General features: G+C 33.7%; 90 protein-coding genes, 4 tRNA genes and 1 riboswitch. Of the genes, 50 read left to right on the forward strand and 44 right to left on the reverse strand.

Going from position 1 to position 89,306, the window contains the following annotated elements; genetic code table 11:
- Window positions 1–274: 274 nt before the first annotated feature.
- The 10 genes from thrS (at window position 275) to B0A66_RS02385 (ending at window position 10,386) form a co-directional block, all read left to right on the forward strand.
- A complete protein-coding gene (gene thrS, locus B0A66_RS02335; RefSeq protein WP_089048245.1) occupies window positions 275–2,221 on the forward strand; it encodes a threonine--tRNA ligase in 1,947 nt (648 codons plus the stop codon).
- Window positions 2,222–2,243: 22 nt separating this feature from the next.
- Complete coding sequence (infC, locus tag B0A66_RS02340) at window positions 2,244–2,795, forward strand: translation initiation factor IF-3 (protein WP_072974136.1); 552 nt, start codon at window positions 2,244–2,246, stop codon at window positions 2,793–2,795.
- Window positions 2,796–2,929: 134 nt separating this feature from the next.
- The gene (rpmI, locus tag B0A66_RS02345; protein WP_007810722.1) at window positions 2,930–3,127 is read left to right on the forward strand and encodes a 50S ribosomal protein L35; all 198 of its coding nucleotides are present in this window, start codon (window positions 2,930–2,932) and stop codon (window positions 3,125–3,127) included.
- Between the two features lie 176 nt (window positions 3,128–3,303).
- Window positions 3,304–3,648 (forward strand): 50S ribosomal protein L20, encoded by a 345-nt coding sequence (rplT, locus tag B0A66_RS02350; protein ID WP_017498429.1) that lies wholly within the window; start codon window positions 3,304–3,306, stop codon window positions 3,646–3,648.
- A gap of 101 nt (window positions 3,649–3,749) precedes the next feature.
- On the forward strand, window positions 3,750–4,322 hold the full coding sequence (locus B0A66_RS02355; protein ID WP_089048246.1) for a Crp/Fnr family transcriptional regulator: 573 nt from the start codon (window positions 3,750–3,752) through the stop codon (window positions 4,320–4,322).
- Window positions 4,323–4,401: 79 nt separating this feature from the next.
- Window positions 4,402–4,836, forward strand: a complete 435-nt coding sequence (locus B0A66_RS02360; protein ID WP_089048247.1) for a carboxymuconolactone decarboxylase family protein — start codon at window positions 4,402–4,404, stop codon at window positions 4,834–4,836.
- Between the two features lie 153 nt (window positions 4,837–4,989).
- Complete coding sequence (locus B0A66_RS02365; RefSeq protein WP_089048327.1) at window positions 4,990–6,711, forward strand: tetratricopeptide repeat-containing sensor histidine kinase; 1,722 nt, start codon at window positions 4,990–4,992, stop codon at window positions 6,709–6,711.
- Window positions 6,712–6,821: 110 nt separating this feature from the next.
- A complete protein-coding gene (locus B0A66_RS02370) occupies window positions 6,822–8,486 on the forward strand; it encodes a tetratricopeptide repeat-containing sensor histidine kinase (RefSeq protein ID WP_165766571.1) in 1,665 nt (554 codons plus the stop codon).
- A 9-nt stretch (window positions 8,487–8,495) separates the two neighbouring features.
- Window positions 8,496–9,164, forward strand: a complete 669-nt coding sequence (locus B0A66_RS02375; RefSeq protein WP_089048249.1) for a DUF5932 domain-containing protein — start codon at window positions 8,496–8,498, stop codon at window positions 9,162–9,164.
- A gap of 418 nt (window positions 9,165–9,582) precedes the next feature.
- Window positions 9,583–10,386, forward strand: coding sequence for an endonuclease/exonuclease/phosphatase family protein (locus B0A66_RS02385; protein WP_089048251.1), 804 nt, complete (start codon window positions 9,583–9,585; stop codon window positions 10,384–10,386).
- 1 nt (window position 10,387) lies between these two features.
- Here the strand turns inward: B0A66_RS02385 and B0A66_RS02390 are convergent, their stop codons facing one another.
- The 11 genes from B0A66_RS02390 to tgt all read right to left on the reverse strand — a co-directional run bounded on the left by B0A66_RS02390 (window position 10,388) and on the right by tgt (window position 21,759).
- Window positions 10,388–11,647 (reverse strand): asparagine synthetase B, encoded by a 1,260-nt coding sequence (locus B0A66_RS02390; RefSeq protein ID WP_089048252.1) that lies wholly within the window; start codon window positions 11,645–11,647, stop codon window positions 10,388–10,390.
- 344 nt (window positions 11,648–11,991) lie between these two features.
- A complete protein-coding gene (locus B0A66_RS02395) occupies window positions 11,992–12,657 on the reverse strand; it encodes a response regulator transcription factor (RefSeq protein ID WP_089048253.1) in 666 nt (221 codons plus the stop codon).
- Between the two features lie 112 nt (window positions 12,658–12,769).
- Window positions 12,770–13,561 carry a sensor histidine kinase gene (locus tag B0A66_RS02400; RefSeq protein ID WP_089048254.1) on the reverse strand — a complete coding sequence of 264 codons (792 nt, stop codon included), beginning with the start codon at window positions 13,559–13,561 and terminating at the stop codon, window positions 12,770–12,772.
- A 48-nt stretch (window positions 13,562–13,609) separates the two neighbouring features.
- Complete coding sequence (locus tag B0A66_RS02405) at window positions 13,610–14,083, reverse strand: hypothetical protein (RefSeq protein ID WP_244283376.1); 474 nt, start codon at window positions 14,081–14,083, stop codon at window positions 13,610–13,612.
- 164 nt (window positions 14,084–14,247) lie between these two features.
- Window positions 14,248–14,625 (reverse strand): hypothetical protein, encoded by a 378-nt coding sequence (locus B0A66_RS02410; RefSeq protein WP_089048256.1) that lies wholly within the window; start codon window positions 14,623–14,625, stop codon window positions 14,248–14,250.
- A 134-nt stretch (window positions 14,626–14,759) separates the two neighbouring features.
- Window positions 14,760–15,800 carry a replicative DNA helicase gene (locus B0A66_RS02415; RefSeq protein ID WP_089048257.1) on the reverse strand — a complete coding sequence of 347 codons (1,041 nt, stop codon included), beginning with the start codon at window positions 15,798–15,800 and terminating at the stop codon, window positions 14,760–14,762.
- Window positions 15,801–15,835: 35 nt separating this feature from the next.
- On the reverse strand, window positions 15,836–17,380 hold the full coding sequence (dnaB, locus tag B0A66_RS02420; protein ID WP_089048258.1) for a replicative DNA helicase: 1,545 nt from the start codon (window positions 17,378–17,380) through the stop codon (window positions 15,836–15,838).
- A 140-nt stretch (window positions 17,381–17,520) separates the two neighbouring features.
- Window positions 17,521–18,474: an acetyl-CoA carboxylase carboxyltransferase subunit alpha gene (locus B0A66_RS02425; protein ID WP_089048259.1), complete on the reverse strand. Its 954-nt coding sequence runs from the start codon at window positions 18,472–18,474 to the stop codon at window positions 17,521–17,523.
- Between the two features lie 112 nt (window positions 18,475–18,586).
- Window positions 18,587–19,474, reverse strand: coding sequence for a DMT family transporter (locus B0A66_RS02430; protein WP_089048260.1), 888 nt, complete (start codon window positions 19,472–19,474; stop codon window positions 18,587–18,589).
- The gene (locus tag B0A66_RS02435) at window positions 19,461–20,549 is read right to left on the reverse strand and encodes an LptF/LptG family permease (protein ID WP_089048328.1); all 1,089 of its coding nucleotides are present in this window, start codon (window positions 20,547–20,549) and stop codon (window positions 19,461–19,463) included. Before B0A66_RS02435 ends, B0A66_RS02430 begins: the two co-directional genes overlap by 14 nt.
- Window positions 20,550–20,628: 79 nt before the next feature.
- Complete coding sequence (tgt, locus tag B0A66_RS02440) at window positions 20,629–21,759, reverse strand: tRNA guanosine(34) transglycosylase Tgt (RefSeq protein WP_089048261.1); 1,131 nt, start codon at window positions 21,757–21,759, stop codon at window positions 20,629–20,631.
- Between the two features lie 458 nt (window positions 21,760–22,217).
- On the opposite strand from tgt, the gene B0A66_RS02445 reads away from it, so the two are divergent.
- Window positions 22,218–22,538: a hypothetical protein gene (locus B0A66_RS02445; RefSeq protein ID WP_089048262.1), complete on the forward strand. Its 321-nt coding sequence runs from the start codon at window positions 22,218–22,220 to the stop codon at window positions 22,536–22,538.
- A gap of 249 nt (window positions 22,539–22,787) precedes the next feature.
- On the opposite strand, the gene B0A66_RS02450 is transcribed toward B0A66_RS02445, so the two are convergent.
- The gene (locus B0A66_RS02450) at window positions 22,788–23,165 is read right to left on the reverse strand and encodes a nuclear transport factor 2 family protein (RefSeq protein WP_089048263.1); all 378 of its coding nucleotides are present in this window, start codon (window positions 23,163–23,165) and stop codon (window positions 22,788–22,790) included.
- A 117-nt stretch (window positions 23,166–23,282) separates the two neighbouring features.
- Here B0A66_RS02450 and B0A66_RS22705 point away from each other — a divergent pair, with 117 nt between their 5' ends.
- Window positions 23,283–23,528: a hypothetical protein gene (locus B0A66_RS22705; protein WP_123868196.1), complete on the forward strand. Its 246-nt coding sequence runs from the start codon at window positions 23,283–23,285 to the stop codon at window positions 23,526–23,528.
- Between the two features lie 26 nt (window positions 23,529–23,554).
- On the opposite strand, the gene B0A66_RS02455 is transcribed toward B0A66_RS22705, so the two are convergent.
- Together B0A66_RS02455 and B0A66_RS02460 are read right to left on the reverse strand one after the other, a co-directional pair.
- Window positions 23,555–23,815, reverse strand: coding sequence for a helix-turn-helix domain-containing protein (locus tag B0A66_RS02455; protein WP_089048264.1), 261 nt, complete (start codon window positions 23,813–23,815; stop codon window positions 23,555–23,557).
- A 164-nt stretch (window positions 23,816–23,979) separates the two neighbouring features.
- Window positions 23,980–24,330 (reverse strand): helix-turn-helix domain-containing protein, encoded by a 351-nt coding sequence (locus B0A66_RS02460; RefSeq protein ID WP_123868197.1) that lies wholly within the window; start codon window positions 24,328–24,330, stop codon window positions 23,980–23,982.
- Between the two features lie 121 nt (window positions 24,331–24,451).
- Here B0A66_RS02460 and B0A66_RS02465 point away from each other — a divergent pair, with 121 nt between their 5' ends.
- From B0A66_RS02465 to B0A66_RS02475, 3 genes are all read left to right on the forward strand, one after another.
- A complete protein-coding gene (locus B0A66_RS02465) occupies window positions 24,452–24,994 on the forward strand; it encodes a hypothetical protein (protein ID WP_089048266.1) in 543 nt (180 codons plus the stop codon).
- 223 nt (window positions 24,995–25,217) lie between these two features.
- The gene (locus tag B0A66_RS02470) at window positions 25,218–26,069 is read left to right on the forward strand and encodes a transketolase (protein ID WP_089048267.1); all 852 of its coding nucleotides are present in this window, start codon (window positions 25,218–25,220) and stop codon (window positions 26,067–26,069) included.
- A 73-nt stretch (window positions 26,070–26,142) separates the two neighbouring features.
- Window positions 26,143–27,096, forward strand: coding sequence for a transketolase family protein (locus tag B0A66_RS02475; RefSeq protein WP_089048268.1), 954 nt, complete (start codon window positions 26,143–26,145; stop codon window positions 27,094–27,096).
- Window positions 27,097–27,189: 93 nt separating this feature from the next.
- On the opposite strand, the gene B0A66_RS02480 is transcribed toward B0A66_RS02475, so the two are convergent.
- Window positions 27,190–28,308, reverse strand: a complete 1,119-nt coding sequence (locus tag B0A66_RS02480; RefSeq protein WP_089048269.1) for an FKBP-type peptidyl-prolyl cis-trans isomerase — start codon at window positions 28,306–28,308, stop codon at window positions 27,190–27,192.
- Between the two features lie 79 nt (window positions 28,309–28,387).
- On the opposite strand from B0A66_RS02480, the gene B0A66_RS02485 reads away from it, so the two are divergent.
- Window positions 28,388–28,777 (forward strand): RNA-binding S4 domain-containing protein, encoded by a 390-nt coding sequence (locus tag B0A66_RS02485; RefSeq protein ID WP_089048270.1) that lies wholly within the window; start codon window positions 28,388–28,390, stop codon window positions 28,775–28,777.
- A 106-nt stretch (window positions 28,778–28,883) separates the two neighbouring features.
- Window positions 28,884–29,384 (forward strand): phosphoribosyltransferase family protein, encoded by a 501-nt coding sequence (locus B0A66_RS02490; protein ID WP_089048271.1) that lies wholly within the window; start codon window positions 28,884–28,886, stop codon window positions 29,382–29,384.
- Here B0A66_RS02490 and B0A66_RS02495 read toward each other — a convergent pair.
- A complete protein-coding gene (locus B0A66_RS02495; protein ID WP_089048272.1) occupies window positions 29,376–29,894 on the reverse strand; it encodes a shikimate kinase in 519 nt (172 codons plus the stop codon). The genes B0A66_RS02490 and B0A66_RS02495 overlap by 9 nt on opposite strands.
- A 126-nt stretch (window positions 29,895–30,020) precedes the next feature.
- Between B0A66_RS02495 and B0A66_RS02500 the strand changes: the two genes are divergently transcribed.
- The 6 genes from B0A66_RS02500 (at window position 30,021) to B0A66_RS02525 (ending at window position 32,684) form a co-directional block, all read left to right on the forward strand.
- Window positions 30,021–30,093 (forward strand) — tRNA-Lys (locus B0A66_RS02500).
- Between the two features lie 40 nt (window positions 30,094–30,133).
- Window positions 30,134–30,206 (forward strand) — tRNA-Lys (locus tag B0A66_RS02505).
- Between the two features lie 40 nt (window positions 30,207–30,246).
- A tRNA-Lys gene (locus B0A66_RS02510) sits at window positions 30,247–30,319 on the forward strand.
- A gap of 43 nt (window positions 30,320–30,362) precedes the next feature.
- Window positions 30,363–30,448, forward strand: a tRNA-Leu gene (locus B0A66_RS02515).
- Between the two features lie 73 nt (window positions 30,449–30,521).
- On the forward strand, window positions 30,522–31,427 hold the full coding sequence (locus tag B0A66_RS02520) for a LytR/AlgR family response regulator transcription factor (protein ID WP_089048273.1): 906 nt from the start codon (window positions 30,522–30,524) through the stop codon (window positions 31,425–31,427).
- A gap of 102 nt (window positions 31,428–31,529) precedes the next feature.
- Window positions 31,530–32,684, forward strand: coding sequence for an acyltransferase family protein (locus tag B0A66_RS02525; protein ID WP_089048274.1), 1,155 nt, complete (start codon window positions 31,530–31,532; stop codon window positions 32,682–32,684).
- A gap of 135 nt (window positions 32,685–32,819) precedes the next feature.
- Here the strand turns inward: B0A66_RS02525 and B0A66_RS02530 are convergent, their stop codons facing one another.
- The 5 genes from B0A66_RS02530 to B0A66_RS02550 all read right to left on the reverse strand — a co-directional run bounded on the left by B0A66_RS02530 (window position 32,820) and on the right by B0A66_RS02550 (window position 36,412).
- A complete protein-coding gene (locus B0A66_RS02530; protein WP_089048275.1) occupies window positions 32,820–33,533 on the reverse strand; it encodes a DUF1266 domain-containing protein in 714 nt (237 codons plus the stop codon).
- A gap of 5 nt (window positions 33,534–33,538) precedes the next feature.
- The gene (locus B0A66_RS02535; protein WP_089048276.1) at window positions 33,539–34,237 is read right to left on the reverse strand and encodes a hypothetical protein; all 699 of its coding nucleotides are present in this window, start codon (window positions 34,235–34,237) and stop codon (window positions 33,539–33,541) included.
- 11 nt (window positions 34,238–34,248) lie between these two features.
- Window positions 34,249–34,692, reverse strand: coding sequence for a hypothetical protein (locus B0A66_RS02540; RefSeq protein WP_089048277.1), 444 nt, complete (start codon window positions 34,690–34,692; stop codon window positions 34,249–34,251).
- 331 nt (window positions 34,693–35,023) lie between these two features.
- Window positions 35,024–35,626, reverse strand: a complete 603-nt coding sequence (locus B0A66_RS02545) for a hypothetical protein (RefSeq protein WP_089048278.1) — start codon at window positions 35,624–35,626, stop codon at window positions 35,024–35,026.
- A gap of 51 nt (window positions 35,627–35,677) precedes the next feature.
- A complete protein-coding gene (locus tag B0A66_RS02550; protein WP_089048279.1) occupies window positions 35,678–36,412 on the reverse strand; it encodes a DUF6882 domain-containing protein in 735 nt (244 codons plus the stop codon).
- A gap of 666 nt (window positions 36,413–37,078) precedes the next feature.
- Here B0A66_RS02550 and B0A66_RS02560 point away from each other — a divergent pair.
- The 7 genes from B0A66_RS02560 (at window position 37,079) to B0A66_RS02590 (ending at window position 43,382) form a co-directional block, all read left to right on the forward strand.
- Entirely contained in the window at window positions 37,079–37,579 is a 501-nt protein-coding gene (locus B0A66_RS02560; protein WP_244283377.1) for a tetratricopeptide repeat protein, read from the forward strand.
- A gap of 192 nt (window positions 37,580–37,771) precedes the next feature.
- The gene (locus B0A66_RS02565; RefSeq protein WP_089048282.1) at window positions 37,772–38,671 is read left to right on the forward strand and encodes a MerR family transcriptional regulator; all 900 of its coding nucleotides are present in this window, start codon (window positions 37,772–37,774) and stop codon (window positions 38,669–38,671) included.
- Between the two features lie 36 nt (window positions 38,672–38,707).
- Window positions 38,708–40,174, forward strand: coding sequence for a phytoene desaturase family protein (locus B0A66_RS02570; protein WP_089048283.1), 1,467 nt, complete (start codon window positions 38,708–38,710; stop codon window positions 40,172–40,174).
- A 3-nt stretch (window positions 40,175–40,177) separates the two neighbouring features.
- Window positions 40,178–41,017, forward strand: a complete 840-nt coding sequence (locus B0A66_RS02575; protein WP_089048284.1) for a phytoene/squalene synthase family protein — start codon at window positions 40,178–40,180, stop codon at window positions 41,015–41,017.
- 18 nt (window positions 41,018–41,035) lie between these two features.
- Window positions 41,036–41,476, forward strand: coding sequence for a sterol desaturase family protein (locus tag B0A66_RS02580; RefSeq protein ID WP_089048285.1), 441 nt, complete (start codon window positions 41,036–41,038; stop codon window positions 41,474–41,476).
- 134 nt (window positions 41,477–41,610) lie between these two features.
- Window positions 41,611–42,087, forward strand: a complete 477-nt coding sequence (locus B0A66_RS02585) for an SRPBCC family protein (protein WP_089048286.1) — start codon at window positions 41,611–41,613, stop codon at window positions 42,085–42,087.
- Complete coding sequence (locus tag B0A66_RS02590) at window positions 42,087–43,382, forward strand: cryptochrome/photolyase family protein (protein ID WP_089048287.1); 1,296 nt, start codon at window positions 42,087–42,089, stop codon at window positions 43,380–43,382. Before B0A66_RS02585 ends, B0A66_RS02590 begins: the two co-directional genes overlap by 1 nt.
- Before the next feature lie 467 nt (window positions 43,383–43,849).
- On the opposite strand, the gene B0A66_RS02595 is transcribed toward B0A66_RS02590, so the two are convergent.
- From B0A66_RS02595 to B0A66_RS02605, 3 genes are all read right to left on the reverse strand, one after another.
- Complete coding sequence (locus B0A66_RS02595) at window positions 43,850–44,395, reverse strand: hypothetical protein (protein ID WP_089048288.1); 546 nt, start codon at window positions 44,393–44,395, stop codon at window positions 43,850–43,852.
- 1,665 nt (window positions 44,396–46,060) lie between these two features.
- Complete coding sequence (locus tag B0A66_RS02600; RefSeq protein ID WP_089048289.1) at window positions 46,061–47,365, reverse strand: ABC1 kinase family protein; 1,305 nt, start codon at window positions 47,363–47,365, stop codon at window positions 46,061–46,063.
- Window positions 47,365–48,024 carry a TetR family transcriptional regulator C-terminal domain-containing protein gene (locus tag B0A66_RS02605; protein WP_089048290.1) on the reverse strand — a complete coding sequence of 220 codons (660 nt, stop codon included), beginning with the start codon at window positions 48,022–48,024 and terminating at the stop codon, window positions 47,365–47,367. Before B0A66_RS02605 ends, B0A66_RS02600 begins: the two co-directional genes overlap by 1 nt.
- Before the next feature lie 98 nt (window positions 48,025–48,122).
- On the opposite strand from B0A66_RS02605, the gene B0A66_RS02610 reads away from it, so the two are divergent.
- A complete protein-coding gene (locus B0A66_RS02610; RefSeq protein WP_089048291.1) occupies window positions 48,123–49,034 on the forward strand; it encodes a TIGR01777 family oxidoreductase in 912 nt (303 codons plus the stop codon).
- A gap of 4 nt (window positions 49,035–49,038) precedes the next feature.
- Here B0A66_RS02610 and B0A66_RS02615 read toward each other — a convergent pair whose 3' ends face one another.
- The 4 genes from B0A66_RS02615 to rmuC form a co-directional block, all read right to left on the reverse strand.
- Window positions 49,039–49,575 (reverse strand): YceI family protein, encoded by a 537-nt coding sequence (locus B0A66_RS02615; protein WP_089048292.1) that lies wholly within the window; start codon window positions 49,573–49,575, stop codon window positions 49,039–49,041.
- Between the two features lie 220 nt (window positions 49,576–49,795).
- Window positions 49,796–50,194 (reverse strand): VOC family protein, encoded by a 399-nt coding sequence (locus B0A66_RS02620; RefSeq protein ID WP_089048293.1) that lies wholly within the window; start codon window positions 50,192–50,194, stop codon window positions 49,796–49,798.
- Between the two features lie 59 nt (window positions 50,195–50,253).
- Window positions 50,254–50,805, reverse strand: a complete 552-nt coding sequence (locus B0A66_RS02625) for an acyl-CoA thioesterase (protein ID WP_089048294.1) — start codon at window positions 50,803–50,805, stop codon at window positions 50,254–50,256.
- 24 nt (window positions 50,806–50,829) lie between these two features.
- A complete protein-coding gene (gene rmuC, locus B0A66_RS02630; RefSeq protein WP_089048295.1) occupies window positions 50,830–52,203 on the reverse strand; it encodes a DNA recombination protein RmuC in 1,374 nt (457 codons plus the stop codon).
- A gap of 173 nt (window positions 52,204–52,376) precedes the next feature.
- Here rmuC and B0A66_RS02635 point away from each other — a divergent pair, with 173 nt between their 5' ends.
- The 5 genes from B0A66_RS02635 to B0A66_RS02655 all read left to right on the forward strand — a co-directional run bounded on the left by B0A66_RS02635 (window position 52,377) and on the right by B0A66_RS02655 (window position 56,753).
- Window positions 52,377–53,255, forward strand: coding sequence for a protease complex subunit PrcB family protein (locus tag B0A66_RS02635; RefSeq protein ID WP_089048296.1), 879 nt, complete (start codon window positions 52,377–52,379; stop codon window positions 53,253–53,255).
- A gap of 5 nt (window positions 53,256–53,260) precedes the next feature.
- Window positions 53,261–53,659: a hypothetical protein gene (locus tag B0A66_RS02640; protein ID WP_089048297.1), complete on the forward strand. Its 399-nt coding sequence runs from the start codon at window positions 53,261–53,263 to the stop codon at window positions 53,657–53,659.
- A 50-nt stretch (window positions 53,660–53,709) separates the two neighbouring features.
- Window positions 53,710–54,261 carry an RNA polymerase sigma factor gene (locus B0A66_RS02645; RefSeq protein ID WP_089048298.1) on the forward strand — a complete coding sequence of 184 codons (552 nt, stop codon included), beginning with the start codon at window positions 53,710–53,712 and terminating at the stop codon, window positions 54,259–54,261.
- Window positions 54,258–56,162 (forward strand): hypothetical protein, encoded by a 1,905-nt coding sequence (locus B0A66_RS02650; RefSeq protein ID WP_089048299.1) that lies wholly within the window; start codon window positions 54,258–54,260, stop codon window positions 56,160–56,162. The genes B0A66_RS02645 and B0A66_RS02650 overlap by 4 nt, the downstream gene beginning before the upstream one ends.
- A 63-nt stretch (window positions 56,163–56,225) precedes the next feature.
- Window positions 56,226–56,753 (forward strand): MepB family protein, encoded by a 528-nt coding sequence (locus tag B0A66_RS02655; RefSeq protein ID WP_089048300.1) that lies wholly within the window; start codon window positions 56,226–56,228, stop codon window positions 56,751–56,753.
- Window positions 56,754–56,810: 57 nt separating this feature from the next.
- Here the strand turns inward: B0A66_RS02655 and B0A66_RS02660 are convergent, their stop codons facing one another.
- The 3 genes from B0A66_RS02660 to B0A66_RS02670 form a co-directional block, all read right to left on the reverse strand.
- Entirely contained in the window at window positions 56,811–60,236 is a 3,426-nt protein-coding gene (locus tag B0A66_RS02660) for a T9SS-dependent choice-of-anchor J family protein (RefSeq protein WP_089048301.1), read from the reverse strand.
- Between the two features lie 202 nt (window positions 60,237–60,438).
- Window positions 60,439–61,191 carry an SDR family NAD(P)-dependent oxidoreductase gene (locus B0A66_RS02665; RefSeq protein ID WP_089048302.1) on the reverse strand — a complete coding sequence of 251 codons (753 nt, stop codon included), beginning with the start codon at window positions 61,189–61,191 and terminating at the stop codon, window positions 60,439–60,441.
- A 160-nt stretch (window positions 61,192–61,351) separates the two neighbouring features.
- Window positions 61,352–61,789: a hypothetical protein gene (locus tag B0A66_RS02670; RefSeq protein ID WP_244283378.1), complete on the reverse strand. Its 438-nt coding sequence runs from the start codon at window positions 61,787–61,789 to the stop codon at window positions 61,352–61,354.
- Between the two features lie 71 nt (window positions 61,790–61,860).
- Here B0A66_RS02670 and B0A66_RS02675 point away from each other — a divergent pair, with 71 nt between their 5' ends.
- Window positions 61,861–62,424: a pseudouridine synthase gene (locus tag B0A66_RS02675; RefSeq protein ID WP_089048303.1), complete on the forward strand. Its 564-nt coding sequence runs from the start codon at window positions 61,861–61,863 to the stop codon at window positions 62,422–62,424.
- A gap of 147 nt (window positions 62,425–62,571) precedes the next feature.
- Entirely contained in the window at window positions 62,572–63,027 is a 456-nt protein-coding gene (locus tag B0A66_RS02680; protein ID WP_089048304.1) for a tRNA (cytidine(34)-2'-O)-methyltransferase, read from the forward strand.
- A gap of 73 nt (window positions 63,028–63,100) precedes the next feature.
- Here B0A66_RS02680 and B0A66_RS02685 read toward each other — a convergent pair whose 3' ends face one another.
- From B0A66_RS02685 to B0A66_RS02695, 3 genes are all read right to left on the reverse strand, one after another.
- A complete protein-coding gene (locus B0A66_RS02685) occupies window positions 63,101–63,877 on the reverse strand; it encodes an ABC transporter ATP-binding protein (RefSeq protein WP_089048305.1) in 777 nt (258 codons plus the stop codon).
- Window positions 63,878–63,996: 119 nt separating this feature from the next.
- Window positions 63,997–65,025 (reverse strand): iron ABC transporter permease, encoded by a 1,029-nt coding sequence (locus B0A66_RS02690; RefSeq protein ID WP_394335249.1) that lies wholly within the window; start codon window positions 65,023–65,025, stop codon window positions 63,997–63,999.
- Window positions 65,026–65,030: 5 nt separating this feature from the next.
- Window positions 65,031–66,173, reverse strand: a complete 1,143-nt coding sequence (locus B0A66_RS02695; RefSeq protein ID WP_089048307.1) for an ABC transporter substrate-binding protein — start codon at window positions 66,171–66,173, stop codon at window positions 65,031–65,033.
- 161 nt (window positions 66,174–66,334) lie between these two features.
- Here B0A66_RS02695 and B0A66_RS02700 point away from each other — a divergent pair, with 161 nt between their 5' ends.
- From B0A66_RS02700 to B0A66_RS02710, 3 genes are all read left to right on the forward strand, one after another.
- Window positions 66,335–66,697 (forward strand): DUF5522 domain-containing protein, encoded by a 363-nt coding sequence (locus B0A66_RS02700; protein WP_089048330.1) that lies wholly within the window; start codon window positions 66,335–66,337, stop codon window positions 66,695–66,697.
- Between the two features lie 181 nt (window positions 66,698–66,878).
- A riboswitch (cobalamin riboswitch) is annotated at window positions 66,879–67,113 on the forward strand.
- Between the two features lie 29 nt (window positions 67,114–67,142).
- Entirely contained in the window at window positions 67,143–68,996 is a 1,854-nt protein-coding gene (locus B0A66_RS02705; protein WP_089048308.1) for a TonB-dependent receptor plug domain-containing protein, read from the forward strand.
- A gap of 4 nt (window positions 68,997–69,000) precedes the next feature.
- Window positions 69,001–70,053: a YncE family protein gene (locus tag B0A66_RS02710; protein WP_089048309.1), complete on the forward strand. Its 1,053-nt coding sequence runs from the start codon at window positions 69,001–69,003 to the stop codon at window positions 70,051–70,053.
- A gap of 85 nt (window positions 70,054–70,138) precedes the next feature.
- Here the strand turns inward: B0A66_RS02710 and B0A66_RS02715 are convergent, their stop codons facing one another.
- Window positions 70,139–71,620, reverse strand: coding sequence for a S41 family peptidase (locus tag B0A66_RS02715; RefSeq protein ID WP_089048310.1), 1,482 nt, complete (start codon window positions 71,618–71,620; stop codon window positions 70,139–70,141).
- A 249-nt stretch (window positions 71,621–71,869) separates the two neighbouring features.
- Here B0A66_RS02715 and B0A66_RS02720 point away from each other — a divergent pair, with 249 nt between their 5' ends.
- The 6 genes from B0A66_RS02720 (at window position 71,870) to yiaA (ending at window position 75,737) form a co-directional block, all read left to right on the forward strand.
- Complete coding sequence (locus B0A66_RS02720) at window positions 71,870–72,379, forward strand: RNA polymerase sigma factor (RefSeq protein WP_089048311.1); 510 nt, start codon at window positions 71,870–71,872, stop codon at window positions 72,377–72,379.
- Window positions 72,366–72,854: a hypothetical protein gene (locus B0A66_RS02725; RefSeq protein ID WP_089048312.1), complete on the forward strand. Its 489-nt coding sequence runs from the start codon at window positions 72,366–72,368 to the stop codon at window positions 72,852–72,854. The genes B0A66_RS02720 and B0A66_RS02725 overlap by 14 nt, the downstream gene beginning before the upstream one ends.
- A gap of 11 nt (window positions 72,855–72,865) precedes the next feature.
- Window positions 72,866–73,441, forward strand: coding sequence for a DUF4252 domain-containing protein (locus tag B0A66_RS02730; protein ID WP_394335250.1), 576 nt, complete (start codon window positions 72,866–72,868; stop codon window positions 73,439–73,441).
- A 12-nt stretch (window positions 73,442–73,453) separates the two neighbouring features.
- Entirely contained in the window at window positions 73,454–73,990 is a 537-nt protein-coding gene (locus tag B0A66_RS02735; RefSeq protein ID WP_089048313.1) for a DUF4252 domain-containing protein, read from the forward strand.
- A 128-nt stretch (window positions 73,991–74,118) separates the two neighbouring features.
- A complete protein-coding gene (locus B0A66_RS02740; protein ID WP_089048314.1) occupies window positions 74,119–75,213 on the forward strand; it encodes a S41 family peptidase in 1,095 nt (364 codons plus the stop codon).
- 119 nt (window positions 75,214–75,332) lie between these two features.
- Entirely contained in the window at window positions 75,333–75,737 is a 405-nt protein-coding gene (gene yiaA / locus B0A66_RS02745; RefSeq protein ID WP_089048315.1) for an inner membrane protein YiaA, read from the forward strand.
- A gap of 71 nt (window positions 75,738–75,808) precedes the next feature.
- Here the strand turns inward: yiaA and carB are convergent, their stop codons facing one another.
- Together carB and rpmH are read right to left on the reverse strand one after the other, a co-directional pair.
- A complete protein-coding gene (gene carB, locus B0A66_RS02750; protein WP_089048316.1) occupies window positions 75,809–78,664 on the reverse strand; it encodes a carbamoyl-phosphate synthase large subunit in 2,856 nt (951 codons plus the stop codon).
- Between the two features lie 147 nt (window positions 78,665–78,811).
- Complete coding sequence (gene rpmH / locus B0A66_RS02755; RefSeq protein ID WP_008464848.1) at window positions 78,812–78,973, reverse strand: 50S ribosomal protein L34; 162 nt, start codon at window positions 78,971–78,973, stop codon at window positions 78,812–78,814.
- Window positions 78,974–79,139: 166 nt separating this feature from the next.
- Here rpmH and B0A66_RS02760 point away from each other — a divergent pair, with 166 nt between their 5' ends.
- Window positions 79,140–79,655, forward strand: a complete 516-nt coding sequence (locus B0A66_RS02760) for a hypothetical protein (RefSeq protein WP_089048317.1) — start codon at window positions 79,140–79,142, stop codon at window positions 79,653–79,655.
- Window positions 79,656–79,802: 147 nt separating this feature from the next.
- Here B0A66_RS02760 and B0A66_RS02765 read toward each other — a convergent pair whose 3' ends face one another.
- Entirely contained in the window at window positions 79,803–80,471 is a 669-nt protein-coding gene (locus B0A66_RS02765) for an alpha/beta fold hydrolase (RefSeq protein ID WP_089048318.1), read from the reverse strand.
- A gap of 288 nt (window positions 80,472–80,759) precedes the next feature.
- Here B0A66_RS02765 and B0A66_RS02770 point away from each other — a divergent pair, with 288 nt between their 5' ends.
- On the forward strand, window positions 80,760–81,062 hold the full coding sequence (locus B0A66_RS02770) for an N-acetyltransferase (RefSeq protein ID WP_394335251.1): 303 nt from the start codon (window positions 80,760–80,762) through the stop codon (window positions 81,060–81,062).
- A 3-nt stretch (window positions 81,063–81,065) separates the two neighbouring features.
- Here the strand turns inward: B0A66_RS02770 and B0A66_RS02775 are convergent, their stop codons facing one another.
- The 3 genes from B0A66_RS02775 to B0A66_RS02785 form a co-directional block, all read right to left on the reverse strand.
- Window positions 81,066–82,496 carry an anion permease gene (locus tag B0A66_RS02775; RefSeq protein ID WP_089048319.1) on the reverse strand — a complete coding sequence of 477 codons (1,431 nt, stop codon included), beginning with the start codon at window positions 82,494–82,496 and terminating at the stop codon, window positions 81,066–81,068.
- Between the two features lie 30 nt (window positions 82,497–82,526).
- Window positions 82,527–83,678, reverse strand: coding sequence for a porin (locus B0A66_RS02780; RefSeq protein ID WP_089048320.1), 1,152 nt, complete (start codon window positions 83,676–83,678; stop codon window positions 82,527–82,529).
- 375 nt (window positions 83,679–84,053) lie between these two features.
- A complete protein-coding gene (locus B0A66_RS02785; RefSeq protein ID WP_089048321.1) occupies window positions 84,054–85,688 on the reverse strand; it encodes an ABC-F family ATP-binding cassette domain-containing protein in 1,635 nt (544 codons plus the stop codon).
- A gap of 202 nt (window positions 85,689–85,890) precedes the next feature.
- On the opposite strand from B0A66_RS02785, the gene B0A66_RS02790 reads away from it, so the two are divergent.
- On the forward strand, window positions 85,891–86,334 hold the full coding sequence (locus B0A66_RS02790; protein WP_089048322.1) for a PepSY-like domain-containing protein: 444 nt from the start codon (window positions 85,891–85,893) through the stop codon (window positions 86,332–86,334).
- A gap of 48 nt (window positions 86,335–86,382) precedes the next feature.
- Here the strand turns inward: B0A66_RS02790 and B0A66_RS02795 are convergent, their stop codons facing one another.
- From B0A66_RS02795 to B0A66_RS02810, 3 genes are all read right to left on the reverse strand, one after another.
- A complete protein-coding gene (locus B0A66_RS02795; RefSeq protein WP_089048323.1) occupies window positions 86,383–87,558 on the reverse strand; it encodes a GlmU family protein in 1,176 nt (391 codons plus the stop codon).
- 566 nt (window positions 87,559–88,124) lie between these two features.
- On the reverse strand, window positions 88,125–88,370 hold the full coding sequence (locus B0A66_RS02805; protein WP_089048325.1) for a helix-turn-helix domain-containing protein: 246 nt from the start codon (window positions 88,368–88,370) through the stop codon (window positions 88,125–88,127).
- A gap of 99 nt (window positions 88,371–88,469) precedes the next feature.
- Window positions 88,470–88,706, reverse strand: coding sequence for a helix-turn-helix domain-containing protein (locus tag B0A66_RS02810; protein ID WP_089048326.1), 237 nt, complete (start codon window positions 88,704–88,706; stop codon window positions 88,470–88,472).
- Window positions 88,707–89,306 lie beyond the last annotated feature (600 nt).

Here is an 89,306-nt window from a genome sequence, read left to right on the forward strand (position 1 = left end):
TACTTGATACACTACACTTATTTAAACCTACAAGGTTTTCAAAACTTTGCAGGTTGTTGCTATTTATATATTACTTGATACGCTAAGCTTCTTTGGACCTAGAAGCTTTAAAAACTTATAGGTCATGAATACTTCACTCCTTATATATAGCAGTAAAACGAGCTAATAAATTTAATGACAAATATTAGTCCTATATATTATAGTATAAACATCTATATATGTATTGTAAGTGTTTTTGTAATGCGTTATATTTGCACTCACAAAATTATAAACAATGATTAAGATTACTTTACCCGATGGGTCGATTAGAGAGTTTGCTTCGAGCGTAACTCCGATGGAGGTTGCTAAAAGCATTAGTGAAGGATTTGCCAGAAATGTTATTTCTGCATCTTTTAATGGTACAACAATAGAAACCGAAACTCCTTTGACGACCGACGGTAGTCTTATATTATATACATGGAATGATGCTGAAGGTAAAAAGGCTTTCTGGCATTCGACTTCGCACGTAATGGCACAAGCTCTTGAGGAATTGTTTCCAGGGATTAAGTTAACTCTTGGACCTGCAATTTCGAATGGGTTTTATTATGATGTAGATTTTGAAGATCAGAAAATTACTGATGCCGATTTTAAAAAGATTGAAGATCGTGTTCTTGAAATTTCGAGAGAGAAACATGAGTTTAAAATGCGTCCAGTTAGTAAAGCTGAGGCTTTAGAAATGTACAAGGACAACGTTTACAAGACTGAGTTAATCTCTAATCTTGAAGACGGAACTATTACTTTTTGTGATCATGCTACTTTTACTGATTTATGTAGAGGTGGACATATTCCAAACACTGGTATTATCAAGGCGATGAAAATCATGAGCGTTGCTGGTGCTTACTGGAGAGGTGATGAGAAAAACAAACAGCTTACTCGTGTTTATGGAACTTCTTTCCCTAAACAAAAAGACCTGACTGAATATCTTGAACTTCTTGAAGAGGCTAAACGCCGTGACCACCGTAAATTAGGCAAGGAACTTGAATTATTTGCTTTTTCTCAAAAAGTGGGACAAGGTTTACCATTGTGGTTGCCTAAAGGTGCTGCGCTTAGAGATCGTTTGGAGCAATTCTTGAAGAAAGCACAAAAGAAAGCTGGATACGAACAGGTTGTTACGCCACATATTGGTCAAAAAGAGCTTTATGTTACTTCTGGTCATTATGCTAAATATGGTGCTGATAGTTTTCAACCTATAAATACTCCTGCTGAAGGTGAAGAGTTTTTATTGAAGCCTATGAACTGCCCGCATCACTGTGAAATTTATAACGTAAGACCTTGGTCTTATAAAGATTTACCTAAGCGTTACGCTGAATTTGGTACTGTTTACAGATACGAGCAGTCTGGTGAATTGCATGGTTTGACTCGTGTAAGAGGGTTTACTCAGGATGATGCTCATATTTTTTGTACTCCGGAGCAACTAGATGAAGAATTCAAAAAAGTAATTGACTTGGTACTTTACGTATTTGGTTCGTTAGGTTTTGAAAATTTCACTGCTCAGATTTCATTGAGAGATCAGGAGAACAGAGAGAAATATATTGGTTCTGATGAGAATTGGGGAAAAGCTGAAAATGCTATTATCAACGCTGCTGCTGACAAAGGACTTAACACTGTCGTTGAATATGGTGAAGCTGCTTTTTATGGCCCTAAGCTTGATTTTATGGTGAAAGATGCTTTGGGAAGACAATGGCAATTAGGAACTATTCAGGTTGATTATAACTTACCTGAGCGTTTTGAATTGACTTACAAAGGTGCTGATAATGAATTACATCGACCTGTTATGATTCACAGAGCTCCTTTTGGATCTATGGAACGTTTCATCGCTATTTTACTAGAGCATACAGCAGGAAATTTCCCACTTTGGCTTATGCCGGAGCAGGCTATAATCTTGTCTTTGAGCGAGAAATACGAAATATATGCCAAAAAAGTTTTAGATTTGCTAGAAAATCACGAAATTCGCGCACTAATTGACAACCGAAATGAAACAATAGGTAAGAAAATTAGAGATGCAGAGATGCAAAAACTACCTTTTATGCTTATTGTTGGTGAGGAAGAGGAGAAAAACGGAACGATCTCGATCCGTCGTCATGGACAAGAAGGAAAAGGGAATATTACAGTTACAATTGATGAATTTGTCGCAATTGTAAACGAAGAAATAAACAAGACATTAAAAGTTTTTACAGTTTAACTTAAATTAGAAAGTCATAGCAATAAGAAGCAACAGAGGTTACCAACCTCGCGTAGAAAAAAAGGATGCACACAGAATAAATAACAATATTCGTGGTGTACAGGAAGTAAGACTAGTAGGCGAAAACATCGAACCTGGTGTTTTTAAGCTTGCAGAGGCTTTACGCTTAGCAGATCAGTTTGAATTGGATTTGGTTGAAATTTCCCCAAATGCTGAGCCGCCGGTTTGTAAAATAATGGATTACAAGAAATTTGTTTACGAGCAAAAGAAACGTGACAAAGTATTAAAGGCTAAGTCAACTCAAGTTGTAGTAAAAGAAATTAGATTTGGTCCTCAGACAGATGAGCATGATTACGAATTTAAAAGAAAGAATGCTGAGAAGTTCCTAAAAGAAGGTGCTAAATTAAAAGCATTTGTTTTCTTTAAAGGTCGTTCTATCATCTATAAAGATCAAGGACAAATTTTGTTACTACGTTTGGCAACTGATTTAGAAGAGCATGGTAAAGTGGAAGCGATGCCTGTTTTGGAAGGAAAGAGAATGATTATGTTCATTGCTCCGAAAAAGAAAAAATAGATTATTTGCTCTAAGCAATAAGCAATAAGCTTTATGCAAACGGTTGATTTAAACTTTTGCGTAAAGCTTAGTGCCTAAAGCCTAAAGCTTTTGAAGATATAAGTAAGTAAGAATAAATTAAAACACTAGGAAAAATGCCTAAAATGAAAACAAAATCTAGCGCCAAGAAACGTTTCAAAGTTACTGGTTCTGGAAAGATTAAAAGAAAGCATGCTTTTAAAAGTCACATCTTGACTAAAAAATCTAAAAAACGTAAATTAGCTTTGACTCACTCAGCGCTAGTTCACTCTACAGATATGAAAAGCATTAAACAACAATTAAGAATTATCTAATAAAAGTCTAAAGCTGTAAAGTCGTATTGTTGCAAAGTTTAATCTTTGACATTTGACTTGAATACTTTGACTAAAGATTTTCTTTAGGTTAAAAATTATTTATATAACCTTGGAGTACGGCTTTTAAGTTCCTTTGATTTAATTCAGGACGCCTGCTACAAAAACACATTAAAATTATGCCAAGATCGGTAAATTCAGTTGCTAAAAGAGCAAGAAGAAAAAAAATAATGAAGCAAGCCAAAGGTTTCTTTGGTAGACGTAAAAACGTTTGGACAGTTGCTAAGAATGCGGTAGAGAAAGCGATGAGCTACGCTTACCGTGACAGAAAACAGAATAAAAGAAATTTCCGTGCTTTATGGATTCAACGTATCAACGCTGGAGCTAGATTAGAAGGAATGTCTTATTCTCAATTCATGGGGAAAGTTAAAGCTAACGGAATCGAATTGAACCGTAAAGTTCTTGCAGATTTAGCTATGAACCACCCTGAAGCTTTCAAAGCAATACTTAATAAAGTAAAATAAACGTTTTATAAACTCAATTTATATTACTTACTTATCATAAAAACCCAGTCTTACGACTGGGTTTTATTTTGGCTATAACTGAAATTCCATACCTTTAGCAAATGCATTTAATCCTTATTGAACATATCCAGAAATTCGTAACCTTGGAACCTGCTGAAATTGAGATTTTGGACAGCGCATTGCGTGTATCAAAATTGAAGAAGAAAGAACTTGTTCTTCAGGAAGGTCAGATTTGTAACGACATGTATTTTGTTGTAAAAGGATGTTTGCGCCAATATATCATAAACACAAAAGGATCTGAGCAAACGCTTCAATTTGCTATTGAAAACTGGTGGATGACAGATTATTTGAGTTATCACAATCTTATTCCATCACACTTTTATATTCAGGCGGTAGAGAATTCTGAAGTTATCGTAATTGAAAAATCAAGTATGGAATTGCTATTACTTCAGATTCCTAAACTAGAGCGTTATTTTAGGATTGTCGCTCAGAAGTCTTTTGGTGCGGGGCAAATGCGCATTAAGTTTCTTTTTACAATGTCGGCAGAAGAACGATATCATCATTTTAATACGCTGCATCCGGAATTTGTACAGCGTGTTCCTCAATATATGATTGCTTCCTATCTGGATTTTTCAGCAGAATTTATGAGTAAAATCAGATCAGGTAAAGTATAAGGTTTATTTCTTGAAGTACTTCAAGTTTTTTAAAGAAGAGATACAGGAACTTTGTATCAAACTTTAAAATGTAAACAAAATGAAACCAAGAATCGTTATCCCAAATGTTGCTCCACAAGCTTATGAAGCTTTAATGAATTTAGAAAAGTATATTGCTACTACTTCCTTAACTCCAATTCAAAAAGAACTGATAAAGATCCGTGCATCGCAAATAAACGGCTGTGCATTTTGCATTAACATGCATACTGTAGATGCTCGCAAATATGGTGAAACTGAAAAACGTATTTATTTATTGAATGCCTGGCGTGAAGCTGATGTATATACTGAAGAGGAAAAAGCTATATTGGCTTTGACGGAAGAAATGACAATGATTAGTAATCATGTTTCTGATGAAGTATATCAAAATGCTGCCAATTTATTTAATGAAAAATTACTAGCTGAAATTATCCTTGTTATTATTACTATTAACTCATGGAACAGACTTGCTATTGCAACTGGCATGAGAGCTGTATAATTTTCTGAAAAATTCTGTATAAATGCCCTCAACTATTGAGGGCATTTGTATTTATAATGTAATCAGAAATATACAAAAGCCTGCACTGAAAGATCTTAAATAAGTGTTCAGATTGTTTTCATAAATGAGAAAATTTTCTATTTTTGATACATGATGCCACAAAAAAAACTATCGTTTTTATATCTCCTTTTTGTATTTATAATTGTTATCTCTTGCCAAAAAAAGGAAAAGAACACGGATCTACAAGAAAACAAAAAACTACAAATTGAAAAACTGCTTGTTATTGCAGATCGATTTTATGATAATAAAAAGCTTGATACTTCTTTTTATTATTACAATAAAATACACCTTTTATGCAATCCCGTTCAAGATGCCGACATTAGTGTTAAGGCACTAAACAGGATGGCTAATATTCAACAAACTCACGAAGATTACATAGGCAGTAAATCTACGCTGACGGAAGCGTTACCTTATTTAAAACATATAAAAAATCCTAATATAAGTTGGAATACATATAACCTATTAGGAAATGGCTATGTAAAAACAGCTGATTATACCACTGCTCTGACTTATTTTAATAAAGCACTTACACTTAAAACTTCCGAATCCAAAAAAGAATTCATCAAAAAGAACATTGGATTTGTTTACATGAAAGAAGGAAAACATTTTGAAGCTATAGGGATTTTTGAGCATTACTTAGAAAATAATGATGTTAGTACAAATCCTAAGGATTATGCTCAAGTTCTAAATGATCTGGGCTTTTGTTATTTTCAAATTAAAGATCCGGAGGCTATTTCTTATTTAAAGAAAGCGCTAAAAATAAGATCTGAAATTAATGACAATTTGGGACTTGGCTTTACTTACTACAACCTGGCACTATATTATTTGAAAAACGACCAAGCTTTAGCCAAAAAATACATGCTTCTTAGTAATCAAAATTTCATAAATACCAAAAGTTTGATTAATAGCATGGACGCTTTAAAATTATTAATCGACAATAGTAATGGCTCTGATCTAAAAAAACACTCGATACAATATGTCGAAACAGTTGAACGAATTTCTGAGATAAGAAACAGATCAAAGAACAAACTGGCTAAAATTAAATATGATTCTAAAAAAGAAAAGAACGAGAATTTAATTCTTAAAACGTATAAAGCAAGAAACGAACTGCAGATTGAAAAACAAAAAACCATAAATATTATATCTTATGTTGTTATCGTCCTAAGCTTGAGTTTGATTCTGACTCTGTACTTTTATCTTACTTCTAAAGGTAAAAAGGTAAAAATAGAAGCTACTTATTTTAGTGAAACTCGTATTTCTAAGAAGCTTCACGATGAACTTGCTAATGATATTTACCACACTATGGCTTTTGCGGAGCATAAAAATCTTTCTATAGTTGAAAACAAAGAGCAATTACTACAGAATTTAGATGATATTTATTCCAGAACTAGAGATATTTCTAAAGAAAACAGTCCACTTATTACTGATGAAAATTTTATTTTCCATCTAGAAGAAATGATTGAGGGGTTTTCTACTCCAAAAATTTCAATTATAACGACTGCTGCAGCTTCTATAAATTGGAATCAATTTGAAAAAATAAAAAAAACGACAGTGTACAGGGTATTACAGGAACTCCTTGTCAACATGAAAAAGCACAGTAACGCAACGCTGGTCACTATTGTTTTTGAAAAAACAGAAAAGAGTATCATGATAAATTATTCTGATAATGGAAAAGGTACTGATGTCAACACTATAACTTTTAAAAATGGTTTACATAATGTCGAAAACAGACTTTTAGCCATCAAAGGGACTATCGACATTGCTACTGCGCCAGATCAAGGTTTTCAAATATTTATTAAATTTCCGATATCCTAATGACAAAGTTTTTTCAATATTTAAAAAGTAAAAGCTTTTTAAGGTATCTCATTGTGTTTTTATGTTTTCTGTTAACGGGATGTTTCATTCTTTTATATTCCTACTTTAATGTGACTACTATTAAACTTAAAAAGATAAATAACAGTCAGGAAATTAAAAGGCTTAGCGATAGTGCGGATATCTACATGGATACAAACAGAAAAGACAGCGCTATCTATTTTTTTAATAAAGCCAAAAAACTCTGTGATCCAAAAGTTAATACGATCGATTACGTTTATATTCTTTCGTGTATTGCTGAAATACAAATGAATCACGGGAATTTTATTGACAGTGAGGATCACGCTAATCAGGCAATACCTTATTTAAAATACATAAAAAATCCGCGATACACTTGGATTGTGTACAACATCATAGCAATTAATCACGCCAATAATTACGATGATAACACTGCGATTATCTATTTCAAAAAATGCCTGGCATTAAACTCGAGTGCATGGAGAAGATATTTAGCGACTAACAATCTTGCTGCCAGCTATATGAATCAAGGTAAATATGAAGAGGCTATAGCATTGCTTCATCCTTTGCTTGCACAAAAACCTGTATCACAATATGAGGATATAGATACCGTAAACTATGCCTTTGTAATAGATAATTTAGGCTTTTGCTATTTTAAACAGAAAGAATATAAGCTTGCGTTGCATTACATGAATGAAGCTTTAAAAATTAGATTAAATGAACCGACTCAAGATGGATTAGTAATTAATTATATTCATCTGATTAAATATTACGAAAAAAGCAATCCTAAACTAGCAACCCAATATGCTAAAAGTGCTTATGCTCATACTTTAAAAACAAAAAATGCCAAAGATGAGATTCGAGCGCTATCAATGCTTATTAGACATACTGATGATAAAAATCTAAAAACGTATTCTAAAAATTACATTAGGCTTATTGACAGTTCCATTGCTACTCAACAAAAAATTAAGGATCAGTCTATCAATATAAAATATGATTCGAAAATTGACAAAGACGAAAACTTACAACTTAAAGCCGATAAAGCAGAAGATGAACTTGAATTAGAGAGGCAAAAGAAGAGAAATATTATTCTGTATGTAATAATTGGTTTTACACTAAATGTCCTTTTGATTCTTATTTTCAAATTAACTTCTATTGGCAGAAAAAATAAAAATGAGGCCATCTTTACAAGTGAATCCCGTATTTCTAAAAAATTACATGATGAACTTGCTAATGAAGTTCATCATACTATCTTGTTTGCCGAACACAATGATCTCGACAACGAGGCGAATAAAGAGCAATTTTTAAATAGTCTGGAAACAATATACTCGCATACGAGAAGAATTTCGAAAGAAAATAGCATTATAACTACGGACGGTAATTACGAAATGACATTGAAAGAGATGATTTCAGAGTTTAAAACTGAGGATCAAAATATTCTTATTCATGGTTTTGATGGTATTTTGTGGAGTAAATTAGAAAAAAATAAAAAAATAGTTCTGTACAGGGTTCTGCAAGAGTTTTTTGTCAATGTAAAAAAACACAGCAATCCGACATTAATAAGCCTAACGTTTAAAATAGTAGACAAATATGTTATTATAAATTACATAGACAACGATACTGAAAGCGGCAACGAGAATTTATTTTTAAAAAATGAACTTCAAAATGTGGAAAGCCGTATAAAAACTATAAATGGAACTCTTATTTTTGGCCCTAATTCCCAAAGCGGACTTAAAGTAAGTTTTAGTTTTCCTTTATAAAATAGACTCATGTTTAAAAAAGTTTTAGTTGCCGAAGATTTAGATACCATAAGTATTGCGATAATTCAAGCGCTTGAAGATTTAAAAATAGCTGTAATAGATCACGTTAAATATTGTGATGACGCATTGCTTAAAATAAAAAAAGCGTTAAAAGAAGATGATCCTTATGATTTATTAATTACTGATCTATCATTTAAATCAGACAGTCGAACGGTTAAACTTTCTAATGGGGAAGAACTTATAGAAGCGGTTAATAAAATTGATCCTGAAATAAAAAAGATTGTTTTTTCTATTGAAGACAAATCGTACCGTATTAAAACTCTTTTTAATGATTTTGGAATAAATGCCTATGTATCTAAAGGAAGAAACAGCATTAATGAATTGAAAAAAGCAATTGAAAAGGCGTATCGTAATGAAGAAAAAATTTTGTCTTCTGACTTGTCCTTCAATTTTAATGATAAAAAGCTTTTAGAAATAGAATCGTATGACATTTCTATTTTAAAATTATTGGCTCAAGGCTATACTTTAGATCAAATATCGAATGAGTTTAAGGCTAAATCGATCACTCCTAACGGCACGAGCAGTATCGAAAAAAGAATCAATAAATTAAAAATATACTTCAAGGCAAATAACAATGTTCATTTAATTGCTATTGCAAAAGATTTTGGTCTGATTTAATTTTTGTGCGCTTTACGGTTTTCCGTAAGGAAATACTAATTTATAATTCTAGTTTTGTTCTAAATCTACTAACCTAACCTATGGAACCAAAACAAAATCTAGACCCCGAAGAAGCCGAATACCGGCAATTGTTCACGAAAATTAATACCACAAAAAATAAAATCATTATGAAAACCATGCTATTGTGTCTTTTTCTATCTCTTAGTTTTGCTCTTATTTCTGAAAAAACAGGATGGTTAGAAATTGATTGGAAGATGATCTTTATTCCCGCTCTTCTTGTACTTCAAATTATAATTATAAGTACTGCTCTAAAAAACAGATACAAAAAACATTAAGTATTCCTCCTTTTAAAAAAACTTGGTTTTAAGACGTATTGGCCGAATTTGGAAATGCTTATATTTGATACTTTAAATATTGCATGAAAAACCTCCTTAGTCTTTTTATTCTACTTATTACCGTTAATTTATATTCTCAGGTTAAAGTGCTATCCTGGAATTTAGAAAACTTTGGAAAATCAAAGACGGAATCTCAACTTATTTTTACAGCAAATACTGTTCGTGATTATGATATAATTGCGATACAAGAGGTTGTAGCTGGTTATGGCGGTTCGCAGGCTGTTGCTAAACTTGCAGCTATATTAAACGAAAAAGGTTCAAAATGGGATTACCGCGTTAGTGATCCTACAAGCGGAACTAGTTATAAAAAAGAAAGATATGCTTTTATCTGGAAAACCAGTAAAGCAAAATTAAAAGGAAATTGCTGGCTTGAAAAAAAATACCATTTAGAGATTGACAGAGAGCCCTATTTTGCCACTTTTGAAATCGATAAGAAAACGATAACCTTAGTCAACTTTCATGCAATTACTAAAAGCAGACAGCCAGAAACTGAAATTAAGCACTTTAAGTTATTACCTGCTGAATACCCAACGCTAGATTTAATTTTCATTGGAGATTTTAATTGTCCACAATCACATACCGTTTTTAATCCTCTAAAAAAAATGGGATACACTCCTATTTTAACGAATCAAAAAACTACATTAAAGCGTAAATGTCAAGGCGACACTTGTCTGGCATCTGAATTTGATAATATTTTCTACAAAACAACACACATAAAACATGTTGCTTCTGGAATTATTCCGTTTTACACCAAATTTGATTCTTTGTTAGAAGCTAGAAAAATTACGGATCATGTGCCAATTTGGTTTGAGTTTTCGATAAACTAGACTACGTTTTTAGCTTTTTCTTTCTGGCAGCAGGAAATAAAACGTTATTAAGAATTAATCGGTAACCCGGAGAATTCGCATGCAAATCTAAAACTGTTGGCGGATCTCCAACCTGATGCTGAAAATCTTCCGGATCATGACCCCCAAAAAAAGTAAACATACCTTTTCCTTTTTCTCCGTGAATGTATCGCGATTCTCCGTTTAGTTCGCATGTTCCCATTATCAGAACATTTGATTTTATTAAATTGGTATCAAATGATGTCGTTTGCCCCATAAACCCTTTTACCAACTGGGTATGGTTTTGACATAGCATGCTTGGAATTGGATCCCACTTTGCAGAAAATTCCATTAATGAAAAATAATCTTTTTCCATTGGGATTCTGCGTTTTAAGGTCATATCAATATCGGAGAATTCATATTGTTCCGGTCGTCTTTCTAGTGAAAAGTTTTTGAAAGCAAAGGAATTTCCGTAATTCAATTTTGATTGATAGTTCGGTTCACTAGCGTCACCATCGAACATAGCTTCACAAATATCTACGCCATCGGCTGCCAGCGCTATATCAAAACTATCTGTTGCCGAGCACATGGCAAACATAAAACCACCACCAATAACAAAATCTCTAATTTTTTTTGCTACTGCTCCTTTTTCCTGAGAAACTTTTGAGTAACCTAATTTAGCAGCCAAAGCTTCGGCATCTCTTTTTTGATCAATATACCACGGTGTATTTTTATAGGCAGCATAAAATTTACCATATTGTCCTGTAAAATCCTCATGATGCAAATGCAGCCAATCATAAAGAAGTAACTGATCGCTTAAAACTTCTTCATCATAAATAGGCGTAAAAGGAATTTCGGCATAGGTTAAAACTAAAGTTACTGCATCATCCCAAGGTTGTTTTCCTTTTGGAGTATAAACAGCAATTTTTGGAGCCTTTTCAAGAATTACAGATTCCATATTTTGGGAAGGACTTGAAATATCACTTAGAATAGAAGCTTCTTCTGCATCTGAAAGAACTTCAAAACTTACACCACGAATTTTACATTCTCTACGAATTTCTTCTGCATCCGGTAATAAGAATGAACCTCCACGATAATTAAGCAACCAACTTGCTTTATAATCTTTACTTAAGCACCAAAATGTAATTCCGTATGCTTTAAGGTGATTTTGCTGCGTTGTTTCATCCATCGGAAGTAAGAGAAATGAAGCCTTAGCAGTTAATGACAAGAAGAATATAAATATACAAGCTAAACTTTTATGCATCAGAAAATTATTTTAGTAAAGATAATAAAGGAAAAATTAAAAATAAAGATAATTACAAATGGGACTGTTTTAAATACCACAAAAGAACTCAAATAGAAGGAATTATAGAACATTTACACAAAATCACGTAAATATACCTGTAAAAGAAAAGCTACTTTTGACTAGTTTTGTAACTTAATGTAACCAATTAAATAAATCAATGAAAAATTTAACCATGAAATTTAATGACAGAAAAAAGCAATCAGAGGGATTAAATATATTACAAAAAGCAGGAATTTGTTTATTAGTTTTTACTATAATAGTGTATTATGTTTTATCAATTCAATTTTTAGCCAGCTATTAAATTAAGTTGTTAAAATAGCTATTTCATTTTGAATAGCATAAACTACCAATCCGGCAATATTTCTGGATTCCGTTTTTAATAACAAATTATTTCGATGACCTTCTACAGTTCTAGGACTTAAAAAAAGCTGGTCAGCTATTTCAGTTGTTGTTTTTTGCTGGCAAATAAGTTGAAGAATCTCTATTTCCCGAGGTGAAAGAAACCCTGTTTCTAAATTACCTTTATTAGTTTTAGAAGAAATAATAGTATCCTGAATTGTTTTTAAAACAGTATAATCATAATAAAATCCTTTTCGGGATACTTCATTGATAGTATGAATCAAATCTTTAGGTGTCGTATTCTTTATTAAATATGCTACTGCACCTACTTGAATCATATTGGCTATAAATGACTTTGTATCATAACTTGTTAAGGCAATGATTTTTATGTCAGGATAAGATTTCCGAATGATTTTTGTGGCCTCAACACCATTTAAGACAGGCATTTTTAAATCCATTACAATGATGTCCGGTTTTAGGTCATTGTTTTTTAAATTTGAAATAAGCTCTTCTCCATTTGAGGCTTCAAAAATAATTTCGATATTTTCCTCTCTTTGCAATAAAAAAGAAATTCCTTTCCGAAATAAAACTTCGTCATCGACTAAAGCTATTTTAATAACGCTACTCATTTCTATTTATGTATTTGGTTTGGATGAGCCGAATGTACAAAATATGCTTGAAAAAATAAGAAAAGTACATTGTTTTATCCGTAAAATTTATGATAAAGAGATAAACGGTGTTTTAAAAGGTAAATGTTACTGAAATACCTTTATTTATTTGAGAATTTATTTCAATTGTTCCGTCTAAAAATGATATACGGCTATCAATATTTTTCATTCCCAAACCTTTTTGATTTTCAGCATTTGTCTCGTCAAAACCAATTCCGTTATCTTTGTAGTTACAGGTTTTTATTTCGTCTTCTATTTTAAAATTAATCCAGATTTCGCCGGCTTTTCCGTGACGTAATGAATTATTCATTAATTCCTGAAGAATTCTAAAAACGTGCAAATGCCTGTCTAAATCTTTTTCTTCAAAATTTATTTCATTTTTATAATGAACCTGAACTGTTTTGCTGCTTTCAAATTCCTCACACAATTCCTGTATTCCCGCATGAAGTCCAAACTTTTCGAAAACAGGAGGTAATAAATTGTGCGCAATCTTTCTGGAATTCTCTAAAGCTTTAGCAGTAAGACTAATAATATTCTCTGTTATCTCTTTTACTTCTGCTTCGGTTAAGCCGGGAGACGAAAGTATATGACTATTGAGCGAAACGATATTTAGTTTTGAACTAATATCATCATGCAAATCTTGTGCAATGCGTTTGCGCTCTTCTTCCTGGGTGATAATAACAGCATATAATTGTTCTTTTTGATACTGCAATATCAAATCTTTTTTCTCTAATTCTTTTTGAATAATTTTTTTTCTGGAAAAGTAAAAAAACACAATTAATACGACTGCCAGAATTATAAAAAAGAGCGAGGTATACAATATTATTGCTACCAGTTCTTTTTCAGGAATTACATTAGCTGCCATATTACTTGTCTTTTGATCGTTAATTTTTTGATATCAGAATACATTAACCTATATTTTTTTAATGCAGTTTTTCTTCGAGAAGCTTACCTTCCATTCGTATAAAATAAACAATTGATATACTAAATATAAAAAAGCATTTAGCGCCCACGTTAGGTACTTAATGTCATTACTTAATCCATTGGTTAAATTTCCAAATAAAAATAAAACGGTACTGGCTAATAAGTAAATAACGACTCCAACCGTGATGTAGTAATATTGCCTATATTCGGTTAGCATATTGTACAAATGCAATAACGCAAAAACTACTACTACTAATGAAGTCAGTGTAATTTCGAAGAGGTTAAATTTTAAAAACTGACTGGAATCTAAGAAAAACTGAACTAACAAAACTAATAAAGCTGCAGCCAGACTACATTTTACAAATACTTTCTGATCTTTTGCATTTAAAATATCATTAAAAAAGAATCCGAGAAATATCATCTGTCCAATAAAATAAACGTTGGTGAGATATAAATTATTCATCTTAATTTGATACATCACTTCCATTAGAAATTGTATCACAATCAGAAATCCTAAGTAACAAATAAAAAATACATTAGCTTTTTCCTTTTGGAAAAAGCTATATGTATATAAAATCATGTTGAGTACAACTAATATGTACCCGCCATATATTAAAATATCATCCATTATCCCATTGGGCTATTTGGGTCACCGTAAGGAGGAACCGGACGAGTAGCATCATAAATTATAGGCTCCGGAGCTCTTGAATGAAGTCCACCTCCATTTACAAAAACATCTTCGTAAATACCCGTTTCTTCATTTAGTTTTGTTCCTACGAACATTAAAATTTGCTCTCCGGCGTTATTAATTCCTTTGTAAGCACGTACAGCATCGATATCATCCTGAGCCAATACTAACTTTAAAGTCTCCAAAGGGATTAAATATCCGGTAACTTTCTTTTTACCATCTACATCTCCAAGACCTTTTTCACGGTAGTTTTTTGCCCATTGTTCACCTTCTGCTAAAGGAATTTCTACACTTCCTAAATTTTTAAATTCTGACATAATAATTTTTTGTTTTTGGTTGTTCTTAACAGTACGATTCGTTCATTAATCGTTTGGCTAAACTAATGAATTTTCTTAAAAAAACTAAAGTTTAGCCATAAAAAAAAGCCTTTTTTAAAGGCTTTTACAATTTGTTAAAATGGAACATCACTATCGTCATCGTCATCATTTAAATTACTACCAAATGCTTCATTTGGAGAAGGAAGATTTTTAGAAGAAAAAGGATTATCATCTTTATTCTTTTTTGAAGGTAAATCATCAAAGCCACCTGAAAACTCATCAAGGCTATCAAACTTACCACGATTTTGATCAAATTTAAATCTAATATTTTCAAGAGTTCCATTTCGATGTTTAGCAACAATTAGTTCTGCCTGACCTGCGGTTGGAAATGCATCATCATCATCCCATTCTTCAATTTTATAATATTCAGGACGATAAATAAATGAAACTATATCAGCAATTTCTTCTATAGTACCTGAACCTCTTAAATCATTTAATATTGGTCTTCTGTGCGAATTTCGATATTCTATATCTCTAGACAATTGTGCAACCGCAACTATTGGAATTTTCAATTCTTTAGCTAACGATTTCAATGCCCTAACTATTGTAGAAATTTCTTGCTCTCTTGTAAAATTTCCTTTTCCAATGTCACCGCTTGATAATTGATGAATATTATCTATAATTATTATTCTAACATTGTTTTCAGACACTAACAAACGTGCCAAATCTGACAGCTTTTGAATTGTTAAATTATAACTATCGTCAATATATATGGGAGCTGTTTCAATAGATTTAGTTTTTACAGAAAGTAATTCCCATTCATGAGGCTCTAATTCCCCCATTCTTAATTTTGATAAACTTAATCCAGTTTCAGAGCAAATTAATCTATTAATTATCTGACTTGAACTCATTTCTGGTGAAAACAATGCAACTGGAATTCCGAATTCTATTGCAACATTCCTAGTTATTGATAAAACAAAAGATGATTTCCCCATACTTGGTCTTCCTGCAATCACAATCAAATCTGAGGACTGAAAACCTGACGTTAATAAATCTAACTTTTTTAACCCAGTTGAAATCCCACTATATTCTTCTAATTTAGCAATTTCTTCTATTCTTTTTTTAGCTTGCTTTATTAAATCACCTGCAGTATTTAAAAAATCATCATTCTCCATATTCAAGTAAGTTATAAATTAAATACAATTATAGTTTAAAATGGAACATCACTATCGTCATCATCATCATTTAAATTACTACCAAATGCTTCATTTGGAGAAGGAAGATTTTTAGTAATAAACGAATTTTCATCGTGATTCATTTTTGATGGTAAATCATCATAACTTCCTGAAAAATCATCAAGGTTATCAAATTTTCCAAGGTGTCCAATAAATTTCAATCGAATGTTTTCAATACCACCATTACGGTGTTTTGCGATCATGATCTCTGCCTGCCCTGCAGTTGGCGAAGCTTCATCATCATCCCATTCTTCAATTTTATAATATTCCGGTCGATATAAGAAGGAAACGATATCGGCATCCTGCTCTATCGCTCCAGATTCACGAAGATCCGATAGTAACGGACGTTTACTTGATCCACGCGTCTCTACAGCACGCGATAACTGAGATAGTGCAATTACCGGTACATTTAACTCTTTTGCCAGGGCTTTTAAGTTTCGCGAAATTGTCGAGATCTCCTGCTCACGATTTCCTCCTCCTTTATTATTTCCTCCGGCAGTCATCAATTGCAAATAATCAATAATAATAATCTTGATACCGTGTTGTGAAACCAAACGACGGCATTTTGCTCTTAAATCGAAAATAGAAAGTGACGGTGTATCATCAATAAACAGAGGTGCTTTTTCTAAGTTTTTTACTTTGGTACTCAACATTTCCCATTCATGCGGTTCTAATTTACCGGTACGTAATTTCTCAGACGACAATCCTGTTTCTGATGAAATCAACCTGGTAATTAACTGAACTGACGCCATCTCCAGAGAAAACAAAGCCACTCCATGCCCGTACTGAATCGCGATATTTCTCGCCATTGAAAGTACAAAGGCCGTTTTTCCCATCGCAGGTCTCGCTGCGATAATAATTAAATCGCTGGGCTGCCATCCTGAAGTCAATTTATCCAGATTATGGAAACCTGTTTCAACTCCACTTAAACCTTCTTGTTTCGCAATTTCTTCAATTTTCTTTTTAGCCTGAAGTACTAAACTCTGAGCCGTTTCAGAACTACGTTTAATATTTCCCTGTGTTACTTCGTATAATTTCGATTCCGCCTGATCCAGCAAATCAAATACATCTGCCGTTTCATCATAAGAAGCTTCGATAATTTCAGAAGAAATACGAATCAAACTTCTTTGAATAAATTTCTGAAGTATGATTCGGGAGTGAAATTCGATGTGTGCCGAAGAGGCTATTTTTTGCGTTAGCTGAATCAAATAAAAATCACCTCCCGCTAGATCCAGTTTTCCGTTCTTTCTAAGCTGCGAAGAAACCGTTAGCAAGTCAATTGGCTGCGTATCTGTAAAGAGCTGAACAATTGCTTCAAAAATATATTTGTGTGCTTCTTTGTAAAAAGCATCTCCCTGTAAAATATCAATTACATCATCTACCCCTTTTTTATCAATCATCATCGCCCCAAGTACAGCTTCTTCTAAATCAAGAGCTTGCGGAGGAAGTTTTCCTTTTTCTAAGTTAATAATTGTGGTTTTATCTACCTTTACTGGGCTTATATTTTTGAAATTTTCCATATAGCGAAAGTAACAAAATTTAAAAAAAAATTGTTATCGAGTTATAACTATTAATTGTTTATAAAAAAAATGTTTTTGTTCATAACCAAAAAAAAATCCGAAACGATAAGGCTTCGGATTTTAATTCGTTTTTGATGAATTTACTCTTTATACTCGCCCATATTACTGTATTTGTCCATTCTTTGGGCAATTAAGTCGGCTGTTGATAAGTCTTTCAATTCATTATATCCTTTAGTGATGTAGTCCGCTACTGTTTTGAAAGTAGTTTCACGGTCGTAGTGTGCTCCTCCAAGTGGTTCAGGAATTACGTCATCAACTAATTTTTGTTTTTTCATGTCAGATGATGTTAATTTTAAAGCATCAGCTGCACGCTCTTTGTATTCCCAGCTCTTCCATAAAATAGAAGAACATGATTCTGGAGAAATAACAGAATACCAAGTATTTTCTAACATATATACTTTATCTCCAACACCAATTCCTAAAGCTCCTCCAGAAGCTCCTTCACCAACAATAATGGTAATGATTGGCACTTTTAAAACTACCATTTCAAAAATGTTTCTGGCAATTGCTTCTCCTTGTCCTCTTTCTTCAGCCTCAAGTCCCGGATATGCACCTGGAGTGTCAACTAAAGTCAAAACAGGAATACCAAACTTTTCAGCCATTTTCATTAAACGAAGTGCTTTACGGTATCCTTCAGGATTTGCCATACCAAAATTACGATATTGACGTGTTTTAGTATTGTATCCTTTTTGCTGACCAACGATCATAAACGACTGTCCGTTTACTTTTCCTAATCCGCCTACCATCGCTTTATCATCTTTAAAACCTCTGTCTCCATGAAGTTCTAAAAAAGTATCACCACAAATTGCTTTGATATAATCTAAAGTATAAGGTCTGTTCGGATGTCTTGAAAGTTGAACGCGTTGCCAAGCAGTAAGATTCTTGTATATATCTTTTTTAGTTTGTTCTAATTTTTTGTTGATTTCTTTGCATGTTGGTGTTACATCAACATCAGATTCTTTCCCAATTATCACGCACTTTTCTAACTGTTCTTCAAGTTCTTTTATTGGAAGCTCAAAATCTAAATATTCCATGGATTTTTGAATTTTGTTTTTAAATCGAACCGCAAATATAAAAATATTATATCATTGGTGAAGTTATTTGTTATTTAAAGTATAAAAATACAATTTTAAAATAGGTAAAGTATTACACCTTCTTCTTATTTTGATAATGTTTAAAAACACCATTTAAAATAACGGTAATGACAATTATTAATGCACCAATATAAAATTCTACACTCATTTTTTCTTTTCCGCCAAGGATCAGATAAGCCAGAATAATACCGTAAACAGGCTCTAAATTAGTCGTTAACATCACCGTATAAGGCGTTAATTTCTGCATTACTTTTACTGAAGCCGTAAAAGCATAGGCCGTACAAACCGACGCTAAAACGAATAATAAAATCCAGTTGTTTGCAGACATCACAAAAAAGTCAGCATTAAATTTTCCTTGTATTAAAAAATAAATAGAAATAAAGAAAACACCTGCTCCAAATTCATAAAAGGTAATAACCGAAGGTTCATGATTAGCGATCAGCTTTCCGTTCATTAACGTAAACAATACTCCTAATATAATCGAAGCCAGTGCATAATACATTCCGGTAAGGTATTTAATCTCTACCTGCATGATTAAGGCTAAACCGGCAATGATTATTAGTCCGAAGAAAACTTCGTACCATAAAATCTTTCTTCCATAAAAAAGCGGTTCTAATAAAGAGGCAAAAAAAGCACCTAAAGAAAATATAGAAAGCGTAATAGAAACATTGGAAACATGAATGGCTTTGAAAAAGAAAATCCAATGCAGCGCAATCAATAAGCCAACGAAAATTAATTTGAACAACGATTGTGGCGAGATTTTAAAAGATTGCTTTTTATATACAATAAAACAAGCCAGAAAAATGCCTGCAAAAAACATTCTGTACCATACTAAATTGTCGGCATCAATAGTAATTAAAGCTCCTAACACGGCAGTAAATCCCCAGATAAAAACAATTAAATGAAGATTTAGGTAACTTTTTAAATTATCGTTTCGCATTATATAAAAGGTAAATTGCCAGAATTCCAAAAACTATATTCGGAAACCAGACTGCTATTAAAGGTGAAAAAGAAGATTGTTCGGCAAGGGTACCAAATATTTTATCAAAGAATACAAATGAAAATGCAATTGCAATACCAATAGCCAAATTCATTCCCATACCACCACGGCGTTTCATAGAAGAAACTGCCACTGCTATAATCGTCAAAATAAAAGCTGAAACCGGCACACTATACTTTTTATAAAGCACCACCATATAGATATTTATACTTCCTGAACCACGTTTCTTTTCTTTTTCGATAAAATCATAGAGTTTTCCTAAGGTTAAAGTTTCAGCAATATAAATTACAGGAGTCAAATCCTCCAATTCAAATTTAAATGCGGTATTCTTTTCCGGAGATTTTTCAATTACATCACCCAATTCGCCAACCGTTCTTTTGGTATAATCGTACATGGTGTACGTTTTCTTTTTAGGATCCCATTTGATGCGGCTTGCGGTAATTTTATACTTTAACTTATCTTTTTCAAAGTGTTCTAAAGAAAAATTAAAAGCTGTTTTAGTTTCATCATTAAAACTGTTTACATACAAAAAATCATTATCATTAATTTGTCTGTAAACGTTTGTGTTTTCACCACGCATGATCTGCTTACCGTTTCCTTTTAAGTACGTGTACCTAAAATTATTAAAACCTTCACTGGCCGCAGGCACAATAAAAAACCCCATAATCAACATAAATAAAGAAACAATACTTGCCCCTATAATATAAGGTCTTAAAAAACGGGGATACGAAATTCCGGAACTTAAAACTGCAATAATCTCTGTATTATTGGCCAATTTTGAAGTAAACCAAATTACTGATAAAAATAAAAATATCGGAAATAAGGAATTGGCAAAATAAATTGTAAAATTATAATAATAGAATGCAATAGCAGTAAAAGGAACATGGTTTTCCAACATTTTGTCGACCTTCTCAGAGACATCAATTACAATTCCGATTGGAATAAATAACAATATCATCACCGAGAAAGTGGCTAAATATCTTTTTAAAATATACTTATCTATTATCGTCAGCATACATAAATTTGTTTTTTTTGTTTCAAGTTTCAAGTTCTTCTAAAAACTTGAAACCTGGAACCTGAAACTTGAAACTTTTTTAAAGTCTTTGACTCATATTTTTAACCATCATTTCTTTCCATGGTCTAAAATCGCCTGCTAAGATATGTTTTCTAGCCTCACGAACCAACCACATATAGAAACCTAAGTTATGAATTGTTGCAATTTGTTTTCCTAAATACTCATTGGCAGCAAATAGGTGACGCAAATACGCTTTTGTATATTCTGTATCTACAAATGTGTGCCCCATTTCATCTACCGGAGAGAAATCAGCTTCCCATTTTTTATTTTTAATGTTGATTGTTCCATTTGCAGTAAACAACATTCCGTTTCTCGCATTACGTGTAGGCATTACGCAATCGAACATATCGATTCCTAAAGCAATATTCTCTAAAATATTGATTGGCGTTCCTACACCCATTAAGTAACGTGGTTTGTCTTCCGGCAAGATTTCACAAACAACTTCGGTCATGGCATACATTTCTTCAGCAGGCTCCCCTACTGACAAACCGCCAATCGCGTTTCCTTGTTGTCCTGAATTTGCAATATATTCTGCAGATTGACGACGCAAATCTTTATAAGTACTTCCCTGAACAATTGGAAAAAAAGTTTGTTCGTATCCGTATTTATAAGGTACTTTATCTAAATGATTAATACAACGATCCAACCAACGGTGTGTCATGTGCATAGAACGCTGTGCATATCTGTAATCACAAGGATAAGGCGTACATTCATCAAAAGCCATAATAATATCAGCTCCAATCGTACGTTGAATTTCCATTACGTTTTCTGGTGTAAAAAAGTGATATGAACCATCAATATGTGATTTGAATTTTACTCCTTCTTCTTTAATCTTACGATTATTAGAAAGAGAATATACCTGATATCCTCCAGAATCCGTCAAAATATTACGATCCCAGTTCATGAATTTATGCAATCCACCCGCTTTTTCCAGAATTTCAGTCTGCGGACGTAAATATAAATGGTAGGTATTTCCAAGAATAATATCCGGATTAATATCGTCTTTAAGTTCACGCTGATGCACTCCTTTTACAGAAGCTACCGTTCCAACCGGCATAAAAATTGGCGTTTCAATTACACCATGATCTGTAGTTATACTTCCCGCTCTGGCTTTAGATTGCGGATCCTTTTGTAATAAATCAAACTTCATCTGTTTCTTTTTTCAGTCGGCAAAGATAGGCTAATTTCAGTAAAATTTAAGTAGTTAATTTGGCAATTAGAAAATTAGATAATTCGCCATTGAGATAACGAGATCCTGAAGAAATATTGAAACAAAAACTATGATTTTTAAGCCTGAATTTAAAAAACTAACATTTAGTAATCTGTGGGCGTTCCCCAAGGGTCGGGCTGTCTGCTATATCTTTTGCTTTTTAAAGAAAAAAGCAAAAGGATGCCGCTCCCATCCCTAACGCGAAAAACTCAAAGTTCCATCAGAAATTTTTAAAATAGAAATAAAACAATTCTCAAGTGGAACACTTCCAAGGCTTCGGAACAGAAACCGGAATTCAAATCTAATAATGTAAATACTGCAACATTCTGATTTAAAAACTATAACATGCAAAATTATTGATTTCTTAATTTTATCAAACACTTTAAAAATTAGAAACCATGATAAATTCAGAAGAAAAAAATACTCAAGATTTAGATCAAATTAAGGATGCTCAAATCGAAAAAAATCTGGAAAAGTTAGATTATCCGTCAAACGAAGATATTTATAATCAAGAAGAAAAGCTGGAAGACATCGATCCTGAAGGAATTTCAGGCGAAAGAACAGTTATTCAGAACGACAACAACGACAATGAATGGAAGCAAAATAGCGACAAACTAGGAAACGATTTAGATATTCCCGGCGCTGAACTTGACGATCAGGAAGAAGAAATTGGTTCTGAAGACGAAGAAAATAATTATTATAGTCAAAGCGATAATTAATTCCTGACTGATACAGAAACATAATAAAAGCGTTAACCTCAATTTTGTAAATTCTTATAAGATTGAGGTTGCTTTGTTTTTTAATGAAACGCTGATGACACGGATTCGCTTTTCGAAAACACGGATTTGCACGGATTACACACTTACTTTGTCATTGAGAAAATCTTTGCGTTCACGAGCAAGATGCTCGCGATAGCTGTGGCAAAATCGAAAAGTCCAACAATCCAATAATCCTTCAGACTCTTAACTTTAACTAAAATCAGTCAGCCTGACAATTTTATCATCTGAAAATTGAAAAACCGATTTTCCTTTCATATTTAATTCCTGACCCGCTTTTAATCCGTTTGGAAAATCAATTGCAAGAACAGCATAATAATCAATTTCAACTATTGCTGTAATTTCATCTTGTATAAATGATGTAATAGTTTGTTTTCTTGCCGAAAAATATTCTTTTCCCTTTTCAGCTTGAGCTGTAAATTCTTTAATGCCATTCAAAGTCAGGTTGATTTCGCCATTTTGACTGTTTTCAAAAACAATTGATTCGTCAAAATCAGCAATCATTTTCTCAACATCAAATTGATTATAAGCTTCAATGTAATTATGGACTATTTTTTCTTTTTCAGTCATAGTATAAAATTTATAAATATTTATTCAAATCAAGTCTCTTTGCTCGTGTGAGCATCTTGCTCGTATACACAATCCTTTATACAGTTATTCTCAAAAACTCCCACAATCTTGTCATTAATGCAAAAATTACTTTTCTTTTTATTATACGCAGATGAAACAGATTCGCTTTGCGAAAACGCGGATTTATACGGATTTCAACCTCATTTCGCACGCTCTTTGCTGGTGCGAGCATCTTGCTCGTACACTCAAACGATAGCGAACATACAAAGTAAATCTCCGTTAGAAACTCGACAAAGATTGACAATACTTTACGGAGCTACTTGTGAAGATTTCTCCTTCATCGAAACGACAAGATTGCGATAATCCTCAAATACTCCATTAAATAACAGCTACTTAACTACATTAAGCCTATCTAAATCAAAATCGAAATCGAAGAATTCCTTTGCTGGTAAATCTAGACCTTTCATTAATTCAAGAATTGTTTCTAATGTCACATTAACCTCCCCTTTTTCAATTTTACTAATATAACTGAAATCCAAATCACAATGTTGCGCTAATTTGCGGTAACTAAATTTTTTGTTTTTTCTATATTTTTTAAGATTATCACCAAAAAGTTTTAGAAAAACCTCCCTTGAATCGTCATTTATCATAGCTTACATTTTTCAGCAATTTGGATAATCCTCTCCTGGTGCGATCATCTTACTCATACACTCATTCTCTACGCTCATTTTTGTTTTTTCGAAATCGAAAGGAAAAGACTGCAAAAATCATCTAATCTTTGCGCTCATGAGCATGATGCTCACGATAGCTGGATTTAAACATTCTTTTCTTTAAACTTATCATCATCGAAAAATTCTTGTAGCGTTATGTCTAACATTCTACAAAATTTTTGAATTGAATATACAGTTACACCTCTTTTATTCCTTGTACTTTCCCATCTATTAACAACCTGCCTATCAATATGATATTTTTGGGCAAAATCTGTTTGCGAAAGCCCTGTTTTTAATCGTAAAAACTGAATTCTCTCTGCTATTTTTATTTGTAGTATAGTATCTTCTTCTGTCAATTGTCCCATACTGCAATTTTGTTGTTTTTTAACAAAATCATGTAAACCACTTGGATTACAAAGTATATTTTTTATCTTTGAATATAATTTGATTTCCACTTAAAAATAATAGAAATCATTCATTAAAATGAAGTCCCTCATTTAAAAACACTCTAATCATTTATTTAGAATACAATCTTTAAAAAAGAAACATCGCAAGTCAATATCATATCGTTTCCGCATGAAAAAAAATAAAATATCCTTTGAAACTAATTTTTGGGCACATCAGGAATTAGAAAATCCATTTGAAGTTGTTGATGCCTTTTTGGGGTGTGAAAGTCTGGCTTTCTTCAAACAAACCTTAAGCGAAATAGTTTTTTACAGAAGCAAAGACGAAGTCTATCAAAAAGAATGTCCCGGAGATGTGTTCTTTACTTATACCGCTTTTCGTTCTTTTCTCAGAGCTTGCTCAGCGCTACAGCACAAAAGCAAAAAATGGAAGGTTACCGAAATAGCTGCTGAAAAAAGATCGATCCTCTCTTTAGCTTCCTTAACCGCCGAAGAATACGAAAATCCTTTTATAGTGTTTGAAAATGCCTTTGCAAAACATTCTTTAGCCGATTTTGAATTCTTTTTATGCGAAATAACACATCTCGCATTACGCCCCACTATTGTAGAATTCGATTCAGATTTGCTTACACCGTACATTCACGTCATCAAAATGCTCGATGCAAGTCAGTTATTACTCGAAAGTCAAGTTGAAAAAGTTAAAACTAATGCATAACTAGTTCATTTTGCAAATCAGAAAACAAAATTGTTTTTTTTTCCATTTTTTCATAAGAAAACTTACCGAATACCATTAAATATAAAAACCGTAGATGTTTTATTTTATTATTTATAAAAAAAGTACGAAAATTTAACAATTGCAGCAAAACTTAAGCAAAAAATCATTTGTCTCCCCGCAAAATAAAAATTACTTTTGCAACAGTTTAACTTTTACATATAAAATGAAGCCTAACACACAACAATTAAGCGATTTAACTATCCAAGTAAGAAGAGATATTCTTCGAATGGTACATGCTGTCAACTCAGGTCACCCAGGTGGTTCTCTAGGTTGTACTGAATTTTTGGTAACACTTTACCAAAATATTATGGAACGTAAAGAAGGTTTTGATATGGACGGAATTGGAGAAGATATTTTCTTCTTATCAAACGGGCATATTTCTCCTGTTTTCTATAGCGTTTTAGCACGCAGCGGTTATTTCCCTGTTTCAGAACTTGCAACTTTCAGATTATTAAATTCTCGTTTGCAAGGACACCCAACAACTCACGAAGGCTTACCTGGAGTTCGTATGGCATCTGGTTCATTAGGACAAGGTTTATCTGTAGCTCTTGGAGCAGCACAAGCAAAAAAATTAAATGGAGACAATCATTTAATCTATACTTTGCACGGTGATGGTGAATTACAAGAAGGTCAAAACTGGGAAGCTATTATGTATGCTTCTGCTAAAAAAGTAGACAACCTTATCGCTACAATCGACGTAAATGGAAAACAAATTGACGGAACTACTGATGAAGTTTTAGCAATGGGAAGCATTCGTGCTAAATTTGAAGCTTTTGACTGGGATGTTTTAGAAATTGCAGAAGGAAACAATATCGATGCGATTATTGCAGGATTAACTGATGCTAAGTCAAGAACAGGAAAAGGAAAACCAGTTTGTATTTTATTACATACTGAAATGGGTAACGGTGTTGATTTTATGATGCACACACACGCTTGGCACGGAAAAGCACCAAACAATGAACAATTGGAAAATGCTTTAGCTCAAAACTACTCTGCAGATCAAATCGACTATTAAAAAAAGCTTTAAGCTCTAAGCAGTAAGTTTTATTCTTATTGCCTACAGCCTATTGCATCTAGCAAAAAATAAAATGAAAAAATATACAAATACAGGAAGCAAAGATACTCGTTCTGGTTTTGGAGCGGGAATGACTGAATTAGGTCAAAAAAATGAAAAAGTTGTAGCATTATGTGCTGATTTAATTGGATCATTAAAATTTGATGATTTCAAAAAAAATCACCCAGAGCGTTTTTTCCAAATCGGAATCGCTGAAGCAAACATGATTGGAATCGCTGCAGGTTTAACTATTGGAGGAAAAATTCCTTTTACAGGTACTTTTGCTAACTTTTCTACAGGAAGAGTTTATGATCAAATTCGTCAGTCAGTTGCTTACTCTGATAAAAATGTAAAAATTTGTGCTTCTCACGCTGGTTTAACATTAGGTGAAGACGGTGCAACACACCAAATCCTTGAAGATATTGGTTTAATGAAAATGTTACCTGGAATGACTGTAATCAATACTTGCGATTACAATCAAACTAAAGCAGCTACATTAGCATTAGCAGATCATCATGGTCCTGCTTATTTACGTTTTGGACGTCCGGTAGTGCCTAACTTTACGCCTGCTGATGAGCCTTTCGTAATTGGAAAAGCAATTTTATTGAACGAAGGTACAGATGTAACTATTGTTGCAACAGGACATTTAGTTTGGGAAGCTCTTATTGCTGCTGAAGCTTTAGAAGCAAAAGGAATTTCTGCTGAAGTAATCAACATTCACACTATTAAACCACTTGATGAAGAAGCTATTCTAAAATCATTGGCAAAAACAAAATGTGTTGTTACTGCAGAAGAGCACAATATTTTAGGAGGATTAGGAGAAAGCGTTTCAAGAGTGTTAGCTTTAAACACTCCGGCCCCTCAGGAATTTGTAGCTGTAAACGATAGTTTTGGTGAATCTGGAACTCCAGAACAATTAATGGAAAAATACAAATTAAACAATCAAGCTATTGTTGAAGCTGTAGAAAAAGTAATCAAAAGAAAATAATCTTAGACTTCCTTCTTACTTTATATTCAAAACCTCGAAAGTGATTTNNAAATCACTTTCGAGGTTTTGTGTAATTATATTTTTATGATCTAATTACGGTTTTGCTTTGTAATGATCCTTATCTAAGTGAAGTCTTAATCTTCCCGGAGAAGTATAATCCGGTGTACCAGAAGCAGAAAACGCAGGAATACCAAGTCTTTCCGTTTCATCGTAATTTGGCGTTCTTGGATTGTCCTGAACCGGATCGTAAGGATAGTATTTACTTAGACCAGAAATTGCAGGATCCTGATCGTAATCAGGTTTTGTAATTTCAAACAATGTCGTATATCCGTCACCATCATCATCAATATCTAAGAAATCCGGAATACCATCTCCATCTGTATCATCAATTAATTCTTTCGGTGGGTTTGGATATTTAGTTGTATTTCTAAAATCATACAAATAGCCATCCTTATTAATGTCTTCTAAATAATCAGGAACTCCATCTCCAATAAATTCTGGCATACCAGTTGAAGCATTAAGTCTATATTCATTATCCATTCGTTGAAGATCAAATAATTTAACCGTAAAAACTAAAGGAGAATATACTGGAATAGCACTTGTACTTGTACCGAAATAACCTAATCCAGAAGGTAAAAACATAGCTCCTGCACCATAACCTGAATAGGTAATTACACCATCGCTAGGAACGGGAAATACAGAAGTACCTGTTTTGAATTTAGGAAAGATTTCTGACCAGCCTTCGATTACAGTATTTTCATTAGCCTGTGAGAATAAGTTAAATGCAACAGGAATTCCATTAGAAGAATCAAAAGAACTATTATTTAACAAATATCCAGTATAAGATGCAAATATTTTATCTGTATTTGTTGGTGCACTACCTGAACCTTCGTTTACAATAAAGTAATATACTGTATAGGTAACATCATTACTATAGACTTGTCTTTCTTGGAGCGGATATGTTGTTTGATCCCAAATAGAAGTTTGAGTTCCTCCCGCAGGAATTTTTGCAAATTTAATATCAAAATCTGCTGTAACTTCCTGAATATAATTTGTCTTTAAATATTTAACTATCGAATCCTGATCTGCCGCATATTGTTCCTTATAATCTCTTAGTGGAACTGTCACCACCTCATCATCACTCTTTTTATTACAAGAAACTATGGCAATACCTGCAAGCAATAAAATAAAATAAAATTTAAATTTATTCATTATTGTTAATTTTTTAAGTGCGCAAGATACAATATTGATTTATTTTTGTAAAGAATTTAACTTTGATTTTAGAAAAATTATGCGAATAGATAAATACCTGTGGTGCGTTCGTTATTACAAGACCAGAAACATGGTTACGGAGGCATGCAAAAAAAATCATATTACTGTAAACGGACAAGTTGCGAAGCCTTCTAAAGAGGTTTTCCCTACTGACAAGATTACTTTTAGAAAAGATCAGATTACGCAAATTATCACGGTACTCGATATCCCTGAAAGCCGTGTTGGTGCAAAATTGGTTGACATGTACCGAAAAAATGAAACTCCTGCAGAAGCGTATGCGCATTTAGAACTTTTGAAACTTTCTAAAGAACACTATCGTAAATCCGGAACTGGAAGACCAACTAAAAAAGACCGAAGAGATATTGATGAATATGGCAATGAAATTTTTGACGAAGACGAAGTAGAATAAACGTCAGAAAAACTAAAAATACCATTCGAACAATCTAAAATCTATCCTGATAGCTATTGGGACTGAAATCTAAAATTCAATTTGTACTTTAGCAAAAAAATAAAACATGAACAAAAATATCATTTTAACGAATCAGGAAATCGAACATAAAATAAAACGTATTGCCTATCAAATTTATGAAACCTTTGTTGACGAAGACGAAGTTGTTATTGCCGGAATCGCTTCTAACGGATCTGTGTTTGCTCAAAAAATCGCTACGGCATTAGGCGAAATCTCTAGCCTTAAAATTTCTATTTGCGAAGTTAAGGTCGACAAACAACATCCGCAATTGCCTATACAAACTTCTTTGACCAAAGAAGAGTATGAGAACAAAGGTTTGGTACTTGTCGATGATGTATTAAATTCGGGAACTACTTTAATATATGCTGTTCGTCATTTCTTAGACGTTCCGTTAAAGAAATTCAAAACCGCGGTACTTGTAGACAGAAATCACAAGAAATACCCTGTAAAGGCAGATTTCAAAGGAATTTCGTTATCTACATCTTTACTAGAGCATGTTCAGGTTATTTTTGATGAAAACGGCGACAACTACGCCTTTTTAAGCTAAGACCGCGACAATATCAGCAACCGTTTCTTCGACAGTTCTGTTATCTACTGTAACTTTATGCTTTGCATGGTTATAATAGAAGCTTCTGTCGAATAAATGTTTTGCGATAAACTCTTTCATTTCTTCCTCATTCATATTCGCTATCAAAGGGCGATTACTCTTGTTTCCTTTTAATCTATTATATAAAGTATCAATTGATGCTTTTAAGTATACAGATGTTACGTTATCTCTTTTCAATAATTCATGATTATTGGCATAACATGGTGTTCCTCCACCTAAACCTATTATATAATTTTCTGAAGACTGAAGTAATTCTATAAATAATTCGTGTTCTAATTTTCTAAAATAGATCTCACCATGCTTTTCAAAAATCTCATTTATGGACAATTTTACTCTTTTTTCGATAAATTCGTCCAAATCCACAAAAGGAATATTTTTATTTTTTGACAGATTTTGGGCGATTGTTGACTTTCCGCATCCCATATATCCTAACAAGACGATTTTTTTCATATTAATAAATGCTTATAAACTAGGTGATTGTAAAATTTGATAAAAAAACACAAATTTAAAATAAAAATAGTTGCTAATATCAAAAATAACTCCTTATATTTGCACCCGCATTCAAGAAACGAATATGACTCGATAGCTCAGTTGGTAGAGCACATCACTTTTAATGATGGGGTCCTGGGTTCGAGCCCCAGTCGGGTCACAAATTGTGACTCACAATACAAGTTTCTTGAAATGCAAAAGACTCGATAGCTCAGTTGGTAGAGCACATCACTTTTAATGATGGGGTCCTGGGTTCGAGCCCCAGTCGGGTCACAATTTGTGACTAAGAATACAAGTTTATTGAAATAAGAATGACTCGATAGCTCAGTTGGTAGAGCACATCACTTTTAATGATGGGGTCCTGGGTTCGAGCCCCAGTCGGGTCACAAAGGTCGAGTAAAATTTTTTACTTGACCTTTTTTCTTTTTAGGCCATGTGGAGAAACGGTAGACTCGCCATCTTGAGGGGGTGGTGCTCGCAAGGGCGTGAGGGTTCAAATCCCTCCATGGTCACCAGGTAAAAGCGCAAATCTTATAACATTACGATTTGCGCTTTTTTTGTACTTTAGCCCGGAACAAATTTCTCACCATGACATTTTACATTAACAGAGAGCATTTAGTAAAAGACATCGATTATCCTACGCGATATCAACCTGAAAATCTATTTAAAAGTGCTCTTATTGTATTTTTTATCATTTTGGGTTTTCTATTATTGTTTAAGCCATTTGGCGTTTATGATCCGGAACTCAAAATGCATTATTTGTTCATTTGCTTTTTTCATGCTTTGGGTCCGGCTTTAGTCCTATATCTTTATTTTGGAATATTGAACTACTACAGAAAAACGAAAAATCAATCTAAGTGGACATTACTCAACGAATACATTCAGATTGGAGCATTATTAGTCTTAATTGGCACAACGAGCTTTTTGATGCGCGATTTGCTTTATACCAACCCAAACAACTGGTCTTGGAATTATTTTTTTGAAGAAATCAGGAATTGTTTTGTCGCAGGTATCTTTTTTTATTTCCTCATACGATTGGCCAGCTTTTATTTTGAATCCAAAAAAGGATCTCCATTTGTTCTTCAATTCATTCCCCTAACGGTTAAACCAGAGACAGCTTCTTTACAACCTCAACTCTTTATCAATACACAAGTCAAACAAGATGATTTTAGTCTGGATATAGATCAATTGCTTTTTGTAAAAGCTGATGGTAATTATATCGAATTAACTACATTAAAAAACAATCAAATTATGACGGAGGTCAAGAGAATCTCATTAACACAATTCGAAGCTCAAATAACAGCCTATCCACATTTCTTTAGATGTCATAGAACCTATTTAGTCAATATGTTTAAAGTTGAAAAAGTATCTGGAAATTCTCAAGGCTACTTATTATCCTTTGATGAAACCAATAGTAAAGTTCCTGTTTCAAGAAAACAAATCGATAGTTTCAATACGTATTACGAAAGACTTCGCAACCAATACATTGCTTAAGCTTGTCGTTCGCCACAAAAGGTAGTTACCAGTAACAACCCTTGTTTTGACTGTATTTTCTTGTTGTACGTTTGCCATCAATAACACAAAACCTAATTTAGTATGCAAACTACAACCGCTACAATTAATCAAGATTCCGGTACTTCAAACAAATTGTTTTATATAGACAATATCAAAACACTACTGACAATATTAGTGGTATTACATCACACTTTTATTGCTTACAGCTCTTCCGAAGGTTGGTATTATAATGAACCAAGCAAGTATTTAGGAGCACGCATTTTAATGACTACGTTCGTAAGTATAAACCAGTCTTTCTTTATGGGCTATTTCTTTCTGCTGGCAGCCTATTTTACAAACGCTTCGTATTCCCGAAAAGGCGCATCAAGATTCATTAAAGACCGACTAGTTCGCTTAGGACTTCCCATATTGTTTTATTCCTTTATTCTAACGCCTTTCATTTCTTATTTGGTTTACTATTTTGCAAAAGAGCAACATATCACCTATTTAGAATACCTTACAAGATACGACAGCTGGATCGACTTAGGCGTTACATGGTTTGTGGCTGCGTTATTGCTTTTTACATTATTTTATGTCGCAATAAAAAAAATATTCAAAATTAACTTCAGCAAACCTATCGCAACACCAAACTCTCGCACTATTTTATTATTTGCAGTAGCATTAGGAATTATTAGTTTCTTGGTTCGAATTATTTTTCCTGTGGGATGGATTCTTGAACCGGTTGGATTTCAGCTAGGACATTTTCCGCAATACATCGCTTTGTTTATTGTTGGTTTATTGGCAGCAAAAAACAAATGGTTTGATCAGCTTTCTGAAAGATCAGAAAAACTATTCAGAAGATCGGCTTGGTTGTGTTTGTTATTCTTTCCTGTTTTTCTGGTTATTGTATTAAAACTAAAATCACCTTCTTCCTGGTTTTCAGGAGGTCTTTACTGGCAGGCATTATTATATGCCGTTTGGGAACAATGGATCGGAATTTCGATACTTACGACATTACTCCTTAAAGGAAAAAGAAACTGGAACACGACTTCAAAACTATTAACTACAGCATCACGTAATAATTTTGCCGTTTATATTTTTCATCCTTTGGTTATTGTGGTTTTTACATTAATCGCAAGAAATTGGAATATTGACCCTTCCCTAAAACTTTTAATTGTTGCACCATTAATATTATTCGGTAGTTTTATTTTTGGATCAATTGTTTTATTGATTCCAGGGGTTAAGAAAATATTATAGCTCTTTAACAGCACAGTCAAAAAGACATAAAAAAAACTTCTTAAATAATTAAGAAGTTTTTTGTGTGAAGTCATTTCTAATTTAAACTATACTATCGAGAAAAACAGTTCTAAGTAAATTTTTAATCTGAAAATGTTACAGGTAGGTTTTGTTTTTCAAAGGGCTTTTTTCATTGGTAAGCAGATCATTCGCAATTTGTATCATGCCGCTATTGTGCGATCCGCCCCAAATGGCTCTTCCAAAAATATAGCTGATAGTATATTCCTTCCAGGTAGAACAATATTGTTTCAATTCCTGATAAGACTTTTCTAAATAATCTTTTAATTCTTTCTCTGTTAAGTATCCCATTTCATAACAACAACGAGCTAAAAAAGCACCTCTTCCATAATTCCAGCCACTGTCTTTGACTTTTTTAATTTCCGAAAAACTTGTTATTACCTGTTGTTCTATAAGTTCCGGTACTACATCCTTTAAACTTCTGTAAATATTTAAATAATAATTAAAACTATCTTGTTCACTTGGTAAGTTTGACTTTAAAATCTGAACATAATTCTCCTGATCATCAAATGCCTCATAAACAATGTTAAGGTTTTTATCGTGATTTCTATCGTGCAAATCCTCAAGAACTTTTATTGCTTCTTCTTTACTAAAGACTTCCCAATACTGCTCCAATAACTTAACAATATCAGATTTACCTAATCCTGTTTCATAAGAATTCAGGTATGCCGATTGTTGCTCGGCATACATTGAACTAATAAGTACATCATTTAGAGGCTGACCAGATAAAACTTTGTTAGTATTTAATCTAATACTCTTAAATGAGTTGAATATTTTTGAAAACAAACTCATAGTAATTAAGCTAATTTTAAATTCGGAAATTTATCCTGCAAAACAGTTACAAATTTTTCACCTACCACTTGATATTTAGCTCTGGAGACTAACTGTTTCTTTAAATTTAAAAGATCCGACGGATCTGGAACATAATTTAATCTATCGTGAATTTCAAGCGTCAAAGGACTTCCATCTATATTAAAAGTAATGACGTGTACTTTTGGCAAATATTCTTCGGCAGATTTTGCATAAAGACCTAATTGCGATTTCAATACTCCTCCGTAATGAAGGGTCGCAGCTTCGTTTCGGAAATTATCAAAAACGATATGTTGATCTAATTCACCAACGGAATTGGTACTAAAAAAGTGCAGATCACTTCCGCTTAATACCCAAAAACAATCCGTTTCGATTCTTTGTAATTTTACGCCTATTGCTGACAGCGCGACGTTCTTAACACCATCTGTAACTACTTCCTGAACTTTACCTGTAGTCGATTGCGGTACTGAGCCTGCTGTAAACGCATCGATAGCTTTACCTTGCATCCATTGTTTCAATTGTGAAAAATCCTCATTTAAAAGTTCTTTTTTGTACGTTTCATAATGAGTTCTTTCCGCATCAAGATCAATTTCTGACTTTGCTTCCTTATGTTTTTTATTCATAAAGACCATAAAGCAAACGCCGGCAATTACTAAGATTACCGGAATTAAAAATACTGGATTCATAAAATATAGTTTTAGATATTAGTTGGTTTTACTTTTTTATCTTTTTCAGGAAGATTTCCCCAAATTAATAATCCAATTAAAATAAAGAAGATGATTTTACCTCCAAATTTCTTCCAGAAAGACAAAGGATCTGGAGCAGTGGCTACATCGAAATTATGTTTCTCTTTTAGTACACTGGCAATTTCGGGATCAATTTCAAAATAAGTATTGTTTGATATATCGCTTAGTACATATCTTCCATTAGTATTCCAAACAGACATCCAAAGAATTCCGTATTCATTATTAAGATAAGACAGATTTACTTTTTGCCCAGCTAGTTTTTGAATTTCAGAATCAGTAGGCAATTCCTGAACAGTTTCTATTGTTTCGCACGGAAAGCAAAGAGGAATTTTAGCCTTTGCAGATATTACGTTTACCGACGATAGGACAAGAGCAATTAGTAAAATTTTTTTCATAGTTTTTGTTTTTGGTTAGTTGTTAATATTGAATACATTTTAAGATTTTAGTTTTAAAACACTAAAAAAATATCACAGCAACATTGTTAATTTAGTCAACATTTAACTGTTAATTTTGTTTTTAGAGGTCGCTAATATATTAAATAATTTCTCATATTTTTATTTAGACATGACTATTTACAAGAAATTTTAAACGTTCCTAAAAAGCGAACATTTTCAATCACTTAACTCAACTAAAACAATCACTTTTACACTAAAAAAAAATACTTACCATAAACTAAAAAACCCTATTTCGTGATAAAATAGGGTTCAATATTATTTTTACATTTTACTACCAAATTGCTGTTTGCTGTACTTTATTAATGATCCATTTGTTATTTATCTTCCTGATATAAACATTGTAGCTTAGCCCGCATTTTCCTCCACAGGCATAATTAACAGATAGAATTCCAGATTCTCTTACACTATTAAATTTAATCGTAGATAGAAACATTGCTCCCGCAAATTTATCGTACTTACGCTCCCAATTTCTAAACTCTGTATCTTTTGGGAGTTCAGACAAATGTCTAAAAGTAAATTTTTTAGTATTATACTTCTGAACGGCTGTACTGTCATTTATTAAACCATCATTTCCAACAGCTATCACAAGATCAAGCGTATCCTTTTTTAAAGCTTCTCTTTTTAGTTCACAAGCTAAATCTCTTTTATGCTGCCCAGTTGTATCTTCTTTAATCCATTCTCCAAATTCATCATAAATATCTTTTCCTCCATCCGGAAAACAAGTATAAAGTCTTTTATCACGATACGTTGAATTTACAACCTCAACAAATATCTCATCCAAAACCTTTTGTTCAAATTGCTTATCGTCTTTTTTCTGTTCACAGCCAAAAACAATAAAAGCTAATACTGGAAATAAGAATTTTATTGAACTCATTTAGATTAAGATTTAATATTTCACCAAACAAAAACACTGACAACTAGCATTTTACCCGTTTATTTTTTTAAGTCTTGACTGCTCATCAAATTCTGCTGTTATGATTTCTCCATTCTTAGTAGCGGTTATATTCGATGCATTCTCTTCAATGCTATATCCTTTATCATTAAGATAACTTAGCAATGCAGCTTTATGATTCATTTCGTATTGCGAGATTAACTGAGGAAACACAGTTAAAATACGTAAATGATTATCCTTACGCATTTTGTCAATTTCATTATCTTTAATTGTTACCACCATCGCACCTTGTCCGTAATCACAAATGTAATAAGCTGTTGCATTATGAATACCTGCTGCAATTGTCCCCATTAGATGTAAGTCTTCTTTTGTAAAACCAAAAGAATCATTTCTTAAAAGATCTATTTGATGATCTTCTCCATACTTTTTTAGTTGTAGTGCCTGCTGTACTATACTTTCTGAAAGTCCTGATTTTGTATTTGCCCACGCCCAAAGCCATGTTTGGGTAGCATGTGATATTGTGCCTAATACCTGAATCGGAAAAACAAGATCATCTCCAAAACTAATTTCTTCATTACCAATATTTATATTCCAGTTATTCTCACCAATTACATCTCCAAAGTCTAATTGTTTATCCATTACAATTCCGCCATATCGTTGCAAAATTTCCTCTACAGTCGAGAAAGATGCTTTGTTGTTTTGCGCTTTTGTTTCGTTTTGTTCTGTACTCTTGTTGTTTTTTGAAAATAGTTTATCTAAAAATCCCATCTGTTCATTTTTTAGTAGTGTTAGTCTTTTAAATTTTATGGCAAACGAATATAACAATTAAAATGACATTTTGTTAAAATATTGAAACAGCCAAACAGGTTTAACGGCAATTACTCCCTAATTAATTTAAATTCTTTATTATTTTATAGATTCTTCAATTAGTATTTATCGTTTTATTTATCGTAAAATTGTCCTCTAAAAACACCTAATGAACAACAATATTCTACAACACTTAACAATTAGACTCGGTATACCGTTGCTAATATTTTTTCTAATATGGCAAATAGCAGATCCAAACCACGGATCTTTAGAAAACCTGCTTCAATTTCTGCTCATTACTACTTTCATTGCTTTTGTAATAGTGTCATTGACAGTAAATGAAACTTTCCGATTCCATAAGAATAAAAAAAAGGTTTTAAGAAATGTTAATATTAGTTTACTGGTGCTTTACATTCCAATCTTCGTATTTATGGTATTGGCAAGTTATGGCCTTGCAACATTTTAGGCATTAAAATTGAATTATTTAAAATTTAGATATGGCATTACAAACCAATTTTACCGAATTGTAAACAAATCATTTTTATGTCTTATTTTATAAAAAAAGAAACGTCCTCATAAACAAAACTTTATTAAATTCGTTGCCAATATTAATCCCCAAATTAATTTATGAAAAACTTTTTATTAGTATCATTCCTTATGATCACTTGCTCTATATGGGCACAATCTGCAAATTCTCATTTTGACAAAGCCTTAAAGAAAGCAGAAAGCGGAAATTATAAAGGCGCTATCGCTGATTACAACAAAGCGATCAGCCTGAATTCGAAATTTGTTGAAGCTTACCAAAACAGAGGTGTTGCAAAAGTTAAGACCAACGATCTAAAAGGTGCTTTAGCCGATTTTAACAAAACAATTGATCTGGATCATTTTAACGCTGACGCTTACACAGGAAGAGCAGACGTTAATTATAAATTACAAAACTACGATAACACCATCGAGGATTGTAGCTCTTCTATTGGTTTAAACCCAAAAGATTATGTAGCCTACAACTTAAGAGCTTTGGCTTATAATAAAACTGGAGAAAAAAAGAAGGCTTGTAAAGATTTCTCAAAAGCGATCGATTTAGGAAGTACGAGTGCTGTAAAAAACCAGGCTACCTTCTGTAAATAAAAACTTTTTATAAAAAAAACACAAGCAGTCTGCAAAATGGTATTTGCAGACTGCTTTTTTTTTACAAATAATGTAGTCAAAAAGACCAAAAGCTTCTCTAAGAAGGTTACATTAAGGTTTGTATGATTTTAATTAAGTTTTGAAAATAATACTAATATTTTATCCTATTTTTGTTTATCCAAAAACCTAAGAATGATAAACAACATAAAGACGGTTTTCAGCATAAAAGACCTTGAAAACTTATCTGGAATAAAAGCGCATACGATTCGTATATGGGAAAAAAGATACAACATTCTTGAACCTATGCGAACGGACACTAACATCAGACTTTATAACTTAGAGAGTTTACAAAAACTTCTAAATATCACTTTGTTACACGAGTACGGTTATAAAATATCTAAAATATCTACTTTTTCTGAAGAAAAAATACCGCAGTTGGTTCGTGAAATTATCTCGAAAAAAAATGCTCAAAATTACTCCATAACGTCTTTTAAAATGGCGATGATGAATTTTGATCAGGAAATATTCTTTAATACTTTTGACTGGCTGATTTCCGAAAAAACGTTCAAAGAAGTTTTTAAAGATCATTTTTTACCACTGCTAAAAGAATTGGGGCTTTTATGGCAATCCGCAACGATTACGCCCGCCAATGAACACTTCATGAGTCACCTCATTAAGCAAAAAATCCTAATTTACACAGAAGGGCTTCAAATACTAAAACCAACAAAAACAGATCGTGTTTTTGTACTTTCATTACCTTTAAATGAAATTCATCAAATCGGACTTTTATATTTACAATATGAAATCCTGTCGCATGGCTACAAAACCATTTATTTGGGCGAAAGCATGCCGATCGAAAATCTAGAAGACCTGACCAGACATTTTGAGAATATTACTTTTATTTCTTTCATGACTATTCAGCCAGATCGCAGCATTATAAACCAATATGTAAACTCGATGGCACAAAAACTATTGTTAGACACTAACGAAATTTGGTTAATGGGAAATATGACAGAACACATCGAAAGAGAAAATCTTCCAGAGCGCATTCGAATTTTTGATTCCATGGAAGAAACAGTGCAACATATCTGATTTTTTGTTTAAAGTTTTCGTACATTTGTTAGACAAATGAAAAAAACTATAGCAATAATAGGATCTGGCTTCTCTTCCCTAGCCGCTTCATGTTACCTCGCGCAACAAGGTAATACTGTTACGATCTATGAAAAAAACGAAACGATAGGCGGCAGAGCAAGACAATTCAAAAAAGACGGCTTTACCTTCGACATGGGACCAAGCTGGTACTGGATGCCTGATGTATTCGAACGCTTTTTTAATGATTTCGGTAAAAATCCATCTGATTATTACGAGCTTATCAAGCTAAATCCCGCTTACCGCGTTTATTTTGGAGTAGATGATTTTATAAGTATCTACGATAATTTAGAGGAAATCAAAACCACTTTCGAAAGCATCGAAGCTGGAAGCGGTGCAAAACTCCAAAACTTCATCAACAAAGCCAAAAGCAATTATGACATTGCGATCAAGGATTTGGTGTATCGTCCCGGAGTTTCTCCGTTAGAATTAATTACGCCTCAGACTGCTTTGAAACTAGATCAGTTTTTTAGCACCGTGAGCCACGATATCAAAAAGCAGTTTACAAACGAAAGACTGATTCAGATACTTGAATTCCCGGTTTTGTTTTTAGGAGCCAAACCTACCAAAACACCTTCGTTTTATAATTTTATGAATTATGCCGATTTTGGTCTGGGAACCTGGCATCCTAAAACAGGTATGTTCGATGTGGTAAAAGGAATCGAAAAACTAGCTTTAGAATTGGGCGTACGATTTGAAACCAATGCACCAATTGATAAAATAGTTGTCGAAAACAAAACGACAACCGGAATCATTGTAAACGGGCAGCACATCAAAGCAGACATCGTTTTAAGCGGTGCCGATTACCACCATTCCGAATCCTTGCTGGATGCAGAACACAGAATGTATTCTGAAAAATATTGGGACAGCCGTGTTTTTGCACCTTCGTCTCTTCTCTTTTTTGTTGGTTTCAATAAAAAAATAGAAAACATATCGCATCATGCCTTATTTTTTGATGTCGATTTCAACCAGCATGCCAAAGACATTTACGATGATCCTAAATGGCCGGACGCACCTCTTTTCTATGCCAACTTTCCTTCTAAAACAGATGCTACAGCAGCTCCTGAGGGAATGGAAAGCGGATTTTTCCTGATTCCTTTAGCACCGGGAATTGAAGATAGCGAAACGTTGCGTGAAACCTATTTTGAAAAAATAGTTGCTCGTTTTGAGCAACTTACACAACAAAGCATCAAAAATAATATTATATTTAAGAGATCTTTCTGTAAGAATGATTTTGTAACAGATTATCATGCCTACAAAGGAAATGCCTACGGAATGGCAAACACATTATTACAAACTGCCTTTTTACGACCAAAATTAAAAAGTAAAAAAGTAGCCAATTTATATTTTACAGGGCAGTTAACTGTTCCGGGGCCAGGTGTTCCACCTGCTTTAATTTCAGGAAAATTAGTAGCTGAGCTAATTCAAAAATCTTTTAGATCGTAAACAATGAAATCACTATTCGACAATACCTCATTCAAATGCAGCAGGCTGGTTACCAAAAACTACAGCACTTCATTTTCGTTGGCAGTTTATATGCTGTCACCAAGCATTAGAGATGCCATTTACAGCATTTACGGATTTGTACGTTTTGCTGATGAAATTGTAGATTCTTTTCACGACTACGACAAAGAATACCTCATCAACGATTTCGAAAAAGAATATTACAAAGCAATGGAAATGGGCATTAGCCTCAATCCTATTCTTAACTCCTTTCAGCATACTGTAAAAGAATACAATATAACCGACGATCTTATTCAGGCTTTCTTAAAAAGCATGAAACTAGATCTGGTAAAAACAGCCTACAACACACAAACCGAATACGAAGACTATATCTACGGTTCTGCAGATGTTGTGGGATTGATGTGTCTAAAAGTTTTTGTTGCCGGAAAAGATCAAAAGTACGAACAGCTTAAACATGAAGCCATGCGATTGGGTTCTGCATTTCAGAAAGTCAATTTTTTGAGAGATTTAAAAGATGATAATTTGGTATTAAACCGCAACTATTTCCCGGGTGTCGATTTAAAATCTTTTGATGAAAATGCAAAAACAACGATCATCAACGAAATCGAAGAAGACTTTAGAGTTGCCTACCAAGGTATTCTAAAACTTCCAATAGAAGCACAATTTGGCGTTTACACCGCTTTTGTTTATTACAAAAAACTTTTGAAAAAACTCAAAAACACACCGTATTACGAAATAGGAAGTTCCAGAATCCGTGTTTCCAATTACACCAAAGCAAGCCTTCTGGCACAATCGTTTGTAACGTATAAACTAAAATTAGTATAGCAATTCAAAAAATACAAAATGATTTCATTTTTAATCTATATTGGTGTATTTCTATTCATGGAATGTGTCACCTGGCTCACGCACAAATATATTATGCACGGACTTATGTGGTATTTTCATGCTGATCATCATCAGCCAAAATACGAACATACCTTTGAGCGCAACGACATTTTCTTTGTCATATTTGCCATTCCAAGCATCACACTTTTTTTCTTTGGTGTACAAGGCGGATTCAATTACCTGTTTTTTATCGCTTGTGGTATTACTTCTTACGGAATTTGTTACTTTTTAATTCACGATGTTCTCATTCACCAGCGTTTTAAATGGTTCAAAAACACTAAAAACAAATACCTTATTGGACTGCGTAAAGCACATAAAATTCACCACAAACACCTTGGCAAAGAACACGGAGAATGTTTCGGAATGTTGTTTGTTCCCTTCAAGTATTATAAAATGTAGCATTATTTGGGCGTTCCCTAAAGGTCGGGTCTTCCGTTCCCGCTTTTTTGTGCCAGTCTAAAAAGCCTGTCACAAAAAGAGCTCCACTTCACCCCCTAACGCAAGCAACAAAGTCACAAGTAATAATCGAGATTATGAAAGTATATAAAATAGAATCAGTACAGCATATAAATGCCAGCGTCGAAGATTGCTGGGACTTTTTTTCAAGTCCAAAAAACCTGCAAACGATCACACCACAAGATATGAGTTTCGTCATTGAGGATTTTGACGGAAAGCGCATGTATCCCGGACAAATCATTACCTACACTTTGAAACCACTTTTGGGAATCAAGATCAATTGGGTCACTATCATAACCGTTTCAAAAGAAAACGACTATTTTATAGACGAGCAACGCTTTGGTCCATATACTTTATGGCACCACAAACACTTTTTTGAAGCAAGCGGAAACGGAACAAAAATGACAGACGTTGTACATTATGCATTGCCCTTTGGTTACCTGGGACGCTTGATGAATACACTCGTTGTAAAAAACAAACTCAAAACCATTTTTGATCACCGTTATCAAATCATTGACGGAATATTTGGCGCTAAAAAAACCGCTTCTTTATAATGACAAAACAAAAAATTACCCTTTTCTGGTTCCGACGCGATTTGCGTCTCGACGATAATGTTGGATTGTATAATGCTTTACAATCTGATTTTCCTGTAATTCCGTTGTTTATTTTCGACGATGACATTCTGGAAAACCTTCCCAAAAACGATGCACGCGTAAGTTTTATATACGATTCATTACAAAACATAAACGAACAGCTTGCTGCTTTAGATTCTTCGATCTTAATAAAAAAAGGAAAAACACAGGAAGTCTGGCAATCGCTTATCGAAGAATTTGATGTTCAGCAAATCTTTTTTAACAAAGATTATGAACCCTTCGCTATAAAACGTGATTTAGCCATTGCTGAAATCGCAAAAAAACACAACATCGAAGTTCTTTCGTTTAAAGATCATGTCATTTTTGAAGAGAAAGAAATCACAAAAGCTGATGGACTTCCGTACACGATTTACACGCCATACAAAAACAAATGGCTTGAAAGATATCACTTGGCAGGACAAGCCTTAGAATACGACACAAAACCTTTGTTTTCGAATTTCAGCAAAAACAAATTCGGTTTCCCGGATCTAAAAACAATTGGCTTTGAAAGAAGTACTATAAAAGTGGTTCCGCATAATTTAACTCAAATTGCCAATTACAAAGAAACCCGTGATTTTCCGGCTCTCGATGGTACTTCTTATCTTTCACCGCATTTGCGTTTTGGAACTGTAAGCATTCGGAAATTGGTAAACTGGGCGAACAAAAAAAATCAAACGTTTTTGAGTGAACTTATTTGGAGAGAATTTTTTATTCAAATCCTTTTTAGTTTTCCTCGTGTTGTAAATCATAATTTCAAACCTGCTTACGACGGCATTCAATGGCGCAATAACGAAGATGATTTCAAAAGATGGTGTTCCGGAACAACAGGTTATCCTATGGTCGATGCCGGAATGCGTCAGCTTAATGAAACCGGATATATGCACAACCGAGTTCGCATGGTTGTAGCTAGCTTTTTGTGCAAACATTTATTGATCAACTGGCAATGGGGCGAAGCGTATTTTGCAGAAAAATTATTAGACTTTGAATTGGCTGCCAATGTTGGAAACTGGCAATGGGCTGCCGGTACAGGTTGCGATGCAGCACCATACTTTAGAGTTTTCAATCCCGAAATTCAACAAAAGAAATTCGACGAAAAAGCGATCTACATTCGTAAATGGATTCCTGAATTTGATTTGGGTTACAACGAACCTATGATCGATCATGCCTTTGCGAGAGACAGAGCAATTGCAACGTATAAAGCGGGTATTTTGAAATAAACTTTGAATTCTAAGTAGTTAACGATTAACGATCTTTAGTATAGTTTTCGCAAATACCTAACAGGTTTTTAAAACCTGTTAGGATAACACGTCTCAATTACATTTCCTAACAGGTCTCCAAGACCTGTTAGGTATAGCAACGTTTAAAGCGGGAATTTTGAAATAAATTCCGAAATCTGAGTGTTTAACAAGTAAGACATTTGACAAAGTTTCAAAACTTTGATAAAGGTCTATTTATAAAGTTTTCCCACGCAATCTTTTCAAAGTTCCATAGGAACGATCGATTTTGTAGCAACGGATTTTAATCCGTTGTTTAAATAGCGACCACATCTAAAGTTCCATAGGAACGATCCATTTTATCTGCTTTGCGTAAACATGCGTGATATCGGTCGATCCTATGGATCTTTTTTCTATTTATTCTATTTGCAAAACCGGATTAAAATCCGGCTCTACAATATCTGCCGAGCCTATGGCTCTTTACTTTTAATTTTTTCAACTTGACTTTCGAGTAATAACTGACTTGCATCGAGCATTTTAATTATATGGATATAAGGCGTAAGCAAATCAGAATCGAATTCTACAATAGTGGGACGTAATGCCAGATGAATTACTTCGCAGAGGAAGAATTCGAAATCGGCCAAGGAGTGTTCTGCAAAGGCATTTTCGAACACCGCAAAAGGATTTTCGTATTCTTCGATTGTTAAGGAAGCCAAAGAAAGAATGGATCTTCTTTCTGCGGATACTGCCGTAACCTTCCATTTCTTGCTTTTGTGCTGCAGGGCTGAGCACGCTCTGAGAAAGGATCGAAAAGCAGTGTAGGTAAAGAACACATCTCCGGGACATTCTTTTTGGTAGACTTCGTCTTTACTTCTGTAAAATACTATTTCGCTTAGGGTCTGTTTGAAGAAAGCCAGACTTTCGGAACCCAAAAAGGTATCAATGACTTCAAAAGGATTTTCTAATTCGTGATGTGCCCAGAAATTAGTTTCAAAAGATATTTTATTTTTTTTCATGCGGAAACGATATAAAGCGTTTGCCCATCCTAATAAAATGAAAAATTATTCATAATATTGGATAAGTTAATTTGACGATAATATAATTAGCTACGATCCTCTATACTAGTTTGGCGACAATGGTAGAGGATCATTTTTTATGTATTAAGTAAACGGCTTAATGAGCATAAAGGGGATAAAATTTTATTTCACAGTTATTACTTTTTAAAGATTCGACTTTGTAATGCAAAACTTAAAACAAAAGAAATAACGCTAAGAATGTAAGGAGAGTTTAGAGCATAAAAAAAGGCGCGGAACTCATCTTAAACGCTATCAAGGTACTGGTATACCCGCACACGAATAAGTGAGCCCACGCCAAAGACGTGAGCATCTTACTTATCATCTCGTGTGCTAAAATTACCAGTTTTTGATAACGAGATTCAAAGCGAATGCTTCAAATGTTTTATATGAAGAATCGCAAAAATACAATCCTGACGGATTAAAAGCAAATATAAGAAAAACAGGCAACCGTTCGTAATAGTAAAAGGCTTTTTCTGTAAATAAATTTATATTATAGATATAAATACTTACAAATCAATTATATATAATTATCCATTGCTATCGCAAGCAGAACGAATTTCCCAGATACCTAACAGGTTTTTGAAACCTGTTAGGAAATGTAATTGAGATCCGTTATCCTAACAGGTTTTAAAAACCTGTTAGGTATGTCTCGTCCTGAAATAAGTTTAAATAAGATTGTGGATAGTTTACGTGAAATAGTTTTCAATATTTACCTGTCGAGCATTCTTTTCAAAGTTCCGTAGGAACGATCGATTTTGTAGCAACGGATTTTAATCCGTTGTTTAAATAGCAACCACATCTAAAGTTCCATAGGAACGATCCATTTTATTTGCTTTGCGTAAACATGCGTGATATCGGTCGATCCTATGGATCTTTTTTCTATTCTATTTACAAAACCGGATTAAAATCCGGCTCTACAATATCTGCCGAGCCTATGGCTCTTTATAAACAAAACCTAATAAAAATAAGTCAAATACCTACAAGGTTATGGAAACATAAGTATTTAACCAGTAAGACCTTTGTATAAAGTTTTCAGTTGCTATCGCGAGCAGAGTAAATTTCCCAGATACCTAACAGGTTTTTGAAACCTGTTAGGAAATGTAGTTGAGATCCGTTATCCTAACAGGTCTTCAAGACCTGTTAGGTATGTCTCGTCCTGAAAAAAGTTTAAATAAGATTTCTGTGAACGAGCAAGATGCTTGCACGAGCAGAATTACCCGCAATCTTGTCATCCCGAGGTACGAGGGATCTCCGTTAGTAGCTCGACATGCTAAATAAACGTTGCGTTAGTTTCTTGCGGAGATCCCTCGTACCTCGGGATGACAAGATTGTGGTTATGACATTCTAGTAAAAACTGAATCCCTAGCCCTGATAGAAGCGACATCCTTTTGTGGCGGGGTTCGCCACAAAAGATATAGCGGATAGCAGGATTAAGCTCCTAATACTTCAAATAATTATTTACTTTATTTTAGCTTTTTGAGTTTCATAAATACCTAACAGGTTTTTAAAACCTGTTAGGATAACCTGTCTCAATTACATTTCCTAACAGGTCTCCAAGACCTGTTAGGTATAGCAACGTGTAAAACGAATAGCTGGATTAAGCTCCTAATACTTCAAATAATTATTTACTTTTATTTTAGCTTTTAGATCAAACATTAGATTGTACAGTCCAAAGAATGTACGGTTCATGTAGATGAAGTGTTTAGAACCACGATTTCCGTTCATTTTTTTAAGATTGGTATCGTTTGAAAATCGTTCGCCTAGTTTCGCGATATTTTCGAAGAAAGTTTCATCTGAAAAGTCAAAGGTTTCTTCCTGAAAAGGTTTGGTAAACAAGGACAACAAATCATGAAACATGCTGGTGAAATATTCGATTTCTGCAGGAGAATCGTCTGGACGAAGTATTTCTAATTCGAATAATTTTTCATTAAAAAGTGCTGTATCGGTAATGATATCTTTGTTGATTAACTCAAAATAAGGCACATAAAAATCATTTGGAATTTGTTTCATACAGCCAAAATCTAAAGCAATCAGGTTATTTTGATCGTCGACCAAAAAGTTTCCTGGATGCGGATCTGCATGTACTTTGCGCAATACATGAATTTGATACATATAAAAGTCCCACAATGCCTGACCAAGTGTATCGCCAACGGCTTTGTCGGTATTTTTTGCGGTGAATTCCGAAAGGTGAATTCCCGTCATCCAATCCATGGTAATGATTTTCTCTGAAGAAAATTCCGGATAATAGCTTGGAAAAAGTAAATTGTCGATTTTACTACACGCAGTCACAACTTCCTGACTTTGCTGAAGTTCGAGCAGGTAATTGGTTTCTTCAATTAGTTTGTCTTCGACTTCTTTAAAATATTTATCGGAGTCTTTTCCCTGAAGGTTAAACATTCTGATTGCGATGGGTTTTACCATAGCCAAATCTGACGAAATGCTGTTGGCAACTCCGGGATACTGAATTTTAACAGCTAGCTTTTTACCATCTTTGACCGCTAAATGCACCTGACCAATACTTGCTGCATTGATTGAATTGGCATTGAATTCGTCGAAAATCTCATAAGGTGTTTTTCCGAAATTAGATTTAAACGTTTTCAATACTAACGGTGCTGAAAGTGGTGGAACTGAAAATTGCGACAAGGAGAATTTTTCTACGTAGGCTTGCGGAAGGAAGTTTTTGTCCATGCTGAGCATTTGAGCAACTTTTAACGCACTTCCTTTTAGGCTTTTTAGTCCGTCATAAATATCCTCGGCATTATTTTCGTTGAGTTTATCGCGGGTCAAATCTGAATTTACCATTTTTTCGGCGTAATGCTTGATGTAGTTTACGCCTACTTTTGCACCGGTTTGCACCAATTTGCTGGCTCGTTCAATTTTTGAGGTTGGTATATAATCGATTGTTTTCATTACTTGCTGTATATTTTTTCTTTAAAAATAAATTTCCCAAAATCGATAAGATGATTTATGGGTGCTACATTCATAAGTTCGAAAGAGGCATTTACTGATTTCTCAATAAAAATATCTGTTTTTTCAAATGCCGGAGACGCATCTTCCATCCAGAATTTTAGTGTGAGCATTAATTGCAGCCAAGCTGATTCCTGAATTCCTTTTTCCTGAAACTTTTGAAATTTCTCTTGTTCTAAGCGGTAATCATCGGTCAGGATTTCGGCAACATATTCTTTAAAACTATCACGAAGCAGGGTAAGCTGTACCAGATTCTTTAATGGATTTCGATCAAATTTAAGTGCCTGCAACGCATAACTTCTGTTGGCGGTAAGAATCTCAAAAAAGGTGAAATAAAAACTCAGCATTTTGTTTTTCATATCATACGCCAAATAATCGCTATTTTGATGTAGCAGATCGATTGTATTGGCAAAAAACAATCTGAATATTTCTTTTTCCAAGCCTTCTAATGTTCCAAAAAAAGTATAAAATTCAGCTTCGGTAAAATCATGTTCTTTGGCAAAATGATAAACTGATTTTGGTTTCTGTCCCTTCTCTAAAACCTCTTCCATGTAGATTGAAACGATATCTTCTTTACTGATTATCTTCTTTTTAGTTGCCATTTTATTAAAATTTAAAATTTGCCTTAAAGGTAAACAATGTTTAAGTATCTTTACGTATCCCTAAACAAAATTGGCTGTTAAATATATGATAAACTATTATGAGTAAAAATGTATTATTGACCGGAGGAACAGGTTTTATAGGCAAGTATCTAACTGATCTACTTATTGCTAACGGATTTTCTGTATCTGTTTTAAGCCGTTCTGAAAGAAAAAACACTCCTGAAATCACGTATTACAAATGGGATCTTGATCGCAATTTTATTGAAGAAGAAGCCATTCTAAAAGCGGACTATATTGTTCATCTTGCCGGTGAAGGAATTGTAGAAAAACGCTGGACAGCCAAACGTAAAAAAGAGTTACTGGAAAGCAGGGTAAAACCAATCGACCTTATTGGTTCTGTTTTAAAAAAGAATAATAAAATACTGGACGCTTTTGTTTCTGCTTCTGCAGTTGGTATCTATGGCGCTAAGACAAGCGAAGAAATCCGAACGGAAGAAAGCGATCCTGCCAATGATTTTTTAGGCAGTACGTGTCAAACTTGGGAAGAAGCTGTTGACCAAATTGGTGCACTCAATATTAGAACTGTAAAAATAAGAACCGGAATTGTTTTGGGTAAAAATGAAGGTTTCTTAAAAAAAATGGCTCCCAGTTTCAAATTTGGCTTTGGCGCCATTTTAGGTACAGGAAAACAATATGTACCTTGGATTCACATTCAGGATTTATGTCAAATATATCTAAAAGCCATAGTTGATCCTGCTATGCATCATTCTTATAATGCTGCCATTACAGACAATACAACAAACGCAATACTATCTAAAACATTAGCCAATGTTTATGGCTACACACTTTGGTTACCCAGAGTTCCGGAGTTTTTGCTCAAAATAGCTTTAGGCGAAATGAGCGATGCGGTTTTAAAAGGAGAAAGAGTTTCGTTTGAAAAATTACAGAAAGCCGGTTTTCAATTTCAATATACCAATTTAGAAGCTGCACTTTCGTTGTGTGTGCATTAGAATGCTATTTCATAATGCCGCTTAAATCGGTATGAACTGTCTTTGAAATTTTATTGGCCACCACATACGGAATATCAATATTAAAATCAGCTATCGTAAGCGGAAAATTAGAGGTTATCGCAATACCGCCTTCTACTTTTTTCATTGAGGCTTTGACGGTAATGAGTTTCATTTTGCCATGAAGGTACATTTTCCCTTTTACTTCAAATTCTTTGTCTGTTTCACAGATATCTTTTAGGTCAAATTTTTCAATCTTACCTTTAAAGACGGCTTTTGGAAAACGATGGCTTTCTACATAATTATCGTTAAAATGTTCTTTCATTAAGTCCATTTTAAAATCGAAATCTTTGATGATAACAGCACAAATGAGCGTGCTTGTTTGAGGTTCCAGAACAATAGTTCCGAGCTTATTTACTGCTTTTACTTCTTCGAAAAGAGGGACAGAAGCTTCAAAATTTACAATCGCCGTGCTGGTTTTAAATTTATCCTGAGCTCCTATTGAAAATACAGTAAAAAGTAACATTAAGGTAGTTTTTTTCATAATCGTCAGCAATTAAACAATTATGTCATTCCAACTTTCTAAGAAAATCTAGAAAAAAAATATGGTTGATCTTAAAAAACAGAATGGCAGTATTCCGTAAAATGTACTCATTTAGTACATAGCACTTTAAAGTTACGAAATTCTGCCACTCGCCCTCACGGATTTTGTGCTAAATATTTGTGAAATGTTATATAGCCAATATCGTTTCAGATTATAACTTTTAAGAAGCTTCTACTTCTGTACAGATTTCGATTAAAAATCCGTCTAAGTCTCTTAAATACGCTACAACTTGTCCCCAAGGTTTTTGTTTGGGTTCGCTAACCAATACGGCTCCAAAAGAAGTTGCTTTTTGTACTGTTTCCGGAACATCATCTGTTATAAAACCTAATTCTATTGCAAAAGGTTTGTCTTCTAAACTGCTTTCTAGAAAACCTTCCGGAAGATTTTGACCTGCCAAACCTTTTGAAGCAAATGAAATCGTGGTTTCTCCTGTGCTCAGTTCTCCGTAATCATTTCCGGGAGCAATAAATTTTCTTGTAAAGCCAAATGCATTTTCATAAAACGTAATCGATGCTTCTACATCTTCAACGTATAAAATTGTATATCCAAATTTTATCATTTTAATTTCATTTAGTTAGTTTAACAATCTGCTTGTATGTTGCCAATTTTCAGGTATAACTACAATCCAATCTCCAACAAAACATTGTACTTGTCTAAACTTGCCAAATCTTCGATAGAGTTAATATTGGTAATTTTAGCATGTTCCTCTACTTCTTTTTTAGATTCGATTTGCTTGATACATTTTCTAAAACGGCGTACCTCATCTAAATTAGATAAAATAAGTCCCGGAACCTGCACACTTTTGCCTTCCTTATCTTTCGCAACCATTGTAAAGTACGAAGAATTACAATGCTTTACTACTCCAGTCTGAATATTTTCGGCTTCGACGCGAATTCCAACAATCATAGAACTTTTTCCAACATAGTTTACAGAAGCTTTCATAGTTACCAATTCCCCTACTTCTATTGGCTTTAAAAAATTCACAGTATCGACAGAAGCCGTTACACAATAGTTTCCGGAAAACTTTGATGCAGAAGCAAAAGCAATCTGATCCAGTAATTGCAAAATATAACCTCCGTGAATTTTACCGCTAAAATTGGTGTGCGATGGCAGCATTAATTCTGATATACTAATTTTTGAGGAAGAAACGGGTTTAAAATCTCCAGTCATGTTTTTTATTTTTAATATTATTTTTTACTGCAACAATTGATTCTCGTCTTCAATCGATGCTCTCGTCACGATATTTTCAGGAAGTGCTTTTTTAGCCTTTGCTCCCATTTTCTTTAATTTTTCGACACTCGAAATCAGGTTACCTCTACCATCAACCAACTTGCTCATGGCATTTTCGTATTCTGTTTTGGTATCCTTGATTTTGTTTCCAATCTTTACTAAATCCACAACGAAACCTTCAAACTTATCATAGAGCGCTCCTGCTTGTCTGGCGATTTCGAAAGCATTTTCCTGTTGCTTTTGATTTGCCCACATGCTATCGATGGTTCGCAATGTTGCTAATAATGTACTTGGCGTAACGATTACTATATTTTTATCGAATGCTTTGTTGTATAAAGCGGCATCTTCGTTTAGTGCAATGGCAAAAGCGGGTTCTATTGGAATAAATAGCAATACGAAATCAGGGCTTTCTATTTGATACAAATCATGGTAGTTTTTGTTACCAAGCTGTTCCACATGCCTTTTGATGGAGTTGACATGCTCTTTTAAAAAATCAATTTTCAGTATTTCCGATTCTTCGTTAACCCATTTTTCATACGCAACCAGAGATACTTTAGAATCAACAATCATTTTTTTACCGTCCGGCAAATTGATTACCACATCTGGGAAAACTTTATTGCCATCTATTGTGGTAAAACTTTGCTGTACTTCATATTCTCGTCCTTTTTCTAAACCTGATTTTTCTAAAACACGTTCCAGAACCAGCTCTCCCCAATTTCCCTGCATTTTACTGTCGCCTTTTAGTGCTTTGGTCAGGTTTAAGGTTTCTTTGCTCATTTGAGCATTCATTTCGCTTAGACCAACAATTTGCTGACGCAGAGCTGCATGATAATCGATACTTTCTTTATGGGTTTGTTCTACTTTTTGCTCAAAACCGTGAATTTTATCCTGCAAAGGCAAGAGGATACTTTTCATGTTTTCGCTGTTCTGCTCGGTAAATTTTGCCGATTTTTCTTCGAGAATTTTATTGGCTAAGTTTTCAAATTCTTTGGTAAACTTGTCCTGTAGTTCGTTGATTTCGCTTTTTTGCTCTTTGTGGCGTTCCCAAAGGTTTTCAAAATCTACTTCTTTTTTAGAAAGCTGAATAGCAAGGCTGTCTTTTTCTGTACGGATATTTTCTTTCTCTGAATAGCTTAAATGCAATTGCTTTTCGAAATTAACTTTATCGCTTTCAAACTGATTTTTCTGCACTTGCAATTGATTGATACTTGCATTTAAACGCTCTTCCAAACTCACTATTTCTGTTTTGGATTTTGCTGAAAAAAGGGCTTTTCCCAGGTAAATACCTAAAAATAAAGCAATAACAAAGCCCAAGATAAACGGGAGGATATCAATCATTCTAAACTTGTTTTTTAGTAAAAATACACAATATAAAAGAAGACAGAATTTTTAGAATCAAATTTTTAATAATAAATCTCAATTCTAAATTAATTGAAAATAAAAAATGGGAACTCACGCAACCTTTCTTAAAGATTACCATCTTGTAAATATAAAGTAACTAAAATTATACGATGAAAAGAATACTGTTATACTTATTTATAGCTTTAGGATTAAATGCTTGCTCACTGAGTAATAATGACGATGTTCCTGCTGATTGCGGAAATTATGAAAATGTATCTTTTACTGGAGTTCCACTTTTGTGCCACTACGCTCCTAAGACTTTACAAACAAATCCACTTGCTGTAGTAATTGATTCACAGGAAAAACTGGATGCCAATTTTACAAAACACGAAAACTCTTGCCCGGATGCCGGAGATTCGACTATAGATTTTTCTAAAGAACTTTTAGTAAGCATTTATGCAGGACAGAAACCAACAAATGGTTATGAAATAAAAGTGGCATCGCTTACTGAAAATAAATGCGAGATTGTTGTAAATTATTATGAAAAATCGCCTCAAACCGGAGAAGAAATAACAAGAACCCCAACTTATCCGTCTACTTTTTTATTAGTTCCAAAAACGGCTAAACTTTTTGTCTTTACTAAAGTTACAGAGAATCAAGACAATATTGTTATTGGAACTTTTGCTAATAAATGCATCGGTGAAGACTGCAGAAATTTTTACCAGATAAATGATTTCAGCATACTTAAATTTCAGGATGTGGCGGCAGGAAACTATAACTTCGATCAATACAAATACACAAGCACAACCAAAAAAGGAGATTATACAGCGCTTCTTAAAACTGTCCCTACCGAAATACTGAAACTTACGGAAGAAACAAAAACGTATGGCTCACCGGACGCATCAGATCAGGGCGGTGTATACTTTCAGCTTCGTCAGGGGAATAAAGTAACCAAAGTTTTTATTGACAATCATGACACCAAAGATCAAAGTGCAGAGATAAAAGCCTTTAAAAAAGAAATTCAGGAAAAAATTAAAAGTTTAAAATAATAATCATGAAAAAGTTAGTATTGCTTTTTATAACATTTGGTCTGTTTTCTACTGTTTATTCATTAGATTCAACCAAAGTAAATTCAGGTTCCATTATCAATAAATGGACATGGGAAAAATCTATTGGCGGACCAAATAATCCTTATATCGCTACGCCTAAGACTAATGGCTACAAGAAAAAAATAGTTTTTACAGAGGATGGAAGAATCATAACTTACAAAGACGATATCGAAATCAGAAACAGCGCTTATGAACTTTCAAAAGGAATAAGTGTTCTTGATAATTCAGAACATGACCTGATTACCTTTGAAGGCAAAACCTATGTTATCGAAAATCTTGATAATCAGAATTTAACAATCGTATGCAACGGTGAAGATACTAGCAGATCTATCTTTAAAAGGTAGTTTTGTAAATTAAAATTTGTTATTTTTACAGAAGTAAATTCACTTATTTTTTGAAAGACGACTTAGAAATATATATCAGGCAATGTATGCAAAATGACAGGGCAGGACAACTGAAAATCTATCAGCTGTTCTCTCCTGTGCTGTATGGTATCTGTTTGAAATATATGAAAAATGAAGATGATGCTAAAGATGTATTTCAGGAAGCCTTTGTAATTGCATATCAAAAAATAAATCAATACAAATTTGAAGGCAGTTTTGAAGGCTGGCTCAAGCGGATTTTTATCAATAAACTGATCGAAACGCTGAACAAGAAGAAAAAAGAAAGTTTTTTTTTGGACGTTTTCGATCCTGATACTGATTATGTAGCCGAAGAGGAATTAGAAATAATGCCCGTCGAACAGGAAAAGTTGTTAGAATATATACGGGATTTACCCGATCAGTACCGGATGGTTTTTAACTTGTATGTTTTTGAGAAAATGAAACACAAAGAAATTTCCGAATTATTAAATATATCTGAAGGAACCTCGAAATCGAATTTAAACAGAGCAAAGCGCATTTTACAGAAAAGAATTTTGAGCATAAAAAATTTTAAAATAGCATGAAAAAGCAAAATATAGAAGAAATTTTTTCATCAATAGAACACTTCTCTAGTGTTCCGCCTCCTGAACTATGGGGACAAATTGAGGAAAAACTAAACCAACCAAAAAAGAGCAAAAAAGCTATTATTTGGTGGACTGCTGCTGCATGTTTATTAGCGGGACTAATGGTTCCGACTGTTTTGCATTTTAATTCAGGCGCTGACATCAATACATTAAATACGAATTCTACTAATACCGTAGTTCTGGAAGAGAAAAATTCAGGCGCCGTTAAAAATAATTCAACTAATAAAAATACGGGAACTGAATCTAACGCAGTACAAGAGAATACTAACAAGCAAATTGTTAACAGTGAAAATGACAAGACTAAAAACATTGACAAAGAAGCTATTGACAAAAAAGTAATTGACAAAAAAGTAATTGAAGTACAAAATACCGAAACAGCAACTGCTACATTAGAAAATTCACCAGAAAAAAACAATACAACTAAGGTTCAAAACACTACTATTATTTCGAATACAGCAACAAGAACTGCTCATTCTGAAACTAAAAAAGCAACTAATCGCGCTGTCTTTTTAGATATAAAACAAACTGAAACGCATTCGCCTAATCAGGCTGTTGCCGTAAAAGCAAATACTTCTAAAAAAGAAAACAATTTCAATGATGTTTCAAAACAGCAAATGACAACTGTAGAGAAAAACAATTTGAATCAAGCTGTAGCTGAACAAAATTTTACATCTAAAGCAACAGATAAAGTTGCTACTTCATCTAAAAATTCTATTTCAAAAAAGGAGAAAGAACTTTTGGATAAGGCTGTAGCGGAGAATACTTTTAAAACAAAAAAACAAAAATCATTTAATGCTAGTCCGGAGAAGTCAATTTCCGGTTCTGTTGTAGGTGAAAAACTAAATGCTAAAAACAATACTACCTTTGCTTTAAACAATTCTAATTCTGTTTTGAAGGAGAATGAGAATCAAAATAAACAGGATCAAAAAGAAATTAATCCTAATTTTAACACTATAGCTTTAGAAAAAAGTATTGCTGATAATAATAGCGTAAATAACAATTCTAAAAACACTTCTAAATTTGGTGATGCTTTGAGCAAACAGGATTCTGTTCAATTGGCAGAACTTCAAAATTTAGAAAAAGGAATAATCGTTGCTGAAGTTACCAAAGAAGAAAAGGAAAAAGAAGACAAAGCTGTTCCTAAATCTGAAAAATGGGATCTTGGTGTTTTTGCAGGTGTTGCTAATTCTGAGAATTATAAAAACGAGAAAACACTTGGTAACGTAAACGACTCCAAACAAAGTAATTCGTATGGTGTTAAAACCAGATACAAGATCAATAAAAAATGGGCTGTGGGTTCTGGTCTAAAATTTAATGAATTAGGTCAAAGCATTGCTAATGTTGCGTACATGAGTACAAAAAGCGAAGCAACCTTTACCCAAAGTGATTATCTGAATCAAAGTGCTTCAGCCGTAAAACCGCATATAGCCAATAACTCGAATTATGTTTTTCTATCGAATAACACTAAAAACTCATTTAAAAGCAACAATATCCAAACTGGAAACGTTAATCAGAGCTTAAAATACATCGAAATGCCTTTGGAAGTTTCGTATGCCGTTTTAACTTTAAACAAAGCCAGCGTAAGCTTAAACACAGGAGGTTTTGTTGGTAAACTGGTTTCTAATAATGTTTCGCTAAATGGTACTTCTATTGGTGAAAACATCGATGCTAATGATTTTGTTTATGGTTCTGTTTTGAGTAGTACAGTTCAATATCGTGTTTATAAAAAGACGAATGTTTTTGTAGAGCCTGCTATGAATTATTATGTGAATCCTTTAAATAATCAATCTTTCAATCAGTTTCAATGGGGATTGAATTTTGGATTGAATGTTTCATTTTAATGTTTTAGTCTAATTTTTATTGTATTTTTCTAAAAAAATAACTTTAAAAATAAGTCCTTACTAATGAGCATTCAAAATAATTGGAATGACCAAAAATCACTTCCGGCTGACTTACTATTAGCAAAAAAACAGATTTATGATGTTTGTGGTCTTGCTTGTTCACTACCTCAGCCAGAAGCTGAAAGTGCAGAGTATGACGCATTTGATTTTATAATCAACCATCATCAGATAAAATTTAGATCTGCTAAAATTACGCCAACGAAGACAGGACAATTTGTAACCTTGTGGAAACGAAACAACTCAGGAACTATTGAACCTTTTGATTTTTCGGATTCCATTGATTTTGTAATTGTAAATGTTAGAAAAAATGAAGCTGCAGGTCAGTTTATTTTTCCGAAAGCTGTTTTGCTGAGTAAAGGAATTTTTTCTACAGCTACGAAGGAAGGAAAGCGCGCTACAAGAGTTTATCCTCCGTGGGATGAAACCACTAGCAAGCAAGCACAAAAAACACAACAATGGCAATTGGATTATTTTTATGAATTAAGTCCAAAACCTGACCTTGTAAAATACAAAACAATATTCCAGATTTAAAAATAAAAAAAGGCTGTCTAAAATTTTAGACAGCCTTTTAGTTTAACTTATGTATGCTTATTTTTTTATGATCTTATCTCTAAAAACAACTTTATTGTTTTCTGTCAAAGTATAAAAATAAATTCCTGAGGCTAAATTACTAATTTGTATTACGCCTGTATTGTTGTTCTCTCCTGCTTTAATATCTAATGGACTACCGATTAAACGACCTGTACTATCATATAATCTCAATTTTAAATCTTTAGTCTGATTGGCTTTCAACACTACATTTACTACATCTGTTGCCGGATTAGGATATGTTGTGGCGAAACTATTCGCCTTAGTACCAAAATCTATTGTTGATAAAGTAGGTTTAAATTCGAATCTGGCGATTACCGGACCGTGATCAGAAGTTGTATTTACATAATTTGTTATATCATTACGAGGATCATAAACCGCAGTTGAATTCGGGATATACGAATCTGTTAATTCATTAGAAATCATAATATGATCTAAGAATCCACCTGAGCTTAAAAAACTAAAGGCACCCGCTTTGCTAATATCTAAAGTTAAAGCATTAAAATTAGCTGTATCTTCTACTAATGCTTGGTATGAAGATGGGTTCCCCGGAATAACAGATGCTTTTACATCATCATTATAGTCACCCAAAATTATATAATTACTATCAGGATAATTCGCTATTAAACTGTCTCTCAATAATTCAGCATCGTACTTACGCATATTGTATCTCGACATATCACTTCCGCTATTGGCACGTGCGTGAATATCGATTAGGTCGATTTCTTTTTTAACCCCATTAATATTTGTTTCAATTTTGACCATGTAAGGTAAACGTCCTGAAGAGAAAAAGCTTGAGCCATTACCACCTGGGTAATTTGGCAAAGTCGCGGTTCCGTTTCGAACATCATCATACAGTTTTTTAAACATAACGCGCTCCTTTTTAACTGTCGTAGTTTGTGTGTTATAAAGAACTACTAATTTTTGAGGAGGAAAAGTATCCTGAGGAGGATTAAACGAATACGACCATGAAGTCGAGATTGATTTTTCGAATGTTTTTCCGTTAACATTGATTTTCTGAATCAAAATATCGATAGACGGATCATCAGATACTTCCTGAACTACGTAAACGTCTGCATCCAGCTTATTCATTACTTTGGCAACGTTTTCTATTTGCAACGCATTGTTTGTTGGTCCAAACTCTACACCACTAGCATCTTTTACAGCTGTTCCAAAAAATTCTAAATTATAGGTTACAACATCAAAAGTTTCTGCTTTTGGTAAAGAAGAACCAGTAAACATTCCTATTTCTGTATCTAATCCTGTTCCTGTTACTTTCAGTTTTCCTGAAATCTCTAAAGCTTTTACAGAAGGTGTAAATCGTACAAAGATTGTTCTACCTGCCGCTGCATCAGCTGTAGGAACCACAACGTTCGATTGAAATGCTACACCATCCAAAGACAATTGGTAATCTGCAGGAGCAGTTAATGTAAGGTCATTGTATCCTACTGCTTTAAAAATAAAAGATTGTGTAGCTGAAATAGTATTTGGACTTGCATCTCCAAAACTTAAAACAGGATTTGCATCTAAATAATTCGTTAGATTCGTAATGGCAATATCATCAATTGACCATTCAGCAGCATTATTAGTTCCTCCTGCAGTTGTTTCGTAAACCCATGCCAAATACGTATGGCTGGTTTTGTAAGCTTCTAAATCGATGTTTTGTGACAATTTATAAGTTCCTGTTTCTGTAGGGAAATTACCTTCTAACGCTGTCCATGTTGCTGTTTCTGGATTGCTTTTTCCATCATAATTTACAGAAACCATTAATTTTAATTGGGGCCCTTCGTAAAATTTACGAGAATAAAAAGATAGTAATGCCAAATCTGTGAAGTTATCTAATCTCAATTTAGGCGAAATCAACCAGTCTTTGCTTGCTCCGCTTTCAGAATATCCGTTCATAAGCACTGCTCCTGTACCGGAATTCACATTTCTTGCTGTTGTAGTAATTGCCCATCTGTTGCTGTTTCCGGCAACACTATATTCTGTCCATCCACTATTGCTTAAAGCATTTACATCATTAAAACCTTGAACATAAGGATTAATTCCTGCTCCTGACAAGGAAACAATTTTGCTTGTTGCACCTGTCGTTTCGTGTGTTAACTGAGCTGAAGATTCTCCTAAAGCCGTTGGCGTAAATTGAACGTAAACCGTTACAGCTGCGTTTGAAGCAAAAGCTGCTGCATTAAAAGATATAGAAGAACTAAAATTCGTATTGTCTTTAGAAACCACGAAAGCTGTTGCTGAAGAACTTACTGTAACAGGCGCTGTAACATTCGCACCCTGAATTTGATAACTAAAGATTTCTGAACTATAATTTGGTTCTGAAAAACCTAAATTAAGAGCTGAAACTGTTGTCAAAAAAGATGGAATTGCCACATTTGAAGTAGTCACATCTTTTTTAGTAACAACTGACTGAATGTTTCCGTTTGCATCTTCTGAGATTGAAAAAACAGAATACGATGCACCAAGTACTAATCCTGAAAATGTTTTTACAACAGGCTGTGAAGGATTGGTAATATTTAAAAATCCAAATTGTAATGCAGCTGCATCACTAGCATCAACACCTGCTTTTACTTGCGCAGCTGTTGGTGTTGCGCTTCCTCCCGGAAGAAGTACAAAATATGTTTTTCCTATTTCATCTAACTGATCAGAAAAATCAAAACTCTCTGATAAAATATTATCTGTTTTAGGATAGCCTATCGCACTTACCGGCGCCATGATATCGCTTCTAACATCTATATTGTCAATAGCAAAAGATGGACGCGATCCTGAACCTGAAACTTGTCTTGAAATCCATCTAACCTGAACTACAGGTTCGTTATCACACTCAGATGGCAACGTTACTTTTATATTTTGCGGATTTTGAGAAGTTGGCGGTGTAGCGTCCGATACTTCTGAAACTGTATTATTAGAATATGCTGTGGAAGGCAATATTTTAAATGCACCAGAATTTCCAATACGATATTGCAAAACCATTTCATTAATACGACTATTATTCGGCGTTCCATATGGATTACGAATGGTTATCGCTTCATATTGAACCTGAACTGCTTTTTGACCCGTTGCGTCTATAGCAAGTGCAATGGTTAAATCAAGACTTCCTGTATTCAGAAAACCAATTTTCCCAACATAATTATGAAAATTACCACTCGTTGTAGCTGCTGAACTAGGACCTACCAAAGCTCTGTCTGCAACTAATGTTCCGCTTACATTGAAACTTAATCCTGGTAAAGTAGACGCTGTCCAGCCTTGAAATCCTGCAGGATACGTTATTGGATTGGTCGCCAATCCGTCAAAATTTTGCGTATAAGGTAAAGCTTGAGGAGCTGGATTTGTTGGTGTTTGTGCAAAAATGCTCAACGACCAACAACAAAATAAACTTAAGAAAGCCGTAAGAGGCCGTAAAGTGTAAATGTTTTTCATATAGTTAAAATGAGTTTTTTAGAAGTCAAATTTATAATCTTTAAAGTTAACACAATATTACATAATCATAAAGTTATTCCTTCATATTAAAACAACAATCGATCCTAAAATGAAATTATTCATACATTCAGCTTATTTTTTAACATAAAAAAAGCGACCTAAACAGATCGCTTTAACTTGATATTTATAGTAGAAGTATACCTTATATTGCCGTATAACCTCCGTCTGAAATAAAATAACTTCCCGTTGTAAAAGAAGATTTATCAGAACTTAAAAACAAAACCAATTCCGCAATTTCTTCTGATGTCCCCAAACGGTTCATTGGTGATTTTGCCGCTACAGCTTCCATCGCACTTGAATCCAGATTATCTTTTAATAAAGCGGTTTCAATGTAACCAGGTCCTACAGCATTGCAACGAATATTTTTTTGTGCATACTCAGCAGCAATATTTTTGGTTAATCCAACAACTCCATGTTTTGAAGCAGTATAAGCTGAACTAAGAGGTGCTGCAACTTGTCCGTGAATCGAAGCAATATTTACTATGCTTCCTCCACCGTTTTTTTCCATTTGTTCTAATTGGTAACGACAGGCATAAAAAACACCATTTAAATTCAAACCAATAACGCGATCCCAAGCTTCGGGATCATATTCTCCTGTTGGTTTGGCCGGACCACCCATTCCTGCATTGTTACAGGCAATATCAAGTCGACCGTATTTTGCTACTGTTTCCTGTACTACTCTTTGGTTATCGCTTGCACTTGACGAATCTCCTTTAATAAAAAAAGCTTCTCCGCCATTTGCTGCAATTATCTTTACTGTTTCCTGTCCGTGTTCTACATTAATATCGGATACTATTACTTTTGCTCCTTCACGAGCATACGCTTCTGCGACAGCACGACCAATTCCTGAACCGGCTCCGGATACAAAAGCAACTTTGTTTTCTAAAAGTGACATATTCTTAAGTTTAAAATTTGTACTTCTAATTTACGAAGATCGCAGAAGGTAATACACTTCAAAAACACAATTTAAAACAACATTAACGTTCATTGCCAATCATTTGTTATTTAATATTAAAAGCATCTAAATGAAGATTTTTTTTCTTAGTGTTTTGTAACTACTCGTCTAATTTCATATTCCCTCTGTCTTTACGGCTTTCCGGATCAGAATTAGAGTAACGATTGGGTGTTATGTCAGAATTTCTATCTTTATTTTCTACTGTTTTTTTAGCTTCTTCTTCTGTACTCACACCACGATTCGCATTTGCATTGGTTGTATCTTTTGTGCTTGAAGCTTTCTTGATATCTTCATTTTCATTTCTGGCTCTTTCGACTACTTTTTTATTTCCGTCAGCATCTGTTACGACCTCTTTATTAAGTTTTGTTTCTTTTGATTCTTTATCATGCGAAACATTTTTACCTTTAGATTCATCATTAGTTTTTTGTACTCCATTTATCTTTTTCGATCCTAAATTATTAGTTTCCATATCTTTATTTTTTAAAATTACTACTATAATATTACGAATTTCAGGGCTTAAATCGTAGTCCTTTAACATAGCTTTTGGATAATAGCCGCTCGTTTCTTTTAATGCTGATGAAACAAAACTATCTTTGCAAAAAAAATAACATGCACCAACACTTCATTCTTTTTAAACCTTATGGCTATTTAAGTCAGTTTATATATGAACTAAAGAGAAAGAAAAAACTTTTAGGAGAGTTGCACGATTTCCCTGAGGGAACAATGGCTATCGGAAGATTAGATGAAGATTCTGAAGGATTGCTTTTACTAACTACTGATGGAAAAATAAGCGAGCAGATCCGAAGCAAAAAAGTTGACAAAGAATATTACGTACAAGTTGATGGTGTTATTACTCCAGAAGCTATTGAACAACTTCAAAAAGGTGTCGAAATTGGTTTTGATGGCGGCAAATACACAACCAAACCCTGCAGTGCTTTTATTGTTACTGAAATTCCGGATTTTGGACCGCGAGCCAAAAAAATACGCGATGAACGCCACGGACCGACTTCGTGGGCATCGATTACCGTAAATGAAGGAAAGTTTAGACAGGTTCGGAAAATGACTGCCGCAGTTGGTTTTCCGACTTTGAGACTAGTTCGCGTTCGTATAGGAAATGTATATTTGCAAAATCTAAAAGCAGGAGAAGTAATAGAAGTTTCAGACTTTAATTAGAGAATGAGCCAATTAGAAAATGTGATAATTTGATAATTAGATAATAAGTCAATTAGAAAATTAGATCATTCATATAGACAATCAAAAAAATTCACAACTCACAATTCACAGCTCACAATTAAAATTCAATTTATAATTCAAAAAAAAATGCTAAACGTTGTTCTTGTAGAACCGGAAATTCCAAATAACACCGGAAATATTGGTCGATTATGTGTAGGTACAGAAAGCAGACTACATCTTATTCATCCGTTTGGATTTGTTATTAATGATAAAAATCTAAAACGATCAGGACTGGATTATTGGGTTCACCTTGATGTTACCGAGTATCAAAATATAGAAGAATGGATTCAGCAGATTCCAGATCAGTCACGTGTTTTTTTAATGAGTTCTCATGCCGAGAAATCTTATCTGGAAACTGATTTTCAGGATGGAGACTGGTTGGTATTTGGAAAGGAAAGTGTTGGTTTAAGCAAAGAGGTATTGGAACGTTTCGAAAATCATTTGACGATTCCGATGTCAAAATTGATTAGAAGTTTTAATATCGCTAATTCTGTTGCTTTTGTTGTTGGAGAAGCGAAAAGGCAAATCGGGGTAAAAAAATAATTGTGAATTGTGAGTTGTAAATTGTGAGTTGTCATCTAAAAACAACGATTTAACAAATCAACAATTAAACGATTTACCTAATTATAAATTTTCCTTTTTCAGTATCGAAAGTAATGTTTTCGTCTTTAAACAAAGTATTAAAGCTTCCTTTTGAAATTAAATGTTGTGGTTCGTCCTGAACTACCATTTCCGGTGTCATAATAATCATTTCATCGCTTAGCTGAATAGCCAGATCAATATCATGTGTCGAAAACAAGATACATTTGTTTGTTTCCTGCGTTAGTTTTTTTAGCAATTTAAATAAGGAAACTTTATGAAGAAGATCTAAATGTGTTGTTGGTTCGTCTAAAATAATGAGTGGTGTATCTTGTGCCAAAGCGCGTGCTATTAAAACCTTTTGAAGCTGACCATCACTAATTTCATAATGCTTCTTTTGTGTAAGATGTTCAATTTGGGTCAATTCTAATGCTTGTTGCACTTTATCGATATCAGTTTGTGTTAATGTTCCAATCCAATTGGTGTAAGGCTGACGACCCAAAGCGACTAACTCAAAAACCGAAAGATTACTTGGAGGCAGTTTTTCCGTTAAAACTAAACTTAATTGCTGTGCTAAATCAAGTGGCTTGTAGTTTGCTATATTTTTATCATTCAAAAAAACGGTTCCTTCCAGCGGATGCTGAATTCCGGTAATAGTGCGTAACAAAGTTGATTTTCCAATTCCGTTTGCTCCAATTAAGGCAACTAGTTTTCCTGCCACTAAATTCAAATTCAGTTGCTTAGCAATAAGCACCGTTGCTTTCTTCGACGTGTAGCCAATACTTAGGTTTGAAGTCTTTAAAATCGTTGTCATTTTTTTTAAGTTACTGAGGTTCTGAGATGGTAAGTTGCTAAGTTTTTTTGATAAAGATTGAAAGAGTAAAAGTATTTTAAAAATCTAAACCTTTTTGTATTATCTGTGAGCAATAGCATTTACTGAAAATTTCTTTTTTTCATTAATAAATAAATCACAACCGGCGCACCAATTATAGACGTAATAGCATTTATGGGCAACGTAGTATCTAATCCTGGTAATTGTGAAGCGATGTCGCAAAAAAGCATAATGATTCCACCATAAAAAAAGGTACTCCAATATAAAACTGCATGATTACTGGTTTGAAACGTAAGTTTTGCAATATGCGGAACTGCCAATCCTATAAAAGCAATCGGACCCGCAAAAGCCGTTATACTTCCTGCCAGAATACTGGTGGCAAATATGATAATCAAACGAACACGTGTATAATTCAATCCCATGCTTTTAGCATAATTCTCTCCTAGAAGCAAGGCATTTAAAGGTTTGATACTTGCCGCACTTAACAACAATCCTAAACCTACACAAACAGCAAGGATTGCAATAGAAGACCACGAAAGATTACCGAGACTTCCTAAAGACCAAAAAGTAAATTTCTGAAGTTGTTCTGCTGAGCTAAAATAAGTCAATACACCTACAATCGCACTGGTAAAACTTCCGAACATTAGTCCCACAATTAAAATTGCCATTGTATTTCGCAAACGTTGTGCTACCAGCAAAACCAATAACAAAACGGCTGTGCTTCCTAACGTCGAGGCTAATACAAGTGTATAAGATGACACTAAAATGGACTGTAAAAACGAAGGCAATAAACCTGCTCCTAAAATAACTACTGCCACCGCAAGTATTGCTCCGGAACTTAATCCCAAAACATCAGGGCCTGCGAGCGGATTTCTAAATAAGGTTTGCATCAATAAACCGCTTATGGCTAAACCAACTCCAACTAATACCGCAGTTATTGCTTTAGGCAAGCGATAATTGATAATAATATATTCCCAGGTAGATTTGCTCGCTTCACCGCCCGTTAAGCTGGTAAAAACTTCTTTAAACGGAATGGTAACAGAACCCAGACTAATATCCAGAATAAACATAAATAAAAGTGCCAGACCAAGTATGGAAAATAAGATGCTATTTCGCTTTTTATCAATCAACGCTCTTAATTTAATTTTGATGCAAAAGTAAATTCATAGCTTGGCAACAAATCAGGATGGAAAATTTTGATATAATCTTTTAAAACTAAATCCGGACGGCTTGGTGCTAATTCATAATAAACAGTTCCGCCTGTTGCGCCAACCTTACCTTCAAAAGTATATACATTTTTTGATGTAAAAGCATCGAATTGTGTATAATGAGGATTGCTTTTTCCGAACTCTTCTAATGTTTTAAACGTACCTGCTGAAATCCAGAAATTAGCCGTTTTAGCCTTAACCAAAACTTTTTCAAAAGACAATCCTTCACTTCCGGTTCCTTTTAAATCTGCCCATAAATAATTGGCATGCGCATCGTTCATAAATTGTGCTGCCCAGCTGTCTCCTTTTGCTACATACCAAATATCTTCATACATAGAACCGTATAAAACAGTTGCAGAATTCGGTTTATCCGCTACTAGTTTTTTTGCCTGATTATAACTCGTCACAATTTTATCAAATAACTCTTTCGCTTCTTCTTCTTTTCCAAACAAAACGCCGTACAGTTTTATCCATTCTGCCTTACCAAGTGGTGATTGTTCCATATAGTCAGCCTGAATAAGAACGTTTAATCCACTTTTCTTTAAATTCTCAATCGCCGTATTATTGTTGTCTACTCCAAAAGTCACAATCAAATTGGGAGCTAATTCTATTAATTGTTCAATGTTTAATTTTTCATTTTCGCCTACATTCTTCACAGCACCTTTATCTACTAATGCTCTTGTTTTTTCTGAAGAAATATAATCCGTATGCGGAAAACCAACTAATTTATCCTCTACACCCAGCATTTCGAGAAAAGGAATGTTAGTTGTTGATGTTACTACTACAGATTCTAAAGGAACATTTACCGCTGTGTATTTTTGCAGACTATCCGGAACTTTTGCCTCTTTTTCTTTTAAAACATAAGTTAGTTTTGTATTGGCATTTGGCCAGGGATCTGAAACAGTAACTACAGCATATCCTTCGTGCTTAACAATCGAAAGATTAGAGGCAAACTCAATACTATTTTGAGGAATTATCGAAGCTGTAACTTCTGCACTTTCATTTTTCTTACATCCTATTAAAAGAAAAAAAGTAGAAATAAAAACTAATTTAGGCAATATGTGTTTCATATAGTAGGTGATATAGTTGTATTAGTACATTATAATTGTTCGCAAATTTGAAACTTTTGCAAATTTAAATTTACGTTTTCATAGCGACAAAGGTAACGCAATTTCTATTTTTTTTGTTTACTTTTATTCTTACACAATTAAACACGCAATTTTCGCATACAATGACAATACTGACGACAAAAATTTGCTCCAATTGTGAATCTTCTTTTAATTGTGGAGCTGTTTCAGCAGAGCGTAATTGTTGGTGTAATGACTTTCCTCCTATTTTTACTTTATCCGAAGGAGGAGATTGTCTTTGTCCCGATTGTTTAAAAGAAGCCTGTACTGATAAAATCGACGCTTACGTAGAAACTTTCGATCCAAAAAAAGCGTCTGAAAACAAAATTGCGTCCTTACCAAAAACTGAAAAACTAATTGAGGATATTGATTATTACATCGAAAATGGAAATTATGTTTTCAAAGCCTGGTTTCATTTAAAAAGAGGACATTGTTGCGAAAACAATTGCCGTCATTGCCCTTATTAGCCTTTTATATCTAAAGTTAAATTTTTATTCTTCAGTACCTGAAACTTTCACTTTTCAAAATGCCTTTTTCAGTGTAATATCAATTTTATTGAAGTAATAAAAATAGTACTTTAAACCCGTTTACGTTTAGAATATGATAGAATAAGACATCGAAATTTGAATAATCAATAACTTTAAGTTTATCTTTGAATTAAATTAAGGTTGTGTTACACCAAAAACACATTAAAAGGGAATCAAGTCAAAATCTTCAAAATACATTTTGAATGTTTTATAATCTTGAGCTGTACCCGCAACTGTAAGCTTAGTTCTTGAAAAAGAATGATTGTTGTTAACTGCAAACCACTGCTCGCGAAAACGAATGGGAAGGTAAACAACAAAACGCAAGCCAGGAGACCTGCCTTTGAAACAAAACATCGAACTCTCGGGAAAAAGAGTGTAGAAGATTATGACTTTAAAAAAACTTTTTTCTTTTTGTTTTTTATTCCTGTGCCAATTTATTTGGGCGCAAAGCGATACTATTACAAATCTTAAAGAAGTTATTGTTTCAGATGCTAATCTTATAAAATACTCTAATTCGCAATCGGTTTTAAAGCTCAACGATTCTATTATCAACAAGAATGAGCCTTTACTTACTGATTTATTAAACTTTAATTCTACCATTTATTTTAAAGAATATGGACGAGGAATGCTTTCCACCGTTTCCTTCAGAGGAACAACTGCATCTCAGACAGCCGTGATCTGGAACGGTATTAATATCAATTCTCAGATGAATGGCAGTACTGATTTTAATACAATCTCAGGGACTGACTATAATTCAGTAAGTGTTAAAGCAGGTGGCGGAAGTGTTCTTTATGGAAGCGGTGCTATTGGAGGAACTGTTCACCTTAATAACGATATGAAGTTCGATAATAAGTTCACCAACAAACTGCGATTAGATTATGGTAGTTTCAATACGATTGGAATTAATTATCAAACCAATATTTCTAATGATAAATGGAGCACGCAAATTGGCTTTTCGAAAAATAGTTCTACCAATGACTACAAATACTTAAATCGATATACCTGGCGAGGCGAACAACGCTGGAACCAAAACGGTCAATACGATATTATTACTGTGAATGCGAATGCAGGTTATAAATTTAATGCTAAAAACAGACTAAAATTATACACTCAGGCTTCTAACACAGACAGAAATACGTCCTTACTAACGGAATCCGAAATAAAGACGAAATACAAAAGTGGTTTTAACAGAAATCTATTAGAATACGATGGCGATTTCGGCAAGCTGACAACGAATCTAAAAGCTGCTTATATATTTGAAGATTTTCAGTATTTTCCAGACAACAGCTTAAATCTGTTTACTTTTGGAAAAACAGAAAACCTTATTACAAAAGCTGACATAGGATATTCACTATCCAAATCGACACAATTAAATGCAATTGCAGATTACAGCAAAACGAAAGGTTACGGAAGCGGTTTTGGTGATCATGCACGTGAAATAAGTTCTGTTGCACTATTATTAAAACAGGATTTCTCAACCGATTGGAAAAATGAATTAAGTGTTCGTAAAGAGTTTACAGAAAATTACAAATCCCCGGTTTTGTTTTCTTTAGGAACTTCGTATCAGTTTAGTGAACTGTACAATCTAAAAGTCAATGTTTCTCGAAACTTCAGAATTCCGACTTTCAATGATTTATATTGGGAACAAGGTGGAAATCCAGATTTAAAACCAGAGAGTTCTTATCAGGCAGAAATTGGGAATGTTTTTAGTTTTAAAAACATTTCACTTACCCAGACTTTTTATTACATAAAAATTCAGGACTTATTACAATGGGTTCCCGGTCGTGGCGGAATATGGTCTCCAAAAAACACGGATAAAGTAAACAGCTACGGATCTGAAACGTTATTGAATTGGAACAAACAATACGGCAAGAATCATTTTACTGCGAGTGCTACTTATGCCTACACTATTTCTGAAGATCTGGAGACTAAAAATCAACTGTTTTTTGTTCCGTTTCATAAAGCAACTGGCGCTGTTTCTTATTCCAGAAATAAAATATCAGCTTATTACCAATTTTTATATAATGGTTTCGTTTATACGCAAACAGATAATGATCCCGATAAAATTGTTAAAGACTATACTGTTTCAAACATTGGAGTCGATTATGATTTTAATTTTTTGAACTCATTTAAATTAGGTTTTCAGCTTCTTAATCTTTTCAATAAAAATTACGAAAGCCTTGAAAGCAGACCCATGCCAGGAAGAAATTTTAATATATACTTAAACTTTAAATTTTAAAACCATGAAGAAAATAACCCAATTTTTATTTCTAGCATTAAGCGTATCGCTTTTTGTTTCTTGTTCGAATGACGACTCTGACAATCCAAAAGGAGTTTATGATGATGGATTCTTTATTTTAAATGAAGGAAGTGCCGATGGGGGTTCTGTTTCATTTGTAGGCGAAGACCTTTCGACTTTCAATGCAGATGTTTACAAAACAGTTAATGGAGCTGATTTTGTTGGTAAATATCTTCAAAACATCTTTTTTGATGGAGATAAAGCCTATATCATTTCCGGAGGTTCAAATGTAATTAATGTGGTGAACAGATATACTTTTCAATTGATTGCCAAAATTGATTCTGATCTTGCAAATCCAAGATATGGTGTTGTAAAAGACGGAAAAGCGTATGTAACCAATGCTAATACTTATTCTTATTCTAATCCTGCTACTGGCGACACTGATGATTATGTTGCTGTAATTAATTTGACTACTAATAAGGTAGAGTCTAAAATTGCATTGAATTCAACAGCAAACAGAATTATTGAAGAGAATAACAAATTATACATCACAGATGCCAGCAATAGCAAATTGTTAATCTTAAATCCATCAACAAAAGCTTTAGAAGGTTCTGTAGAAATAGGTTTTGGTGCTAACAGTATGGAAGAAGAAGACGGATACCTATATATCTTAAAAAATTCTTATTCAGACAGAAGCGAGATCGTAAAAGTTAAATTATCAGATAAAACTATTGCTAAAATTACTTTCCCTGAATCTTTAGATAGCGGACAAGGATTCTTAGATATCGAAGATAACAAGATTTATTACACTGCTAATAATGATGTATACGTTATGAGCACTTCTGCAACAGCTGCTTCAACAACACCAATCTTTACTGCAGCTATTTCTACAGATGGTTCAATTTACGGTTTCGCAGTAGAAGATGACAAAATTTATGTTTCTGACTCAGGAGACTATGCTTCAAACAGCAAAGCATTCGTTTATAACTTAAGCGGAGCTTTACTTAAAGATTTTACTGTTGGTATTGCACCAAACGGTTTTTATTTTAATGACTAATTTTTAGAAATTAATCATTATTAGTTTTTTTATATTTTTTTTGGAAAAAGAAAAAGGCTTTCAGTATCTGAAAGCCTTTCCTTTTTTATTGTAATGCTCTTAAAAGACCTGCTGGTGCTTTGTCTACATACATTTGATTTCCTATTCCGCTCATCGCTTTAGAATCGACAAAAGCACGTAATGCTTTATTACTATCCTGCTGTATTTTTTGAGTAGTAGCTTTTCCGGTAATTACAGATATAGCCTTATTTAATAAAGGCTCATCTTTATCTCCTAAAACACCTAAAGTTGACACATATTCTAATTGTTTGTATGCAGGCTGAAGTCCATCTGTATATTCTCCAAAGCCACTTGCATTAACAATTTTAAGTACCAATGGCTGCATCGCGTATTTATGATTCGGATTTACCTGATTTTTAGTAAACGATTCTGAATCATACAATGTTATCGATCCGACATTTTTACCTACTGTTACATCTCCAATCTGAACTACAGAAATATAAGGTGCTAAACCATTTATCACTAATTCACTTGCAGATGCTGTTCCACTACTTGTCAGAATATAAACTTTAGGTAATCTAAGTTTGGCAACATCCTTATCCCCGATTTTATCTGTAAATCTGTTAATTAACGATTCCGGTTCTTCACTTTCAAAAAAAGCATTGACTTTGTCGTTCCATTTTTGTTTTGCAAAAATCTGCCCTGTAAAATCGCCAGTAATCATACTTGCCAAACGAGTAGCCGTTAATACAGATCCTCCACCATTATATCTTAAATCCAAAACAAGATCGGTAATTTGTTGATCTCTTAATTGTGCAAAAGCTTCATTCAACTGCGTATCGTAGTTGGCATAAAATCCATTGTACATCAAATAGCCAATTTTATGATTATCTTCAACGAAAACTTTGTTGATTAAAATTGGATTTTCATCTAAAATCGTTTTTACCAATGAAACTGATTTATTATTTGGAGTTACTACATTATCTGCATTAACATCTGCTAAGTTCAATGTAAAGCTATCAGATTCTATAAGCAGCTGTCTGTAATTTGATGCTGTCAATTGTGTCCCGTTAACGCCTGTAAAAACATCACCACGTTTCATACCTTTCGCCGCTGCATCAGAATTAGGAATTACATAGCGTACAAATCCAACTAAATCTGTTGAACTTCCTTTTTTATAGCTTAGCCTAAAATCGATTCCGGAGTTTTTAGATGTTCCCTGGAGCTCTTGTTCCAGAACTGTATAATCTTCAACAATCCAGCTAAAACGGTCTATTGCCTGTCCTGTTGGGAATTTGCTGCTTGGTTTATACAATAAATCCTCAAATAAATCCTGAGGTTTACTGTATCCTCTTAAAAAAGAATTTAAAGCATCCTGTGTAGCAAAACGATCATCGGCCAAATTAGGTACATCGGCCTGATAAAGGTAATATTGATTGAGTCCTTTCCATATAAAGTCATTTACCTGAAGTCCACCAGAAGGCGCAACATCATCCTGATCTTCACAAGATTGCAAAGAAAAGGCAAGTAAAAACAACAACAGAATACTCTTATATAGTGTTTTCATAAAAATATGTTTCGATGTAGTATTAACGTAAAAATAATACCTTTAGTTTTAACTATAATCAGTTTATTGTTTTTTTTCAATAAAAAAAATAACAACTTGCCTGTAACAAAAATAATTGTGCCTCGTCTTGATCATATAACCTAACCAAAAAACCTTGATTTACATTATAAATAAGATTCTAAATCGACCAAAAAAAGCTTCGAAATAGTATTCTTTACAACGTCAATCGAAAAACAAAACCAAGTACACATGAATCAGATTGTGTTTATAGAAATAATAAATCCATTTAAAGACAAAATTTTTCGTCTTGCAAAACGATTGCTTACCAGTACGGAAGAAGCAGAAGATGCAACTCAGGAAGTAATGGTTAAATTATGGAATAAAAAAGAGAATCTAAACCAGTACAATAGTGTCGAAGCATTAGCCATGACCATGACAAAAAATTATTGTCTGGATCAGTTAAAATCTAAAAGAGCAGAGAATCTTAAAATAGTACACAACAATTTTACAGATCGAGAAGCTGGATTAGATAAAAAAATGGAAGATGCAGACAGTTTAGAATGGGTAGAAAAAATAATGAGTCAGCTGCCGGAACAGCAACAAATATTAATTCAGTTACGCGATGTCGAACAATATGAATTTGATGAAATTGCAAAAATTGTAGACATGAATGAAACGGCTATCCGGGTAGCCCTTTCGAGAGCGAGAAAAAAAATTAGAGAATCAATGCTTAATACACACCAATATGGAACTAAATAAAATCGAGGATATATTAGAAAAATACTTTCAGGGAGAAACTACTATTGCAGAAGAAAATGAATTAAAAAACTATTTTTCTTCACCAAATGTTGCGCAGCATTTAGAGCAATACAAACCAATCTTTGGTTATTTCTCTCAGGTAAAACAGCAAAAATCGACACAGGAAATTAAAACTCCTGTTCAGGAAAGCGAAACGATTCCACTACAAACTAAAAAACGAAATGTGGCGTGGTTATCAATTGCAGCTTCAGTTGTTGTTTTACTGGGAATAGGAACTTACTTATTTGTGAGCGAAAAAGATGCAGCTCCTGCTGTAGCGCAAACAGAACTGGGAACCTATGACGATCCGGAAGAAGCACTTGCGGCAACGCAAAAAGCTTTGGCAATGGTCTCAAACAATGTTAATGTAGGACTTGAAAGTGTACACTACATTAAGGAATACGAACATTCAAAAAAGAAAATTTTTAAACTATAATTTTAGACAAAATGAAATCACAAATTCAACAAAATAGAAAAAATAACAGCAACATGTGGACTAGAAATTTTATTATCACTTTATTCTTTGCACTTGCCAGCCAAGCTTTTTATGCACAAAGCGCATTTGACAAATTTGATGGTCAGGACGATGTAACATCAGTAATTGTAAACAAAAAGATGTTTGATTTAATGAGTAAAGTAAAAGTTGATGCTTCTGACAAAGAAACGCAACAATACATTAACCTGATTAAAAAATTAGACTACCTAAAAGTATTTACAACAAAAAATTCTAAAGTTGAGGCAGATATGAAAAACACTGCAGACAAATACATCAAAACTGCAGGATTAGAAGAATTAATGCGTGTAAACGACGGAGGAAGAAATGTGAAAATTTCTGTAAAATCAGGAGCAACAGATTCTCAGGTAAAAGAATTATTGATGTTTATTGATGGTGCTAAAACCAACGAAACAGTTTTATTATCACTAACAGGAAACTTTGACATCAACGAGATTTCAGTTCTTACAGACAAAATGCAGCTTCCTGGTGGTGCTGACTTAAAAAAAGCTTCTAAGTCTAAAAAATAATATTCAAACAACATGAAAATTAATATCCTTACCTCAGCCCTTTTAGCTTTACTTACTTTAGTAAGCTGCAAATCAGAGCCAACATTGCAAAAATATTTTGTAACCAATACTGAAAACAAAGATTTTATTGCTATCGATGTTTCTCCTTCTATTTTAAATTTAGAAAAGACGACACTAACTGAAGAGCAAACAAAAGCTTTGAATTCTTTTGACAAAATGAACATATTAGCTTTTAAGGCTAATGCTACAAATGGGGCAAAATTTGAAGAAGAAAGAGCTAAAGTAAAAGCAATTCTAAAAGATCCTAAATATCAGGAACTGATAAAATTTGGCTCAGGCAAGGAAGGTGGAGCAATTAGTTTTGTTGGTACAGACGAAAACATCGAAGAATTTGTTGTTTTTGCTAATAGAAAAGAGACTGGTTTTGCAGTAGTTCGCGTTTTAGGAAAAGACATGAATCCCAACAATATTATTATGCTGATGGGGATTCTGCAAAAATCAAAAGTAAATATGGATCAATTAAAGCCATTGCAACAGTTACTAAAATAATACATACATCTTACTTTAATCAAAAAAAGCTCCATTCTATTGGAGCTTTTTTTATTTCTAACGAATTGATTCTAAATTAAACAGAATTGATATATTTACTACACCAAAACTACTAACCTACCGCCTTAATGAAACCAAACCACTTCGCAATACTATTGCTCTTATTTAGTTGCTTTATAGTTACTAGTCAAACGAATAAAAAGCTAAGCAAACCTGAAAATGATTTTGAAACTTTTTGGACAACCTTTAAAGACAATTATGCCTTTTTTGAACTCAAAAAAGTCAATTGGGACGAAACCTATAAAACATTCCGACCTCTTGTAAACAGTAAAACAAAAGAAAAAGAACTAATCTCTATTTTCGAAAAAATGGTTACTCCGCTAAAAGATGGTCATATTACCATTTCAAAAGGAGACAAGATCCTATACAAGGTGAGAAAACATTCTGACTTTTACGAAGAGTTTAAAGGAATTGAACACCAATTATGGGAGACAAGTTATACCACACTGCAAAATCACAGATTCTCCAAAACAACAGGAGTTGGTCCCGTTTTTAAAGAAATACCGTTGTACAACGTTGCCAAAAATCCTGACATAGGATATATTCGTATTTCACGCTGTTTTGGAAATCCCGAAAGTCTTTTTGATGATAAAAAAGAAAAAGAAGACATTAAACTTATGCTTACTTTGTTTGACAGCATTTTAAATTCGTTTTCAGATACAAAAGGCATCATAATAGACATTCGTTCTAACGGAGGAGGTCACGGTGGCGATGATCTCGCCAGCCGATTTGCCTTGAAGAAAATAATAACACACTACAAAGCCATAAGACAAAAAGGCGGCTATGAAAACTTTACAACGCCCGAACCCATCTACATAACGCCCAATAATGGTGTTCAATATTTAAAACCAATTGTGATATTAACAAATGACAGGACAGCAAGTTCTGCAGAAGATTTCACCATTTCATTGTACCAGCAACAAAACGTAACTACAATAGGAACTAATACATCCGGTATGCTATCAGACATGTTTGGAGGAGATCTTTCGAACAACGTTTCCTTTACATTATCGAATCAAAGATATTATTCTACAGAAAACAAACTACTAGAAGATATTGGTGTACCCGTTAAAATTGAAGTCAAAAACACCGAAAAAGATATTGATAACAAAAAAGATCCTGTAATTATAAAAGCTTTAGAAACTTTAAAATCACGAATCTAACAATAGTATAAAAAAAACGTGAAAGATTATACTGCATAATGACTTCATTTTACTTTGATCTGAAATGAATTTAATTATATTTGTGGCTAACCAAAACAATAAGTAATAAATTTAATAACATGGTACAAAAAACATCGAATGCCTTTATAGCGGCATCTTGGGTAGCTCTTGGAGCGGGAATGGTCGGTTTTATCGTTGGACTTGCAAGAGCGGAAATGCTTTTGAACGAAAAAGGATATTACTTTACAGTTTTAATGTTCGGATTGTTCGCCGTTGTTTCTTTGCAAAAAAGCGTTAGAGACAGATTAGAAAATCTTCCGGTAACAGATATCTACTACGGTATTTGCTGGTTTGGAACACTTCTATCAATTGTATTATTAGCTGTTGGACTTTGGAATGCTACTATTCTTCCAAGCGAAAAAGGTTTTTATGCTTTTGCTTTTCTATTGTCTCTTTTTGGTGCTATTTCAGTACAAAAAAACACAAGAGATAATATGTCTTTTCCAAATGATCATCAGGCATAAAGAAAATTACTTTTCTCTTATAAACAAAAAAAGCTCCATTTCTGGAGCTTTTTCTATATCAGGACTTTAGATTATTTACTCAAGTACATTTTTCTTCTTGAATACAATTCGTAGAATTGATCGTCTTTTAGGTCATCAATAAACAAAATACTTTCTCCTGTCGATTTCATTTCAGGTCCTAATGCTTTGTTTACATTATGAAATTTACTGAAAGAGAAAACCGGTTGCTTGATCGCGTATCCTTTCAATTGCGGATTAAATTTAAAATCGGTCACTTTATTATGTCCTAACATTACTTTCGTAGCGTAGTTTACATAAGGCTCTCCATATGCTTTTGCAATAAATGGTACTGTTCTCGAAGCTCTAGGATTTGCTTCGATAATATAAACTGTATCATCTTTTATCGCAAACTGAATATTGATTAAACCAACTGTTTTTAAAGCTCTCGCAATTTTTTCAGTATGATCTTTTATCTGTTGCATTACAAACTCTCCTAAGTTAAAAGGAGGCAATGTAGCATTACTATCTCCGGAGTGAACTCCGCAAGGCTCGATATGCTCCATAATTCCAATGATGTAAACATTACCATCAGCATCGCAAATCGCATCTGCTTCAGCTTCGATTGCACCAGCCAGATAATGATCTAAAAGCAATTTATTTCCTGGAATCGTTTTCAATAAATTGATAACGTGTTCCTCTAATTCTTGTTTGTTGATTACAATTTTCATTCCCTGACCTCCTAATACATAAGAAGGACGAATCAATAATGGAAAATCTAAAGTATCTGCAAGTGCAGAAGCTTCATCTGCCGTTTCAGCAATTCCAAATTGAGGGAAAGGAATATGTAACTCTCTTAGCAAGTCAGAGAAACGTCCTCTGTCTTCTGCTAAATCAAGCGCATCAAAACTAGTTCCAATGATTTTCACTCCGTATTTAGAAAGTTTTTCAGCCAATTTCAAAGCCGTCTGACCTCCTAATTGCACGATAACACCTTCTGGTTTTTCATGCTGAATAATATCGTAGATATGCTCCCAGAAAACAGGTTCGAAGTATAATTTATCTGCTGTATCAAAATCAGTCGAAACCGTTTCAGGATTACAGTTAATCATAATAGTTTCGTAACCACATTCTTTAGCTGCCAAAACTCCGTGTACACAAGAGTAATCAAATTCTATTCCCTGACCAATTCTGTTTGGTCCTGAACCTAAAACGATAATTTTCTTTCTATCTGTAACGATGCTTTCGTTATCTACATAACGCTCACCATTTGCTTTTTCTATTTCTGCCTCAAAAGTAGAGTAGTAATAAGGTGTTTTTGCTTTAAACTCAGCCGCACAAGTATCTACCAGTTTAAAAACACGGTTAATGTTTTGATCCATACGTAAAGTATGCACTTCACTTTCCAGACAATTCATCATGTGTGCAATTTGTCTGTCGGCAAAACCTTTTTGTTTCGCTTCAAGCAAAAGTTCTCTTGGTAAATCTGAAATTTTATAGTTTGAAATTTCTTTTTCAAGCGTATAAAGTTCTTCATATTGTTTTAAGAACCACATATCGATTTTTGTAATCTCATGAATACGGCTCAACGGAATTCCCATTGCAATTGCATCATAAATTACAAAAACACGATCCCAGCTTGCAAAAGTCAGTTTCTCGATAATTTGTTCGTAATTTTTATATCCTTTACCATCAGCACCAAGTCCGTTTCTCTTTATTTCTAAAGATTGTGTTGCTTTATGCAAAGCCTCTTGAAACGAGCGTCCAATTCCCATTACTTCACCAACAGATTTCATCTGAAGTCCTAACGTTCTGTCAGCACCTTCAAATTTATCAAAGTTCCAACGTGGTATTTTTACGATTACATAATCAAGAGTTGGTTCAAAAAGAGCCGATGTAGATTTTGTAATTTGATTTTTCAATTCATCTAAATTGTATCCTAAAGCCAGTTTAGAAGCAATTTTAGCAATTGGATAACCAGTTGCTTTAGATGCTAATGCAGAAGAACGTGATACACGAGGATTAATTTCGATCGCTACAATGTCTTCTTTTTCATCTGGAGAAACAGCGAACTGTACGTTACAACCTCCTGCAAAGTTTCCGATACTGCGCATCATTAAGATTGCATAGTCACGTAATTTTTGAAAAGTAGTATCAGATAATGTCATTGCCGGTGCAACTGTAATCGAATCTCCAGTATGAATTCCCATTGGATCCATATTTTCAATCGAACAGATAATTACCACATTATCGTTTTTATCTCTCAAAAGTTCTAATTCGTATTCCTTCCATCCCATCAAAGCTTTGTCGATCAAAACTTCGTGAATTGGTGAAGCTTCAAGACCTCTTGTTAAAAGCTCATCAAAATCTTCTTTTTTATAAACAACAGCAGCTCCGGTTCCTCCAAGTGTAAACGAAGGGCGAATTACAAGTGGAAAACCAAATTCCTGTGCAATTTCTTTTCCTTCTAAGTATGAAGTAGCTGTTTTTGCAGGTGCAGTTGGCACATTAATTCTTTCAAGAAGCTGTTTAAACTGCTCTCTGTCTTCTGTAATATTAATTGCATTTACATCAACTCCAATTAATTTTACCCCAAAATCCTGCCAAATCCCTTTTTCTTCTGCTTCCAAACATAAATTCAAAGCTGTTTGTCCTCCCATTGTAGGCAAAACAGCATCAATTTGCGGATGCTCCTTTAGAATTTCAATAATCGATTTTGTAGTTAGTGGTTTCAAATAAACATGATCAGCCATTGTTGGGTCGGTCATGATAGTCGCTGGATTGGAGTTAATCAAAATAACTTCAATTCCTTCTTCACGAATAGATCGGGCAGATTGAGATCCTGCATAATCAAATTCGCAAGCTTGACCAATAACAATAGGTCCTGATCCTATTATTAAAACTGATTTAATTGATGTGTCTTTCGGCATTTTATCTGTATTGTGTAGTTATATAAGGTATTCAAAAAAAACATTCGTAGTGCTTTAAAAACTAGAATGTTGCATAATTTTTTACTGACAAGGTATAAAAAAAGGCGATACTAAAAAAGTAACGCCTTATTTATGTTTATACAAACATTATTTTTTGTGTCTAGGCTCGCTAGAAACAGTTAATTTATGTCTTCCTTTTGCTCTTCTACGCGCTAGAACTTTTCTTCCATTCGCAGAAGCCATTCTGTCCATAAATCCGTGCTTATTTCTTCTTTTTCTTTTCGATGGTTGAAATGTTCTTTTGCTCATTGCTTTGTATCTTTAAAATGGTATCTAATATCTATTTTCTGTTTTAGAATGTTGTTATTCCAAAACCGAGTGCAAATATACAAAGACTTTTTTTTCTCGCAAGTAGTTTTATAAAAATATTTTTAATTCATTTTACTATATTTGCAATCACAAATTTACAATAATTATGTTTCATAAAAATATTAAACTTATTTTGGCTGGACTTCTTGTAGTTGCTGCCATTTGGCAATTTACAGAGAGCAATATCGGGAACGGAATTTTCCTAATTTTATTAACTGCTATTCCTATTTTTCTCTACTTTAAGAACGAATTTATTCTTTTAGCCTTCCTTAAATTAAGAAAACAAGATTTCGAAGGAGCAAAAAAATGGCTAGCTTACATTAAAAATCCGGAAGCGGCATTAGTAAGGAAACAACAAGGATACTTTAATTACTTACACGGTATCATGTTATCACAAACAAACATCAACCAAGCTGAGAAACATTTCAAAAAAGCAATCGAACTTGGTTTATCTATGGATATGGACTTAGCGGTAGCAAAATTGAACCTTGCAGGAGTTGCAATGTCAAGAAGAAGAAAACTTGAAGCAACCAACTTGTTAAACGAAGCTAAGAAATTAGACAAGCAAGGTATGCTAAAAGAGCAAATCTCAATGATGAAAGAACAAATGAAGAAAATCTAAAGATTCTTTATAAATATTCAAATCCCAAATTACAATTGTAGTTTGGGATTTTTTTTGTGGTTTTTGTCAGTGTTGTATTTCTATGAGACGCAGATGATACGGATTCGCTAAGCGAAAACGCTGATTAAGACGGATTTTTTTATGTTTTTACCCTTTAGCTTCTTCCAGAATAATAGAAGGCAAATTCTCGTTTAGCCATTTGTATTTATTCAGGATCATAATATGAGTTCCTCCTTTTACGATGATACAGCTTTTAATGTATTTTAGAGGAAAAACATCGTCGTGATCTCCGTGAATATGAATTACTTTTTCATCAATCTCTTTCCTGTCCCATCGTATTACCGTTTCTACAGCCCATTGCAGATATCGTATATCGCGAACGGATAAGAATTTTTCATACAACTGAATACGCTTGTTTATTTTTTCGCCAAAAGAATATTTTGCCAATTTCTCGATGTTCAAAAGTATTTTCATCGGAATCAGTTTATAAGCTTTGGTTGTTTTTCCAATTTTCATTCTTCTCGGAAATTCTACAGCACTTCTAACACTCGAAATGATAATAACTTTTCGAACTTCAATATGTTTCGCAATTTCCTGCACTAAAATGCCACCAAAAGAAACACCAATTAAAACCGGATTCGGATGTTTGATGTTTTTTGCAATTCGAATTGCGTAATCCGAAAGCGATTCTTTTGCCAGCGGAATTTCCCATTCTAAGAAACACATTTCAAAAACAGTTTCATCGAGGTTAATCCTCTCAAAAATTGCAGAACTAGCTGCCAAGCCAGGCATAAAATATACAGCGATTTTACTCATTTGACAGAAAAGGAATTAGGAGTGACTACTTTTTATTTTTCAGCTAAAATTACTTTTTTTTATTAAGATGCTTAACAAATCTTACAGCTAATATTAGACCAAAAAACAAAAAGTAAGAACCTACTTCTATTTTAACGAACTAAAAAATAATTTCATATTGATTATCAAATGATTACCTTTGTAGTCACAATAACCATATACAACAGCTTCTTACAAAGAACTATTGCATACGATTATTTACCGTTCTTTTTCTATTATTTTTTAACTCCACCCCAAAACATGACAAATATGGAATCTATTGAAACTATGGAAATTAAAGACAATACCTTTGCAAGACAATTTCAAACCATAGTCCCTGAAGGACTAATTTCTGTCGAATATTCCTTTCAGGAAAAGAAAATCTTTCTAACTAAAATTAATGCTCCTGAAGGCTTTGACAATCAAACCGTAATCGATGCTGTTCTTAAAAGCATTATGACGATAATCGCAGAAAAAAAATTCAGGTTAATGCCTATTCATCCAAAAATTGTCCAGTTCATCAAAAAAAATCCAACTTACAAGGAATTACTTCCTCCGGGCATTAGAATTTAAATTTTAAAAATCACCAATAAGTTTGAGCCAAAGTCCACCGATAACCATGTAAATAAACAACATTACCAATCCGGTTATTAAACCTTTGACCCACCAGCTTTTTAAATCAACATAGCCGCTCCCAAAGAAAACGGGTGCCGGACCGTGACCATAATGCGTTAAAGTTCCGTAGATAGAACCCACGAAACCAAGCATAAAAGCAAGCAATAAACCTGGAATTCCCAGCGAAACTCCAACACCAAGCAATGCAGCATACATAGCTGCTACGTGTGCTGTTGCGCTTGCAAAAAGATAATGACTAAAGAAATACACTAATATGATAATAGGAAAAGCCATTTCCCAGCTTAATCCTCCTATTTGTACTTTTATCAAATTACTAAACCAGCCTATAAAACCCAATTCGTTGAGTGAACTCGCCATCATGACCAAAACTGCGAACCAAACGATCGTATCCCAGGCACCTTTTTCGCCTTTTACATCTTCCCATGTCAAAACAGAAGTAAGTAATAAAACAATCAAACCAATAAATGCTGTAGTAGTAGCATCAATAGAAAACAAGTCGCCCGTCATCCAAAGAAATAAAAGAATAAAAAAAGTCAGTAACATCAACCATTCATTACGGCTTATTGGCCCCATTTCTTTTAACTTGGCTGCTGCAATCTGAGGCGCATCACCTGTTTTCTTAAGTTCTGGCGGATAAATTTTATACAGTACAAGCGGAATCACAAAAAAGGCTACCAAACCCGGAACGATTGCCGCTGTTGCCCACGAAATCCAGCTGATCTTAATTCCTAAATTAAGCGCAAATTTTTGACACATTGGGTTACTCGCTGTTCCTGTCAAGAACATAGAAGAAGCGATCAAATTGGCATTGTAACTGCTCAAAGTAAGATAGGCTCCTAACTTTCGATGCGTTTCGGGCTGGTCTGGCATGGAACCAAAACTCATCGCCATAGATTTCATGATCGGATATACGATTCCTCCTCCTCTGGCAGTGTTACTTGGTACAGCAGGCGCCAAAACCAAATCGGCCAGACTTAATCCGTAAGCCAGACCAAGCGAGCTTTTCCCGAAGATTCTAACAAACAAAAATGCAATTCTATTTCCTAAACCTGTTTTAATAAATCCTCTTGCGATAAAAAATGAAATTCCGATCAGCCAGATTACTTTATCTCCTAATCCTCGAAGCGCTAAGGTTATTGATTTTCCCGGATCACCCGGAGCCAAAACCTGAAAAAAGGCCGTTAAAGCAATTGCAACCATACACATTGTTCCCATTGGAGCCGCCTTAAGAATAATTCCTAAAATTGTAGCCACAAAAATGGCAAACAAATGCCAGGCTTCAATTACCACACCATCGGGCGCAGGTATAAGCCAGATTGCAATTCCAACAGCAAGTGTAATGAGGGATTGAGGAATTTTTACTTCGTTCATAAGAATAGGAATTAGGTTAGGTTAGTTAAGTTAAAGTCGGAGTTGTAATTGAATCAAGAACACCTCGTTGTTGTAGAATGCTGTATTAGGAATGTTTTTATCAAAGCGATCGATTTGGAAACCTGCTTCGATACGACCTGTATAAGCATGTCCAAATTCAAGACTCACCATTGGCGTATACGTCTGCTTTACATTAGGATCTACTTTATAATTGGCATCAAAAGTTTCATATCGGCAAGAAATTTCTAAAGCCGTTAATTTTTTATAATTTACAACGTATCTGAAATTAGGCAGAAAGTAAATACCTCGCATTAGATAATCGTCAAGTCCTCTAACTCTTGTATCAGCAGGCAAAGAGAAATATAAATTGTGATTTGTTCCCAGTTTGTATTCGATCTGAAGATCAAAAGCAAGCTGATCTGTAATTTTAAAATCACTAGTAATATCAGCACCTATAGCAAAGACTTTTTCATCAAAAACTTTTCCCATACCACCATTTAATCCTAAATTGATTTTATGTTTTTTAGACAATCCAAAAACCAATCTTCCGGAGTACTGCCTTCCGTTATCTTTGTCCATTGCCTGATTCTTTCCGTTACCGTTTACAGCAGAAAAGAAATAACTAATAGGAAGTTTTCCAATATCAACAGCCCCGCCTGCAGCAGCTCCAATTTGAAAACTGGTCCAGCCATTTTTTCCAAATTCATAATATTGATTAGAGAAATCGAATGATTTAATGATATCTACAGCAACCAACTCTTCAAGTCCAAAAGCGGGTCTGAATTGACCTCCTGTTAAAGCAATATATTTATTGAAGGTATATTTTCCATAAGCATTTTCCAAAACTTTTCCTTTGGTATCAGATTTAAAATCTGCCAAGTTCACTAACACCACAACCTCAGTTGCTTCACTTAATTTTGTATTTAGCCCAACACGCATTCTTTTAATATCAAAAGTACTTTGCGTAAAATCGGTACCGGAATGATGCGTTCCCATAGCATCGACATTGTCCCCAAAACTTTCTAAATGGCGAACCTGCAAAAGTCCTTTAAATTTATATTGCGGATACTGAACTCCATCTTCATCTTTAGCTGCGGCTTCCGGGGTCGAAGTCTGAGCAGTACTTAAAAATGGCATTAAAAAAATGAAAATGATAATTTTCAATCGTAATAAGTCACTCATAAATTCTTATTAAGTTAAGCTTCCTATTTACAAGACATTCCCCTATTTAACTAAGGATCAAGCAAGCAAATTAACAAAGACAGAACTAATGTAACAAAAAACGAATTAGTTACAAAAAAAATAACGAGAAAAAACGCAATAATATTATCTAAAAAAATATTTTAGCTTTATACTATTTATCTTGTTATAAAATTTTATCAATCTTACTAAGTCATTATCAATATGATTTCTAAGCCCGATAATTCTAGCAAAAATGCATTTTATTTCTCTATTTACAGAAATATAAAAAAGCTATTTCACTTTAAAATCCTTCACAAAAAAAAACAGCCGCTAAAAATATTTTTGCGACTGTTTTCTTATATATTTAATTATGTATTACTTTTCGATCTCTCTCATAGAATCCATTTTTTTATGAGCAAGGAAACCAGCCACATCTTCAAAATGTTCTTTCACACGTTTGTTTCCAAATTCAAAAACTTTTGTCGCTAATCCGTCAAGGAAATCACGATCGTGAGACACAAGAATCAACGTTCCGTCGAAATCACGCAACGCATCTTTGATAATGTCTTTTGTTTTCATGTCTAAGTGATTCGAAGGCTCATCCAGAATCAATAAGTTAACTGGTTCCAACAACAATTTGATCATTGCCAAACGTGTTTTTTCTCCTCCTGAAAGTACTTTTACTTTTTTGGTAATATCATCACCCTGAAACATAAATGCTCCTAAGATATTTTTGATTTGCGTACGAATATCTCCAACTGCAATAGCATCGATCGTTTCAAAAATAGTTGCGTTTTCATCTAGCAAAGAAGCTTGGTTCTGAGCAAAATAACCAATTTGTGAATTATGACCGATCTCGACACTTCCTTCGTCGATACCAATTTCTTTCATAATTGCTTTGATCATAGTCGATTTACCCTCACCGTTTTTACCTACGAAAGCTACTTTCTCTCCTCTCTCAATTACCACATTAGCATCTTTAAATACCACATGATCTCCGTATGATTTAGACAAATCCTTCACCACCACAGGATATTGACCTGAACGTGCCGCCGGAGGGAATTTTAATTTCAAAGCAGAATTATCTACTTCATCAACTTGTACGATAACAAGTTTTTCAAGCATTTTAACACGCGACTGCACCGCATCCGTTTTAGAAAAAGTTCCTTTAAAACGATCAATAAACGCTCTGTTGTCTGCAATCATTTTTTGTTGCTCATCGTATGCTTTTTGCTGGTGCACGCGACGGTCTTTTCTAAGTTCTAAGTAATGAGAATATTTAGCTTTGTAATCGTAAATTCTTCCCATTGTAACTTCGATAGTACGATTTGTAATGTTATCTACAAATGCTCTATCGTGCGAAATTACCACAACCGCCTTTGCCGAAGTCAGCAAAAACTCTTCTAACCACTGAATACTTTCGATATCCATGTGGTTGGTTGGCTCATCCAGTAAGATCAAGTCCGGTTTTTGCAAAAGAATTTTTGCCAGCTCGATACGCATTCTCCATCCTCCTGAAAACTCAGAAGTCTGACGCGTAAAATCTTCACGTTCGAAACCTAAACCAATTAATATTTTTTCTACTTCAGCTTCGTAATTTACTTCTTCAATAGCATAAAACTTCTCGCTTAAATCAGAAACTCTTTCGATCAGTTTCATGTAAGCATCGCTTTCATAATCTGTACGAACCGTTAATTGCTCGTTGATTTCATCGATTTCCGCTTTCATTTTAAAAATCTCTCCAAAAGCTTTAGAAGCCTCTTCCATTACAGTCGATCCGTCTTTTGTTAACAAATGCTGAGGCAGGTAAGCCACAACAGCATCTTTTGGAGTCGAGATACTTCCGGTAGAAGGTTTGCTTTGACCCGCTATAATTTTTAGCAGGGTAGATTTTCCCGCACCATTTTTACCCATAAGGGCAATCTTATCATTTTCATTTATAGCAAAAGAAACATCGCTAAATAAGGTAGTTCCACCAAACTGAACTGAAATATCGTTAACTGTAATCATTGAGATTTTTAGATTTTTAGGCCGCTTAGATTTTTACACTTCTAAACGAGTATTTTTTGAAAGCGCAAAGATAGATTAATTAGAGTATTAGACAATATAATTTAGATTACAACATCATCAGTTTTATCAAATTACACCAATCTCCTTATATATTTTCAAATTTTAAGCTTATCTTGTATAAGAATTTAAAAATCAGTAAAATATGAGATCGAATTTAAAACTGACTATTGGTCTGATCGCAGGAATATTATTTAGTCTATCTGCAAATGCACAAAAAACGGTTATTGCAAAAGAAGCTTTACCGGCAAATGCGCAAACGTTCTTAAAAAGTCACTTTGGAACCAAAAAACCAAGCTATATCATCGAAGATAAAGAATTGCTTTCTACAGAATACAAAGTTCAATACAACAAAACCATTGAAATCGAATTTGACAAAAAAGGAAATTGGAAAGAAGTTGACGGAAAAGGATCTAAAATCCCCACTTCTATTATTCCGAAAAAAATCATTTCGTATGTAAAATCAAATTTTTCTAAAGAAAAAATAACCAAGATTGAAATAGAAAAATCAGGTTACGAAACAAAACTTACAAACGGTCTGGAACTAAAATTCAACATGAAAGGCGATTTTCTTAAAGTCGACAACTAAGCTATAAAAAACAAAACCCCGATTTTCAGAAATCGGGGTTTTTGCTTTTTAGTCTTTTCTCCACTTTTTAGTTTCTTCAAAAATGTGTTCCAAGATAGCTTGTTCGGTAGCATCAAAATCAATGTTTCGTCTTCCCATAACTAATCTTGCCGTTTCAAAAGCTTTTTTAGTTACATAAGTAGAAAATCCAGCCGCTCCACCCCAAGAAAAACTCGGAACAAAATTGCGAGGAAAACCACTTCCAAAGATATTTGCGCTTACACCCACTACAGTTCCGGTGTTAAACATCGTATTGATTCCACATTTACTGTGATCTCCCATCATTAAACCGCAAAACTGAAGTCCGGTTTTCGCAAATCCTTCTGTTTCGTAGCTCCACAACTTCACTTCTTCATAATTGTTTTTCAGGTTCGAATTGTTGCTATCAGCACCAATGTTACACCATTCTCCTAAAACAGAATCACCTAAAAATCCGTCGTGTCCTTTGTTCGAATTCGCAAACAAAACAGAATTCTTAACTTCTCCTCCTATTCTTGATCCAAAACCAACCGTTGTAGCTCCGTAAATTTTTGCATTTAGTTTTACTTGTCCGTTTTCGCATAAAGCAAATGGACCACGAATTACGGTTCCTTCCATAATCTCCGCATTCTTACCTATATATATAGGACCAGTAGAAGCATTTAAAGTTACAAACTCTAGCTTTGCTCCTTCTTCAATAAAAACATTCTCCGGCGCAATTACGTTTACACTTTTAGGAATAGGCTGCGATTTTCTGTCTTCTGTTAGGAAATTAAAATCTTCACGAATTGCAGCATCATTTTTAGCAAAAATATCCCAGGTATGTTCCACTGTCAAAGCATCACCTTCGTACTGAATAATCTCGTAGGTATCAAAATCTACTTCTTCCTGATTCTCAGTAGTAAAAAAAGCAATTACATCATCGCCTTTAAAAATCGCCTGATTGGTAGTTAGATCAGAAACCATCTCTGCAAGTGTATCATTTGGTAAATACGCTGCATTAATCATTACATTTTCTTCTAATTCTACCATCGGGAACTTCTCTGACAAATAATCTTCGGTTATCGTAGTAATGGTCGAACCTAAACGCGCTTCCCATTTTTGACGAATGGTCATTATTCCGATTAATATATCTGCAACAGGTCTCGTAAAAGTAAAGGGGAGTAAAGCATTCCGAACGGGACCGTCAAAAAGAATGTAATTCATAAATAAAAAATTTGTACTTGTTAAAATCTGATTTGGTTATCTGTGCACCAAAGTTACAAATATTTTATTTGTCTAATAATTGTGTGTTTTTATTCTGATTTCCGCTCACATCAGGCTTTCATATTACATGCAGATGACTCAGATTTGATCTGCGAAAACACAAATTTATGCGGATTTTTTATACTTTATTTTCTGTATTTATTTTTGGGCGTTTCCTACGGCCGGGCTATCCGCTATATCTTTTTGTTTTTAAAGAAAAAACAAAAAGGATATCGCTTCTATCCCTAACGCAAACCTGGGAAGATTTAATATTCTTGCTTTTAATTCTCCTGCAAGGTTTTCAAAACCTTGTAGGTATAGAATTTATTTAACCTAATGTATAACCATCGATCAATTCTATGTAAACCTACAAGGTTTTGAAAACCTTGCAGGTTAGAAACGATGAACAAATCTATATAAATCAGCGTTGTCACAGAGTTAATCTGCGTTATCTACGTATTACAAAAAGCCAAGTTTTCGCAATCTTTGCGTTCACGAACAAGATGCTCGCGATAGCAATGGTCTATTTACTCTTCAACTTTATATCTTTTTATATCAAAATCAAACAATTCCTTAGGATGAACTTGTAAAGCACTAGCAAACCTCATTAAAGTTTTTAAAGTTAAATTTCGTTTTCCATTTTCATATTTACTAATCTCAGCAGAATCCATACCTGTCAAAAATTCAATATCCTGTTGTGTTTGATTATTTTTTAATCTTATTTCAGAAATTCTTCTTCCTATAGATTTTTGTAAATCTGCATTTAATTCCATTTCATTATGTTTTTAAGCAATTTCGCCTCTGCTCGCACTAGCAGGAAAAAGAGATAAGCTTGATAATTTCGTTAAAGTAATAACGTAAAATCAAGAAAACTAAAGTGGTTTTTCTGGCCAAAAATCTTTTGGTGAGCATTCGAAAATTTTTGCAATCTCATTCAAGTGTTTAACATTGTACTTAGCTTTTTTTGATGGTGATTCAATATCTCCTATAAAACCTACTCCTTTATCTAATTTAAGAGATAGTTGCTCTTGGGTAAGGCCTCTTTCTTTTCTGATGACTCTAACCCTTTGGATAATATATTTTTCTATTTCTGCTAAACTGTTTTCCATGATTATACAAATTGGCAACTTTATTCAATAATCTTCAACGGACTATAGTCCATATTTAATTAATTTTGTTATATTTGTTTAGTATTATATATTTGCGATTCTTCAACTAAAAATATTTGAAGCATTCGCTTAGAATCTCGTTTCAGAAAACTGGTAATTTTTAACACACGAGAAGATAGGTAAGATGCTCACGTCATTGGCGTGGGCTCACTTATTCGTGTGTAAGGTATACCAGTACCTCTGAAACGTTTAAGCTGAGTTCCACGCCTTTTTTATGCTCAAAGCTCTAATTAGATTCTTAGTGGAATTCCTTCAGTTTTGCTTTAAGTTTCGCATAACAAATTCGAACCTTTTAAAATTTATATATGTGAAATAAAATTTTATATTCTTTATACTTATAAAAAGCTTAATTAACCCATAAAAAAAGCCCTCTACCCTGTCGCCAAACGAGTATAGAGGACCGTAGCTAATCAAACAAACGTAAAATTAACTTATCCAATATTATGAATAATTTTTCATTTTATAGGGATAGGAAAACGCTTTATACCGTTTCCGCATGAAAAAAAATAAAATATCTTTTGAAACTAATTTTTGGGCACA

The sequence above is a fragment of the Flavobacterium hercynium genome (assembly GCF_002217285.1).
In the GTDB taxonomy this organism is placed as follows: Bacteria; Bacteroidota; Bacteroidia; order Flavobacteriales; family Flavobacteriaceae; genus Flavobacterium; species Flavobacterium hercynium.

Bases quoted from the DNA above. Each gene is read 5' to 3' on its own strand.
- B0A66_RS02445 (WP_089048262.1), top strand. From the start codon at position 22,218: ATGATAAATTCAGAAGAAAAAAATACTCAAGATTTAGATCAAATTAAG.
- B0A66_RS02700 (WP_089048330.1), top strand. From the start codon at position 66,335: ATGACAATACTGACGACAAAAATTTGCTCCAATTGTGAATCTTCTTTT.
- B0A66_RS02425 (WP_089048259.1), bottom strand. From the start codon at position 18,474: ATGGAATATTTAGATTTTGAGCTTCCAATAAAAGAACTTGAAGAACAG.
- B0A66_RS02655 (WP_089048300.1), top strand. From the start codon at position 56,226: ATGAGCATTCAAAATAATTGGAATGACCAAAAATCACTTCCGGCTGAC.
- B0A66_RS02785 (WP_089048321.1), bottom strand. From the start codon at position 85,688: ATGATTACAGTTAACGATATTTCAGTTCAGTTTGGTGGAACTACCTTA.
- B0A66_RS02705 (WP_089048308.1), top strand. From the start codon at position 67,143: ATGACTTTAAAAAAACTTTTTTCTTTTTGTTTTTTATTCCTGTGCCAA.
- B0A66_RS02560 (WP_244283377.1), top strand. From the start codon at position 37,079: ATGAAAAACTTTTTATTAGTATCATTCCTTATGATCACTTGCTCTATA.
- B0A66_RS02740 (WP_089048314.1), top strand. From the start codon at position 74,119: ATGAAACCAAACCACTTCGCAATACTATTGCTCTTATTTAGTTGCTTT.
- B0A66_RS02530 (WP_089048275.1), bottom strand. From the start codon at position 33,533: ATGAGTTTGTTTTCAAAAATATTCAACTCATTTAAGAGTATTAGATTA.
- B0A66_RS02735 (WP_089048313.1), top strand. From the start codon at position 73,454: ATGAAAATTAATATCCTTACCTCAGCCCTTTTAGCTTTACTTACTTTA.
- B0A66_RS02575 (WP_089048284.1), top strand. From the start codon at position 40,178: ATGAAATCACTATTCGACAATACCTCATTCAAATGCAGCAGGCTGGTT.
- B0A66_RS02610 (WP_089048291.1), top strand. From the start codon at position 48,123: ATGAGTAAAAATGTATTATTGACCGGAGGAACAGGTTTTATAGGCAAG.
- B0A66_RS02450 (WP_089048263.1), bottom strand. From the start codon at position 23,165: ATGACTGAAAAAGAAAAAATAGTCCATAATTACATTGAAGCTTATAAT.
- B0A66_RS02405 (WP_244283376.1), bottom strand. From the start codon at position 14,083: ATGAATAATTTATATCTCACCAACGTTTATTTTATTGGACAGATGATA.
- B0A66_RS02465 (WP_089048266.1), top strand. From the start codon at position 24,452: ATGAAAAAAAATAAAATATCCTTTGAAACTAATTTTTGGGCACATCAG.
- B0A66_RS02685 (WP_089048305.1), bottom strand. From the start codon at position 63,877: ATGACAACGATTTTAAAGACTTCAAACCTAAGTATTGGCTACACGTCG.
- B0A66_RS02470 (WP_089048267.1), top strand. From the start codon at position 25,218: ATGAAGCCTAACACACAACAATTAAGCGATTTAACTATCCAAGTAAGA.
- B0A66_RS02535 (WP_089048276.1), bottom strand. From the start codon at position 34,237: ATGAATCCAGTATTTTTAATTCCGGTAATCTTAGTAATTGCCGGCGTT.
- B0A66_RS02595 (WP_089048288.1), bottom strand. From the start codon at position 44,395: ATGAAAAAAAATAAAATATCTTTTGAAACTAATTTCTGGGCACATCAC.
- B0A66_RS02490 (WP_089048271.1), top strand. From the start codon at position 28,884: ATGAACAAAAATATCATTTTAACGAATCAGGAAATCGAACATAAAATA.
- rpmI (WP_007810722.1), top strand. From the start codon at position 2,930: ATGCCTAAAATGAAAACAAAATCTAGCGCCAAGAAACGTTTCAAAGTT.
- B0A66_RS02640 (WP_089048297.1), top strand. From the start codon at position 53,261: ATGAAAAAGTTAGTATTGCTTTTTATAACATTTGGTCTGTTTTCTACT.
- B0A66_RS02365 (WP_089048327.1), top strand. From the start codon at position 4,990: ATGCCACAAAAAAAACTATCGTTTTTATATCTCCTTTTTGTATTTATA.
- B0A66_RS02810 (WP_089048326.1), bottom strand. From the start codon at position 88,706: ATGGAAAACAGTTTAGCAGAAATAGAAAAATATATTATCCAAAGGGTT.
- B0A66_RS02680 (WP_089048304.1), top strand. From the start codon at position 62,572: ATGCTAAACGTTGTTCTTGTAGAACCGGAAATTCCAAATAACACCGGA.
- B0A66_RS02565 (WP_089048282.1), top strand. From the start codon at position 37,772: ATGATAAACAACATAAAGACGGTTTTCAGCATAAAAGACCTTGAAAAC.
- carB (WP_089048316.1), bottom strand. From the start codon at position 78,664: ATGCCGAAAGACACATCAATTAAATCAGTTTTAATAATAGGATCAGGA.
- B0A66_RS02635 (WP_089048296.1), top strand. From the start codon at position 52,377: ATGAAAAGAATACTGTTATACTTATTTATAGCTTTAGGATTAAATGCT.
- B0A66_RS02520 (WP_089048273.1), top strand. From the start codon at position 30,522: ATGACATTTTACATTAACAGAGAGCATTTAGTAAAAGACATCGATTAT.
- B0A66_RS02375 (WP_089048249.1), top strand. From the start codon at position 8,496: ATGTTTAAAAAAGTTTTAGTTGCCGAAGATTTAGATACCATAAGTATT.
- B0A66_RS02550 (WP_089048279.1), bottom strand. From the start codon at position 36,412: ATGGGATTTTTAGATAAACTATTTTCAAAAAACAACAAGAGTACAGAA.
- B0A66_RS02675 (WP_089048303.1), top strand. From the start codon at position 61,861: ATGCACCAACACTTCATTCTTTTTAAACCTTATGGCTATTTAAGTCAG.
- B0A66_RS22705 (WP_123868196.1), top strand. From the start codon at position 23,283: ATGCAAAAATTACTTTTCTTTTTATTATACGCAGATGAAACAGATTCG.
- rpmH (WP_008464848.1), bottom strand. From the start codon at position 78,973: ATGAGCAAAAGAACATTTCAACCATCGAAAAGAAAAAGAAGAAATAAG.
- B0A66_RS02770 (WP_394335251.1), top strand. From the start codon at position 80,760: ATGGAATCTATTGAAACTATGGAAATTAAAGACAATACCTTTGCAAGA.
- B0A66_RS02650 (WP_089048299.1), top strand. From the start codon at position 54,258: ATGAAAAAGCAAAATATAGAAGAAATTTTTTCATCAATAGAACACTTC.
- B0A66_RS02665 (WP_089048302.1), bottom strand. From the start codon at position 61,191: ATGTCACTTTTAGAAAACAAAGTTGCTTTTGTATCCGGAGCCGGTTCA.
- B0A66_RS02410 (WP_089048256.1), bottom strand. From the start codon at position 14,625: ATGTCAGAATTTAAAAATTTAGGAAGTGTAGAAATTCCTTTAGCAGAA.
- dnaB (WP_089048258.1), bottom strand. From the start codon at position 17,380: ATGGAAAATTTCAAAAATATAAGCCCAGTAAAGGTAGATAAAACCACA.
- B0A66_RS02760 (WP_089048317.1), top strand. From the start codon at position 79,140: ATGTTTCATAAAAATATTAAACTTATTTTGGCTGGACTTCTTGTAGTT.
- B0A66_RS02395 (WP_089048253.1), bottom strand. From the start codon at position 12,657: ATGAGTAGCGTTATTAAAATAGCTTTAGTCGATGACGAAGTTTTATTT.
- B0A66_RS02435 (WP_089048328.1), bottom strand. From the start codon at position 20,549: ATGCTGACGATAATAGATAAGTATATTTTAAAAAGATATTTAGCCACT.
- B0A66_RS02590 (WP_089048287.1), top strand. From the start codon at position 42,087: ATGACAAAACAAAAAATTACCCTTTTCTGGTTCCGACGCGATTTGCGT.
- B0A66_RS02615 (WP_089048292.1), bottom strand. From the start codon at position 49,575: ATGAAAAAAACTACCTTAATGTTACTTTTTACTGTATTTTCAATAGGA.
- rplT (WP_017498429.1), top strand. From the start codon at position 3,304: ATGCCAAGATCGGTAAATTCAGTTGCTAAAAGAGCAAGAAGAAAAAAA.
- B0A66_RS02715 (WP_089048310.1), bottom strand. From the start codon at position 71,620: ATGAAAACACTATATAAGAGTATTCTGTTGTTGTTTTTACTTGCCTTT.
- B0A66_RS02600 (WP_089048289.1), bottom strand. From the start codon at position 47,365: ATGAAAACAATCGATTATATACCAACCTCAAAAATTGAACGAGCCAGC.
- B0A66_RS02730 (WP_394335250.1), top strand. From the start codon at position 72,866: ATGAAATCACAAATTCAACAAAATAGAAAAAATAACAGCAACATGTGG.
- B0A66_RS02475 (WP_089048268.1), top strand. From the start codon at position 26,143: ATGAAAAAATATACAAATACAGGAAGCAAAGATACTCGTTCTGGTTTT.
- B0A66_RS02695 (WP_089048307.1), bottom strand. From the start codon at position 66,173: ATGAAACACATATTGCCTAAATTAGTTTTTATTTCTACTTTTTTTCTT.
- tgt (WP_089048261.1), bottom strand. From the start codon at position 21,759: ATGAAGTTTGATTTATTACAAAAGGATCCGCAATCTAAAGCCAGAGCG.
- rmuC (WP_089048295.1), bottom strand. From the start codon at position 52,203: ATGATTGATATCCTCCCGTTTATCTTGGGCTTTGTTATTGCTTTATTT.
- B0A66_RS02485 (WP_089048270.1), top strand. From the start codon at position 28,388: ATGCGAATAGATAAATACCTGTGGTGCGTTCGTTATTACAAGACCAGA.
- B0A66_RS02585 (WP_089048286.1), top strand. From the start codon at position 41,611: ATGAAAGTATATAAAATAGAATCAGTACAGCATATAAATGCCAGCGTC.
- B0A66_RS02780 (WP_089048320.1), bottom strand. From the start codon at position 83,678: ATGAGTGACTTATTACGATTGAAAATTATCATTTTCATTTTTTTAATG.
- B0A66_RS02360 (WP_089048247.1), top strand. From the start codon at position 4,402: ATGAAACCAAGAATCGTTATCCCAAATGTTGCTCCACAAGCTTATGAA.
- B0A66_RS02495 (WP_089048272.1), bottom strand. From the start codon at position 29,894: ATGAAAAAAATCGTCTTGTTAGGATATATGGGATGCGGAAAGTCAACA.
- B0A66_RS02725 (WP_089048312.1), top strand. From the start codon at position 72,366: ATGGAACTAAATAAAATCGAGGATATATTAGAAAAATACTTTCAGGGA.
- B0A66_RS02775 (WP_089048319.1), bottom strand. From the start codon at position 82,496: ATGAACGAAGTAAAAATTCCTCAATCCCTCATTACACTTGCTGTTGGA.
- B0A66_RS02720 (WP_089048311.1), top strand. From the start codon at position 71,870: ATGAATCAGATTGTGTTTATAGAAATAATAAATCCATTTAAAGACAAA.
- B0A66_RS02605 (WP_089048290.1), bottom strand. From the start codon at position 48,024: ATGGCAACTAAAAAGAAGATAATCAGTAAAGAAGATATCGTTTCAATC.
- B0A66_RS02625 (WP_089048294.1), bottom strand. From the start codon at position 50,805: ATGACTGGAGATTTTAAACCCGTTTCTTCCTCAAAAATTAGTATATCA.
- B0A66_RS02795 (WP_089048323.1), bottom strand. From the start codon at position 87,558: ATGAATTACATTCTTTTTGACGGTCCCGTTCGGAATGCTTTACTCCCC.
- B0A66_RS02480 (WP_089048269.1), bottom strand. From the start codon at position 28,308: ATGAATAAATTTAAATTTTATTTTATTTTATTGCTTGCAGGTATTGCC.
- B0A66_RS02765 (WP_089048318.1), bottom strand. From the start codon at position 80,471: ATGAGTAAAATCGCTGTATATTTTATGCCTGGCTTGGCAGCTAGTTCT.
- B0A66_RS02580 (WP_089048285.1), top strand. From the start codon at position 41,036: ATGATTTCATTTTTAATCTATATTGGTGTATTTCTATTCATGGAATGT.
- B0A66_RS02790 (WP_089048322.1), top strand. From the start codon at position 85,891: ATGAGATCGAATTTAAAACTGACTATTGGTCTGATCGCAGGAATATTA.
- B0A66_RS02455 (WP_089048264.1), bottom strand. From the start codon at position 23,815: ATGATAAATGACGATTCAAGGGAGGTTTTTCTAAAACTTTTTGGTGAT.
- B0A66_RS02385 (WP_089048251.1), top strand. From the start codon at position 9,583: ATGAAAAACCTCCTTAGTCTTTTTATTCTACTTATTACCGTTAATTTA.
- B0A66_RS02805 (WP_089048325.1), bottom strand. From the start codon at position 88,370: ATGGAATTAAATGCAGATTTACAAAAATCTATAGGAAGAAGAATTTCT.
- B0A66_RS02400 (WP_089048254.1), bottom strand. From the start codon at position 13,561: ATGGCAGCTAATGTAATTCCTGAAAAAGAACTGGTAGCAATAATATTG.
- thrS (WP_089048245.1), top strand. From the start codon at position 275: ATGATTAAGATTACTTTACCCGATGGGTCGATTAGAGAGTTTGCTTCG.
- B0A66_RS02540 (WP_089048277.1), bottom strand. From the start codon at position 34,692: ATGAAAAAAATTTTACTAATTGCTCTTGTCCTATCGTCGGTAAACGTA.
- B0A66_RS02415 (WP_089048257.1), bottom strand. From the start codon at position 15,800: ATGGAGAATGATGATTTTTTAAATACTGCAGGTGATTTAATAAAGCAA.
- B0A66_RS02570 (WP_089048283.1), top strand. From the start codon at position 38,708: ATGAAAAAAACTATAGCAATAATAGGATCTGGCTTCTCTTCCCTAGCC.
- B0A66_RS02710 (WP_089048309.1), top strand. From the start codon at position 69,001: ATGAAGAAAATAACCCAATTTTTATTTCTAGCATTAAGCGTATCGCTT.
- B0A66_RS02525 (WP_089048274.1), top strand. From the start codon at position 31,530: ATGCAAACTACAACCGCTACAATTAATCAAGATTCCGGTACTTCAAAC.
- B0A66_RS02670 (WP_244283378.1), bottom strand. From the start codon at position 61,789: ATGTTAAAGGACTACGATTTAAGCCCTGAAATTCGTAATATTATAGTA.
- B0A66_RS02660 (WP_089048301.1), bottom strand. From the start codon at position 60,236: ATGAAAAACATTTACACTTTACGGCCTCTTACGGCTTTCTTAAGTTTA.
- B0A66_RS02390 (WP_089048252.1), bottom strand. From the start codon at position 11,647: ATGCATAAAAGTTTAGCTTGTATATTTATATTCTTCTTGTCATTAACT.
- yiaA (WP_089048315.1), top strand. From the start codon at position 75,333: ATGGTACAAAAAACATCGAATGCCTTTATAGCGGCATCTTGGGTAGCT.
- B0A66_RS02545 (WP_089048278.1), bottom strand. From the start codon at position 35,626: ATGAGTTCAATAAAATTCTTATTTCCAGTATTAGCTTTTATTGTTTTT.
- B0A66_RS02430 (WP_089048260.1), bottom strand. From the start codon at position 19,474: ATGCGAAACGATAATTTAAAAAGTTACCTAAATCTTCATTTAATTGTT.
- B0A66_RS02355 (WP_089048246.1), top strand. From the start codon at position 3,750: ATGCATTTAATCCTTATTGAACATATCCAGAAATTCGTAACCTTGGAA.
- B0A66_RS02620 (WP_089048293.1), bottom strand. From the start codon at position 50,194: ATGATAAAATTTGGATATACAATTTTATACGTTGAAGATGTAGAAGCA.